General features: G+C 66.3%; 110 protein-coding genes, 4 tRNA genes and 1 pseudogene. 44 read left to right on the forward strand and 71 right to left on the reverse strand.

From position 1 onward, the window contains the following. The 9 genes and pseudogenes from ACLQ3C_RS09680 to ACLQ3C_RS09720 all read right to left on the reverse strand — a co-directional run. A pseudogene (locus ACLQ3C_RS09680) lies at positions 1-204 on the reverse strand (hypothetical protein); the annotation flags it as partial. A 141-nt stretch (positions 205-345) separates the two neighbouring features. Next, positions 346-1215 (reverse strand): SDR family NAD(P)-dependent oxidoreductase, encoded by an 870-nt coding sequence (locus tag ACLQ3C_RS09685; RefSeq protein WP_425704846.1) that lies wholly within the window; start codon positions 1213-1215, stop codon positions 346-348. Beyond that, positions 1215-2489, reverse strand: a complete 1275-nt coding sequence (locus ACLQ3C_RS09690; RefSeq protein WP_425704847.1) for a hypothetical protein — start codon at positions 2487-2489, stop codon at positions 1215-1217. Before ACLQ3C_RS09690 ends, ACLQ3C_RS09685 begins: the two co-directional genes overlap by 1 nt. Positions 2490-2514: 25 nt before the next feature. Beyond that, on the reverse strand, positions 2515-3057 hold the full coding sequence (locus ACLQ3C_RS09695) for a nuclear transport factor 2 family protein (protein WP_425704848.1): 543 nt from the start codon (positions 3055-3057) through the stop codon (positions 2515-2517). A gap of 21 nt (positions 3058-3078) precedes the next feature. After that, complete coding sequence (locus tag ACLQ3C_RS09700) at positions 3079-3279, reverse strand: ferredoxin (protein WP_425704849.1); 201 nt, start codon at positions 3277-3279, stop codon at positions 3079-3081. Then, positions 3279-4637, reverse strand: a complete 1359-nt coding sequence (locus tag ACLQ3C_RS09705) for a cytochrome P450 (protein ID WP_425704850.1) — start codon at positions 4635-4637, stop codon at positions 3279-3281. The genes ACLQ3C_RS09700 and ACLQ3C_RS09705 overlap by 1 nt, the downstream gene beginning before the upstream one ends. Continuing rightward, the gene (locus ACLQ3C_RS09710) at positions 4634-5437 is read right to left on the reverse strand and encodes an SDR family oxidoreductase (protein WP_425704851.1); all 804 of its coding nucleotides are present in this window, start codon (positions 5435-5437) and stop codon (positions 4634-4636) included. The genes ACLQ3C_RS09705 and ACLQ3C_RS09710 overlap by 4 nt, the downstream gene beginning before the upstream one ends. Further along, on the reverse strand, positions 5437-6675 hold the full coding sequence (locus tag ACLQ3C_RS09715; RefSeq protein WP_425704852.1) for a cytochrome P450: 1239 nt from the start codon (positions 6673-6675) through the stop codon (positions 5437-5439). Before ACLQ3C_RS09715 ends, ACLQ3C_RS09710 begins: the two co-directional genes overlap by 1 nt. Then, positions 6675-7262: a TetR/AcrR family transcriptional regulator gene (locus ACLQ3C_RS09720; RefSeq protein WP_425704853.1), complete on the reverse strand. Its 588-nt coding sequence runs from the start codon at positions 7260-7262 to the stop codon at positions 6675-6677. Before ACLQ3C_RS09720 ends, ACLQ3C_RS09715 begins: the two co-directional genes overlap by 1 nt. Before the next feature lie 64 nt (positions 7263-7326). Here ACLQ3C_RS09720 and ACLQ3C_RS09725 point away from each other — a divergent pair, with 64 nt between their 5' ends. The 7 genes from ACLQ3C_RS09725 (at position 7327) to ACLQ3C_RS09755 (ending at position 13908) form a co-directional block, all read left to right on the forward strand. Beyond that, on the forward strand, positions 7327-8793 hold the full coding sequence (locus tag ACLQ3C_RS09725) for an aldehyde dehydrogenase (RefSeq protein ID WP_425704854.1): 1467 nt from the start codon (positions 7327-7329) through the stop codon (positions 8791-8793). Positions 8794-8838: 45 nt separating this feature from the next. Then, a complete protein-coding gene (locus ACLQ3C_RS09730; protein ID WP_425704855.1) occupies positions 8839-9576 on the forward strand; it encodes an SDR family oxidoreductase in 738 nt (245 codons plus the stop codon). After that, a complete protein-coding gene (locus ACLQ3C_RS09735; protein WP_425704856.1) occupies positions 9573-10463 on the forward strand; it encodes an NAD(P)-dependent oxidoreductase in 891 nt (296 codons plus the stop codon). Before ACLQ3C_RS09730 ends, ACLQ3C_RS09735 begins: the two co-directional genes overlap by 4 nt. Further along, entirely contained in the window at positions 10460-10828 is a 369-nt protein-coding gene (locus ACLQ3C_RS09740; protein WP_425704857.1) for a carboxymuconolactone decarboxylase family protein, read from the forward strand. The genes ACLQ3C_RS09735 and ACLQ3C_RS09740 overlap by 4 nt, the downstream gene beginning before the upstream one ends. 16 nt (positions 10829-10844) lie before the next feature. Beyond that, positions 10845-12209 carry an alpha/beta hydrolase domain-containing protein gene (locus ACLQ3C_RS09745; protein ID WP_425704858.1) on the forward strand — a complete coding sequence of 455 codons (1365 nt, stop codon included), beginning with the start codon at positions 10845-10847 and terminating at the stop codon, positions 12207-12209. A 62-nt stretch (positions 12210-12271) separates the two neighbouring features. After that, positions 12272-12934, forward strand: a complete 663-nt coding sequence (locus ACLQ3C_RS09750; RefSeq protein WP_425704859.1) for a PaaI family thioesterase — start codon at positions 12272-12274, stop codon at positions 12932-12934. Between the two features lie 38 nt (positions 12935-12972). Then, entirely contained in the window at positions 12973-13908 is a 936-nt protein-coding gene (locus ACLQ3C_RS09755) for an amidohydrolase family protein (protein WP_425704860.1), read from the forward strand. 2 nt (positions 13909-13910) lie between these two features. On the opposite strand, the gene ACLQ3C_RS09760 is transcribed toward ACLQ3C_RS09755, so the two are convergent. Together ACLQ3C_RS09760 and ACLQ3C_RS09765 are read right to left on the reverse strand one after the other, a co-directional pair. Then, entirely contained in the window at positions 13911-14180 is a 270-nt protein-coding gene (locus ACLQ3C_RS09760; protein ID WP_425704861.1) for a DUF2277 domain-containing protein, read from the reverse strand. A gap of 9 nt (positions 14181-14189) precedes the next feature. After that, positions 14190-15158, reverse strand: coding sequence for an NADPH:quinone oxidoreductase family protein (locus ACLQ3C_RS09765; protein ID WP_425704862.1), 969 nt, complete (start codon positions 15156-15158; stop codon positions 14190-14192). A 60-nt stretch (positions 15159-15218) separates the two neighbouring features. Between ACLQ3C_RS09765 and ACLQ3C_RS09770 the strand changes: the two genes are divergently transcribed. Next, positions 15219-15917, forward strand: a complete 699-nt coding sequence (locus ACLQ3C_RS09770) for a class I SAM-dependent methyltransferase (protein ID WP_425704863.1) — start codon at positions 15219-15221, stop codon at positions 15915-15917. Positions 15918-15931: 14 nt separating this feature from the next. Here the strand turns inward: ACLQ3C_RS09770 and ACLQ3C_RS09775 are convergent, their stop codons facing one another. The 4 genes from ACLQ3C_RS09775 to ACLQ3C_RS09790 all read right to left on the reverse strand — a co-directional run bounded on the left by ACLQ3C_RS09775 (position 15932) and on the right by ACLQ3C_RS09790 (position 19518). Then, positions 15932-16714 carry an SDR family NAD(P)-dependent oxidoreductase gene (locus tag ACLQ3C_RS09775; RefSeq protein ID WP_425704864.1) on the reverse strand — a complete coding sequence of 261 codons (783 nt, stop codon included), beginning with the start codon at positions 16712-16714 and terminating at the stop codon, positions 15932-15934. Continuing rightward, positions 16711-17667: an alpha/beta hydrolase gene (locus ACLQ3C_RS09780; RefSeq protein WP_425704865.1), complete on the reverse strand. Its 957-nt coding sequence runs from the start codon at positions 17665-17667 to the stop codon at positions 16711-16713. The genes ACLQ3C_RS09775 and ACLQ3C_RS09780 overlap by 4 nt, the downstream gene beginning before the upstream one ends. Next, the gene (locus ACLQ3C_RS09785) at positions 17667-19040 is read right to left on the reverse strand and encodes a flavin-containing monooxygenase (RefSeq protein WP_425704866.1); all 1374 of its coding nucleotides are present in this window, start codon (positions 19038-19040) and stop codon (positions 17667-17669) included. Before ACLQ3C_RS09785 ends, ACLQ3C_RS09780 begins: the two co-directional genes overlap by 1 nt. Before the next feature lie 283 nt (positions 19041-19323). Next, on the reverse strand, positions 19324-19518 hold the full coding sequence (locus ACLQ3C_RS09790) for a WXG100 family type VII secretion target (protein WP_425704999.1): 195 nt from the start codon (positions 19516-19518) through the stop codon (positions 19324-19326). A gap of 240 nt (positions 19519-19758) precedes the next feature. Between ACLQ3C_RS09790 and ACLQ3C_RS09795 the strand changes: the two genes are divergently transcribed. From ACLQ3C_RS09795 to ACLQ3C_RS09815, 5 genes are all read left to right on the forward strand, one after another. Next, positions 19759-20499, forward strand: coding sequence for a hypothetical protein (locus ACLQ3C_RS09795; protein ID WP_425704867.1), 741 nt, complete (start codon positions 19759-19761; stop codon positions 20497-20499). A 668-nt stretch (positions 20500-21167) separates the two neighbouring features. Continuing rightward, the gene (locus ACLQ3C_RS09800; protein ID WP_425704868.1) at positions 21168-21716 is read left to right on the forward strand and encodes a hypothetical protein; all 549 of its coding nucleotides are present in this window, start codon (positions 21168-21170) and stop codon (positions 21714-21716) included. 33 nt (positions 21717-21749) lie between these two features. Continuing rightward, a complete protein-coding gene (locus tag ACLQ3C_RS09805; RefSeq protein ID WP_425704869.1) occupies positions 21750-22283 on the forward strand; it encodes a hypothetical protein in 534 nt (177 codons plus the stop codon). A 79-nt stretch (positions 22284-22362) separates the two neighbouring features. Further along, positions 22363-22962, forward strand: a complete 600-nt coding sequence (locus ACLQ3C_RS09810) for a TetR/AcrR family transcriptional regulator (RefSeq protein WP_425704870.1) — start codon at positions 22363-22365, stop codon at positions 22960-22962. Positions 22963-23167: 205 nt separating this feature from the next. Continuing rightward, positions 23168-24430 (forward strand): DUF222 domain-containing protein, encoded by a 1263-nt coding sequence (locus ACLQ3C_RS09815; RefSeq protein WP_425704871.1) that lies wholly within the window; start codon positions 23168-23170, stop codon positions 24428-24430. A 140-nt stretch (positions 24431-24570) separates the two neighbouring features. Here the strand turns inward: ACLQ3C_RS09815 and ACLQ3C_RS09820 are convergent, their stop codons facing one another. From ACLQ3C_RS09820 to ACLQ3C_RS09840, 5 genes are read right to left on the reverse strand one after another with little or no spacing between them, the layout of a single operon-like run. After that, positions 24571-25425 carry an LLM class F420-dependent oxidoreductase gene (locus tag ACLQ3C_RS09820; protein ID WP_425704872.1) on the reverse strand — a complete coding sequence of 285 codons (855 nt, stop codon included), beginning with the start codon at positions 25423-25425 and terminating at the stop codon, positions 24571-24573. A 33-nt stretch (positions 25426-25458) separates the two neighbouring features. After that, positions 25459-26508: a prenyltransferase gene (locus tag ACLQ3C_RS09825; protein ID WP_425704873.1), complete on the reverse strand. Its 1050-nt coding sequence runs from the start codon at positions 26506-26508 to the stop codon at positions 25459-25461. Next, positions 26505-27218: a class I SAM-dependent methyltransferase gene (locus ACLQ3C_RS09830; protein WP_425704874.1), complete on the reverse strand. Its 714-nt coding sequence runs from the start codon at positions 27216-27218 to the stop codon at positions 26505-26507. Before ACLQ3C_RS09830 ends, ACLQ3C_RS09825 begins: the two co-directional genes overlap by 4 nt. Continuing rightward, on the reverse strand, positions 27212-28477 hold the full coding sequence (locus ACLQ3C_RS09835; RefSeq protein WP_425704875.1) for a glycosyltransferase family 4 protein: 1266 nt from the start codon (positions 28475-28477) through the stop codon (positions 27212-27214). The genes ACLQ3C_RS09830 and ACLQ3C_RS09835 overlap by 7 nt, the downstream gene beginning before the upstream one ends. A 56-nt stretch (positions 28478-28533) precedes the next feature. After that, the gene (locus ACLQ3C_RS09840) at positions 28534-30231 is read right to left on the reverse strand and encodes an FAD-dependent oxidoreductase (RefSeq protein ID WP_425704876.1); all 1698 of its coding nucleotides are present in this window, start codon (positions 30229-30231) and stop codon (positions 28534-28536) included. Positions 30232-30328: 97 nt separating this feature from the next. On the opposite strand from ACLQ3C_RS09840, the gene ACLQ3C_RS09845 reads away from it, so the two are divergent. Further along, positions 30329-31213 carry an acyl-[acyl-carrier-protein] thioesterase gene (locus tag ACLQ3C_RS09845; protein WP_425704877.1) on the forward strand — a complete coding sequence of 295 codons (885 nt, stop codon included), beginning with the start codon at positions 30329-30331 and terminating at the stop codon, positions 31211-31213. On the opposite strand, the gene ACLQ3C_RS09850 is transcribed toward ACLQ3C_RS09845, so the two are convergent. The 6 genes from ACLQ3C_RS09850 to ACLQ3C_RS09875 all read right to left on the reverse strand — a co-directional run bounded on the left by ACLQ3C_RS09850 (position 31191) and on the right by ACLQ3C_RS09875 (position 35957). Then, positions 31191-32081 (reverse strand): SMP-30/gluconolactonase/LRE family protein, encoded by an 891-nt coding sequence (locus tag ACLQ3C_RS09850; RefSeq protein ID WP_425704878.1) that lies wholly within the window; start codon positions 32079-32081, stop codon positions 31191-31193. The two genes, ACLQ3C_RS09845 and ACLQ3C_RS09850, sit on opposite strands and share 23 nt — an antisense overlap. A 64-nt stretch (positions 32082-32145) precedes the next feature. Further along, positions 32146-32673 carry a DUF3558 domain-containing protein gene (locus tag ACLQ3C_RS09855; protein WP_425705000.1) on the reverse strand — a complete coding sequence of 176 codons (528 nt, stop codon included), beginning with the start codon at positions 32671-32673 and terminating at the stop codon, positions 32146-32148. A gap of 56 nt (positions 32674-32729) precedes the next feature. Further along, complete coding sequence (locus tag ACLQ3C_RS09860; RefSeq protein WP_425704879.1) at positions 32730-33665, reverse strand: DUF3558 family protein; 936 nt, start codon at positions 33663-33665, stop codon at positions 32730-32732. A gap of 97 nt (positions 33666-33762) precedes the next feature. Further along, positions 33763-33957, reverse strand: coding sequence for a hypothetical protein (locus ACLQ3C_RS09865; protein WP_425704880.1), 195 nt, complete (start codon positions 33955-33957; stop codon positions 33763-33765). A gap of 85 nt (positions 33958-34042) precedes the next feature. Further along, on the reverse strand, positions 34043-35380 hold the full coding sequence (locus ACLQ3C_RS09870) for a hypothetical protein (RefSeq protein WP_425704881.1): 1338 nt from the start codon (positions 35378-35380) through the stop codon (positions 34043-34045). A gap of 82 nt (positions 35381-35462) precedes the next feature. After that, the gene (locus ACLQ3C_RS09875; protein WP_425704882.1) at positions 35463-35957 is read right to left on the reverse strand and encodes a DUF4188 domain-containing protein; all 495 of its coding nucleotides are present in this window, start codon (positions 35955-35957) and stop codon (positions 35463-35465) included. Positions 35958-36032: 75 nt separating this feature from the next. On the opposite strand from ACLQ3C_RS09875, the gene ACLQ3C_RS09880 reads away from it, so the two are divergent. Next, positions 36033-36617, forward strand: coding sequence for a TetR/AcrR family transcriptional regulator (locus ACLQ3C_RS09880; RefSeq protein ID WP_425704883.1), 585 nt, complete (start codon positions 36033-36035; stop codon positions 36615-36617). Between the two features lie 106 nt (positions 36618-36723). Next, positions 36724-37227 (forward strand): MarR family transcriptional regulator, encoded by a 504-nt coding sequence (locus ACLQ3C_RS09885; RefSeq protein WP_425704884.1) that lies wholly within the window; start codon positions 36724-36726, stop codon positions 37225-37227. Positions 37228-37298: 71 nt separating this feature from the next. Here the strand turns inward: ACLQ3C_RS09885 and ACLQ3C_RS09890 are convergent, their stop codons facing one another. The 4 genes from ACLQ3C_RS09890 to ACLQ3C_RS09905 all read right to left on the reverse strand — a co-directional run bounded on the left by ACLQ3C_RS09890 (position 37299) and on the right by ACLQ3C_RS09905 (position 41918). Continuing rightward, a complete protein-coding gene (locus ACLQ3C_RS09890; RefSeq protein WP_425705001.1) occupies positions 37299-38177 on the reverse strand; it encodes a type IV toxin-antitoxin system AbiEi family antitoxin domain-containing protein in 879 nt (292 codons plus the stop codon). A 104-nt stretch (positions 38178-38281) separates the two neighbouring features. After that, on the reverse strand, positions 38282-39151 hold the full coding sequence (gene mmsB / locus ACLQ3C_RS09895; RefSeq protein ID WP_425704885.1) for a 3-hydroxyisobutyrate dehydrogenase: 870 nt from the start codon (positions 39149-39151) through the stop codon (positions 38282-38284). Positions 39152-39185: 34 nt separating this feature from the next. Beyond that, complete coding sequence (locus ACLQ3C_RS09900) at positions 39186-40352, reverse strand: acyl-CoA dehydrogenase family protein (RefSeq protein WP_425704886.1); 1167 nt, start codon at positions 40350-40352, stop codon at positions 39186-39188. Between the two features lie 6 nt (positions 40353-40358). Continuing rightward, positions 40359-41918 carry a CoA-acylating methylmalonate-semialdehyde dehydrogenase gene (locus tag ACLQ3C_RS09905; RefSeq protein WP_425704887.1) on the reverse strand — a complete coding sequence of 520 codons (1560 nt, stop codon included), beginning with the start codon at positions 41916-41918 and terminating at the stop codon, positions 40359-40361. Between the two features lie 163 nt (positions 41919-42081). Here ACLQ3C_RS09905 and ACLQ3C_RS09910 point away from each other — a divergent pair, with 163 nt between their 5' ends. After that, complete coding sequence (locus ACLQ3C_RS09910; RefSeq protein ID WP_425704888.1) at positions 42082-42585, forward strand: flavodoxin domain-containing protein; 504 nt, start codon at positions 42082-42084, stop codon at positions 42583-42585. Here ACLQ3C_RS09910 and ACLQ3C_RS09915 read toward each other — a convergent pair. Next, a complete protein-coding gene (locus tag ACLQ3C_RS09915; protein ID WP_425704889.1) occupies positions 42515-43450 on the reverse strand; it encodes a DMT family transporter in 936 nt (311 codons plus the stop codon). The two genes, ACLQ3C_RS09910 and ACLQ3C_RS09915, sit on opposite strands and share 71 nt — an antisense overlap. A 60-nt stretch (positions 43451-43510) precedes the next feature. Between ACLQ3C_RS09915 and ACLQ3C_RS09920 the strand changes: the two genes are divergently transcribed. From ACLQ3C_RS09920 to ACLQ3C_RS09930, 3 genes are all read left to right on the forward strand, one after another. Next, the gene (locus tag ACLQ3C_RS09920) at positions 43511-43810 is read left to right on the forward strand and encodes a hypothetical protein (protein ID WP_425704890.1); all 300 of its coding nucleotides are present in this window, start codon (positions 43511-43513) and stop codon (positions 43808-43810) included. Next, a complete protein-coding gene (locus ACLQ3C_RS09925) occupies positions 43807-44334 on the forward strand; it encodes a SixA phosphatase family protein (protein WP_425704891.1) in 528 nt (175 codons plus the stop codon). The genes ACLQ3C_RS09920 and ACLQ3C_RS09925 overlap by 4 nt, the downstream gene beginning before the upstream one ends. A gap of 70 nt (positions 44335-44404) precedes the next feature. After that, the gene (locus tag ACLQ3C_RS09930; RefSeq protein ID WP_425704892.1) at positions 44405-45019 is read left to right on the forward strand and encodes a TetR/AcrR family transcriptional regulator; all 615 of its coding nucleotides are present in this window, start codon (positions 44405-44407) and stop codon (positions 45017-45019) included. Between the two features lie 6 nt (positions 45020-45025). Here the strand turns inward: ACLQ3C_RS09930 and ACLQ3C_RS09935 are convergent, their stop codons facing one another. The 3 genes from ACLQ3C_RS09935 to ACLQ3C_RS09945 form a co-directional block, all read right to left on the reverse strand. Beyond that, positions 45026-46000, reverse strand: a complete 975-nt coding sequence (locus ACLQ3C_RS09935) for an esterase/lipase family protein (protein ID WP_425704893.1) — start codon at positions 45998-46000, stop codon at positions 45026-45028. A gap of 116 nt (positions 46001-46116) precedes the next feature. Further along, positions 46117-47181, reverse strand: coding sequence for a DNA polymerase IV (locus ACLQ3C_RS09940; RefSeq protein ID WP_425704894.1), 1065 nt, complete (start codon positions 47179-47181; stop codon positions 46117-46119). A gap of 45 nt (positions 47182-47226) precedes the next feature. Further along, a complete protein-coding gene (locus tag ACLQ3C_RS09945) occupies positions 47227-47979 on the reverse strand; it encodes a hypothetical protein (protein WP_425704895.1) in 753 nt (250 codons plus the stop codon). 391 nt (positions 47980-48370) lie between these two features. Here ACLQ3C_RS09945 and ACLQ3C_RS09950 point away from each other — a divergent pair, with 391 nt between their 5' ends. From ACLQ3C_RS09950 to ACLQ3C_RS09960, 3 genes are all read left to right on the forward strand, one after another. Beyond that, the gene (locus ACLQ3C_RS09950) at positions 48371-49831 is read left to right on the forward strand and encodes a PepSY-associated TM helix domain-containing protein (RefSeq protein WP_425704896.1); all 1461 of its coding nucleotides are present in this window, start codon (positions 48371-48373) and stop codon (positions 49829-49831) included. Then, positions 49828-50562 carry a DUF5134 domain-containing protein gene (locus ACLQ3C_RS09955; RefSeq protein ID WP_425704897.1) on the forward strand — a complete coding sequence of 245 codons (735 nt, stop codon included), beginning with the start codon at positions 49828-49830 and terminating at the stop codon, positions 50560-50562. The genes ACLQ3C_RS09950 and ACLQ3C_RS09955 overlap by 4 nt, the downstream gene beginning before the upstream one ends. Positions 50563-50655: 93 nt before the next feature. Next, positions 50656-51030 carry a VOC family protein gene (locus ACLQ3C_RS09960; RefSeq protein WP_425704898.1) on the forward strand — a complete coding sequence of 125 codons (375 nt, stop codon included), beginning with the start codon at positions 50656-50658 and terminating at the stop codon, positions 51028-51030. Positions 51031-51100: 70 nt separating this feature from the next. Here ACLQ3C_RS09960 and ACLQ3C_RS09965 read toward each other — a convergent pair whose 3' ends face one another. The 17 genes from ACLQ3C_RS09965 to rplJ form a co-directional block, all read right to left on the reverse strand. Then, the gene (locus ACLQ3C_RS09965; protein ID WP_425704899.1) at positions 51101-55081 is read right to left on the reverse strand and encodes a DNA-directed RNA polymerase subunit beta'; all 3981 of its coding nucleotides are present in this window, start codon (positions 55079-55081) and stop codon (positions 51101-51103) included. Positions 55082-55116: 35 nt separating this feature from the next. Next, on the reverse strand, positions 55117-58614 hold the full coding sequence (locus ACLQ3C_RS09970) for a DNA-directed RNA polymerase subunit beta (RefSeq protein WP_425704900.1): 3498 nt from the start codon (positions 58612-58614) through the stop codon (positions 55117-55119). 443 nt (positions 58615-59057) lie between these two features. Then, positions 59058-59282 carry a pentapeptide repeat-containing protein gene (locus ACLQ3C_RS09975; protein WP_425704901.1) on the reverse strand — a complete coding sequence of 75 codons (225 nt, stop codon included), beginning with the start codon at positions 59280-59282 and terminating at the stop codon, positions 59058-59060. A gap of 271 nt (positions 59283-59553) precedes the next feature. Further along, the gene (locus ACLQ3C_RS09980) at positions 59554-60654 is read right to left on the reverse strand and encodes a hypothetical protein (RefSeq protein WP_425704902.1); all 1101 of its coding nucleotides are present in this window, start codon (positions 60652-60654) and stop codon (positions 59554-59556) included. Beyond that, on the reverse strand, positions 60654-61418 hold the full coding sequence (locus ACLQ3C_RS09985) for a hypothetical protein (protein ID WP_425704903.1): 765 nt from the start codon (positions 61416-61418) through the stop codon (positions 60654-60656). Before ACLQ3C_RS09985 ends, ACLQ3C_RS09980 begins: the two co-directional genes overlap by 1 nt. Before the next feature lie 105 nt (positions 61419-61523). Beyond that, complete coding sequence (locus ACLQ3C_RS09990) at positions 61524-62807, reverse strand: MCE family protein (protein WP_425704904.1); 1284 nt, start codon at positions 62805-62807, stop codon at positions 61524-61526. Then, entirely contained in the window at positions 62804-64072 is a 1269-nt protein-coding gene (locus ACLQ3C_RS09995; RefSeq protein WP_425704905.1) for an MCE family protein, read from the reverse strand. The genes ACLQ3C_RS09990 and ACLQ3C_RS09995 overlap by 4 nt, the downstream gene beginning before the upstream one ends. Before the next feature lies 1 nt (position 64073). Continuing rightward, positions 64074-65429: an MCE family protein gene (locus ACLQ3C_RS10000; protein ID WP_425704906.1), complete on the reverse strand. Its 1356-nt coding sequence runs from the start codon at positions 65427-65429 to the stop codon at positions 64074-64076. Beyond that, positions 65429-66547, reverse strand: a complete 1119-nt coding sequence (locus tag ACLQ3C_RS10005) for an MCE family protein (protein ID WP_425704907.1) — start codon at positions 66545-66547, stop codon at positions 65429-65431. The genes ACLQ3C_RS10000 and ACLQ3C_RS10005 overlap by 1 nt, the downstream gene beginning before the upstream one ends. Before the next feature lie 7 nt (positions 66548-66554). Beyond that, the gene (locus tag ACLQ3C_RS10010) at positions 66555-67637 is read right to left on the reverse strand and encodes an MCE family protein (RefSeq protein ID WP_425704908.1); all 1083 of its coding nucleotides are present in this window, start codon (positions 67635-67637) and stop codon (positions 66555-66557) included. Then, a complete protein-coding gene (locus ACLQ3C_RS10015) occupies positions 67634-68965 on the reverse strand; it encodes an MCE family protein (protein ID WP_425704909.1) in 1332 nt (443 codons plus the stop codon). Before ACLQ3C_RS10015 ends, ACLQ3C_RS10010 begins: the two co-directional genes overlap by 4 nt. 3 nt (positions 68966-68968) lie before the next feature. Further along, a complete protein-coding gene (locus ACLQ3C_RS10020; protein ID WP_425704910.1) occupies positions 68969-69841 on the reverse strand; it encodes an MlaE family ABC transporter permease in 873 nt (290 codons plus the stop codon). Positions 69842-69843: 2 nt separating this feature from the next. Further along, positions 69844-70650 carry an MlaE family ABC transporter permease gene (locus tag ACLQ3C_RS10025; protein ID WP_425704911.1) on the reverse strand — a complete coding sequence of 269 codons (807 nt, stop codon included), beginning with the start codon at positions 70648-70650 and terminating at the stop codon, positions 69844-69846. Between the two features lie 6 nt (positions 70651-70656). Further along, complete coding sequence (locus ACLQ3C_RS10030; protein ID WP_425704912.1) at positions 70657-71886, reverse strand: ABC transporter ATP-binding protein; 1230 nt, start codon at positions 71884-71886, stop codon at positions 70657-70659. A 284-nt stretch (positions 71887-72170) separates the two neighbouring features. Further along, on the reverse strand, positions 72171-73559 hold the full coding sequence (locus ACLQ3C_RS10035; protein ID WP_425704913.1) for a glycosyltransferase 87 family protein: 1389 nt from the start codon (positions 73557-73559) through the stop codon (positions 72171-72173). Between the two features lie 162 nt (positions 73560-73721). Beyond that, complete coding sequence (gene rplL / locus ACLQ3C_RS10040) at positions 73722-74108, reverse strand: 50S ribosomal protein L7/L12 (protein WP_425704914.1); 387 nt, start codon at positions 74106-74108, stop codon at positions 73722-73724. Between the two features lie 102 nt (positions 74109-74210). After that, positions 74211-74738 (reverse strand): 50S ribosomal protein L10, encoded by a 528-nt coding sequence (gene rplJ, locus ACLQ3C_RS10045; protein WP_425704915.1) that lies wholly within the window; start codon positions 74736-74738, stop codon positions 74211-74213. Positions 74739-75343: 605 nt separating this feature from the next. On the opposite strand from rplJ, the gene ACLQ3C_RS10050 reads away from it, so the two are divergent. Next, positions 75344-77449, forward strand: a complete 2106-nt coding sequence (locus ACLQ3C_RS10050) for a CocE/NonD family hydrolase (protein ID WP_425704916.1) — start codon at positions 75344-75346, stop codon at positions 77447-77449. On the opposite strand, the gene ACLQ3C_RS10055 is transcribed toward ACLQ3C_RS10050, so the two are convergent. Beyond that, positions 77413-77904 carry a TIGR04338 family metallohydrolase gene (locus tag ACLQ3C_RS10055; RefSeq protein WP_425704917.1) on the reverse strand — a complete coding sequence of 164 codons (492 nt, stop codon included), beginning with the start codon at positions 77902-77904 and terminating at the stop codon, positions 77413-77415. The two genes, ACLQ3C_RS10050 and ACLQ3C_RS10055, sit on opposite strands and share 37 nt — an antisense overlap. A 128-nt stretch (positions 77905-78032) precedes the next feature. Between ACLQ3C_RS10055 and ACLQ3C_RS10060 the strand changes: the two genes are divergently transcribed. Next, the gene (locus ACLQ3C_RS10060) at positions 78033-78986 is read left to right on the forward strand and encodes a hypothetical protein (protein WP_425704918.1); all 954 of its coding nucleotides are present in this window, start codon (positions 78033-78035) and stop codon (positions 78984-78986) included. A 53-nt stretch (positions 78987-79039) separates the two neighbouring features. Here ACLQ3C_RS10060 and ACLQ3C_RS10065 read toward each other — a convergent pair whose 3' ends face one another. Beyond that, on the reverse strand, positions 79040-79900 hold the full coding sequence (locus ACLQ3C_RS10065; RefSeq protein WP_425704919.1) for a DUF2786 domain-containing protein: 861 nt from the start codon (positions 79898-79900) through the stop codon (positions 79040-79042). 195 nt (positions 79901-80095) lie between these two features. On the opposite strand from ACLQ3C_RS10065, the gene ACLQ3C_RS10070 reads away from it, so the two are divergent. From ACLQ3C_RS10070 to ACLQ3C_RS10085, 4 genes are all read left to right on the forward strand, one after another. After that, positions 80096-80560: a hypothetical protein gene (locus tag ACLQ3C_RS10070; RefSeq protein WP_425704920.1), complete on the forward strand. Its 465-nt coding sequence runs from the start codon at positions 80096-80098 to the stop codon at positions 80558-80560. Next, positions 80557-80910 (forward strand): winged helix-turn-helix domain-containing protein, encoded by a 354-nt coding sequence (locus tag ACLQ3C_RS10075; RefSeq protein WP_425704921.1) that lies wholly within the window; start codon positions 80557-80559, stop codon positions 80908-80910. Before ACLQ3C_RS10070 ends, ACLQ3C_RS10075 begins: the two co-directional genes overlap by 4 nt. A 100-nt stretch (positions 80911-81010) precedes the next feature. After that, positions 81011-82576, forward strand: coding sequence for an amino acid permease (locus tag ACLQ3C_RS10080; RefSeq protein WP_425704922.1), 1566 nt, complete (start codon positions 81011-81013; stop codon positions 82574-82576). Between the two features lie 114 nt (positions 82577-82690). Further along, complete coding sequence (locus ACLQ3C_RS10085; RefSeq protein ID WP_425704923.1) at positions 82691-83113, forward strand: hypothetical protein; 423 nt, start codon at positions 82691-82693, stop codon at positions 83111-83113. A gap of 13 nt (positions 83114-83126) precedes the next feature. On the opposite strand, the gene ACLQ3C_RS10090 is transcribed toward ACLQ3C_RS10085, so the two are convergent. After that, positions 83127-84080, reverse strand: coding sequence for an L-lactate dehydrogenase (locus ACLQ3C_RS10090; RefSeq protein WP_425704924.1), 954 nt, complete (start codon positions 84078-84080; stop codon positions 83127-83129). Positions 84081-84381: 301 nt separating this feature from the next. On the opposite strand from ACLQ3C_RS10090, the gene mdo reads away from it, so the two are divergent. From mdo to madC, 3 genes are all read left to right on the forward strand, one after another. Beyond that, positions 84382-85653, forward strand: a complete 1272-nt coding sequence (gene mdo / locus ACLQ3C_RS10095) for an NDMA-dependent methanol dehydrogenase (RefSeq protein ID WP_425704925.1) — start codon at positions 84382-84384, stop codon at positions 85651-85653. 169 nt (positions 85654-85822) lie between these two features. Next, positions 85823-86875, forward strand: coding sequence for a MadB family AAA-type ATPase (locus ACLQ3C_RS10100; protein WP_425704926.1), 1053 nt, complete (start codon positions 85823-85825; stop codon positions 86873-86875). Positions 86876-86890: 15 nt separating this feature from the next. Beyond that, the gene (gene madC / locus ACLQ3C_RS10105) at positions 86891-88429 is read left to right on the forward strand and encodes a MadC family VWA domain-containing protein (RefSeq protein WP_425704927.1); all 1539 of its coding nucleotides are present in this window, start codon (positions 86891-86893) and stop codon (positions 88427-88429) included. A 148-nt stretch (positions 88430-88577) separates the two neighbouring features. Here the strand turns inward: madC and ACLQ3C_RS10110 are convergent, their stop codons facing one another. The 3 genes from ACLQ3C_RS10110 to ACLQ3C_RS10120 all read right to left on the reverse strand — a co-directional run bounded on the left by ACLQ3C_RS10110 (position 88578) and on the right by ACLQ3C_RS10120 (position 91421). Further along, a complete protein-coding gene (locus ACLQ3C_RS10110; protein WP_425704928.1) occupies positions 88578-89087 on the reverse strand; it encodes a hypothetical protein in 510 nt (169 codons plus the stop codon). A 124-nt stretch (positions 89088-89211) separates the two neighbouring features. After that, on the reverse strand, positions 89212-89724 hold the full coding sequence (locus ACLQ3C_RS10115) for a hypothetical protein (RefSeq protein ID WP_425704929.1): 513 nt from the start codon (positions 89722-89724) through the stop codon (positions 89212-89214). Between the two features lie 8 nt (positions 89725-89732). Continuing rightward, a complete protein-coding gene (locus ACLQ3C_RS10120; RefSeq protein ID WP_425704930.1) occupies positions 89733-91421 on the reverse strand; it encodes an alpha/beta hydrolase in 1689 nt (562 codons plus the stop codon). A gap of 598 nt (positions 91422-92019) precedes the next feature. On the opposite strand from ACLQ3C_RS10120, the gene ACLQ3C_RS10125 reads away from it, so the two are divergent. Further along, positions 92020-94614 carry a helix-turn-helix transcriptional regulator gene (locus tag ACLQ3C_RS10125; RefSeq protein WP_425704931.1) on the forward strand — a complete coding sequence of 865 codons (2595 nt, stop codon included), beginning with the start codon at positions 92020-92022 and terminating at the stop codon, positions 94612-94614. A gap of 93 nt (positions 94615-94707) precedes the next feature. On the opposite strand, the gene rplA is transcribed toward ACLQ3C_RS10125, so the two are convergent. From rplA to ACLQ3C_RS10155, 6 genes are all read right to left on the reverse strand, one after another. After that, positions 94708-95424, reverse strand: a complete 717-nt coding sequence (gene rplA, locus ACLQ3C_RS10130) for a 50S ribosomal protein L1 (RefSeq protein WP_425704932.1) — start codon at positions 95422-95424, stop codon at positions 94708-94710. A gap of 91 nt (positions 95425-95515) precedes the next feature. Next, entirely contained in the window at positions 95516-95950 is a 435-nt protein-coding gene (rplK, locus tag ACLQ3C_RS10135; protein WP_425704933.1) for a 50S ribosomal protein L11, read from the reverse strand. 111 nt (positions 95951-96061) lie between these two features. Further along, positions 96062-96916 (reverse strand): transcription termination/antitermination protein NusG, encoded by an 855-nt coding sequence (gene nusG, locus ACLQ3C_RS10140; protein ID WP_425704934.1) that lies wholly within the window; start codon positions 96914-96916, stop codon positions 96062-96064. Between the two features lie 173 nt (positions 96917-97089). Next, complete coding sequence (secE, locus tag ACLQ3C_RS10145) at positions 97090-97644, reverse strand: preprotein translocase subunit SecE (RefSeq protein WP_425704935.1); 555 nt, start codon at positions 97642-97644, stop codon at positions 97090-97092. A gap of 38 nt (positions 97645-97682) precedes the next feature. Next, positions 97683-97755, reverse strand: a tRNA-Trp gene (locus ACLQ3C_RS10150). A gap of 262 nt (positions 97756-98017) precedes the next feature. After that, positions 98018-99106, reverse strand: a complete 1089-nt coding sequence (locus tag ACLQ3C_RS10155) for an ABC transporter permease (RefSeq protein WP_425704936.1) — start codon at positions 99104-99106, stop codon at positions 98018-98020. 113 nt (positions 99107-99219) lie between these two features. On the opposite strand from ACLQ3C_RS10155, the gene ACLQ3C_RS10160 reads away from it, so the two are divergent. After that, positions 99220-99804, forward strand: coding sequence for a TetR/AcrR family transcriptional regulator (locus ACLQ3C_RS10160; protein ID WP_425704937.1), 585 nt, complete (start codon positions 99220-99222; stop codon positions 99802-99804). Between the two features lie 40 nt (positions 99805-99844). On the opposite strand, the gene ACLQ3C_RS10165 is transcribed toward ACLQ3C_RS10160, so the two are convergent. The 5 genes from ACLQ3C_RS10165 to ACLQ3C_RS10185 all read right to left on the reverse strand — a co-directional run bounded on the left by ACLQ3C_RS10165 (position 99845) and on the right by ACLQ3C_RS10185 (position 101763). Then, a complete protein-coding gene (locus ACLQ3C_RS10165) occupies positions 99845-100942 on the reverse strand; it encodes a fused (3R)-hydroxyacyl-ACP dehydratase subunits HadA/HadB (RefSeq protein ID WP_425704938.1) in 1098 nt (365 codons plus the stop codon). A gap of 169 nt (positions 100943-101111) precedes the next feature. Further along, positions 101112-101279 (reverse strand): 50S ribosomal protein L33, encoded by a 168-nt coding sequence (rpmG, locus tag ACLQ3C_RS10170; RefSeq protein ID WP_003929651.1) that lies wholly within the window; start codon positions 101277-101279, stop codon positions 101112-101114. A gap of 81 nt (positions 101280-101360) precedes the next feature. Next, positions 101361-101434, reverse strand: a tRNA-Met gene (locus tag ACLQ3C_RS10175). A 41-nt stretch (positions 101435-101475) separates the two neighbouring features. Beyond that, positions 101476-101548 (reverse strand) — tRNA-Thr (locus ACLQ3C_RS10180). 134 nt (positions 101549-101682) lie between these two features. Next, positions 101683-101763: transfer RNA gene (locus ACLQ3C_RS10185), tRNA-Tyr, on the reverse strand. 160 nt (positions 101764-101923) lie between these two features. On the opposite strand from ACLQ3C_RS10185, the gene ACLQ3C_RS10190 reads away from it, so the two are divergent. Then, positions 101924-102415, forward strand: coding sequence for a YajQ family cyclic di-GMP-binding protein (locus ACLQ3C_RS10190; RefSeq protein WP_425704939.1), 492 nt, complete (start codon positions 101924-101926; stop codon positions 102413-102415). A gap of 84 nt (positions 102416-102499) precedes the next feature. Here ACLQ3C_RS10190 and htpX read toward each other — a convergent pair whose 3' ends face one another. Beyond that, positions 102500-103354 (reverse strand): zinc metalloprotease HtpX, encoded by an 855-nt coding sequence (gene htpX / locus ACLQ3C_RS10195; protein ID WP_425705002.1) that lies wholly within the window; start codon positions 103352-103354, stop codon positions 102500-102502. Positions 103355-103480: 126 nt separating this feature from the next. After that, on the reverse strand, positions 103481-104497 hold the full coding sequence (locus ACLQ3C_RS10200; RefSeq protein WP_425704940.1) for a polyprenyl synthetase family protein: 1017 nt from the start codon (positions 104495-104497) through the stop codon (positions 103481-103483). Between the two features lie 148 nt (positions 104498-104645). On the opposite strand from ACLQ3C_RS10200, the gene ACLQ3C_RS10205 reads away from it, so the two are divergent. From ACLQ3C_RS10205 to ACLQ3C_RS10240, 8 genes are all read left to right on the forward strand, one after another. After that, on the forward strand, positions 104646-105944 hold the full coding sequence (locus ACLQ3C_RS10205; RefSeq protein WP_425704941.1) for a geranylgeranyl reductase family protein: 1299 nt from the start codon (positions 104646-104648) through the stop codon (positions 105942-105944). An 84-nt stretch (positions 105945-106028) separates the two neighbouring features. After that, positions 106029-107003: an oxygenase MpaB family protein gene (locus ACLQ3C_RS10210; RefSeq protein ID WP_425704942.1), complete on the forward strand. Its 975-nt coding sequence runs from the start codon at positions 106029-106031 to the stop codon at positions 107001-107003. Between the two features lie 34 nt (positions 107004-107037). After that, positions 107038-107457: a hypothetical protein gene (locus ACLQ3C_RS10215; protein ID WP_425704943.1), complete on the forward strand. Its 420-nt coding sequence runs from the start codon at positions 107038-107040 to the stop codon at positions 107455-107457. Beyond that, positions 107399-108097, forward strand: coding sequence for a DUF3558 family protein (locus ACLQ3C_RS10220; RefSeq protein WP_425704944.1), 699 nt, complete (start codon positions 107399-107401; stop codon positions 108095-108097). The genes ACLQ3C_RS10215 and ACLQ3C_RS10220 overlap by 59 nt, the downstream gene beginning before the upstream one ends. Before the next feature lie 120 nt (positions 108098-108217). Continuing rightward, positions 108218-108856, forward strand: a complete 639-nt coding sequence (locus ACLQ3C_RS10225) for a DUF3558 family protein (RefSeq protein WP_425704945.1) — start codon at positions 108218-108220, stop codon at positions 108854-108856. 631 nt (positions 108857-109487) lie between these two features. Continuing rightward, positions 109488-110462, forward strand: coding sequence for an oxygenase MpaB family protein (locus ACLQ3C_RS10230; protein WP_425704946.1), 975 nt, complete (start codon positions 109488-109490; stop codon positions 110460-110462). A 34-nt stretch (positions 110463-110496) separates the two neighbouring features. Beyond that, positions 110497-110913 (forward strand): hypothetical protein, encoded by a 417-nt coding sequence (locus tag ACLQ3C_RS10235; RefSeq protein WP_425704947.1) that lies wholly within the window; start codon positions 110497-110499, stop codon positions 110911-110913. Continuing rightward, positions 110885-111541 carry a DUF3558 family protein gene (locus tag ACLQ3C_RS10240; RefSeq protein WP_425704948.1) on the forward strand — a complete coding sequence of 219 codons (657 nt, stop codon included), beginning with the start codon at positions 110885-110887 and terminating at the stop codon, positions 111539-111541. The genes ACLQ3C_RS10235 and ACLQ3C_RS10240 overlap by 29 nt, the downstream gene beginning before the upstream one ends. Positions 111542-111631: 90 nt before the next feature. Here the strand turns inward: ACLQ3C_RS10240 and ACLQ3C_RS10245 are convergent, their stop codons facing one another. Continuing rightward, positions 111632-112327 carry a demethylmenaquinone methyltransferase gene (locus ACLQ3C_RS10245; protein ID WP_425704949.1) on the reverse strand — a complete coding sequence of 232 codons (696 nt, stop codon included), beginning with the start codon at positions 112325-112327 and terminating at the stop codon, positions 111632-111634. Between the two features lie 204 nt (positions 112328-112531). Between ACLQ3C_RS10245 and ACLQ3C_RS10250 the strand changes: the two genes are divergently transcribed. Then, the gene (locus ACLQ3C_RS10250; protein ID WP_425704950.1) at positions 112532-113545 is read left to right on the forward strand and encodes a ferritin-like domain-containing protein; all 1014 of its coding nucleotides are present in this window, start codon (positions 112532-112534) and stop codon (positions 113543-113545) included. The last annotated feature ends 120 nt before the right edge of the window (positions 113546-113665 follow it).

Here is a 113665-nt window from a genome sequence, read left to right on the forward strand (position 1 = left end):
TAGCTCGACGATCTGCCGGTCACCCTGAAACGTCAACCGGTTGATCGCCCGTTCATTGGCTGCCGCGACCTCCAACAACGACTCATCCGAACACGGCGACAGATCCGTCGAACCCATCTGATCGAGAAGGGCATGCAACAACGTGGCCTGCTCATCCGGTGCGAGCTGCGGAAGCTCAAGAGCCGGGAGGTCGATCGTTGTCATCGTCACCCCCCAGTGAATACGACCAAAGTGAATGCGATCAAACATCAGTTCGTCGCTTGTGTGTTCAAGTCTACACCCGATATGCCCGGTCGGCAAGCAATAATCGAAAATACTTGCGAAGAATGCGCCGGCTCGCGATCCTCAGCGAAGCAGATCGGCCAGTTCGGTCATGGTGTATGGGGCGGTCGATGTGTGCTCACGGTAGGCGATGAGGGTGGGCTGGTGCGGATCATAACGTCCGATGAATCCGCCTGCGGCGGTGAAGGTCTGGCCGGTGATGTCGGCCGCGGCGTCACCGGCGAGGAAGGTGTAGAGCGGCGCGACGTACTCGGGCGGGGCCGGGTCGATGGCGGCATCGCGGGTGAGGTCGTCGAGAATCCCACGCGCGTGCAGGCTCTCGATATGGCGCACGTACTCCGGACCCGATGACAGCCGCGATTTCGCGCCGGGCATCACCACATTGATGCGGACCCCGAGCGGGGCCAGATCACCGGCGGCCGCCGAAGCCAGCGCGGTGACGCCGGCCTTCGCCGCGGGATACCCACTGCCGCCGAAGGTTCCGAGCGCGGCGGCCGATCCGGTGAGCACGATCGCCCCCGAATGTTGTTCGGCGAACACACCTCCGGCGACTTGTGTGAGATGGAAGGCGCTCATCAGGTGGGCGTCGAGCTGCTCACGGAACTCGTCCTCGGTGATCGTCAGCACCGTCGACCCCGGCGGCTCGGCGATGCCCGCGCAGTTGATCGCGATGTCGAGTGCACCGAACTCCGACAGCGCGTCGGCCGCCATCTTCTCGACGACGCGGCGGTCGCCGGCCGAACCGCACACACCGACCGCACGACCACCGCCGCCGACGATCTCGTCGACGGTCGCCGCCACCGCATCCTCGTCGCGGCCGTTGACGACGAGCGACACACCACTACCGGCCAATGCGTACGCCACGGCGAGACCGATGCCGCGGGTCGAGCCCGCGATCATCGCCACCCGCCCGGCGAGACCGAATCCGGCCATCACACCCCGCCGGTGGTGGTCAGTGGCGTGATCGGGATCGAGCGGCCACGGTCGGTGAAGGCGAAGTCGGCGCCGGAACTGAACCGCGCGATGGCCACCTCACCGGACTCTTTCTGCGCCTCGGTGCCCAGACCGAACCGCACCGTCAGTCCCTCCCCGGTCTGCTCGGCCGCCACCACGCTCCAGCGCGGATCGACGGCCACTCCGATCGCCTGCAGCGGTTCGACGTGATCCGCGGTCAGCAGGGTGATCCAGCCGCCGTCGGCGTGGGCGGCCGAATCCGCGGGTATCTCCACGATCACCTCGTCGGCGTCGACGGTTGCCTCGACCCCGGTGTAGCGGCCGGGCCCGAGCACCGGGATCAGGTTGACGACTTGCGCCAGCGCCTGCGCGTCGGTGCCCAGACGTAGTTCCGCGCGCAGCCGGTCCGCCGCCAGTCCGGCGATACCGGTGAACTGTTTGCGGAAGATCTCGGTGGCCTGCTCGCCGGACTCGGCGTACCGGCGCACGCTGAGCCAGAATCCCAGTGCGAGCAATTGATGTTGCAACGCAACCTCTTCGGCGATCCGTGCGAGCGCCGATGCCGACCATTCGGCGAACTGCAGATCGGCCACCAGCGCGCCGCGGTAGTCGACGAGTCCGTCGTCGGCCGTGGCGTCGATGGGTACCAGACCGACCTGGGCGGCGCGGGTGGTGAACATCAGCTCCGCATCCGGTGGCAGCGGCAACTCGTCGCGGTCCGGCTCGATCGTCACGGTCCACGCACAATGCGGATGCCGGTCGGCCGGTCGGCGCGGCGGCCGATGAATGGGACGGATGCGGGCGCGCCGGTTGGTGGCGATCGCGGTCGCGTCGAACGTCGGGTCCTCGATGTCATGGCACATCGCGGTCACGTAGTCGTCGCCCAGCGGCTCCACATCCATCAGCGCACCACAATGGTCGAGCACGAAGGCCCCGTGATCGTGATCGGTGACCTCGTAACGGAAGTCCATGAACTGTGGCGGTGCCCCGATGTCGAGTTGCAGGCACTTGAACATGTCCTCGACGCCGTTCCCGTCGATGCCCAGCGCCGTCCGCATGCGGTGGGTGTAGACGGGGCTGGCGGCCATCCATTCCTCGATGGCCACCTGCGCCATCGTCTCGCGGCCGAAAGCGCCGATCAGGTGGGCCATTCCGCTGCGGTCGATGAGTTGCCCCGACAGCAGCAGTTCGGGGACGAGACCGGCGAGCTGATCACCGGTCAGATCCGAATACGTGTGGGCTGGAGTCGTCATAGTTGATTCTCGGGTCTTCTGCCGGTCACCAGAACGGTACCGGCGCCTTGCCGAACGGGTACCAGCCCGGCTGATCGCCCGTCGCCTTCTCGATCCGCTTGAGCATGCCGTCGCTCATCGCATTGTTCTTGAGCATCTCGATGAACAGCGCCGACACGTTGCCGTAGTCGAAGAAGTCTCGCTGCCAAGAGAATTGGAAATTTCCGGCGTAGCGGAACCAGCTGCCCTGGATGCCTTCGAGCGCGTAATGGGTGCCGTCGTCACGGGTGCCCTCGTAGACCTGCTTCCACAAGCCGATCATCGATCCCGTCTGGTCGTCGATCACCCATTCCTCGTACGGATACTCCCAGCCCTCGAGCCCCTCCATCTCCTGGCCGAGAGCGATTTCGCGGATCTCGTCACGCCCCACCGCCATGAAGTCCTTGTCCGGACCGTAGTTCCACCCGTAGGTGGCGTCCTCGGTGTAGAACTCGGCCAGCGGCCGCCAGTCACCGGCCTTCTCGGCGTCGATGTTGGCCTGCAGCCAGCGCTGCTTCATCTCTTCGAGTTCGGCACGATCAAATGCCATGTCGGTCAACCTCACTTGTCGTCAACTATTCTCAGGGCTTGCGATTCTCAGGGCTTGGGTGGGGCAGTACTGGACTGCGGCGAGGACTTGCTCGCGCAGGCTGTCGTCGGGTTCCTTGTCGAGGATCTCGGCGTGATCGTGGTGGGTCTCGAACACCTCGGGCGCCTCCATCTCGCACATTCCGTGCCCTTGGCACAGGTCGAGATCGATTTCGATACGCATCAGACCTCCTTGTCTGCGGCCCGCCTGCGGTAGCGCACCCGGCATGGCTGGGCGAGCTGCACCACCATCTTCGAGTGATCGTTGCGGTAGGAGTCCGCGGGCTGGGCCATCTCGAATTCGTAGTTCTGGAACAACACCGAGAAGATCGCCTTGAGTTGCATGATCGCGAATTGTGCACCGACGCAACGGTGTCGGCCGGCACCGAACGGAATCCACGTCCACCGGTTCACCAGATCCTCCTGGCGCGGTTTGACGTAGCGATCGGGATCGAAGGTGTCGGGATTCGGGAAGTCCTCGGGCAGCCGGTTGGAGATCGCCGGGGAGACGGCGATCGACTGACCGGCCTTGATCTCGAAGTCCTCGACGTGGAAATCGTTCTGCACCACCCGCATCAGGACGATCAGCGGCGGATGCAGCCGCAGCGCCTCCTTGAGTGCGTTCTCCAGCTTGGGGATCTGACGCATCGCGGCGAACGAGTACTCGGGCCTGCCCTCGCCCCGATCGGCGTAGATGTCGTCGAGTTCCTCGTACACCTGTGTCATGTAGTCCGGATTGCGCAGCAGCTCGATGAGGGTCCACGCGGCGGTGCCCGAGGTGGTGTGGTGACCGGCGAACATCATCGAGATGAACATGCCGGTGATGGTGTCGGCATCGAACCCGACCTGCACCAGCACGTCCATCAGGTCGCGATCGTCTTTGTTCTCGGTCGGATTCGCGATCCGCTCGTTCATCACCCCCTGGATGAACTCGACGAGCTCGGCCCGCGCGGCGTCGCGCTTGCGGAAGCTCTCGATGTCGGCGCGATAGTCGACGTAGGCGATCGGGTCGGTGCCCTTCTCCAGGTCGTGGAAGAGGTGCGCGATGTGCCCGTTGAGCTGTTCGCGGAACCGGCGCCCGATCAGACACGCCGAGCTCGTGTAGAGGGTCAGCTCGGCGAAGAACTCGAGGAGGTCGATCTCCCCCTCGTCGCCCCACTCGGCGATGATGCGCTCGGTCTCGTGCGGGATGGTGATCGCATGCTGCTTCATGTGCGGACCCTTCAGGGCCGCATTGTGAATCGCCTTGGACCGCTCTTCCGGACTGGTGTCGAAGACGACGCCCTCACCGAAGACCGGCGTCATGAACGGGTAGGCGGCCGCCTGGTCCAGGTCCTCCTCGGGTGCGCGGAAGAACTCTTCGTTGGCCACCGCACCGGAGACCAGCACCACCTCCCGGTCGGCGAGCTGGAACTGTCCGACGTCGCCGCATTCCTCACGGATCCGCCAGAACAGTCCGATCGGGTCGGTGGCGAGTTCGTCGAGGTGGCCGTGTTCACCGTCGCCGCCCGACACGCGCTTGGGAGTCGTCAGGGTGGTCATTGTTCGGTTCCTTTCGCAGAACGCTTCTCTCTGGGCAGCGCACCTTCGGCCTCGACCTCCACCGACCGCATGTGCGCGCCGCGGGGCATCGCGACCATCGCGGCGACCGCTTGCGCGATGTGTTCGGGCGCAAGGAAATTGCCGTGGCGGGCCAGCCCGTGTCGGATCCAGTCGTTGAGCATGCCGGTGGTGGCCTCCGGGTCGAGATCCATGCCCATCCCGGTGAGGGTCTGGCCCGGTCGGACCACCCCGGCCCGCACCCCGGTGCCCTCGAGTTCGAGCGCGATGGTGGCGACGAGACCGTCGATGCCGGACTTGGCCGCGACATATGCCGACGACCACGGTCGGGGGTGCACCGCCACATCGGATCCGATGAACACGATGTCGCCGCGGGTGCGCTCGATCATTCCACCGATCACCGCCCGGTACAGGCGGTAGGCGCCGGTGAGGTGAATGTTGATCTGGTCGGCGAATTCCGCCGGCGAGGTCTCGTAGGACAATCCGATCGCCAGGTCACCGGCACCGGCGACGACGATCTCGAGTTCGCCGATCGCGGCCTGCGCCTTGGCGACACAGTCGATCACCGACGCCTCGTCGGTCACATCAAGGGGCACCGCGACTGCCTCGCCGCCGTCCACGGCGATTTTGTCGGCGAGTTCCTGCAGCGTGGTCATCCGGCGGGCGGCGAGCGCGACCGGATGGCCCTGGCGGGCCAGCCATTGCGCCGTCGCGGCGCCGATCCCCGACGACGCGCCGGCGACCAGGACCGGCCGGCGATCGGGATGCGGGAGAAAACTCATCAGCGCACCGTCACTTTCACGGGGAGTTCGGCGAATCCGCGCACGTTCACAGAGTGCACGCGGACCGCGTTGTCGATGTCGATGTCGACGGACTTGATGGACCGCACCACCTCGGCGAGACCGACGTTGGCCTCCAGCCGGGCGAGGTGCGCACCGAGGCAGAAGTGCGTTCCCATCCCGAAACTCATCAGGGCCTGCGCGGTGTCGCGGCCGATCCGGTAGCGGTCGGGATCGTCGAACACATCCTCGTCGCGGTTGGCCGATCCGACGAGCAGCAGCACCCGCTGACCCGCCGGGATGGTGACGTCGCCGTACTCGACGTCGGCGGCCACTCGCCGCAACACCATCTGGGTCGAGTTGTCGTACCGCAGCGTCTCCTCGGTCCACTCCGGCACGAGATCGGTGTCGGTGATGACCCGGGCGAGCTCATCGGGGTTGCGCCATCCCCAATACAGGGCGTTGGCAAGGAGTTTGGTGGTCGTCTCGTTGCCGGCGACGACCATCAGCACCATGAATCCGACGATCTCGTCCTCGGACAGGGTGGTCTTCTCACCGGTGGCGTCGTCGTCGATCTCGGCGGTGATCAGTGCCGACACGAGGTCGTCGCCGAGATTCTTGCGACGTTCGGCGATCAGTGCCGAATAGTACTTGTGCAGTTCGATATACGCATAGACGGCGGCCTCGGGGACGTCGAGTACACCCTCCTCGCGGTGCAGGAGGAGGTCGGATTGCCTGCGCAGGAATGCCCGATCGCTCTCCGGGACGCCGAGGAGCTCGGAGACCACGTCCATCGGCAGCAGCCCGGCGAAGTCGGCAATGTAGTCGAATTCGCGCTTGTCGAGGCATTTGCTCCAGTGCTCGTGGGTCAGCGCGGTGATCCGGCCGGACAGGTCGTTGACGCGGCGTGGGGTGAAACCCTTGCTCACCAGCTTGCGGATCCGCATGTGTTTGGGGTCGTCCATCGCCAGAAACGACATCGACTTGTGTGCGTCGGGGCCGTAGGAGCTGGGGTCGAGCGACACTCCCCACGCGTTGGACAGTCGCGTCGCGTCGCGAAAGGCGCTGCGCACATCGGCGTGCCGGGCAAGTGCCCAGAAATCCATCTCCGAGTTGTAGTAGACGGGCGCCTCGTGACGCAGGCGCGCATAGGTGGGATACGGATCCTCGTGGAAGTCATAGGCATACGGGTCGAACGGGACCCGCTGTTGCATGCCTGCGAGGGCGACGGTGTCTGGCATCAGGACTGCTTCTCCATGAGTAGGTGTGCTGCGGCGACAAGACGTTCGGAGGTCTGCTCGTAGCTGAGGTGCCCCATCCCGGCGTGGACGAGCCCACCGGCGTAGAGCATCTCCAGCGCGTCGACGACGGGGCCCGGGTTCTCGACGCCGACCTCGAGCGCCTCGGCGAGCCGGTGCCGGATGAATCCGCCGATCCGTAGACGCAGGTGTTCGACATCGGGGTCGGTACCCAGCAGCGCCACGGTCACCGCGCCGCCGAGCTGTCCTTCCCCGGCCACCACCAGCGACACGTCGCGCAACACCGCGGCGACCCGATCGCCGGGGTCGAGCGACATGTCCGGCGTCTTGACGCCATCGGCCAGACGACGCCAGAACACCTCGGCCACAAGGTGACTCTTCGACGAGAAGTAGGTGTACGCGGTCGCCGGTGCGACGCCGGCGCGTTTGGCGACGACGCGGACCGTCAGACCATCGAAACCGTCTTCGTTCAGTACGTCGACGGCGGCGTCGGTGAGCCTGGCGACAGTTTCGGCCTGCTGGGCCGAGAGCCGCCGTCGGGTCGATTCCTGGGACACGGGGCTGGACATGTGAGCGACGCTACACTAGCTTTGTACTCGAGTCCAGACACCTGTCCAGATGGAGTTCCAGAACATGTCCCTCAGACCTGCAGCCGCGTCGGATCTACTCATCGACGGCAAGCTGATCCCCGGTGGCGGTGGCACTTTCGATGTCATCAACCCGGCCACCGAAGAAGTCCTCGGCAAGGCCGCCGACGCCGGTGCCGCCGATATGGATGCGGCGATCGCCGCGGCCCGGCGCGCCTTCGACGAGACGGCGTGGTCGCGCGACCACGCCTTGCGGGCCCGGTGCCTGCGGCAGTTGCGCGACGCGCTGCTCGCGCACGCCGACGAGTTGCGGGAGATCACCGTGGCCGAGGTGGGCTGCCCGGTCTTTTTGACCCACGGTCCCCAACTGGAAGGGCCGATCGCCGACCTCGGCTACTTCGCCGATCTCGCCGAGAACTACGAGTGGACACAAGATCTCGGCGAGGCCAAGCCGATGGGACTGCGCAACCACCGGGAACTGCGCAGCGAGGCCGCCGGCGTCGTCGGGGCGATCACCCCGTGGAACTTCCCGCACCAGATCAACTTCGCCAAGATCGGGCCCGCCCTGGCCGCCGGGTGCACCGTCGTGCTCAAACCCGCCCCGGACACCCCGTGGTGCGCGGCCCTGGTCGGCAAGGTGATCGCCGAGGAGACCGACTTCCCGCCCGGCGTCATCAACATCGTCACCTCGAGCGATCACGCACTCGGCGCCCAGCTCGGCAGTGATCCGCGCGTCGACGTCGTCTCCTTCACCGGGTCGACCGCCACCGGCAAGAAGGTGATGGCCGGCGCGGTGGAGTCACTCACCAAGGTGTTCCTCGAACTCGGCGGGAAGTCGGCCTTCGTCGTTCTGGACGACGCCGACCTCGCCGCCGCCTGTTCGATGGCCGCATTCGCGGTCGTCACCCATGCCGGGCAGGGCTGCGCCATCACCACCCGACTGCTCGTGCCGCGTGCGAAGCTCGACGAGGCCATCGCAGCGACCCGCGACAGCCTCGCCGGGCTGGCCGCCGGTGATCCCACCGATCCCGGAACCGTATGCGGCCCAGTGATCTCCGCTCGCCAACGGCAGCGCGTCGAGTCCTACATCGAACTCGCCCGCAGCGAGGGCGGCACCATCGAGACCGGCGGCGGCCGTCCGGCCGACAAGGCGAAAGGCTTCTTCGTCGAACCCACCCTGATCTCCGGGGTGGACAACTCGGCGCGTGTCGCGCAGGAGGAGATCTTCGGCCCCGTTCTGGTGATCCTGCCCCACGACGGCGACGACGACGCCATCCGCATCGCCAACGACTCCCCCTACGGTCTGTCCGGCGCGGTCTGGGGTACCGACGAAGGACGGATCGACCACGTGGTCAACGGAATCCGCACCGGCACCATGTCCGTCAATGGTGGCATCTGGTACTCCGCCGACGTCCCCTTCGGCGGCTACAAGGCGTCGGGCATCGGCCGCGAGATGGGAGTCGCCGGATTCGAGGAGTACCTCGAGACCAAAGCAGTCGCCCGTCCCGCCTAGTGCGCATTCGCACCCGCCGACCACTCCACCAACAGAAAGCAGCACATGACCTCGGCACGTTTCACCGACAAGACCATCATCGTCACCGGCGCCGCCGGCGGCATCGGCGAGGCCTATGCCCGATCGCTGGCCGCCGAGGGCGCGAACGTCGTGGTCGCCGACCTCAACGACGAGGCAGGCGAGAAGGTCGCCGCCGACATCGGCGGACGCTACGTCCACACCGACGTCTCCGATCCCGACTCGGCCGCGGCGCTCGCGAAGACCACCGTCGACGCGTACGGCACCATCGACGGACTGGTCAACAATGCCGCCATCTACGGCGGGATGAAGCTCGACTTCCTCATCACCGTGCCGTGGGATTACTACAAGAAGTTCATGAGCGTCAATCTCGACGGCGCACTGAACGTGACGCGCCAGGTGTATCCGCAGATGACCAATGGTGGCGCGATCGTGAACCAATCCTCCACCGCCGCATGGCTCTACAGCGGATTCTACGGGCTGGCCAAGGTGGGCATCAACGGCCTGACCCAGCAGCTGGCCACCGAACTCGGCGGCCAGAACATCCGCGTCAACGCCATCGCCCCCGGCCCCATCGACACCGAGGCGACCCGCTCCACCACGCCCAAGGAGATGGTCGACGACATCGTGAACCGGTTGCCGCTCAAGCGGTTCGGCACCCCCGAGGATCTCGTCGGCATGTGCCTGTTCCTGCTGTCCGACGAGGCCGGCTGGATCACCGGGCAGATCTTCAACGTCGACGGCGGTCAGGTGATCCGGTCGTGACCGTCGACGCCGGCACACCGGCGCGTCTCGGCTTCGTCGGGCTCGGCAACATCGGTGGACCGATGGCCGGCAGTCTGGCGAAGTGGTCCGGCGGGCTGACCGTCTTCGATCTCGCCGCCGACGCGGTGGCCACATTGGTCGATCAGGGTGCGGCAGCGGCGGATTCACTGGCGGACCTGGCCGCACGCGCCGACATCATCGGCATCTGCGTGCTCGACGACGCGCAGGTACGCACCGTCGTCGCCGGCGAGGGTGGTCTGCTGTCGGCGGCGGCTCCCGGCACGATCATCACCGTGCATTCGACCATCTCCCCCGAGATCGCGAGTGACCTCGCCGACCTCGCGGCGGCGCAGGGCGTCATACTGCTCGACGCGCCGATCTCCGGTGGTGCCCTCGGCGCGGCCGAAGGCCGGCTGGCCATCATGGTCGGTGGCCCGCGTGACGCCTACGAACGGCTGAAAGAACCGTTCGCACTCACCGCCGACATGCTCGTGCACGCCGGAGCCGACGTCGGGGCGGGCACCAAGATGAAGCTGGCCCGCAACCTGCTGCACTTCATCTCGTTCACCGCCACCACCGAGGCGGCGCGCCTGGCCGAATCCGCAGGCATCGACGTCGCCAAGCTCGGCAAGGTGGTTCGGCATACCGACGCGATCACCGGCGGTGCGGGTGCGATCATGCTCCGCGACACCACCGCGGAGATCGCACCGGATGACTTCTGGTACAACATCTTCCGTTCCGTTCGCACCTTGGGCGAGAAAGATCTGTCCCTCGCCCTGGCACTGGCCGACCAACTCGGCGTCGACCTGCCGCTCGGCACGATCGCCCGCCGCGATCTGGCCGGCGCGCTCGGCGTCCCCCATCACGAAGGAGAACAGACCGCATGACCTCCGAGCAACGCCGCCAATCCCTCGACATGATGTCGAAGGTCTACGGCTGGGAGATGTCGGACGGCCCGGGAGACTACTTCGCGCACACCGCAGATCAGGTCTTCGGCGAGGTGTGGTCGCGCGAGGGTCTCTCGATCCGGGACCGGCGGCTGCTGCTCTTCGGTGCGCTCGCTGCGGCCGGACAGATCGACGTCGCCGAGATCCAGGCCTCGTCGGCACTGGCCAACGAGGAGTTCACCCCCGAGCAGCTCGAGGAGATCTCGCTGTTCCTCTGCTATTACGTGGGTTGGCCGCTGGGCACCAAGATGCATTTCATGTTCGGCAAGGTCATCGACAATCATCGCAAGTCCCGCAGCGAATAGCGGTTACAGTCGAGGAATGTCCTCACGGGTGACCTTCACCGAATTGACCGACGGCCATGGCCACACCATTCTCAGTGCCACGCCTGGTCCTGAGCTGGCGGCCCACGGATACGACGAACGCGAATATGCGGCCGCCGGGCGAGCCCGGCGTTACGGCACCGCGTCATCGGGCGAACTCGACGAACTCGCTTCCGCCGACTTCACCACGCGCATACTGGTGCGGCGCCCGCGCGACGACGCCGACTTCAACGGCCACGTCGTCGTCGAGTGGTTCAACGTGTCGAGCGGGATGGATGCGGCGCCCGAATACACCTACCTGGCACCCGAATTCGTGCGCTCGGGATATGCGTGGATAGGGGTGTCGGCGCAATACACCGGCATCGAGGGCGGTGACGGGTCGGTCGGCATGGCCGAGATGGGAATGCGGCTCGCCGACAAGGACCCCGACCGATACGGAACCCTGCACCATCCGGGTGACGGATACAGCTACGACATCTTCGGCAGCATCGGGCTGGCCCTGGCCGGCTCCGATGCGCCCGGTCACCCGCTGACCGGTCTGACGGTGCGCCGACTGCTCGCCGTGGGCGAATCGCAGTCGGCGATGGCCCTGACCACCTACGCCAATCACTTCGCGAACCGGCACAACGCGTTTCATGGCATCCTGATCCACAGTCGGTCGATGGGCGCCCTCCCGTTGGGAGACGCCGGCGGCCCCGTCGACATCGACGAGGCGTATCGGGGAACGCCCGTCCGCATCTCCACCGATCTGGCGATCCCGGTGTTCGTCGTGCAGACCGAGACCGACGTCCTCACCGACTTCCGGTATGTACTGGCACGGCAACCGGATTCGCCACGACTGCGGGTCTGGGAGGTGGCGGGCACGTCGCACGCCGATCACGTCCAGATCGGCGAGTACGAGTCGATGCTCGGCTGCCCGGACCCGGTGAATCGCGGCCAGCAACGGTTCGTCCTGCGCGCCGCTCTGCATCATCTGCGCGGGTGGGTGGACGACGGGACCGAACCACCCACGGCGCCACCGCTACTGGTCACTGATTCCGGTGCGGGGCACCGCTTCGAGCTCGACGAGGTGGGCAACGTACGCGACGGCGTACGCACACCCTGTGTGGATGTGGCGACCCAGGTCCTCAGCGGTGTCGTCGAGGAGCAGGTGCCACGCATCTGCGTGCTGTTCGGCCGCACGACACCATTGCCGCCGACCGTACTCGCCGACCTCTACCCGAACCCCGACGTGTACCTCGAGCAGTACACCGCGGCCGCCGATACGGCCATCGGCGCCGGTTTCGTCCGACCCGACGACCGGGCCGAACTGCTCGCCGACGCACGCACCGATCTGGTGGCCGACGCCGACGCCTTCCGCTAGATTAGAACACGTTCTAGTCTGGTCCCCGGCCATTCGGCCGGACACGATCCGGGAGTCGCCGCATGCAGTTCACCCTCGAGGACATCTCCGACGAGGAGATCGCACGCCGCCGGTCGGTGTACGAGCCGCTCACCGACTCCGTCCGGCAGCTCATCGATGCAGTGATCCGCACCGAGGTGGACGACGACGTCATCACGCAGGCCCGCACCCGCATCGACGAGCTCGTGGCGGACTTGCGGGCCGAGCAGATGGACGGCCCCTACGGGGTGCGCTACACGCCAGAGTTCGTCGGAATGCCTTGGGGCAACGCCGTGGTGGGGTTGCGCAACGCGATCGCCCCGCCACTGCACACCCGCCACGACGGAGACGAGGTGTCGGCGGAATTCACGCTCGGCGCCGCGTATGAGGGACCGGCCGGTCATGTGCACGGCGGTATCTGCGCGATGGTCCTCGATCACGTCCTCGGTGAGGGCGCCAGCATCGACAACGTGCCGTGCTACACCGGCACGATCTCCGTCCGCTATCTGCGGCCGACGCCACTCGGCCCGCTGACCGCGCGCGCATCGATCGTCGCACGCGAGGGCCGCAAGAAGACCGTCCGCGGGACACTGGCCGACGCCGGCGGCATCACCGTCGAGGCCGAAGGTGTGTTCATCGAGCCGCGGAACTGGGCCGGACGGATGCCGCGTGCCGCCGACCACTACCGGCCCGACGTCCCGGACTGACGTGTCGCCGCTCGCGCGAGGCGCGGTAACGTCGAGTCATGGACAGCCCTGTTCCCGATGACCACTCCCCAGACCCGGCTCCGTTCAGCGAAGCTGAGGCGCAACAGGTCCGGACATTGTGGGGCGGGCTGGGATTGCCGGGACTGATCGACGTCCACACCCACTTCATGCCGCGGCCGGTGATGGACAAGGTGTGGGCGTACTTCGATTCCGCCGGTCCACTCATCGGCCGCGAGTGGCCGATCACCTACCGCGCCGACGAGGATGTCCGGGTCGCCGCATTGCAGGCCTTCGGGGTTCGCGCATACTCGTCGCTGGTGTATCCGCACAAGCCGGATATGGCCGAATGGCTCAACGGCTGGGCCGCCGACTTCGCCGCACACCACCCCGATTGCCTGCACACCGCGACGCTCTATCCCGAGGAATCGGCCACCGCGTACGTCTCGCAGTCCATCCAGCGCGGTGCGCGAGTGTTCAAGTGCCACATTCAGGTCGGCGCCTTCTCGCCCCTCGAGCCGCTGCTGGACGGGGTGTGGTCGCAGATCGCCGACGCACAGGTGCCGGTGATCATCCACTGCGGTTCCGGACCGGCCCCCGGCAAGTACACGGGCCCCGAGCCGATTGCCGCACTCCTCGAGCGCTTTCCGTCACTGCCGCTGATCGTCGCGCACATGGGTATGCCCGAATACGCCGAATTCCTCGCCCTGGCAGAGCGCTTCGAGAACGTGCGGCTCGATACCACGATGTCGTTCACCGACTTCTCCGAGGACGGCGCACCATTTCCGGCCCGGTTGCGTCCCCAACTGGCCGAGCTGGGTCGCAAGATCCTGTTCGGCAGCGACTTCCCGAACATTCCCTACCCCTACACGCACGCACTCGACGCGGTGGCCCGGCTCGACCTCGGTGACGACTGGTTGCGCCGGGTGCTGTACACGAATGCGGCAGAGCTGTTCGGGGTCGCTCCGTCGGTCTGACCCTACCCGCGTGCCGCGATCCGCGCCTGCACCTCCGGACGCCGAAGTGGCGGTACGGTTTTGGGCGGCTGTCGGCGTTCGGGCAGTTCGGCGAGCAGGGTGCGGGTGGCCGCGGTGACCGCGCCGACCGCGGCCTCGAACGCATCGATGTTGGCCGCCGACGGCGCCCGGATGCCACTGACCTTACGGACGTACTGCCGGGCGGCCGCCTCGATCTCTTCCCCGGTGGCCGCGGGCTCGAGGCCGCGGAGTTCGGTGATGTTGCGGCACATGAGGACCTCTCAATCGGCGATGTGGATGACGGCTTTCCCCAGGATCCGCCCTTCGGCGAGATCGGTCAATGCCCGGGGCAGGTCGGCGAGCGGATAGGTCGAGGTCACCGGCGGCCGCAGGCCGGCGCCGATCATCTCGGTGAGCTCGTCGTGCAGCAGTTCCGGGACGCCCGGATGGGTGCGCACGTATTCGCCCCAGGCCGCGCCGACGATGGCGATGTTGCGGAACAGCACCCGGTTGAGCTTCACGGTCGGGATACCGCCCGCCGCGAAGCCGATGACCACGTACCGACCGTCGGCCGCGACCTGACGCAGGGCCTCGTCGAACACCTCGCCGCCGGCCGGATCGATCAGGACGTCGACGCCCTCGGGGGCATACTCGCGCAGCCGGTCACCCCAGCCGTCGGAGAGCTGGACGACGTGGTCGGCGCCGAGACCGCGCAGCATCTCCTCGGCCCCGGTGCGATGCACGATCGCGACGACCTTGGCGCCCATCGCCTTGGCCACCAGGATGGACGCGACACCGACACCGCCGGCCGCGCCGAGCACCCCGACGATCTCGCCCGGCGCGGTCTGCGCACGCATCTTGAGCGCGAACAGCGCGGTCTGGAAGTTGATGCCGAGTGCGGCGCCCTCGTCGAAGGTCAATCCCTCCGGCAGCGGCAGCAGCTGCTCGGGTGCGGCGGCGACCTGCTCGGCGAATCCACCGACGACCGAGGCGACGAGCACCTTGTCGCCCACGGCCACCGTCGAGTCCGCGGGCGCGGCGGTCACCACGCCGGCGACCTCGGTGCCCGGGGTGAACGGTGTGGGCAGCCGCAACTGGTACTTGCCCTGACTCATCAGCAGGTCGGGGAAACACACCCCGCACGATTTGATGTCGACGAGAACCTGGCCGTCGGCCGGCGTCGGGTCGGGCACGTCGGTCAGTTCGAGGGCGGCCGGTCCGGACTCCGCGGTGAGTACCTGAGCTTTCATGGTTGTCCACCCTACGCCGGGGAGAACAATCGCTCGGTCGGTAACGCTACGATCGATCCCATGACCGCGACACCGGCGCCGCAGCCGCTCCCCGTACCCTCGCCCGAACGTCGGAAGGTCGCCGACGACACCCCCGGCTTCATGCCCCTCGACGAGGCGCAGACCTTGTTCGAGATCGCCGGAGAGTATCTCTCCCAACCAGATTCGGCCAAGGTCGGCGTCGAGATCGGGACCTACTGCGGCAAGTCGACGGTGTTTCTCGGGTCGGCCGCCGAGGCGGCCGGCGCGGTGATCGTCACCGTCGACCACCATCGCGGTTCCGAGGAACACCAGCCGGGCTGGGAGTACCACGACACGACGCTCGTCGATCCGCACTCGGGCACCCTCGACACCTCCGCGCGTTTCCGCCGAACCATGTTCGACGCGGGCCTCGAACAGACCGTGATCGGGATGCTCGCGCCGTCGACGGTGGCCGCCCGGGCATGGGGCAAGGCCGTCGACTTCGTCTTCATCGACGGCGGCCATTCGATGGCGGCCGCGCAGAACGACCTCGACGGGTGGGCGCCGTGGGTGCGCGTCGGCGGCGCACTGCTGATCCACGACGTGTTCCCCGACCCCGCCGACGGCGGCCGCCCGCCCTACGAGATCTATTGCCAGGCCTTGGCGACCGGCCAGTTCACCGAGGTCCGGGCGGAGGGATCACTTCGCGTCCTGCGCCGCGACTCGGGTCAGATCGGCGCGGCGCTGCCGAAGGGCTGATCACTGCGCTGTGATCACTGCGCCAGGGCGCGAACGCGTCCCAGCACGTCCGGATAGCGCTTGAGGTGCGCGCCGCCGTTGAGATCGATTGCGGCACCGGTCATCCAGCCGGCCGCCGAGGAGGTCAAGAAGGTGATCGTCTCGGCGACGTCCTCCGGTGTGCCGGCCCGCCCCAACGGCGTGTTCTCCAGGTATTCCTCGGTCAGGCCGGGAACATAGGCGATCCCGGCGGTCAGTGGGGTGTCGACGAGACCGGGTGACACGGCATTGACGCGGATGCCGCGGTCGGCGAGCTCGAGTGCGGCGACCTCGACCAGCATCAGCACCCCGGCTTTCGCCGCGCAGTAGGAGCCCATCCCGGCACCCGGCTGACGGCCGTTCAGCGAGGCGACGCACACGATGGAGCCACCCTCGATCAGCCGGCGGCCCGCGTGTTTGAGCACCAGGAAGGTGCCAGTCAGGCAGACGTCGACGGTCGTGCGCCACGCCGCGAGCTCCAGCTCGATGAGCGCGCCCGGCATCGACAGGCCGGCACAGTTCACCACGACCGCGAGATCGTCGAGACCTTCGAATCCGGCGGCCACCGACGATTCGTCGGTGACGTCGAGGTGGATCGACTCCACCGTCCCGCCGGCATCCCCCGCGCCGGCCTCCCCTGCGCCGATCTCGACCGCCGTGGTCCGGGCGGCCTCGGCGTCGACATCGGCGATGACGACGCGGTGGCCCGCACTGTACAACTCTCGCGCGGTGGCCTTGCCGATCCCCGACGCGCCGCCGATCACCAGTGCGGTACTCACGCATCGGCCTTGACTGCGAGATGGTGTGTCAGGAAAGCGATCTGGTGTGCGACGACCGGCTCGAACCACGAATCCTCCACCTCGGCGAAGATCCCGAAATGGTCGCACGGGTAATGCCGCACCTCGGCGCGGGCGGCGAAGCCGGCCTTGGCGGCGGCGTGTGGCGGTGCGCCGCGGTCGAAGTCGGCGATCTGCATGAACACGGGTGCGGCGACATCGGGGGCGGCCTTGTCGGCGCGAAATGACCCGAGTTCAAAGCCGATCGACGCGTCGACCTCGTTGCGCCAGCTCGGCCCGGCGATCGCGAGGTAGCTCTCGAGAAAGCCCGGTGACGTCAATGCCGCCTTCTCCCCCGGCGCGCCGACGACGGGCATCAGTACCGGGCCGCGGCCCAGCGCGGCTCCGAGTGCGCTGCCGATCCCGATCGCCGTCGAACGCAGCATCGACGCCGCCCCGACCTGCGGATAGTGGTGCACACCCGCGGCGAGCCCGTTGACCAGGGGCACCGCCGAGATGACCGCGGCGACGTCGTCGAGTCCCTGACGCGCGCGCTCCGCGGCGACGACGAGGACGTGGCCGCCCGACTGCGACAGACCCCACAGGATGATTCGGCTCGCGTCGACCTCCGGCTGATGCCCGGCCGCGGCGACGGCGGCGTGGTAGTCGGCGGCCTGCCCGGACATCGAGACCCGTTGCCGTGGTGCGCCTTCGGAAAGTCCGAAGCCACGGTAGTCGAAGGCGAACACGGCCAGTCCGGCGTCGGCGAGTCGCCGGGCAAAGGACTCCAGCCCGGAATCCTTGGTGCCGCAGAAGCCGTGGGCCATCACCACCACGGGGACGCCGACATCGGTGGCGAACGGTGAATGCTCGGACGGGGCGAAGAACCATGCGTCGCAGGCGGTTCCGTGCGAATCGAAACGTACTGTGCGACGCACTGTCTCGGTGGTCGTCATCACGCCTCCTGCAGGATCTCGGTGCCGACCCCGGCCCATTGCGGTGCTCCTTGCCGTGCTGCGCGTTCGGCCCCGGCCGGCAACTCCTTGGTGCGGATGTCGTGCTCGTAGAGGTAGTGGTCGAGTTGTTGGGTGTGCCGGGCGGTCTGCAGCATGTGCCCGGTGTAGTACTCCTGGTCCTCGGCGATGATCCGGTGCATGTCGGCCTCCGCCGGCGGCCGGTATCGGCCGATCGCGTACGCCGCGATCACCCGTGCCTGACATTCCACGAACGGGAACAGCGTCGGCGTCGACTGGGCGAAACCTGCGAACACCACGTCGTCGATCCCCGGATAGAAGATCCGCTTGTACAGGTCGATCCGGTTGCCGGGTGCGCTGATGAAGTCCGGGTCGAAGAACGGGAAGGTGATGTTGTATCCGGTGGCGTAGATGATGACGTCGAAGTCGCCACTCGTCCCGTCGGCGAAGTGGACGGTGTTGCCGTCGAGCCGATCGATGTTGCCCTTCGCGGTGACGTCACCGGACCCCAGCCGCAACGGGAGTTCCACCGACTGCGTCGGATGTGCTTCGAAGAACTTGTGATTGGGCGTCGGAAGGCCGTAGTCCTCGGGCCGCCCGGCGCTCAGCGGCTGCATGATCTGGGTGAACTTGCGTTGCCACGAGAAGGGGATATAGGGCGACGTGTGGTAATACTTGTCGGCCGGTTTGCCTGCAAAGTATTTGGGGACGATCCACGCGCTCGACCGGGTCGAGATGGTCACCGTCGTCTCGAGTGCCTTCGACGAGAGTTCGACGGCGATGTCGGCGGCACTGTTGCCCAGGCCCACCACCAGGATTCGCTTGCCCGCGAAGTCCATCGGCGTGCGCGGATCGATGTAGTGGTGCGAGTGCATCTGCACACCGCTGAACTCGCCCGGGAACTCCGGCAGGCGCGGATCCCAGTGGTGCCCGTTGGCCACCACCAGCAGGTCGAAACGCCGGGTCTCGCCGCGCTCGGTCGCCAGTTCCCAACCGCCGGAGTCGAGTCGGCGGGCATGCGTCACCCCGTTGCCGAATTCGATGTTCCCGCGCAGCCCGAAGGCGTCGGTGTAGTCGTCGAGATACTTCTTGATCTGGGTGTGATGCGGGAAGTCGGGGTACTCCGCCGGCATCGGGAAGTCGCGGAACGACAACTGGTGCTTCGAGGTGTCGATGTGCAGTGATCGGTAGGCACTCGAGTGGCCGTTGGGATTTCCGAACGCCCAGTTGCCGCCGACACGGTCGGAGCTCTCGAAACAGGTGTACGGGACGCCGTAGTCGGCGAGCATCTTGCCCGACGTCAGGCCGCTGATGCCTGCGCCGATGACGGCAGTGAGCGGTAGGTCGTGGCGCATGGGACCCCCTAGGGTGGTTGACAGATTCACACTTCTGTCTACTCCACCGGGTACCCGGTTGTGAACACTTCGGCAAAACTGTCTACTACGGCGGTGACATTGAGCCGCCGACACTCGACGCATGGCCCGGCCAAGAGCCCGCTCGGACGTCCACTTGCGCACGTCCTCGGTGGTGACCGTGGGCCTTCGCCATTCCCGACCCGATATCGACGCGGAAAGCCGTGGTCAGATATGGAGATCGTATAGAGAGACGGTAAGAGATTCCGACGGAATCGAGGACATGTCACCCCCGGGCATCGGCCTCTTGATAACTGGTCGCCGAGATCATCAGGCCTTGCGAGTGTTCATCGAGGCGGCCAACGATTCGGCTGCGCGAATCGCGCATATTGTCCAATGCCGCTTGCATGGACACGGCCGATGATCCGATCCACCCGCTTGCCACGGCACTTTCGATCGTCATATGCGCCGACCGGTAAATATCCTCGGTGTCGAGCCGGTAGGTGTTGCAAAGGTGCCCGGACTAGTGCAGTTCGCCGGGATCAACGGACAAGTAGGACATCGCATCTCACTTCCGATCGGGTTCACTGCCCGCCAACACGAGTTCGATGTCGGATTTGATCGATTTGTCGAGCCGGTCGGATCAAGAAGCGCCCGGGTATGGTTGGTTCCCGCACGCAACGCAGGTACGCTATCAGGGCCTGAGAGGAATGGGGGGCTCGTGGGGAAGATTTCCGTTGCGGACATCCAGAAGTGGAACCCGGACGAGATTGCGGCCGTATTCGGGGTGTCGAGGGACGTTTCGGACCATTCGAGAATGACGGCACTCAGGGTGAACAACCTTCCTGCGTTCGAATCCTGGCAGGGCATCGCTGCCGACGACGCGAAGAAGGCCACGGAGAAGACCCGAAAGGCCCTTGAGCTACACGGAGACATTGCGGCCGGTGTCGCTGACGCCGCACGGGCGGCCGAGCTCGAGGTCATCCAGGTCAAGGCGAATCTCAAAAAGCTCATCGCGGCATGTGACGCCGAGGGGTTCGTCCTCGACCCCGACGATGACACGATCACCCCACTCGTCCCGATCATGGGTCCGTTCACGCCTGACGAGGAAGCCGGCGTGGCGCTGAAGCGGGAGCAGCAGGCAAATCTGGTCAAGTCGCTCGCGACGCTGCTGACAGAGGCTGATCAGGCAGACAAAGATCTTGCGAAGGCAATCGCCGCGGCAGCGGGTGTCAGGGACGAGGGAGTGTCTCTTCGGCCGACATCCAACGACGTCGTGCTCGGTTCGGTGTCTACTTTTGTCGGCGCCAACACGGACATCATCACCGACATCTGGCGCGCATCGTTGGGTGAGGCGCCGACAGGATATGAGGCAAGGGTACTGCCGTGGCTGAAAGATATCGCGAATCTCCGCACCACTCCCATCGGCGCCGGGATGGGTGCTTTGATGACCGTCCGGTAATCTTCGCCGATGTGCATGACGGTGATCCGTGGGACGAAGCCGTCATACGCGAGTCGGTCGGCTTCGCAACGGGAACGGCCACTCCAGCGGTTATAGCGAGCTCGGCCACGGCGGCGAAAGCAGGTGTCTCGAAGTTTCTTCACACGAACGAAAGTCTAAGTGCGGAGACCGCAGGTGACGCTGCAGAAGGGGCCGGTGAATCGGGTGTGGGCGAAGCCGTCGCGGAGGGAGGGGCGTCGGTAGGAGAGACTGCGGTCGAGGCTGGTACGGGTGCAGCGGTTGCCGCCGAAACCGGTGAAGGGGCGTTGGATGGCGCAACCGCCGGATCGGCGATCTGTCCTGGTGTGGGTACCGCAATTGGGGCGGTCGGAGGCGCTCTGGCCGGCGGCATTGTGGCCTATGTCAGCTCAAAAGAAATTGCGAAGATTTGGGACCACTAACGAATACAAAGAATATTCCCGAAACACGGTAGTGTTATGATACATGTAAGATGGAGACGTTACTCAGACGACTCAAATCCTAAAATAAAAAAGGCAACCATCGGAATAATAATAGTAGGGATATTTTCCATTCAAGCGGCCGTGTTCATACACGCATACATATTGTCAATTACGGCAGTCGGCCTCCTGCTCCTTCCTCTGCCGCTTTTCTTCCCACCGCGAACCCGCATGAAGGTTTCGGGCGATGACGTTGTGCTGCGCCAGCAGCAATTCTTTGCGAATGTTAACCTATGGATGACCATTTCTTTCGGAATGATGCTATGCGGGTGCGTCGGACATCTCCTATTCGGCGATGATCTTGATTTTCGGATCATACTTTCCGCTATCGGTTCGCTTGGGTTCACCCTGTGGTACGGATACATGGCATTCCTGGGACGAGGTCCGATAAAGCTCAACGGCGATCTCATAGCACTCGCCGGCGCGCGAGTTTATCTGTGGTCCGACGTCGAAGTCAGATACACCCTGGCGGGAGAGTATGCGGCGACAGTCTTGTTGCGAACCCTTGGCGAACACCAACGTGTGGTCGCGAAGTTTGCCGCAGTTCCCTTGGGGCTGAACTTCAATACCCTGCTGTCGACGCTGGTCCAGACCAAAGAACGGTCGGTGGCGGGCGATCCTCTCACTGCTGAAGAGATCCGGGCAATGCTGTTGACGCCCGTTCCCGACCCGCTACCTGCGATTGGCGAGTACGTAGATGTGATGGTTCATGTCCCGTGAGCTCATCGCATCCGATTCCGGGAAGCCTTTGAAGTGAATCTTGCGCAATTCCTGGCGACCAACTCCGCGGTCCAGTCAGAGATTCTTGGCGATCCACTTGTCTCGGGACTCGGCGTCTGCGGCATACCGCCGAAGTGGCGTGCGACGGTCATGGAGTCTGTGACAACAAACCCGGGACCGGTATGGTGCGATATTCGCGCTGCAGAATCGTCCAGGGACGAAACACCCGGTGACAGCATTCCGCCGTTCTCTTCGCAGGCCACGGTTGTCGGCTGGGTAATGCACAATATTCAGACGACACCCACCGAACTCGTCAGAATGGCAGCCGACATGACCGAGAGCACTCCGGGATGGTCTCAAGTGTCGACCGAATCGGCCGGCCTGGGTCCGGACGCCGCTTCCTCATACATGTTCGGAACGCTCGATTCTCCATATGGACCGCTCGTCTCCAACATTCAGAACATAGGTCTCATCGGGCCGGCTCGCTCCATGTTCCTCGTGCAACTGGTGGTCACGGCCACGGCCGAGTGGAAGGACGATGTCGTGGGTGTTCGACTGTATCGATGAGCAGTGTCCTCGGACAACGTCCAAGCCGTGTCGAGTGACAACGGCCACCGCTGCGAATCCGCGGCTAAGGTGAGAAGCCATGAACTCCCCGACCACGCACGTTGCCGACCGGCTGCTCGACGCCACCGAGAAACTGCTGGCGCAGCACGGCATCCGGGGCACCACCATGGCACAGGTCGCCGATGACGCCGGCGTGTCACGCGCCTGGCTGTACCGGCACTTTCCCGACAAGCACGCCATGGTCGGCGCGGCGATCGTGCGGCTCACCGACTCGTTCTGGACCGATGCCCGACTCGAACTCGACGCGCTCGGTGACTTCGCCGAACAGCTCGTGGCCGGCGTGCGCATCGGGCGCGGCGCCTATGACGATCCCGGGACGCTGCTGCTACGGCTGCGCACCGACGAGCCGGAGGAGTTCGCCGCGTGTGCCGGCGCCGGCGTCAGCGGCCTGGTCCCCGACCTCGCCCTGTTCTGGAAACCCTTCGTACAAGCGGCCATCGACGCCGGCGTCGTCCATCCCGGCCACGACGCCGAGGAGGTGTCGGAGTGGGTGGCGCGCATCCTGATCAGCCTTGGAACCGTACCCGGCGACACCGTCGACGCCGACGATGCGCCGTCGGTGCGCCGGCAGATCGAGACATTCGTGATGCCCGGCCTACGGGCCGCACCCACTCGGTAGCGAAACAGGCATCACCGTTTCGGAGATTCGGCAACACTGAACGCCGTCGACGCAATCGTGGTCACCGTCGGCGACGGCGGTGACAATTGTTCACTGGTGGGACGAAACTGGTTGCCGCACTTGTTAATCAATCGTCGAACACTTGGGCGTCGAACAAATATTCTGCTACACTGGACTTATCGCAAGATCATCCAGGGGGGAATCCATGATCGACGACACCACCACTCTTTCCGCCGAACTGTACGGGCACCTTATCGGGCTTCTCGATGACCGTACTTACAGTCCAGACCTCACCTCACGTGAAGCCTTCGCCGCGATGCAGCAACTGAACACGTTGCGCAACATGCTCGATCACTACGCGGCGAACCTGACCGGCGAATTCGACCGCCTCAAGATAACCGCACCCCAAGTCCGATCGGTGCGAGAACTGTTGATCTCCATGGGATTCGCGCCCGCTGTTGCCGGCCGACTCGTTCGCGTCGGCACCACCGACAACATCGACGGACTCCATAAGCACAGCGCCTACGGGTCGGTGTCCCTCGACCACGCCGACGCCATCGTCCGCGGACTCACCCACATCGCCTCCCGCGCCGGCGAACCCGTCACCCCCGAGCAACGCCGCGACCACACCCGCGCCCTCGTGGCCCAGGCGCTGTCCGGGATGAGTCCCGCCGAAATCGGCAAGCGCGCACACCAACTCGGCAACATTCTTGCCGATGACACCGACGGTACGCCTGCCGCCGAAGACAAGACCGTCAACGAACTCGGCTACCACAAAACCAGCGACGGACGCCTCGACGTGCGCGCCAACCTCGATGCGGTCGCCGGGGAGAAACTCCACAGCCTCGTCGAAGCACTGTCCGCGCCAAAGCCTCAACCCGACGGCTCGCACGATCCGCGGCCGGTCGAACGGAAACGTGCTGATGCTCTCGAAACCATCCTCGAACTTGCCCAGAAGGGTCTTGCCGACGAGACCGTGTCCTGCAAGCCGACCGGTGGGGTGCTGTTGACGATCCCCGCCGACACCCCGAAGCTATCCGCACTCGAGTTCATGGGATCGGTCACCCCCGCCACCGCGAAAACTCTCGGCTGTGATGCGGGGATCACCGTCGTCATCGTCGACGACAACCAAGTGCCGCTGAACGTGGGTCGCGAGAAGCGGCTGTTCACCCCGGCACAACGAAAAGCGTTGCTGCTGCGCGACAAATGCTGCATCAAGTGTGGTGCGCCCGCCTCGCGCACCCAAGCGCACCACCTCGAGCATTGGATCAACGGTGGGGCCACCGACCTCGACAACGGCTGCTTGCTCTGCACCAGCTGCCACCACGACGTCCACGATAGTGGGTGGGATGTTGTGATGGGCTTCGACCGGCATCCGTGGCTGATCCCACCCGCCGCGGTCGATCCCCGACGACGACCGTTACCGGCCTACAACCGGCGCACCCTCCACCTCGACAGCGCTGCCTGAAACCGGCCGCCTGACACTGACCGCCTGAACTCAGCTGCTTGAAACCGCCCTACCCACAACGCCTTTCTGACCCCGCACCCGGCCTGCCGGGACCGCGACCGTTCGTTGAGAACTTCATAGGGCTTCGGCCCAGCTTCCGCCTAGACGACGGCAGGGGCGAGGCCCAGCTTGCCGGCGAGCTTGGCGAGATAGCCGCGGGCACGCTCCACCGAGTCGTCCGGCAGGCCGTAAAGCACTGTGGTGACACCGATCTCGCGCCACTTTGCGAGTTTCTCCTCGACGGGCTTGAAGTCGAGGACGACGATCTGCGGGCTGCCGTCACGTCCGGCGGTACGCCAGATCTCCTGGAGCAGTGCCACCGAACCCTCGATATCATCCTCGCCGGGTGTGGTGATCCAGCCGTCCGCACTGCGCGCGATCCAGCGGAAGTTCTTCTCGTTGCCCGCGGCCCCGACGAAGGTCGGGATATGCGCCTGAGGTTTAGGCCAGGCCCAGCTCGGACCGAAATCGACGAAGTCGCCGTGATATTCGGCCTCCTCATCGGTCCACAGCGCCCGCATGGCCTCGAGGTATTCGCGCAGCATCGTGCGCCGCAGCTTCGGCGGGACGTGGTGGTCGGCCAATTCGTCCAGGTTCCAACCGAATCCGACACCGAGAGACAGCCGCCCATCGGAGAGGTGATCGAGGGTGGCCAGGGTCTTGGCGAGCGTGATCGGATCGGACTGCACCGGCAGCGCAACCGCCGTGGACAGCCGAATCCGCTCCGTGACCGCGGCGGCCGCGGCCAGCGACGTCCACGGATCCAGCGTGCGCATGTAGCGGTCGTCGGGCAGCGAGGCGTCGCCGGTCTGCGGATGCGCGGCGTCGCGCCGGGTGGGGATGTGCCCGTGCTCGGGCACGAAGTACGACGCGAAGCCCGCCTCCTCGATGAGCGGCGCGAGCACGTGGGGCTTCAGTCCCCGGTCACTGGTGAACTGAACGATCCCGAAATCCATGATCGAATGATAGACACAGGACTGGACAGCTGTCTAGAACACGTTCTCGTTTTGTCGGCTCCAGCTGCCCACGTCCCGGAAGATTCCGTTGGCCGCCGACGCGCCGCTCACCGCATCGGCCGCAAGTATCACCGCCGCCGATGTCCAGCAGCTCTTCTCGACCGGCCAGCGCTTACCGTCGGCGAAGACGAGACCCGTCCAGTAGGAGCCGTCCGGATCACGCAGATGCTGGATGGAGGCGATCAGGTCGACGGCGTCGGCGGTGTCGCCGAGCGCGTCGAGGGCCAGCGCCAGCTCGGAGGTCTCCGCCCCGGTCACCCACGGCCGGTGATCGACGCAGCGCACCCCCGTGCCTGCGACGACGAATTCGTCCCACCGGCGGGCGATCAGTTCCTGCCCCTCCGCGCCGCGCAATGCGCCACCGAGAACCGGGTAATACCAGTCCATCGAATGTTCCGACGGCGCCTCGAAGACGTCGACCCGGGTGCGGAACGCCTCGCCGAGTGCCTTGAACGCGCGCACCCAGTCCTCGTCGGGCTGATCGAGTTCCGCGGCGATGCGGATGGCGCAGTCGAGCGATTGGTAGATGCTCGCGTTACCGGTGATGAGCGCCTCGTCGAACATCGCATGCGTGTGGTGGGCGCCGCCCCAGCGGAAGGCGCCGTCGGGCCGCTGGAATCGGCACACCAGATCGATCGCCGACCACACCGTCGGCCACATCCGCTCGAGGAATGCCGCGTCGCCCGTGATCAGGTAGTGATGCCACACGCCGACCGCGATGTAGGCGCAGAAGTTGGCGTCGATCCCGTCGTCGACGACGGTGCCGCACACGATCCGGATCGGCCATGAACCGTCGGCGCGTTGCCCGCGCCGCGACCAGTCGTAGGCCGCCCGGGCCTCGGCGTGAAACCCGGTGACGCTCAAGGCCATCGCCGATTCGACGTGATCCCACGGATCGGTCTGGCCACCCGGAAACCATGGCAGCGCACCGGATTCCTCTTGCATGCCGACGATGGCCGCGCCCGTCGCTATCACCTGCTCGGCACTCAGCACACCGGCGATCTCCGGTGTGAGCCGACTCATTCCGGCTTGCGCAGATACAGGGCGACCGATTTGCCGATGACCGGATTGAGGACCTGCTCACCGACCCGGGTCAGCCACGGCTTGCTCATCATGTCCCATACGAGCAACTGGTGATAGCCCTTGACCAACGGATTGTCGTTGTTCTCCACGCCCACAGCGCATTTGAGCCACCAGTACGGGGCATGCAACGCATGCGCGTGATCGGTGCCGGTGACCTCGAGGCCCGCCGCCGAGAGCTTGCCTGCCAGCTCGGAGGCCTTGTAGATCCGCACGTGGCCGCCCTCGACCTCGTGGTACTCGTCCGAGAGCGCCCAGCACACCTTCTCCGGCCAGTAGCGTGGCACCGTCACCGCGGCCAGCCCGCCGGGACGCAGCACACGCACCATCTCGGCGATCGCCGCCTCGTCCGACGGAATGTGTTCGAGGATCTCCGACATCAGCACGACGTCGAAGCTGTTGTCGGCGTAGGGAAGCCGCAACGCGTCGCCGACCTCGGCACGAGCCTTGGCCGCGGCGGGCACCTGGTTTTCGGCCATCATCGCGTCGAACATCTCGGCCACGTCGCCCATGTCGGACTCGGATTGGTCGAACGCGATCACATCCGCGCCACGTCGGAACATCTCGAACGAGTGTCTGCCCTGCCCGGCCCCGATGTCGATCACAGTGGTCTGCGGTCCCACACCCAGCCGGTCGAAATCAACTGTCAGCACGCACTCGTCTCCTCTGTCGTCACCCGATTCAGCACCGTCTGATAGTGCTCGGCGGTCTTCGCGGCCACGGCCGCCCAGCTGTAGCGTTCCTCGACGCGCCGTCGCCCGGCCGCCCCCATCTCGGCACGCAGGTCGGCGTCGTCGAGTAGCCGGCCGATCTCTTGCGCAAGTTTGCCGGAGTCGCTGGGAGGCACCAACCGGGCCGCGGCGCCGTCGGTGCCGACGACTTCGGGGATGGCCCCGGCGCGGGTGGCCACCAGCGGGGTGCCACAGCTCATCGCCTCCACGGCCGGCAACGAGAAACCCTCGTACAACGATGGCACGCAAGCCACTTCGGCCGACGCGAGCAGCTGCGCCATCTCCTCGTCGGACAGTCCCGACACGACCTCGACGCGATCGGCGATCGCCAGGTCGTCGATGAGCGTGGCCGACGGTCCGGCCGGATCGAGTTTGGACACCAGCGTCAGGGTGACGTCACGCTCCGATGCCAGCTTGGCGACCGCCTCGAGGAGATACGACACGCCCTTGAGTGGGGCGTCGGCGCTGGCGACGCAGACGATGCGGCCGGGGATGCGGGAACTCTCGGCGGGCCTGAAGATTTCCGTGTCGACGCCGAGCGGGATGGTGGTGATGCGGCCGGAGGGGATGTCGAAGGCCTTGCGGATGTCGACCTCGCTGCTGCGCGAGACAGTCAGCAATTCGGGGATGCGCCGCGACACCCGGCCCTGCATGCGCAGGAACGAGTGCCAGCGCCAGGCGGTGATCTTTCGCCAGCCCTTGGCCGCTTTCACCGCCAGGGTGCGGTCGCGGGTGATCGGGTGATGGATCGTCGCGATCAGGGGGAAGCCGGCCTTCTGGATCTGCAGCAGTCCGTAGCCGAGGCACTGGTTGTCGTGGACGATGTCGAAGTCGTCGCGCCGGTCGGCGAGCAGCCGGGCCACTCGCAGACTGAAGGTCAGCGGCTCACCGAAGCTCGCCGTCCACATCGAGGACACCTCGAGGGCGTCGATCCAGTCGCGGTACTCCCCGGGCCGCGGCGTGCGGAACGGATCGGGTTCGTCGTAGAGACCGAGGCTGGGCACCTTGGTGAGACTTACACCGGCATCGAGCGCGGCCTGGTCGAGGTCCGGATACGGCTGGCCGGAGAAGATCTCGACCTCGTGACCGAGGAGCGCGAGTTCGCGGCTCAGATGCCGGATGTAGACCCCTTGGCCCCCGCAATGTGGCTTGCTGCGGTAGGAGAGCAGTGCGACGCGCACGTCGTGTACCCCGTTCTTCTCGTGTGGTTGGTCCGCTGGCGGTCGGCGAGGGGACCTCAGCCGGGTTCCGCTTCGGCGGCGCTTTCCAGATCACCGATGTCCACAAGCTTCACACGTCGGCGGCCTGCGGTCTTGCCGGCCGCTCGTTCGACCTGGTCGATGCGCTTCCACCCGGCCAGGTCGATGCGCCGCGCGCCGCGGTCGGCGACCAGTTCGGCGACGTCCTCACGCGAGAGGGTCGGCTCGGGAAGTGCGCCCGCGACGAAGTCGGTGAGCACCGATTCCGCCGTCTCCTGACCGCACAAACGATTCCTCCCGATTCCCCCGGTCGCACCGCGCTTGATCCAGCCGGCGACGTAAAGGCCGGGGATGACGTCACCGCCGGCAGCGGTCTGCACCCGGCCTGCGGTGTTGGGGACCACCGCGTGTCCTTGGTCGAAGGGCAGATCGGTGATCGGTACGCCACGATATCCGATCGCCCGCAACACCAGTCCCGCGTCGATGTCGAAGCGCTCCTCGGTCGGGGTGATGGCGACCTGTTCGGTGCCCGGCGCGTCGGCGTAGACGTTGCGCACCGCGGTCACCGTCGCCACCTTTCCCGTGCCCTTGGTCTCGCCCGCCTCGATGGACAGCGGTGAGCCCAGGAACCGGAACTCGATGCGCCGATTGCCCGGGGTGGCCGGTCGCTGCGAGAACTCGCGGGCGAGCCGGATCTTGGTGGCGATGGTCGAATCGAGCGTGCCGTCGGCCAGCGCCGCCTCGGTCGCCGGATCGAGGGTCAACTCATCCGGTTCGACGATGACGTCGACGCCCTCGACCTCCCCGAGTGCCAGGAACTCGCTGTTGGTGTAGGCCGCCTGCGCGACCCCGCGCCGTCCGAGCAACACCACCTCGGTGATCTTTGAGTCGCGCAGCGCCGCCAGTGCATGGTCGGCGATGTCGGTGCGGGCCAGCTCGTCGGGATCGGTGACGAGGATGCGGGCGACGTCGAGGGCCACGTTGCCGTTGCCGATGACCACCGCGCGCGGTGCCGAGAGATCCACGGCCAGCTCGGCGTAGTCGGGGTGGCCGTTGTACCACGCCACGAATTCGGTGGCGGGCAACGAGTTCGGCAGGTCCTCCCCGTCGATGCCGAGCCGCCGATCGGTGGGGGCGCCGACGGCGTAGATCACCGCGTGGTAGCGCTGCGCCAGCTCGTCGTGACTGATGTGTTTACCCACCTCGACGTCGAGGTGGTAGGTGAAGTTCGTTTTGGTCGCGGTGGCCGAGAACCCGGATTCGACGCCCTTGGTCGCCGCGTGGTCGGGAGCCACGCCTGCCCGCACGAGGCCGTAGGGCGTGGGCAGACGGTCGAACATGTCGACGGCGACCTGCCGGCGGCGGACGAGTTCCTCGGCGGCGTAGAACGCGGCCGGGCCGGCGCCGACGATGGCGATGTGCAGCGGCGCATCGGGCAGTTGCGGCGCCTTCTTCGGCGGCACCAGTCCGCCGTCCACCTCGTGATCGTTGTAGTAGTCGGCGTTGATCTGCAGGTACGGCTCGTCGCGCGGCTCGAGCTGATCGTCGGGGATGATCGCGTCCACCGGGCATTCGTCGATGCAGGCACCGCAATCGATGCACGTCTCCGGATCGATGAACAGCATCTCGGCGGTGAAGAACTCCGGCTCGTCGGGCGTGGGGTGAATACAGTTCACCGGGCACACGGCGACGCACGATGCGTCGTTACAACACGGTCGGGTGATCACATGCGCCATCTGCGGTTTCCTTGCCTCAATCCACCTGGAACGTGTTCTAGTTTTGGGCCTCACTGTATCTTAACCCTGACACACCAGGCGACATGCGAGGACCCGAGTGAGCACTTCTGCCCAACCCGACGCACCCCGGCCGGAAACGACTTCCCCCGCGGCCTTCGATCCGTTGCCCGCTCGCAAGGATGGCGCACGCCACTTCGAGGCCGGCTACCGGATCCGCACCGGTGACGTGGACCAGCAGATGCGGGTCCGTCTCGACGCCGTCGCCCGCTATCTGCAGGACGTCGCCAACGACAACATCGACGCCACCGACTTCGGCGACACCGACCCCTTCTGGATCGTGCGGCGCACCGTCATCGACGTCATCCGGCCGTTCTCGTGGCCGGCCGCGATCACCGCACAGCGGTGGTGCGGTGCGCTCTCGACACGCTGGACCAATATGCGGGTGCGGCTGACCGCCGAGCACGAGACCAACCGATTCAATCCGCAACCGCGGCCCGCGGGACTGATCGAGACCGAGGCCTTCTGGATCAACGTCAACGATCTCGGGATGCCGTCACGCCTGTCCGATGAGGCCTTCGAGATGCTCTCGTCGATGACCGACGTGCACCGGCTGCGGTGGAAGCCGATGAACCCCGAGACCGCACCGGCCCCCGAACTGCTCGACCTCCCCGATCGCGAACATGTCCTGCGCAGTACCGATTTCGACCCGTTCAAACATCTGAACAACGCCGCGTACCTCGAGGCGATCGAAGACGAGCTCATCGACCATCCGGATCTGATCGACGGTCCGCATCGCACGGTGATCGAGTATCTGCGCCCGATCGTGCCGGGCACGCCCCTCACGCTGCGCCGCGTTCGCGAACCCGATCGGCTCCTGGTGTGGATGATGGTGCCCGCAGGCGAAGACGCTCCCGGCGAGTTGCGCGTCGCGGCAACGGTGTCGGTGACTCGCGGTGACCTCAGGACCAGCGCAACCTCATGATCTGACCGTTCTCGGACGTCGCGACCACCGTGTCACGCTGACCGGGGACGGCCGCGAGCGCGCTCAGCGGCACCCCGACCGTCGACGAACACACTTGGCGGGAGCGCAGATTCACGAAATGGAGCTGACCGGTCGTCGATGCGACGGCAAGGGTGGTGTCATCGAGGGCGACGAGATCGTCGAGAATGCCCGGCAGTGGCGCGGTGAGGTCGGCGGCGGGCGTCACGGCCGCGGGATTCGCGATCGGTACCCGCAGCACCCGCCCGGTGAGGCTGGTCGTCATCGTCAGGTACAGATCGTCGCCCACCGCGACCAGACCATTGGCGGACGTTCCGTTCACGGTCGCCGTCGGGGCGAGATTCTTGGGTGCGCGCGACGACCATGGTTCGTCGATGTGCCCGTCAGGCCGCAGTCGTAGGACGCCGAGCGCCCCGTCGGCCACATACACGGCGCCGTGCGCGTCGATGGCCAACCCGTTGGGCATCCCGAGCCCGGCGGCGAAGGTCCGGGCGATCGGTGCGCGCGACTGCGGATCGAAGCGCACCACGGATCCGGTTCGCGGCGCGCCGGGAATCATATTGGCCGTCGTATCGCCCGAGGTGACATACAGCAGACCGTCGGGGCCCTGCCGGATCGAGCCGGGCGCGCGCACCGCGATCGATTCGGTTCGTCGACCGGACGCGTCGTAGCGTTCGACGACGTCACCGAACGTGCGCGACACCCAGATCGATCCGTCGGTGACGAGGACGTTCTCGGCCCAGCCGTCGACGCCGGAACCCGGAACGAGGGTCTCGGCGTGTACCACCGGACACGACGCGGCTTCCGCGCGCGCCGATGCGGTCCATCCGCCGAGCGCCGCCGCGAGCACGGCCCCGATCGTAATCCCCGTCCGTGCAACTCCGAACACCGATTCACCCCTCGCCGAGGCGAACTCACTGTCCGCCGTTGAGCACCAATTGCATCAATTTGGTCGGCGCAACACACGGGTCCTGCGCGGCCCCGCCGCCCACCGGCTCCACCCAGAACGTGTAGATGCCGCGACTGGGTGCGCGCGTCGTCACCCCGCAGACTCCGGGCCGACGGGCCTGGGTCTGGGTGAATGCAGCCTGACTTGCGATCTTGATGTTCTCGGTATCGTAGCCGAGCCGTTTGGCGGTGTCCTTCTCGACGTTGACACTGCCCCACTCGAACCAGTTGAAGGTGACGTACGCGGCGACCGGCCCGTCGACGTACCAGCGGCAGTTCGCGCCGAAGAAGATGGCCTCCGCACTTGTCCCGCCGACCGCCTTGGCCACCTGGTCGGTCCGCAGGATCTGGCATTCCAGCGTGAGCTCATCGTATTGATCGGTGTCGACATTGCCGGACCCGCTGCCCTGGGAGTCGGCCTGCTGCACCGACAATGGCTGGCCGTCGACCGACCGCGAACACGCGGCGGCAAGGGTGACGACGAGCATCACCATCACCACTATCAGCGTCCGCCGCCGTGCCGATGAGCGCGTATGGCGCGCGCCGGCGGTCATTTCGCCCGCTCGATCGACAGAGTCGAGAGCTGGCGCGCGGCATTGCAGATGGCGCCGGGATCGCTCGGCGGGGTACCTGCGGGCGGGCTACCGGGGGGCGGGGAGCCTGCTGATGGCGTACCGGCGCTCACCGACCATTCGAAGAAGTCGGCACCGAACTCGATCCCGATCTCGCAGATACCCTCATCGGAGGCGATGAATCCCTTGTGCCCGTTGAGATCGATGTCTTCGATCGATGCGCGCGAGAGTTGTTCGGTGCCGCGTTCCCGTCCGATCGGCGAGCCCCGATACCAGTTGAACGATGCGACCGCCCCGGTGCGGCTGGGGCCCGTACTCCACTCGCACACCGACGGATTGTCGACAGCGAGCTTCAGGGCGCCGAAGTTGGTGATCCGCGAGACCTCGTCGGTGCTCACGCCGCCGCACTCCCCGAAGAAGGGACCGGCGCCCGCCGGTCCCGGAGCCTCCGGGGTATGACGGGCGGCCGGGGTCTGGTCATCGGAATTCGATGAGCACGCCGTCGCCCCCACGATGACGACCGACAGAATCGCGGCCAGCGCGAGAAGGGCTGTGCCGCCGCGGAATTTCTCGAGGTCGCGGCGCTCACGCTTGGTGGGTCGGCCGGCGCCGCGATCGCGCCGGGGCACACCGGCGACGAGTTCCCGCGGGGGTGGGGGCGGGCTGTGGTCGATGTAGCACTCTGCCGCGGCCGGCGCGGACACGCGTTTGCTGATCACCTTGGTGACCTCGACGACGCGTTCGTGGCCCGCGAGCCGGACCTGCACCCGATCGCCGACCGCCACCTGTTGGGCGGGCTTGGCACTGGTGTCGTTGACGCGCACGTGGCCGCCGCGGCAGGCGGCACCGGCCGCCGATCGGGTCTTGGTGAGGCGGACCGCCCAGATCCAGCTGTCGACGCGAGTGGACGCCACGGTCAGCGAACCTCTCGGGGACTGCAGTGATCCTGCCGGGGGTACTGATCCTGCCGGGGGTAGTGATCCTGCCGGGGGCGGGGCGACATCGGCATACCTACTTCTGCCGCGTCAGCGCGTAGTAGCCACCGCCGATCGCGGCGATCGCGAAAATGATGGCCAGCCATTCGATCCCGAACACCCAGAGCAGAACGAAGATCGCGATACCCGGCGAGACGGCGACAAGGCTCATCACCGGATGCTGCCGCACCACCTGACTGACGGCTTTGCTCTTGTTCGGATCAATGGCCATGACGGCGGGCTCCTTGTCGGCGAGTTGCCTCACCCACTGTATCGAACTGCTGCGACGCCACCACCAAGGCGAAGAACCCTGCCCGTCAGCCGGCCGTGGCGACCGTCCGGGTATTACCTGTCGTGACCTCGTCCGAGCCACCGGCAGAACCGTCGCCCGGCGTGGGCGCCGGAGATGACGGAGCGGATGCCGTCGACGTCGGTTGCGCTGGGTGCGGTGTCGAGGCCGGCGGTGTCGAGGACTGCGGTGTCGAGGCCTGCGGTGTCGAGGACTGCGGTGTCGAGGACTGCAGGACCGTGTCCGCGACGCGCGACGACCGCATCACCGCGGTGGCCGGGGCGGTGGCACTGCCCGGCGTGATCGGCGCGAGTCCGAACGGCAGTGCGCTCTTGGGAACCGTGACGGCCGGGGCGAGCTTCGACGTGTCGAGCGCGCCGCCGGAGATGTGCGGCAGCGCCAGGCCGTTGGGGCGGTCGGCGCCGTCGATATGGGCCGTCGGGAAGATCGTGATCGTCGACCCGAGCCAGTCGATCGTGATCGGCGCCGACAGACCGTAGTCGCTCGTCAGCGCGAGGATCGAATCGCCGCCGAGCGAAAGCCGGGCGACGTCCTTGCTGAGGGTGAAACCCTGCCCGTGGAGAAGCTTCCCCAGTGCGGTCGTCAGCACTGTCGCCGGGTCGAACACGACGGCAGTGGGGTCGGTCAGCGCGAGTTGCAGCTGCGGAATGCGCTGCAGCTGATCGAGTTTGACGTCGAAGGTACCCAGGACGTTCGCACACGCGCCGACGTTCTCGGCATACGCCGCGGCAAGCGCGCCATAACAGTTCACCTGAGTGATCGCCGGTATCGCCCCAACGCGGCTGGTGAACAGCTTGACCGGGATCTCACTCGTCGTCCACGCATCGGCCATCCCGATGACCGCGAACGCATACGCCGTCCGGCCGTCGCTCGCGCCGGCCGTGGCGAGGCTCAGCGGGAGATAAGAGATCGCGGTCGCCTGCCCACCACCCGAGGCGAGGGCGAACTGGAAGCCGTCGCCGATGACCTTCGCCGCACCTACGGGGAGCGGGGCGTTCGGTAGCGCCGGAACGAGTTCGATAGCGGTCGGAAGCACCACGGCCACACCGACTCCCATCGATCCGGTGCAGTCGGCACCGCCGTCGTGCGGTCCGCCGTCGGAGTCGGCGGCACAGAGATCCAGCCGCCACTGCTTGGCGAGGTCTTGCGAGAGCTTGTTGTTCGCCAGCGCGGCGATCACGTCGCCGAGGCTGCCGGTGGGGCTCGGCACCGCCACCGCCTGCGCCTGCCCCTCCCCCATCGTCATGCCGAGACCGATCGCGAGGACCGACAGCAGCGCGACGGCGGCCGTCCCGAAACGCATGCGCCGCCGTGGGTGTTCGTGACGCATCGACGCAATGGCCATCTGCCGACCTCTCTCACCTGAACAAAAACTGAGAGGAGTCAACCACGAATAACCGTCGGCGTGCACGGAATGCGCGGTCACGTCACGCCGACGATCCCATCGACTCCACGGATTGGTGAATCCGTTGTGCCGCAGTGGCCGTGCCGACCCCGACGGGCACCGCACCGACCGCCTCGGACAACCCCCGCGGCGACATGCCGCTGGCGATCGTCTCGTGTTCGCCGATGACATAGGTCTCATGCCAGATGCCAACCGCGTTCGTATCGGCGAAACGCTTGGTGAAGCGCCGCCACGCCGGGAGATGCGGAGCCGCGCCGTCGGCGGCGAAGCGTCGGACATCCTCGGCCGAACGCCAGTAGGACACCACCATGATCGACGAACCGAGGTACAACCTGGCCGACAGCAGCCCGGTCTCCGCATTCGCCTTGAGATACCAGAGCATTCGCGGCATGGCGAGGAAGACCGACAGCCACGCGCGCGGATGCCGGAGTCGCGGCAGGGTCATCCCGATGAGGAATAGTGCCGTCCCGTCGGGCGGGGCTTGGTTGGTGAAACGACGCGCTTCGGACTCGACCATCATCAGCTCCCTTGTTGTGCAACATCATGGTTTTGTAACACTGTTATGAAACGATGTTATGGAACGATGGGAGACATGGCAAGACCTCGGATCCACGATGCCGATCTCCGCGAACGCCTCATCGACGTCGCCATCGAGATCGTGGGGTCCAAAGGCCTCGGCGCACTGTCGGTCCGCACCGCCGCGCAGGGCGCCTCGACGTCGACCACGGCGGTGTACTCGCTCTTCGGAAGCAAGGACGAGTTGACCCGCGCGGTTCTCGTCCGCGCCTTCCGGAGGTTCAGCACCGCCCAGCGTGCCGCCCTCGACGCGCGCACCGGCGAGCCCCTCGTGGATCTCGGCGTCGCCTATGTCGGCTGGGCGCTGGCGAACCCGCGTCTGTACGAGCTCATGTTCGGCCTGACCGCCGTCGGCATCGAACCGAGTCCAGAGACCAGCGCCGCCGGCGTCGAGGCCTTCACCCCACTACATGACGCGGTGTGCCAGGCCATCGAGTCGGGCACCTTTCGCCGCGCCGACCCGATGACGGTCGCGGCATCGTTGTGGTCACAGGTCCACGGCGCGGCCTTGCTGCTGCTCGCCGGCCTCTTCCCCGAAAGCGCCGACCCCGCGCTCGCGATCGGCGCCATCGTCGACGGGTGGCGCGCCGCGCCCCGCTGAGATCGATACGGACACAGCAGTGCCCCGGAATTCGATGGCGAACCACGGCAACAGGTTCGTTGGTGTCCGGACACCTCGTATCACCAGCCGGGATAGGGTCAGACGCATGGCAGGTCACCGCATGCGTTTTGACCCGATCGCCGAGGCCAAGGCGAACTGGACCGCCGCCGGATGGGGCGACGTCTCCGATGGGATGGTCGCGGTCACATCCGTGATGCGCGCCCACCAGATCCTGCTGGCGCGTGTCGAGAGCGCCTTGCGGCCCTACGATCTGACGTTCTCGCGGTTCGAATTGCTTCGGCTGCTGGCCTTCTCGCGACAGGGCGCGCTCCCCATCACCAAGGCCAGCGATCGCCTACAGGTCCACGTCACCAGCGTCACGCACGCGATCCGGCGACTCGACGAAGCGGGGCTCGTGCGGCGGCTCCCCCACCCCACCGATGGCCGCACCACCTTGGTGGAGATCACCGAACTCGGCCGCACCACCGTCGAGGACGCGACCGCCACTCTCAATCGCGAGGTGTTCGCCGACGTCGGGATGGACGGCGACGAGATCGGCGGTCTCGTCGGCGCAATCCAGTCACTGCGCCACCACGCCGGGGACTTCTGAGCCTGGTCTGGTCGCCTTCCAACCGATCAGTATGACGTTTCCCCCGGAATCCGGGGGAAACGTCATACTGATCACGCTGATCTCGCGGACGACGAGCGCAGGGCGGCCGCGATCTCCGCGGCGACCTGGTCGGGTCGGTCGACGAGGTCGGCCCACGTGTAATTGAGGACATGCCAGCCATTGCGCATCAGCGCGTTGCGTTTGGTGCGATCCCGCTGAAAGGCGGCGGCGTCGCGATGATAGGCGAAGCCGTCGATCTCCACCGCGACCTTCCGGTCGGGAAATGCGAAGTCGATCACGTACCCGCAGGCCGGCAGGTTCGCCACCCAGCCGGAAATCCCTGCCGCACGCAAGATTCGCACGGTGAGCCGCTCGGCTTCCGAACGGGCACCGTCGCCGATGAGCCTCAGGTAGGCCGATGCCTTGCCTGCGCCATGTCGCTTCGGGTAGCGGGCGTGAACGTCGGCGAGGGTCTCCGGCGTCACGCGCCCCGACAGCAATGCCGAGTCCATGAAGGACAGCCCCAGAACGAGTGACGCTTCGAGCACGGTGAGATCCGCCGCCGTCGTCCGAAGTCCGTCACGCACGACGACGTCCTCGTCATCGAGTTCGCGATAGCGGCTCACCGCAGTCGCCGACGATCGGCGGGCACGGCCCCGGGTCTGAGTGAATACCAGGTGTTTTCGCGGTTCCTCGGAGCACAGGCCGAGCCACCACGCTGCCGCCGCGCCACCCAGAACCGCATTCTTGTGCACCGAGAGCACCGCGATCCGCGCCTGTGCCCGAGCGCCCCTGGGGTGGCCGGCGACGAGGTGGACGCCGTGTGCCACCTCGGTCCATGCGCCCGACGCCATGCGTCGCGCGATGGCCGACTCGCTGACGCCGCAGTCGAGCGCTTCCCTGGTGGTGAACACGCCGTCACGACGCACCGACAACTCGTGTATGTCCATGGCGATTGGACGCGAGCCGAGCGTGTCCGGTTCCATCGTCGGCAGCGTGATCAGTATGACGTTTCCCCCGGATTCCGGGGGAAACGTCATACTGATCGGACGGCTCAGCGCAGGGTGTCGATGATCGCCGAGAAGTCGAGGTCCGAATGCTGCTCGGCGAACGCCCGATACAGTTGCGCGGCATGGGTTCCCAGCGGGGCGCGGGCACCCGTGTCGGCGACGGCGTCCATCGCCAGGCCGAGGTCCTTGTTCATCAGCGCCGTCGCGAAACCGGGCCGGAAATCGTTGTTGGCCGGCGACGTCGGCGCGGGTCCCGGTACCGGACAGTTGCTCTCGATGGCCCAGCAGTTGCCGGTCGCGCCGGTCACCACGTCGTAGAGCGCCTGATCGGACAGTCCGAGTCTCTGGGCCAGGACGAACGCCTCACCCACCGCGATCTGCTGCACGGCCAGCAACATGTTGTTGCACACCTTGGCCGCCTGCCCGGCGCCGGGCTCGCCGCAGTGGATGATCTTGCCCGCCATCGGGTCCAGCGTGGTCCGAGCCGCACTGAACGCGTCCTCGCTGCCGCCGACCATGAAGGCCAGGGTGCCTGCGGTCGCGCCCTTGACCCCTCCCGACACCGGGGCATCGACCTGCGCGAAACCCTCGGCGGCGGCCTGCTCGTGGACCTCACGCGCGTCGGCCACCGAGATCGTCGACGAGTCGATCAACAGCGCACCGGTCGCCGTGGCCGGCAGGATCTCCTCGTAGACCTTCTTGACGATGGCCCCGCTCGGCAGCATCGTGATCACCACCTGCGCCACCGAGACGGCCTCGACCGCTGTCGGGAAGGTCTCGATCCCGTTGCGCCGGGCTAGTTCCGCCGCTTCCGGCACCGGGTCGAAACCATGCACCGTGTGCCCGGCCCCTACCAGGTTCACGGCCATCGGGCCGCCCATGTTGCCCAGTCCCAGAAAGGCGATCGTCGTCATTGTCACATCTCCTCAGGTGCAGACTCGCTGCGTGTCAATTCTGTCGGTACCGGCCGGCGATGGAACGACCCACCACGACGCGCATGATCTCGTTGGTCCCTTCCAGGATGCGGTGCACGCGGAGATCCCGGACGATTTTCTCGATTCCGTACTCGGCCAGATAGCCGTAGCCGCCGTGCAACTGCAATGCCTGATCGGCGACGGTGAAACAGGCATCGGTGACATGGCGTTTCGCCATCGCGCACTGCTCGACCTTGTCCGGGCTCCCGGCGTCGAGAGCGGCGGCCGCATGCCACAACATCAGCCGTGAACTCTGCAGCGAGGTCGCCATGTCGGCGAGGGTGAACCGGATGGTCGGCTCGTCGAGCAGTACCGATCCGAATGCCTTTCGCGACGCCACGTAGCTCGCCGCCTTGTCGAAGGCGGCCTGTGCGCCGCCCAGTGACGACGCCGCGATGTTCAGCCGGCCGCCGTTGAGTCCGTTCATCGCGATGCCGAAACCGATCCCCTCCTGCCCGCTGAGGAGGTTGCCCGCGGGTACCCGTACCCCGTCGAGGACGACCTGCGCCGTCGGCTGCGCATGCCAGCCCATCTTGTGTTCCTGGGCACCGAAACCCAGTCCCGGCGTGCCCTTCTCGACGAGGAACGTCGAGATACCCTTGGGCCCGGGGGCGCCGGTGCGCGCCATCACGACGTACAGATCCGAGGTCCCGGCGCCGGAGATGAACTGCTTGACGCCGGTGAGTACATAATCGTCACCGACGCGCTCGGCACGTGTGGTCAGCGCCGCGGCGTCCGATCCCGCACCGGGCTCGGTGAGGCAGTAACTGGCCACCGTGTCCATACTCGCCAGCCGCGGCACCCAGTGCGCGCGTTGCTCGGTGGTGCCGTACTCGTCGACCATCCACGTACACATGTTGTGGATCGACAGGAACGCCGCGACCGCCGGGTCCGCGTAGGCGAGTTGCTGAAAGATGCGCACCCCGTCCAGCCGGCGCAACCCGCTGCCGCCGACGTCCTCGGCACAGTAGATCGCCCCCATGCCCAGCCGCGCCGCCTCACGCAGCTCCGTCACCGGAAAGTGATGCGCCGCATCCCATTCGAGCGCGTGTGGCGCAAGTCGTTTCGCAGCGAAGTCGGCCGCGGTCTCGACGATCACCCGTTCGTCGGCGTCAAGACCGGAATCCACGAAGGTCGTCATCGACGCTCAGTCCATCGTCGGGATGACGAATTCGGCGCGGCCGTCATACTCGGCGCCCGCCGAATCCTTGATTCCCGACGGCCAGCGTGTGGTGACGGTCTTGGTCTTGGTGTAGAACTCGATCGACGCCGGGCCGTGCTGGTTGAGGTCGCCGAATCCCGAGCGCTTCCAGCCGCCAAAAGTGTAGTAGGCCACCGGAACCGGGATCGGTACGTTGACGCCGACCATGCCGACCTCGACGCGCGCGGTGAAATCGCGGGCCGCGTCGCCGTCGCGGGTGAAGATCGCGACCCCGTTACCGTACTGGTGCTCCGAGGCCAGCGCCAGTGCCTCCTCGTAGTCGCCGGCACGCACGACGGCGAGCACCGGACCGAAGATCTCGTCGGTGTAGATCGACATGTCCTTGGTGACGTGGTCGAACAGGGTCGGTCCGAGGAAGAAGCCGTTCGACAGGTCATCGTCGCCGAAGGTCTGTTCGTCGCTGGTGCGTTCGCGACCGTCGACGACGAGTTCGGCACCCTCCTCGATGCCCTTGCCGATGTAGTGGCGGACCCGCTCGAGTGCGGCCGCGCTCACCAGCGGCCCGTAATCGGCCTTCGGGTCCAGGGAATGCCCGACCCGCAGGGCGTTCACCTTGTCGACGAGCTTGGCGCGCAACCGTTCTGCGGTCTGCTCCCCGACCGGCACCGCCACACTGATCGCCATACAACGTTCACCGGCGCTGCCGTATCCGGCGCCGATCAACGCGTCGACGGCCTGGTCGAGATCGGCGTCGGGCATGATGATCATGTGGTTCTTCGCTCCACCGAAGCACTGCGAGCGTTTGCCGTTGGCGGCGGCGGTCGAGTAGATGTACTCGGCGATGTCGGAGCTGCCGACAAAACCCAGGGCCTTGACGTCGGGATGGGTCAGCAGCGCGTCGACCGCCTCCTTGTCGCCGTGGACCACCTGAAAGACTCCGTCGGGAAGTCCTGCCTCACTGAACAATTCGGCCAGCCGCACCGGCACCGACGGGTCCCGCTCGCTGGGTTTGAGGATGAACGCGTTGCCGCAGGCCAATGCCGGACCGGCCTTCCACAGCGGGATCATCGCGGGGAAGTTGAACGGCGTGATGCCCGCGACCACACCGAGCGGCTGCCGGATCGAGTGCACATCGATCCCCGACCCCGCACCTTCGGTGAATCCGCCCTTGATCAGATGCGGGATGCCGATGGCGAATTCGATGACTTCGATACCGCGCTGGATGTCGCCGAGCGCGTCGGCGTGGGTCTTGCCGTGCTCGAGCGACAGCGTGGTCGCGATCTCGTCGGCGTGCTGGTTGACCAGGTCGACAAAGCGCATGAGCACCCGGGCGCGTCGCTGCGGATTCCACGCGGCCCATTCCTTCTGCGCCGCCGTGGCCGTGGCGACCGCCGTGGCGACGTCGTCGGCGCTCGCCAACGGAACCTGCGCGACGACGGCACCGGTACTCGGGTTGAAGACGTCGGCGAAGCGGCCGCCCTCGGCGGTCACCTTTGCGCCGTCGAGGTAGTGCGGGATGGACGGGGTAGAGGTCGGGCTGGCCACGCGATCACCTGGACTTCGGCTCGGGGGTGCGGAACATTTCCAATACTAGGATATCCTAGTAATTGCGCAAGGCCCGGATTCCGACAGGCAGTGCCCCGCGTCATAGCCCTCGATGACCAGCGCGAGTTAGGCTAGCCTTGCATCCCTTGCGAAGGAGGCTTCCATGTCCGTCGTCATCCTCTACGGCACCGAAACCGGCACGAGTGAGCTGGTCGCCGACGCCATAGCCGACGTCCTGGCAGCCGATGTCTTGGCAGCCGACGTTCGGGCCACCGACGTTCTGGTCACCGCCCACGATCCGGCGATCTACGACATGAGCGAGTTCGCGGTGGCAGACCTCGACCCCGCGGACTTCTTGGTGGTCGTCTGCTCGACGTCGGGTTCGGGCGATCTGCCGATGGGCGCCGAGCCATTCGCCGACGAACTCGAGGCGCTCGCCCCCGATCTGTCCGGCCTGCGTTTCGCGGTGTTCGGCCTCGGCGACATGGTCTACGGCGAGACGTTCAATCTCGGTGGCGAGCTGATGGCCGAGAAGCTCGTCGCGCGCGGCGCGACCCAGGTGGGCGAGCACGCCCGCCACGACAACTCGTCGGGGATCAGGCCGAGCGTGATGGCCGCGCAGTGGGCCCGGAATCTGATCCCGGTGATCGATCCGGCAAACGTCTGACCTGATCACCGTCGAAGTCACTGCCGGGTCCGGGCGCCTGGGCGGGCAACGTGCCGCAGCGCACGGCCGCCTCCTTCGCGAGCTCCACGACCGAACGGATCATGACGGCGAGGACGACACCGAGGAACAGCGCCGTCGTCGTCGACACCTTGAGGTTCTCGCCGAGCAGCACCACGCCCAACGCCATCGCGACGGCGGGCTCCATCACGTTCATCGCCGGAAACGACGTCTGCAGATCGCCTGCGCCGAAGCCCCTCTGCTGGACCACCACCGCCCCCGTCGCCACCACCACGAACAGGTAGAGCTCTGGGTGGACGAACAGATGCGCCGGATGGTTGATCAGCTGATAGACGATGGTCTTGATGAGCAGCGCCGATACCCCGAACAATGTGCCGGCGGCGAGCCCGTAGAACAACGCCCGATAGTGCGGTGTCGACCGCTCGGCGCAGATCACGCACGCCACGATCACGCCGATGACCGCCGCGACGGTCGCCCAGACGACCAGGTCGTGGGGCCGCCGCACCGAGGGCTCGGGACGCGCGATGAGCAGGAACGTCGCCACGCAGACCACGAGCACCGCGCCCCACGCCCACTCCCGACGCGCCGGGTGCCGCCGGTCGGCCCACGCCTCGAGCGGTAAGGCGAACAGCACCGCGAGGACGACGAGGGGTTGCACCAGCAGGATCGATCCGAGTCCGAGCGCCGCGGCCTGCAGCGCGAAACCCACCACGGCGATCGACGCCCCGACCCACCAGCCACGAGTGATCGCACCCGAGGCCCGGGACGCGCGCTGCCGCTGCACGGTCCCGCCGGCGATCAACAGCGCCGCGAGAACCGCGAGGAGCGCGGGAACCCAGGAATGCACGTGCCCAGGCTACGGTGTGGCTACCCGCCCGGCGAGGTATACACGTCGTAGGTTGGAACCATGCGGTTGCGACCAGACCTCGAAATCCTCGCGACGCTCGATGTGACCACGATCGAAGCCGTGTGTACCGACGCCTCCCTCATCACACATGTGATCTCCGAGTGCCTCGATGAGGCAGCCGAACTCGACGACCTCGCAGAGCACGCCGACGGCGACGGCGGCGGCGACGGGGACGATGGGGACGAGCACTCCGAACTCGCCTGTTTCTACCGGCAGGAGGCCGCGGCCTGGCGGGCGACGGCCCAGGTCCTGGCCGCGGCACAGCGGCCCCGGACCTCGGCCCGCGCCGGCGTGGCATGAGCGACGGTTCACCGGCCCGCACGCTGATCCTGATGCGGCACGGCAAGTCCGGATACCCGCCCGGTGTCGGAGATCACGAACGCCCGCTCGCCGAACGCGGGCGCCGCGAGGCCGCACTCGCCGGCCGCTGGATGGCCGACGAGGGGCTGCGCATCGACGCCGTGCTGTGCTCGACGGCCACCCGTACCCGCGAAACCCTCGAACGCACCGGGTTCTCCGCGCCGGCCGTCTACCTCGACGACATCTACGGCGGCAGCGCCTTCGACGTCCTCGAATCGATCCGCATCCACGCCCCCGCCGACGCGCGATGCCTGTTGATCGTCGGCCACGAACCGGGGATGCCGGCCACCGCACTGACCCTTGACCCGGACGGCGAGATCGAGCGCTTCCCGACATCGGCGTACGCGATCGTGCGGGTCGGCGCGCCGTGGCGGGACATCGGCCTCGAGTACGACCCCGACGCGCACATCGTCGGTCTCCGGGTCCCGCGGCCGCCGTCATCGGGTGACCGTCCCGACCACTGACTCCGGTGGTCGGGACACCGATGGGTAAGATCCCAAGAGTCCATTTCGTCTAGGGTTCGCAGGAGAGTAGATGCGGCGCAGTGTCGCCGAGCGGCGCCGGCTTACGATCGAGGCCACTCTGCGGGTCATCGCGACCGAAGGGGTCGAGAGCGCCACCACGCGGCGTATCGCCGAGGAGGCAGGCGTCCCGCAATCGGGTTTGTTCTACGCGTTCGACAGTCGCGACGCGCTGCTCGCGGCGGCCGCCGAATACGGCATCAACGAGGAGCTCGACGCACTCACCGAGCGGGTGCGTTCACTCGAGGAACTGTCGAGTACCTCGTCGCTCGATCCGGCCGAGGTACTCCGCGCCGGTTTCGAGACATTTGCCGGAGACGTCGTCGGCAATGCCACGCGCGAGCACGCACTCATCTCGCTGGGGCTGTTCGCCCGCCGGACGCCGGGCCTGGAATCGCTGGCCCGGTATCTGTATTCGCGCTACACCGAACTGGTCGTCCGCATGCTGCGCGAGGGTGCCCGGCTGGGCGGGTTCCGTTGGACGGTGCCCGAAGAGGAGCTGGCGCCGGCCGTCGTCGCAGTGTCCGACGGGCTCACCCTCGGTTATGTGATGACGGGCGACACCGTGTCGGTGGAGCGCACGACCGATGCGTTCGTGCGCATGTTGCTCACCTATGTCGTCAATTGACCGACCTCACCCGACTGACGTCAACTGACCGAGCAGCGGCGACACCGGCGAGACCGGCACGCACGGGACCGGCCGCGGGTGTGCGGGGTCGAGGGCATTGAGCACCAGCGCCGCGGACCGCGGGTTCGCCACGATCGACAGATGGTCGGAGTGGTCGGCCGGGCAGCCGTCCTGCACAACGATGTTGGTGGCGCTTGTACTCGTGCCTGCCGGGCCGGCCAGGATGCCGACGTCGTACGGGGTCACGATCTCGTCGTCGCGGGTGACGATGTTCGTGTAGCGGACGCCGGGCAGATACGGCGTGGGTTGGCGCACTGCCTGGTTGAAGTCGCGATCCGTTGGCGCCGGCCGGCATTCGGGGCAGGCCGGGCGCTCGGGCGCCGGTATGCCCAGGCGCGCACGGAATGCCGCAATGGTCTCACCGCGCACATCGTCGTCGTCGGGCCCTTGGCGCCAGTACGGTGCCAGCGACACGTAGTGGGCGACGTGACCGCGACCGCCGAGGTATTTCATCCAGTACGTCGGGATCTCGGTGCCCAGGGAATGCCCGACGATGTCGACCTGCTCGCTGCCGGTCGCCTGCCGCACCCGGTCGATGAATTCCTTGAGCTGCCAAGCACTGTCGGGTTTGGGCCCGAGACCACCGAGCGCCGACACCGGCCAGACCGTGCCCAGCGCTCCGTAGGTCGGGGCGAATACGCAGTAGCCCGCATTGGCCAGGACCGGCGCCAGGGTGGCCCAATTCGTCTGTCTGCCACCACCACTGCCGTGGACGAGGATCACCGGCCGCGGATGCGCCGCCGATCCTCGGCACGAATAGTCGTTGGTGCCGGGCAACGATCCGCCGGGGTGGGCGAGTTCGGCAGAGATTCCGGCCAGGAAGTCGTAGCGTACCGGCAGCGGCGGGCTGGATGATGCCGCCGGTGCCGCGGGTGCCGTCCCGGCGTTGCACCACAACGCGCCCGCGACCGTGAGCACCATGGCGAACACCATGGTCGCGGTGCGTAACCCAGAGCGCGCAAAGTGAGTCCGGCGGCGGTGATGACGTTCGAGCGGCACATCTCACGGTAACGCGTGAGCGGCACGGGTGAACAGGGTCAGACGAGGTCGAGGCGCACGCCGAGCAGTCGGATCGGCCGGCCCTGCTCGAACTTCTGCAGCAATTCGTCGACGACGGGCGTGATGATCGCGGCGTCGGTGGTCGGCGCCGGCAGCTTGCGCGACTTGGTGCGGGTGTAGAAGGTGGTGGTCCGCACGGTGACCGCCACCCGAAACGCCACGCGTCCTTCCGCGACCACCTGGGTGAGGAGTTCGTCGGTGAGTGCCGCGGCCGCCGCACTGATGTCGTCCATCGCGGTGAGGTCGGCGGCGAAGGTCCGCGACTTCGAGTGGGATTTGGCCACGAATGGTTCGGCGGTGATGGTGGCATCGCCCCCGCCACGACACAGGACGTATAGCCAATTACCTTGATGCGGACCGAATCTCGCGATGAGGTCGTCGCGGGGCGTGGCGATGAGATCGTTGACGGTGGCGATCCCCATCTCGGCGAGTTTGTCTGCGGTCCGCGGTCCGACGCTCCACAGGTCGCGCGTCGGAGCATCGCCCATGAGCGCGAGCCAGTTACGGTCGTCGAGCAGGAACACCCCGCCCGCCGACTCGTCGCGTTTGGCAAATCCGGTGGCCATCTTCGCGCGTTGCTTGTTGTCGCTGATGCCGACCCGGCACGACAGCACGCTGCGCTCGAACACCTGCGCCCGCAGGCCCTTCGCGACGTCGGTGATCAGGCTGTCGGACCCGGTCGCCACCCCCGCGTAGGCCTCGTCCCATCCCCATACCTCGATCGGATGGCCCGACTCCCGCAAGGTTTCCATGACCTGCGCAGAGGCCACATCGTAGGCCGCCATGTCGAGTGGCAGGTACACCGCGTCGGGCATCTTGCGATACGCCGCGCGCAGCGGCATCCCGGCTCGCACGCCCACTGCCCGGGCCTCATAGGACGCACACGTGACCACCTTGCGCGCCTCGGCGGGATCGCCGTTGCCGCCGACGATCACCGGCACCCCGGTGAGCTCCGGGCTGCGCAGTCGCTCCACCGCGACCTGAAATTGATCGAGATCGATATGGAGAAGCCACCGATAGCGTTGCGTCCTCGGCGCGCTCACATCGGTCACGATACCGCCGGCGCAGCGCCCGCGGTCAGCTCTCGCTCAGACCGAACCCGCCAGACTCAGCCCGGCCTGATCGCAGGCCAGCGCAAGGGAATGGCGGTTGTAGCGCAGCAGCGTCAGATCCGAGGTGCCCTCGGCCAGCCGCAAATCGCCGGTGGCGGGCAGGCGTTTCTCGTCGGGTACCGAGAAGAACGACGCCGCCTTGCTGACGGTGATCTCCAACCAGGACCGCTGCGAGCTCGAGAATGCCGGGACCAGTTGGGCGAGAACCTGTTTCATCATTGCTCGGTCACGATGCAGGGGTGGCGGTACCAGATTCAACGAACGCGAGGCGGTGGCGACGTCCGTGGGATCACTCAACGTGTGCGCGGCAACCAGCAGAAAGGCAAGTCGCACCAGGTCACTGCGGACAGGATGGCCGGACCTGCTCGCATCCGAGAGCAGAAACCCCTGTGCCCGCACCGGGAGTGCGCCGGCCACACCGCGCAGCGAGGCGCCGGCCTCGCCGTCCCCGGCGCACTCGCGCAGCATGTCCGCGAGAACATCACTGGTACGCAGATGACGTGCGATCGACGAATGCACCGCAGCCGTGGCCGACTCATCCAGTGGCGCGAGGCCGAACTGGTCCCCGGGCGCCGCGTCGGACGGATCCGAGTGTGGGTGAGCAGCGCGCAACAGCATTCGCAGCGCGGGCAAGACGATCACTTCCTCGACGTCGAACGCTTCCAGGATCGCCGTTCCACCGAGAAACCTTCGACTAGTACGTGTTTCGCATTCCGCATAATCGAACATGCTCGTGCCCCCCCACCGTTTCGGGTTGTGATCCGACGAGATCCCCCATCGTCGGGTTACCCAAGAGTATTTTCGGTACTGAGGAGTAACTTAGACCACATCGCGCGAGCTGTCCAGGCGAAGTCACCCACGTTCTCCGAAATCCTCGTCGATGAAAGCCGCACTGGGCGAACGATATTCAGGCTGACGAAGTTCGACTGGGCGAGAGTGCATGACGACGCGCGCCGTCACCGAGGGCCCCGCCCGATCTCTGGTGACGCACGACACAGATATTGCCGGGAACCAATCACCGGTCGGACGCGACCTCTGTTCCCGAATGCACCGGAACCGTTGACACGCACCGGGGTCTCGACCCTCTGATTGCCCGCCAGCCGAAAGCAGGACTTCACACGTGGTGACCACACAGCCCGCCGGCGTCCCTCCTCGGCCGACGGCCCGCACAGACCCGTCGTCTGCGCCCACCAGCACGGGCGGCGCGGCGGACCGCTGGCGACCGTTCCTGCTGCGGTGGCACTTTTACGCCGGCATCCTGATCGGCCCGTTTCTGCTGGTCGCGGCGATCACCGGCACGCTCTACGCGCTGATCCCGCAGCTCGACCGTGCCGTGTATGCCCACGAACTGACCGTCGACCACGTCGGCACCGCCGAACTCCCGATGTCCGAGCAGGTCGCCGCGGCCCGCCGGGCCCACCCGGAGGGCACGATCACGTCGGTCACGCCGGCCCCACGTGCCGGGGAGACGACGCGGGTGCTCCTCTCCGCGGCCGACGTGCCCGCCGGCCGCAGCCGGACCGTATTCGTCGACCCGTACACCGGCGACGTCCGCGGCGCGCTCAACACCTCGGGTGAATGGCTGCCGGTACGCGCATGGTTCGACGACCTGCATCGCAATCTGCACCTCGGCGACGTCGGCCGGAACTACAGCGAGATCGGCGCGAGCTGGCTCTGGGTGGTGGCCCTCGGCGGCCTGGCGCTGTGGATCGGGCACCGCCGACGCACCCACAAACTGCGCCGCCTGCTGACCCCCGACCGCAACGCGCCGCGCCGGGGCCGCACCCTGAGCTGGCACGGAGCCGTCGGGGTCTGGATCATCATCGGCCTGATCGGGTTGTCGGCGTCGGGTCTGAGCTGGTCGCGGTATGCCGGTGGCCACATCGGTGATCTGCGCAGCGACATGTCGTGGACGGAGCGGTCGGTGTCGACGACAGCGCCCAGCACACTGCCGACAGCGCCCTCCGTGCCGCCCTCCTCATCGCCGACGGCGCCCACGATCGGCAACGACGACTTCACTCGCGTGTACGAGACCGCCCGACGGGCCGGACTGGTCGCTCCGATGAACATCACGCCGCCGACCGAGCGGGGATCGGCGTGGACGGTCGCGGAGAATGCGCGCGGCTACCCGAGCCACTACGACTCCATCGCCGTCGACCCGACGACCTTCGCCGTCACCGACCGCGTCGACTTCGCGCAGTGGCCGCTCATGGCGAAGCTGACCAAGTGGGCCATCAGCGCGCACATGGGTCTGTTCGGCATCATCAACCAGATCGCGCTGGTGCTGTTGGGTATCGGACTCGTCAGCGTCATCGTGCGCGGCTACCTGATGTGGTGGCGCCGTCGGCCCACCAGGGACGACCGCCACCTGCCGCGCGCCCCGCGGCGAGGCGCATTGGGCAGCCTGCGCCCGGCCGAGGCGGTGGGCGTGGTGGTCGTCGCCGCGATTCTCGGCTGGTTCCTGCCCTGGTTCGGAATCCCGTTGGCGCTGTTCGTGCTCGTCGACACCGCCCGCGGCATGATCGCGGTACGCAGGCAGCCGGCCGCCCCCGAAGCCGCGGGCACCGAGGTTGGTCGATGATCGACGACATCGTCCTGCGGTGGGTGGTCACCGTGCTCTTCGCGCTGGCCGCCGCACAGTGCGTCTATCTGATCGTCGTCCGCCCGATGCCTTGGCAGGCCATCGTCGGGCACGTCCTGCATCTGGTGATGTCGGTGGCGATGGCGGTGATGGCGTGGCCGTTCAGTGCGGACTGGCCGACCGTCGGACCGATGGTGTTCTTCATCGCGGCGGCGGTGTGGTTCCTGCTCACCCTGGCATTGCGCCAGTCCCTGCGCCCGGCCGACGACTGCGGTTGTGTGCCGCCGACGACGACGGGGTGGGGTCGGCTCGCCGCGGTCTATCACGCCGCGATGATGGGCGCGATGGCCTGGATGTATGCGTTGATGAACGGCAGCCTGCTGCCGGGAAGCGATGCCCCGCAAGCACTCTCGCTCGCCATCGGGCCGACGTCGACGACGGTGCTGGCCCACGACCACTCGGATATGGGCGACATGCCGGGGATGCCGGGGATGGACATGCCCGGCATGGACATGCATCACCACACCGCACAGCCCGCCTACGTGGCACCGATCAACTGGGTCCTCGCCATCGGCTTCGCGATCGCCGCCTTCGTCTGGCTCTATCTGTACTTCGTTCGGCGTCGCGCCGCCGGCGCGTCGTCGGCGGACCTGATGACCTTCGCCGGCGACCTGTGCCAGGTCTTCATGGCCGCCGGTATGGCCATCATGTTCGGCGTCATGGTGAACTGAACCGGACCGGAGTTGTCCGCAATACCTGGGAGTCTGGGCCCATTCGAGCGATACGAGCCCGGATGCGGACACCGAACCGAGAGGCTGGACACCATGGACTGGACACTGGAAGTCGCATTTCTGCCCGTCACCGACGTCGACCGCGCCAAGGAGTTCTACACGCGCGTCGGCTTCCACCCCGACCACGATCAGTCCCCGTCGGACGACGTCCGCTTCGTGCAGATGACGCCACCGGGATCGAGATGCTCGATCGCATTCGGCAAAGGCCTCATCGAGGGCACCCCACCCAGCGCAGGCACGCTGATGCTGTGCGTCTCCGACATCGAGGCCGCCCACCGGCAGCTGCAGGACGCCGGCATCGACGTCTCCGACATCGACATCCAGCCGTGGGGTCACTTCGTCTACTTCGACGATCCCGACGGCAACCACTGGAATGTCCAGTACCTGCCGTACCGCCACGAACAGTAGCACCAGGCTCCTACGACAACGGCTCCCGCACCGAGAGGTGCGGGGGCCGTTGGTCTTTCGGCTGTGGTGACTACCGGTAGTCGCCGCTGGAGAAGCCGTAATCGTCGAGCGGCACCGCAGCGCCGGCCGGTGCACCGAAGGTGCCGTCCGGGCTGTAGTAGGTGTCGTCGTAGGCGGGCATCGCGTAGGCCGCGGCGCGCGCCTCCTCGGTCGGCTGAACCTGGATGTTGCGGTACCGGTTGATGCCGGTACCGGCCGGGATCAGCTTACCGATGATCACGTTCTCCTTGAGACCGATCAGCTTGTCGCTGCGGCTGTTGATGGCCGCATCGGTCAGGACACGCGTGGTCTCCTGGAACGACGCCGCCGACAGCCACGAGTCGGTGGCCAGCGATGCCTTGGTGATACCCATGAGCACCGGACGACCGGCCGCGGGCTCGCCGCCCTCGGTCACGACGCGACGATTGGCGGCCTCGAACTCGGCGCGCTCGGTGAGCGAACCGGGCAGGAACTCCGTCGAACCCGAGTCGATGATCGTCACGCGACGCAGCATCTGACGCACGATGGTCTCGATGTGCTTGTCGTGGATCGACACACCCTGACTGCGGTAGACCTCTTGGACCTCGTTGACCAGGTGCACCTGCACCTGACGCGGGCCCATCACACGCAGCACCTCGTGCGGGTTCGCCGAACCCTCCATGAGCTGCTGGCCGACCTCGACGTGGTCGCCGTCGGCGAGCAGACGCTCGGAGCCGTCCTCGTGCTTGAACACACGCAGACGCTGACGCTTCGAGATCTTGTCGTAGACAACCTCTTCCGATCCGTCATCGGGGATGATCGTGATCTTGTAGAAGCGGTCGTCGTCCTCGAGACGGGTCCGGCCGGAGACCTCCGCGATCGGCGCGACACCCTTGGGCACGCGCGCCTCGAAGAGCTCCTGCACACGCGGCAGACCACCGGTGATGTCGTCACCGACGCCACCCTGGTGGAAGGTACGCATGGTCAGCTGGGTACCGGGCTCACCGATCGACTGGGCGGCGATGATGCCGACCGCCTCGCCGATGTCGACGAGCTTGCCGGTGGCCATCGACCGTCCGTAGCACATCGCGCAGACCCCGGTGCCGGTCCCGCAGGTCAGGACCGAACGGACCTTGACCTGTGTGATGCCGGCCGCCAGCAGGGCCTCGATCGCCGGGTCGCCCAGGTCGTGTCCGCGCTCGACGACGACGTTGCCGTCGGTGTCGAGGGCGTCGGCGGCCAGGGTGCGCGCGTACGCCGAGGTCTCGACATGCGCGTCCCGGATGATCGAGCCGCCTGCACTGATCAAGGAGTTGTCGGCCTGCAGCTCACCGAGCTGCACGACGATGCCACGCTCGGTGGCACAGTCGGTCTCGCGGACGATGACATCCTGGCTGACGTCCACCAGACGACGGGTCAGGTAACCCGAGTCGGCGGTGCGAAGTGCGGTGTCGGCCAGACCCTTTCGGGCACCGTGGGTGTTGATGAAGTACTCCGCGACGGTCAGGCCCTCACGGAACGAGGACTTGATCGGGCGCGGGATGAACTCACCCTTCGGGTTGGTCACCAGACCCTTCATGCCCGAGAGGTTACGGACCTGGGTCATGTTTCCGGTCGCACCCGACTTCGGGATCATCGCGATCGGGTTGTCGTCGGGGTAGTAGTCCTCCATGGCCTTACCGACCTCTTCGGTGGCCTGCTTCCAGATCTCGACCAGCGCTTCACGCCGCTCGTCCGGGGTCAGGGCACCGCGCTGGAACTTGCGCTCCAGCCCGTCGGCACGCTCCTCGTAACGCTCGAGGATCTCGGCCTTCTGCGGCGGCACCAGCACGTCGGCCATCGACACGGTGACACCCGAACGGGTGGCCCAGTAGAAGCCCACATCCTTGAGCTTGTCGACGGTCTGCGCGACGACGATCATCGGATAACGCTCGGCGAGATCGTTGATGATCGCGGCCTGACGCTTCTTCGGCATCTGCTCGTCGACGAAGGCGTACTCGACCGGCAACAGCTCGTTGAACAGCACGCGGCCCAGGGTGGTCACCGTGGTCCACGGCTGCCCGAAGCGCCAGCCGTCGGGGAACTCGGCAGCCTCGACGTCGGCGGGCGGACGCTGATCGGTCAGCCGCACCTTGATCCGCGACTGCACGGTGAGCGCACCGCGGTCGACAGCCATGATGGCCTCGGCCGGGGTGGAGTACACCCCTTCCTCGGGGCTGTCGTCGGTGGCGGCCCGGTACTCCCCTGCCACACCCTCCTTGAGGGTGGTCAGGTAGTACAGGCCGGTCACCATGTCCAGACGGGGCATGGCCAGCGGACGACCCGAGGCCGGCGACAGGATGTTGTTCGACGACAGCATGAGAATGCGTGCCTCGGACTGCGCCTCCGCACTCAGCGGCAGGTGCACGGCCATCTGGTCACCGTCGAAGTCGGCGTTGAACGCCTCACACACCAACGGGTGCAGCTGGATGGCCTTGCCTTCCACCAGCTGCGGCTCGAAGGCCTGGATACCGAGGCGGTGCAGCGTCGGCGCACGGTTCAGCAGAACCGGATGCTCGGCGATGACCTCTTCGAGGACGTCCCACACGGCCGGACGCTGACGCTCGACCATGCGCTTGGCGCTCTTGATGTTCTGGGCCTGATTGAGATCGACCAGACGCTTCATCACGAACGGCTTGAACAGCTCGAGTGCCATCAGCTTGGGCAGACCGCACTGGTGCAGCTTCAGCTGCGGACCGACCACGATGACCGAACGGCCCGAGTAGTCGACACGCTTGCCGAGCAGGTTCTGACGGAACCGGCCCTGCTTGCCCTTGAGCAGATCGCTCAGCGACTTCAGCGGGCGGTTACCCGGTCCGGTGACCGGACGGCCGCGGCGACCGTTGTCGAACAGTGCGTCGACCGACTCCTGCAGCATCCGCTTCTCGTTGTTGACGATGATCTCGGGGGCACCGAGGTCGATCAGTCGCTTGAGGCGATTGTTGCGGTTGATGACGCGGCGGTACAGATCGTTGAGGTCGGAGGTCGCGAAGCGGCCACCGTCGAGCTGCACCATCGGACGCAGCTCCGGCGGGATCACCGGCACGGCATCGAGCACCATGCCCAGCGGCGAGTTACCCGACTGCTGGAACGCGGCGACGACCTTGAGTCGCTTGAGCGCACGCAGCTTCTTCTGGCCCTTGCCGCTGCGGATGGTCTCGCGCAGCGACTCGGCCTCGGCATCGATGTCGAAGGTCTCGAGCAGCTTCTTGATCGCCTCGGCACCCATGGCGCCGGTGAAGTACTCACCGTAGCGATCCTGCAGCTGGTGGTAGAGCTTCTCGTCGATGATCAGATCGCCGGGAGCAAGTTTGACGAACTTGTCCCACAGCTCCTCGAGGCCATCGAGCTCACGCTGAACCGCGTCACGCATGCGACGCATCTCGCGCTCGGCACCGTCGCGTACCTTGCGGCGCACGTCGGACTTGGCGCCCTCGGCCTCCAACTCGGCGAGATCGGCCTCGAGCTTCTGCTGACGCTCGTTGAGATCGGCGTCGCGCTGATCGGCGACACCCTTCTTCTCGACCTCGATCTCCGCCTCGAGCGTGGACAGCTCGTTGTGGCGCAGTTCGTCGTCGACGGCGGTGATCACGTAGGCGGCGAAGTAGATGATCTTCTCGAGATCCTTCGGCGCCAGGTCGAGCAGGTAGCCCAGCCGGCTCGGCACACCCTTGAAGTACCAGATGTGGGTGACCGGTGCGGCCAGCTCGATGTGGCCCATCCGCTCGCGGCGGACCTTGGCCTTGGTGACCTCGACCCCGCAACGCTCACAGATGATGCCCTTGAAACGCACGCGCTTGTACTTGCCGCAGTAGCACTCCCAGTCGCGAGTCGGTCCGAAGATCTTCTCGCAGAACAGGCCGTCCTTCTCGGGCTTGAGCGTGCGGTAGTTGATGGTCTCCGGCTTCTTGACCTCACCGTACGACCAGTTGTGGATGTCATCGGCCGTGGCCAGGCCGATCTTCAGTTCGTCGAAGTAGTTGACGTCGAGCACTTGTTACCTTTCGAGCTCTTGTTCGTCGGTGAGAATCAGTTGGCGAGATCGTCGACGGTGGCGGATTCGTTGCGCGACAGGTTGATACCCAGGTTCGCCGCGGCGCGCTCGAGATCCTCGTCGTCGGAGTCGGCCATCTCGATCGCGGCGCCGTCACTCGAGAGCACCTCGACGTTGAGGCACAACGACTGGAGCTCCTTGAGGAGCACCTTGAACGACTCGGGGATGCCGGGCTCGGGGATGTTCTCGCCCTTGACGATCGCCTCGTACACCTTCACGCGGCCGACCACGTCGTCGGACTTGATCGTCAGCAGCTCCTGCAGGGTGTAGGCGGCGCCGTAGGCCTGCATCGCCCAGCACTCCATCTCACCGAAGCGCTGGCCACCGAACTGGGCCTTACCGCCGAGCGGCTGCTGGGTGATCATCGAGTACGGACCGGTCGAGCGTGCGTGGATCTTGTCGTCGACGAGGTGGTGCAGCTTGATGATGTACATGTAGCCGACCGCGACGGGATACGGGAACGGCTCGCCGGAGCGACCGTCGAACAGCATCGCCTTGCCGTCGCCGTTGACCATCACCTCGCCATCACGGTTGGGCAGCGTCGAGGACAACAGCCCTGTCAGCTCCTCCTCGCGGGCACCGTCGAACACCGGGGTGGCGGTGTTGGTGTCGGGGGCCGACGAGTACATGTCCTCGGGCAGCTTCGACGCCCAATCCGGAACCCCGGTGGCGACGTCGATGTTCCAGCCGGCCTTGGCGATCCACCCGAGGTGGGTCTCCAGGATCTGGCCGATGTTCATACGACGCGGCACACCGTGCGTGTTCAGGATGATGTCGACGGGGGTGCCGTCGGGCAGGAAGGGCATGTCCTCGGCGGGCAGGATCTTGCCGATGACGCCCTTGTTTCCGTGGCGGCCGGCGAGCTTGTCGCCGTCCTGGATCTTGCGCTTCTGCGCCACGTACACGCGGACCAGCTCGTTGACGCCGGGCGGCAGATCGTCGTCGTCGTCACGGCTGAACACGCGCACACCGATGACCTTGCCGGTCTCACCGTGCGGCACCTTCAGCGAGGTGTCGCGCACCTCGCGCGCCTTCTCGCCGAAGATCGCGCGCAGCAGGCGCTCCTCCGGGGTCAGTTCGGTCTCGCCCTTCGGGGTGACCTTGCCGACCAGGACGTCGCCGTCCCGAACCTCGGCACCGATGCGCACGATGCCGCGCTCGTCGAGATCGGCGAGCACCTCATCGGACACGTTGGGGATGTCACGAGTGATCTCCTCGGCACCGAGTTTGGTGTCGCGGGCATCGATCTCGTGCTCCTCGATGTGGATCGAGGTGAGCACGTCCTCCTCCACGAGCCGCTGGCTCAGGATGATCGCGTCCTCGTAGTTGTGACCCTCCCACGGCATGATCGCCACGAGCAGGTTCTTGCCCAGGGCCATCTCACCGTTCTCGGTGCAGGGCCCGTCGGCGAGGACCTGACCGGCCTCGACCCGCTGGCTCTCGTCCACGATGGGGCGCTGGTTGGCGCACGTGCCGTGGTTCGAGCGCGCGAACTTGCGCATCCGGTAGGTGTCGCGGGTGCCGTCGTCGGCCATCACGGTGATGTAGTCGGCCGAGACCTCCTCGACGACGCCGGTCTTCGCGGAGATGATGACGTCGCCGGCGTCGACGGCAGCACGCAGCTCCATACCGGTGCCGACCAGCGGCGACTCGTTACGCACCAGCGGCACGGCCTGACGCTGCATGTTCGCACCCATCAGGGCGCGGTTGGCGTCGTCGTGCTCGAGGAACGGGATCATCGCGGTCGCGACCGACACCATCTGGCGCGGCGAGACGTCGAGGTACTCGACCTGTGCCGCGTCGACGAACTCCACCTCGGAGCCCTTCTTGCGGACCAGGACGCGCTCGTCGGTGATGTTGCCGTTCGCGTCGTAGGTGGTGTTGGCCTGCCCGATGAGGTAACGATCCTCCTCATCAGCGGTCATGTACTCGATGGTGTCGCTGACGACGCCCTCGACGACCTTGCGGTACGGGGTCTCGATGAAGCCGAACGGATTGACCCGCGCGTACACCGACAGCGATCCGATGAGGCCGATGTTCGGGCCTTCCGGGGTCTCGATCGGACACATGCGGCCGTAATGGCTCGGGTGCACGTCGCGCACCTCGAGGCCCGCACGCTCACGGGACAGACCGCCCGGGCCCAGCGCCGACAGGCGACGCTTGTGGGTCAGACCCGACAGCGGGTTGTTCTGATCCATGAACTGCGAGAGCTGGCTGGTTCCGAAGAACTCCTTGATCGCCGCCACGACCGGACGGATGTTGATCAGGGTCTGCGGGGTGATCGCCTCGACGTCCTGGGTCGTCATGCGCTCACGCACGACGCGCTCCATACGCGAGAGGCCCACGCGGATCTGGTTCTGGATCAACTCGCCCACGGTACGCAGACGACGGTTGCCGAAGTGATCGATGTCGTCGACCTCGATCGGCACGTCGAGCCCGGCCGGGCCGGCGACCTTGGCGAAGGTCACGGTGTGCGGGTCGGACTCGTGCAGACGCACCAGGTACTCGACGGTTGCGGCGATGTCCTCGCGGGTCAGCACCGACTCGCCGGTCATCGGGTTCTCCGTCAGACCGAGCTTCTTGTTGATCTTGTACCGGCCGACGCGGGCGAGGTCGTAGCGCTTGTCCTTGAAGAACAGGTTCTCCAGGAGGTTCTCCGCGGACTCCTTGGTCGGCGGCTCGCCCGGACGCAGCTTGCGGTAGACCTCGAGCAGCGCCTCGTCCTGGTTGGCGGCGTTGTCCTTCTCCAGGGTGGACATCATGATCTCGGAGAACCCGAAACGCTCGGCGATCTCCTCGGTCGTCCACCCGAGCGCCTTGAGCAGCACGGTGACCGGCTGACGGCGCTTGCGGTCGATACGCACGCCGACGGTGTCACGCTTGTCGACGTCGAATTCCAGCCACGCGCCACGGCTCGGGATGACCTTGACGGTGTGCAGGGTCTTCTCGGTGGTCTTGTCGATGGACGAGTCGAAGTACACGCCCGGACTACGGACCAGCTGCGACACCACGACACGCTCGGTGCCGTTGATGATGAAGCTGCCCTTGTCGGTCATGATCGGGAAGTCGCCCATGAACACGGTCTGCGACTTGATCTCGCCGGTGTTGTTGTTGATGAACTCGGCGGTGACGAACAGCGGGGCCGCATACGTCATGTCCTTGTCCTTGCACTCCTCGACAGAGGCCTTGACCTCGTCGAAGTGCGGGTCGGAGAAGGACAGCGACATCGAACCCGAGAAATCCTCGATCGGCGAGAGCTCGTGCAGGATGTCGCCGAGGCCTCCGGACGGGTTCTCGTCTCCGCGGGAGATGGCCTTCGCGCGCCATTCGGGCGACCCGACGAGCCATTCGAAGGAGTCGAGTTGGATGTCGAGGAGGCCCGGTACCTCCAAGGGTTCGCCGATCTTGGCGAACGAGGCGCGATGTGGTGCGCCGGGGATGGTTGTTGAGGTGGACTGGCGGTCGACTGCCAAGGTGCGTCCTTCCAACACGATGTGTTCAATGCCGTGCGTTGTGTGGCGTGGCTGATTGGGCCGTTCGCTGGTGACAAACCTGGATCGGCGATCACCGCAGCTCACACAAGGTGGGCGGAAGGAGGATCGATAGATGGACAGGAGGCAGCCAGCGCAACGTCCAACTATAGCAGGAAAACAACACGCTGTGTCAAGCGGCGATCACCGATGCCCGAGCCTGCCGCTCGAGGGGACACACCGCCGACACCAACGCCGGGAAGCGAGAACACGCCGCGTGGCTGCCGTGCGCGCAATTCGCTGGTGACAGATTGGCCCCCCGACGCCGTCACGTCAAGCGCTACGCGCTGATTTGCCGAAGAACTCGTCGCTTTTGCCCCGCCGACCAGTCCTGGCCGATTTGCCGACATCGCGCGTAGAGGTTGCCCGATGGTCCGCGAGGCGACTCATCGGGCAACCTGTTCCGCCACGAGGGCTGCCCGTGACCTCGGCAGCGCGTTGTCGACGACTCGGGCGCCGTCGGCAGCGTCGAGCACCGTCAGCGCCACCGAGGTCACGGGCAGCCCGCCGACGTCGAGCACGTCGGCGTCGTGCAGGTCGGCGTCGTGCAGGTCGGCGTCGTGCAGGTCGGCGTCGTGCAGGTCGGCGTCGTGCAGGTCGCGGTGGTTCACGCACGTGCCCGGCCGAGCGCCGAGGGTGGCGTCCCTCGGTCCGCGAGACCACGGTGATCTGTCTGGGTGCTCCGCGGTCAAGCCGTGCCACCACGCCGCGGCGACACCGGACAGCACTGCGCGCGGTCCGACCGCGGCCACGGCCACCCGCATCCGCGTGCGCAGCGTCTTCGGATGACCCGACGCCCGGTAGACGAGGTTCCGTAGGCCACAAAAGTTGTCGGATGATCCGCTCAGCGGACCATCCGACAACTTTCCGGGGTTCGAGGCGTCAGATGTCGCCGTAGCTCTCGATGACCCACTGATCGCCGTGCTTGACCAGGCCGAGCTGGTAGCGCCCGATGACGCTCTGGGTCGGGGTCCCGTTCGCGGTTCCCGACGCGACGAAGTTCAACACCACCTGTGCGGTGGACCCATCGGAGCTGCCGGAGAGATCCCGGACGCCCACCGCGTCGACCTTGCAGTCGTTGGTGACGTCTTGCTGGCCGAACTGCTCCTTGATGGTCGGCACACCCTGGTTGAACTGGGTGAGTGCCTCCCCTGTCAGTGCCGCGCGCGCCGACGCGACCCACTTGTCGAAGTCCTTGCTGCGGGCCGCCTGGACCGTGCAGAACTTGGACTGCGCCTGCGAGGTGAGATCGGTGGTCGCCTTCTGGTCGACAAATGCCTTGTTCGCACTGACACTCGCCCCCGGATGCAGACCGAGGACCAGCGCGACGACGCCGAGCACCACCGCCGCCCCGGCGACGATCGCGATCACAAGACCGGGAAACCAGCCACGCCGGGCCCGATTGCGCGCTGCCCTGTCCTTGGCCGCCGCCTTGTCACGACCCGGCCCCGAGAATCCGGTTCCCTTGCCGCGCTGGGTCTTTCCCCGCTTGGCAGCGGCGGGCTGCGGCTTGATCGTCGACACCCGCGACACCGGCCGGGTCTTACCCGCGGGGCGTTCGGGCTCCGCGGCATCGGAGGTCTGCTTGGTCAGCGAGATCGTCGCACCCTCGACATCGGATTCGACGGCATCGGATTCGACGGCGTCGGCCTCGTCCGCATCGGCGCCGGACTTGCCGGTGCCGGACTCACCGGTGCCGGACTCGGGCGAAACCTCTTCCGTCGCAGCTTCTTCCGACGACCAAGAGGTGTTCTCGACGGGCTCGGCAGCGCCCGGCTCGGCAACCGCGGCCTCCGCTGCAGTCGTCTCCACGGTGTCCGTCTCTGGTGCGGCCGTCTCTGGTGCGGCCGTCTCGCCGACCGTGGGCTCCTCGTTCGGAGCCGGCTCCGGCGTCACCGATTCGGCCGTGTCGTCAGCAGATCGGCGCGATCCGGCGACCTTGGGCCGGTATCCGGGCCGGGGATCGCGTGGGGTGCGTGCCATCAGTTACCACCTGCCGGGGCGTCGGTCGGGGCAGGCTGCTGGCCGTTTCCTGCGGACCCGTCGTCGGCGTAGGAGATGCCGTCGAGCGGGCTCACCTTCACCGCCTTCCAGGTGTCGCCGAACTTCTGCATGCCCACCAGGAATCCCATCGTGTGGGGTGTCTCGGTCGCCTGTCCGGGCGTCTGGCCGCTCACTGCGAGGTAGACGAGCACCTGTGCGGTGCCCTCGTCGCGATTCACCTCGGTCGGCGCGGACCGCACCACCCGTGAGGTCGTCGACCCGACCTCCGCACCGGCCTTCTGCAGCTGCGGATTCAGCGTGGCCACCACCTGCTGGCGCACCTGATCGAGCGCGTCGCCGGCGAAGCTGCTCTGCAGCCGCTGGTTGAAGGTGTCCATCTTCTTCGGATCGATCGTGGTGACGTTGAGCATCGCCTGCTCGGCGGCACCCGTGGCGTCATCACGTGACTGCTGGGTGGGCTGCGTCACGGCATAGACCTCGTAGGCCCGGTATCCGAACCAGCCCACGCAGGCGATCGCAGCGACCAGGGCGACGATCGCCACCACCCCGGCGATGTTGCGGACCACAGCCGAGCCCGTGGGCGATGGGCGATCACCACCGGAGTCCGCCTTGCCGGTCGGCGTCTTGCCCGTCCGGGTCTTGCCCGTCCGGGCGTTCTCGCCCTGCTGCACCTTCGCCCCCTTGGCTGTCTTGTCGGCCTTCTGGGGCGTACTGGACCGCTTCGGGTCACTCTTTGTGGTCATCGCGCGTCACTGTAACGATTGGACCTGAGAGGTTGCCAATCGCTCCTTCTTCTCGAACTTGCGTGTCGGACGGGTCGCAGGGCGCCCGTCATGCAGTGGCTTTCGTCACTGGCCGACGCCGTAACCGAATCCGCCCGGGTTCACCGGCCGCACACCGAGCAGGTAGCCCAGCTGGGTGGCAAGCGGATTGAGGTTCAGCTTGTCGGGGTCTTTCTTGGGCGTGTTGTCCCAGGGTTGCGGGGTGTCGGGGTTGGCGTATTCGGTCCGATCGGCACTGCGCACGCCCGTCGGATTGCCGAACGGGACATCACACGAGGCGCTCTTGTTGAACGGGAAGTCGTCGTAGCGGATGTCGAACGTGGGGTCCTTCTTCTTGATGTCGTCGATCATCTTGTAGGTGCTCTCATACCCCTTGGTACATGTGGCGGGGTTGTTCATCTCGAGCACGATGCCGAAGTGGATCTGACCGTCCCCGGGCGCCGGGGTGTGACTGCCCGCCGACAACGCCGAGAGCATCGCGAACGTCCCGGACGTCATGAACGTCGCCGGCTGGATGGTCCGCGACACCTCGGCGAGATCACCGACGACCTTCCCGAGATCGTTGCCGTTCTTCTGGATCAGCGCCGACAACTGCGTCGCCGACGCCGTGCCCGTGGTGAGCAGGCGGCGCACATCCGGGTCCGCCGACGCGAGCGTCGCGGTGATCAGGTTGAGGTTGTGCGACCACGTCAGGATCGCGTCGGACTGGTCGGCCTGCGTCGACAACACCACGTTGGAGTTCTGGATCAGCGAGATCGTCTCCGGCAGATTGTCGGCCCCGGCCTTCGACAAGGTGTTCAGCGAATCGACGAGCCTGGTGAGGTTGTCGCCCTGTCCGTTGAACGCCTTACCGAGTTCGGTGATCACCGTGTGCAGATCGTTGACGGGGATCGAGTTCGTCAAGTCGATCGCCGAGGCGACCACGTCCTCGAGCGGCGCGGGCACCGACACGTTCTCCGGCTCGATCGTCGACCCGTCCGCCAGAAACGGTCCCGACGTCGACCCGGACGGCTGGAGATCCAAGTACTGCTCACCGATCGCCGACCGCTCGGCCACCACCGCCTTCGACGATGCCGGAATCTGGGGACCGCCCGAGTTGAGATCGAGCTTCACGTTCACCCCGTCGTGGGTCAGCGTCATCGCTCCGACGCGGCCCACCGGTACGCCCATGTAGGTGACCTCGGCGTTGGTGAAGATGCCACCGGACTGCTTCATCTGAGCGGTCACCGTGTAGTTGCCGATGCCGACGAGTTTGTCCAGCCGTGCATACTTCGCGCCGACGTAGACGATCGCGACGATGCCGACGACGACGAACACCACCAACTGGATCTTGGCGATCTTGCTGATCATGCGCCCATCCCCATCTGTGCGAGCGTGCCGTCGAGCACACCCTGCCCGTGCCCCGGAACCGGCGCAAAGCTGGCCGGATAGGTCCCACCCGACGGTGGGGTGTTCGGACCGGGCCGCGAATTGCGGTTCGGCGGCAGCAGCGTGATCGTCGGCCACCCGTACCGCGGACCGTTGCCCTTGTAATACGGGTTGGCCGAATTGACCGCCACGTTGTGCCGCTTCGGCGGCGAGTACACCGGATTGCCCTGGCCCACACCGAGCGCCTCGAGCTGGTTCAGCGTGCGCAGGTCCAGCGTCATGAACAGGTTGGTCGAGTCACCCTGCACCGCGGGGAGCAGCGAATCCGGGAACGGATGCGTCAGCATCAACGGTGCCGCGGTGATGAGATCCGGTGCGGCCTTGGACAATTCGGTCAGCACCGGGCGCAACGCCTTGAGGTCGGTGATCATCGAGTCGCGAGCCCGGCCCAGCACGTTGGTACCGACCTGCCCGAGCTTGTCGAGCTTGGTCAGCAGGTCCACGAACTGCGGACGCTGCTCCTCGAGCACCGCCACACCCGCGGGCAACTCCTGCAGGATGCGATTGATCTGATCGGTCTGCGCATTGGCACGCGACGACAGCGTGTTGAGTCCGTCGATTGCGGAGATGATGTCGTCACGCTGCCGGTTCAACCCGGCAATCAGCGACGACGCATTGTGCAACAGGCTCTTCACATTGTCGGCACGACCATCGAATGCCTTGTTGAGCTCGGTCACGATCGGCTGCAGCTGGTTGATGCCGCCGCCGTTGAGCAGCATCGACAATGCACCGAGCACCTGCTCGATATCGGTCGCTGTCCGGGTCCGATCCATGGGGATCGGCTGGCCCTGAGCCTGACGCGCCGCGTTGGCCGGCGCCGGGTCGTCGAGCGCGACGAACTTCTCACCGAGCAGGCTGGTCTGCTGTACGGCGGCACGGGCCTGATCGGAGAGATCGATCTCGTTCTTCACCTTGATGGTGACGAGCGCATACCACTCGTTGTCGGGTACCTCGACCTTGGTGACGCGGCCGACGGCGACGCCGTTCTGCTTCACCGCCGACTGGGTCACCAGATCCAGGATGTTGCTGAACTGGATCGTGTAGGTCCGCGGGTTGTCCCCGACGTCCACCCCGCCGGGCAGTGGGATCGACTGGATGCCGTTGCTCCCACAGCCGGCGACGAGGACCACGGTCGCCAGACTCAGCAGTGCGGCCACCAGCCGCCCACGGATTCGCAAGAGCGCCATGTCAGTGGCCTCCCGTTCCTGGTCGGGCCGTTGTCGAGGCCGGGCGGCTCGCCGACGGACGCGGAGTTGCCGCCGCCGGTGCGCGGCCGGTGCTCGCCGGTCCCGGACTCAGATTCGGATCCGGGGTGCCGGGAACGGTGCCCGGGACCGGGTACTGCTGCAGCTTGTTGTTGCTCATGATGCCGAACGGCAGCACCGGCAGGATCGGCGTCAGCACCTTGTCGTTGACCTGGGTCGCGATGTTCACGCACTGGTTGATGATCGGTGCGAGGGTGTCGCTGAACTGCTTGGCGGCCGGGTTGCCGGGTACCAACTGGCCCAGGTCGAGGAACTTGCACGCCGGGGCGAGCAGGTTCTGCAGGTCGGGGATGTCCAGCCGCATCGCGAGTGTGCCGGACTCGGCGTCGTAGGCGTTGATCAGGTTGTTGATCGTCAGCGGCAGCACCGTCAGCACCTCCTTCAGCGACGTCTTGGTATCGAGCAGGGCCTGCGTGGTCGGCTCCAGATCCTTGAGCGTCTGTCCGATCTGCTCGCGGTTGTCCTGGACGAATCCGGCGACGTCGCCGAGCGCGATCGACAGCCGGTTCAGTGCTGTCCCGAGCTGCTGGCGTTCGCCGGCAAGGAAGCTGTTGAAATCGGCCATCTGGGTGTTGAACTGGCGCACCTGCGTGTCGTTCTCGCGCAGCGCCCCGACGAACGTGTTCAGGTTCTTGACGGTGTCGAACAAGTTGCCATGCGAGTCGCTCAGCGTCGTGCTGGCCTTCGAGAGGTTCTCGATCGCCGCGCCGAGCTTCTCACCGTTGCCACCGAGGTTGTTCGCACCGGTGGTGATGAGGTTGCTGACCGCGCCGTTCTTGTTGGCACCGTTGGGCCCGAGCGCCTCCGACAGCTTCTGCACACTCTGGTAGACCTGGTCGATCTCGACCGGGACCATCGTCTGGTTCAACCCCAAGGTGACGTCTTTGCCTGCCTGCGGGCCACCGGAGTACGCCGGCGTCAGCTGCACGAAGCGGTCGGCGACGACCGACGGGATCACCTGGACGGCCTTCACATCGGCAGGCAACTTGACGCCACGATCGACGGTCATGGTCACCTTGACCGAATCACCGGACGCCTCGACCGTATCCACCTTGCCGACGGGGACACCGAGGACTCGCACCTCCGAGCCCTCATAGATGCCGACGGTGCGGTGGAACGTCGCGGTCACCTTGGTGGTGCCCACCGAGGAGAACGCCCACCACAGGACGCCCGCCACGATGAGGGCGATGATCACGCCGAACACGATGTAGACGATGTGACGCGGGGTGAACCAGCGTCCGGGACCGGAGGTCCTCGACAGATCCGGTGCGGTGGACATCATCCGGTGGCCCCCGTTCCGCCGTTGTTCTGATTTGCCTGCTTGTTCGGCGGGCGGGTGGTGTTCTGCTGCGGCAGCGCAGGCGGCAGCAGGTTGGTCACCACCGACTCGAACCAGCGGCCGTTGCCGAGCACGTTGGCGTAGAGCCGGTAGAACGGCGCCATGTTGGTGATCGTCGCCCGCAGGTTGGCATTCTGCTTCTTGAGCAGGTCATTGACACCCTTGAGGGAATCGAGCGCGGGGCCGATCTGCGCCTCGTTGTCGTGGACGATGCCCGTCAGCGCGTTCGACAGGGTCGTCGTCGTCGCCAGCAGTGCCGAGATGTCCTTCTGCCGGTTGTTGAGCTCGTCGAGCAGCTGCCCGGCCCCCGCGATCAGCTTCACGAACGTCTGATTCCGGTCGGCGAGGATCTTGGAGGTGTCCTTGGTGGCCTGCAGCAGCTTCTGCACCTGCTGGTCACGGCTGGCGATGGTGTTCGACAGCCGCGCGATGCCGTCGAGCGCCGGCCCCATGTCGCCCGCCGTACCGGAGAAGGCCTCCGACAGCGACTGCATCGACGTGGCCAGCTGCGTGGTGTCGAGGTCCTGGATCTGATTGGACGCGTCCGAGAACGCCTCGATGACGTCGTACGGCGAGACCGTGTCGGTCAGCGGCACGTCGGGATCGGCGGCTTCACTGCCCCGGGGGTTGAGGCTCAGATACTTCTGCCCCAGCACCGTCTTGATCTGGATCGAGGCCTGCGTCTGGTTACCGATCCACGTGTTCGACACGCGGAACTTGACGTCGACGCGGTCGCCGTCGAGTGTCACGTCGTTCACCTCGCCCACCTTGACACCGGCCACGCGCACCTCGTTACCGGACTTGAGTCCGGCGGCCTCGGTGAACTTCGCATGGTAGGTCGCCTGCTGGCCGACCAGCGGCAGAGACGTGAGATAGAACGCGGATATCGCGACCATCAACACGATCAGGATGCCGATCCCCCCGATCGACACCGGACTGCGCCGGCCACCGAAGCGGCGATGCGGATGCGACGGTTTCGGCGTCGAATCACCGGCCGCGCCCGTCGAGGACGTGGTCTGTGCGGCGTCGCCGCGTTGTGTGTTCTCGCTGTCGGTCATCTTGTCATCACCCCCCGGGCCTGTTGTTCTTCCAGCAGCGGGTCGCCGCGCTGGTGTAGAGCACGTGATTGATATCGGGCAGCGGCACGATCGGCTGGGTCAGCAGCGTGGACTTGCCGTTGCCCGCGACGACGTCGATGCCGCACATGTAGAACTGGAACCACGAGCCGAACGTCGCCGCCCGGCCGATCTTCTGCAGTTTCACCGGCAGGTTGTTCAGGATGTCGTTGACGTCGGAGCTGCGGGCGTTGACCTGATCGGCCAGCGACTTCAGCCCGGCGATGTCACCCTGGATCGACGGTCGCGTCTGCGACAGGATCGACCCGGTCACCGTGGTCAGGTGCGATACCGACGTGATCGCCGATCCCACCGAACCACGTTGTGCGGCAAGCCCGGTCACCAGTTGCTCGGTGTTGTCGAGCAGCGACTTGAAGTGCTCGTCGTTCTTGTTGACGGTGTCGAGCACCGAGGTCAGGTTGGTGATCAGTTCACCGATGACCTTGTCCCGGTCGGCCAGCGAGTTCGTCAGCGACGAGGTGCTGGAGATCAGCGACGACATGTCGCCGCTCTCCCCTTGGAAGATCTTGATGATCTGGTCGGAGAGCGTGTTGACGTCGGCGGCCGAGAGTTGCCGGAACAGCGGTTTGAAGCCGTTGAACAACTCGGTCAGATTCACCGCCGGATGGGTGTCCCGGACGTTCGGGTCGGTGCCGAAGGTGAACCCCGGCGACACCGACGTGTCCTGGTCACCGGCTCCGCGCTCGACGGCCAGATACCGAAGACCGGTGAGGTTGCGGTACCGGATGTAGAGCTGCGCGCCCTGCGGCAACGACGACCGGTCGATGTTGAACTTCACCATCGCCTTGTTCTGGTCGTACACGGCCACGTCGGTGACCTGCCCGACACGCACGCCGGCGATCCGGACGTCGTCGCCCTTGTTGAGCAAAGCGGCATCGTCGAACACGGCCCCGTACTTGCTGTTGCCGTCGCCGCCGGAGTTGGCGATCGTCAACGCCAGCAAGCTCGTCGCAACCACCGTCACCACTGCGAACACGATCAGTTTGATCAGTGGTCCCACCATGGATTTCACTTGATGTGCACCTCCGCGCCGGCCAGGGCCGGCCCACCGATCATCGTGACCCAGGTCGGCACGTCGGCCGGCCGGGTCCCATCCGCCGAGCCGTAGATCATCTTCAACTGCGTCCGGAACGCCGGATCGTCGAACGGCGAGGACTTGATGACACCGACCGGGGTGGTGGTGAACTGCGGCTGCGGCAGCGTCTGCACATTCCGGGGACCGGGGTTACGCGAGGGCGGCTGGTAGGAGCCGTCGGCGAGACCGCCACCGGGGTACTGCGGGAACGGGCGCCCGTTGGTCGCGGGTTCGTAGCAGACCGCAGGCGGATCTGTGTCGAAGAACCGCGGCTCGTCCTGGTTGGGCAGGTAGCGCCCACGCGGGTTCACGAACTGCAGGTTGACTCGCACACCAGGATTCTGGGTGCCCGCACCGACGATCTTGCGGGATTCCGGGAGGATCGTCGCGAAGTTGTGGAAGGTGCACCTGAAGGTCGGTGACTGCTTGGCCAGACCGGTCACCAGTTGCTCCGAGTCGACGACCAGGTCGACGAGGTTGTTGCCGTTGCGCTGCAACCATCCGGTGGTGTCGGTCGCGGCCACCCCGAGGGTCGAGATCAGGGTCCGCAGATCGCCTTGTCGCTGCACGATCGTGTTCGAGGTGGTCCGGAAGTTGTCGAGCGCGTCGATGACGTCGGGCAACGCCTGGGAGTAGGTCTGCGAGAAGCTCGCGAGGCCGCGCAGCGTGCCCTGCAGATCGGGCAGCACACCGTTGACGCCGACGAAGACCTTGTTGAGGTTGTCGAGGGTGTCGCCGAGTTCTTCACCGCGTCCCTGCAGCGCATTCGACAGCGAGGTGAGCGTCACGTTGAGATCCTGCGGCGGGATGGCGTCGAGCACCGGCAGCAGCTTGTCGAAGAGCTGTTGCAGCTCTTTGGCATTGCCGCTGTTGTCGGTCTTGATGACGTCACCGTTCTCCAGTCCCTGCCCACCCGTGGTCGGCACCTGCAGATCGACGTAGCGCTCACCGAAGAGGGTCTTCGGCAGGATGCGCGCGGTGGTCGACTGCGGGATCTGGGAGGCCATGTCGGGGTTGAGTCCCAATTCGACGTTGACGGTGCCGTCCGATGCCGGTTCGACACCGCGGACCTCGCCGACGACGACGCCGCGCGCCTTGACGTCGGCGTTCGCCGGCAACGCGTTTCCGACGGCGTCGGTGGTGAGGGTGACGGTCGTGAAGTCGGTGAACGTCTTGTTGAACTTCATGATCGTCACCGTGAAGAACAGCGCGACGACAACCAGGAAGGCGACGCCGAGCAGTCTGCGGCGCACAACGGTGCCCATCGATCAGCCTCCCACTCTGACGGTCGTGGTGGTTCCCCAGATCGCCAGCCCGAGAAAGAAGTCGAGCACTGCGATCAGCACCAGCGCGGCACGTACGGCGTGACCGACTGCCACGCCCACACCGGCGGGGCCGCCGCTGGCGTAGTAGCCGTAGTAGCAGTGCACGAGGATGATCACGAAGGCGAATATCAGCACCTTGCCGAACGACCACAACACATCGGCAGGTGGCAAGAAGAGATTGAAGTAGTGGTCATAGTTGCCCGCGGACTGGCCGTTGAAGATGACCGTGATCTCACGTGAGGCGAGATACGACGCGAGCAGCCCGAGCACGTAGAGCGGGATGACCGCGATGAATCCGGCGATCACACGCGTCGACACCAGGAACGGGATCGACGGCACGGCCATCGACTCGAGCGCGTCGATCTCCTCCGAGATCCGCATGGCACCGAGCTGGGCGGTGAAACCGCAGCCGACCGTCGCCGACAGCGCCAGCCCGGCCACCAGTGGCGCGACCTCACGGGTGTTGACGTAGGCCGAGAGGAAGCCGGTCAGCGCCTGCGACCCGATCTGGTCGAGAGCCGAGTAGCCCTGCAGACCGACGACGACGCCGGTGAACCCCGACATCAGCACCATGACGCCGACCGTGCCCGCGATCACCGCGAGACCGCCGGTACCGAATGCCACCTCGGCCAGCAGGCGCAGCACCTCGCGGGTGTAATGCACCAGCGTCTTCGGAATCCACGCCAGGGCGCGGCCGTAGAAGGACATCTGCTCGCCGGCACCGTCGAGAACCTTCAACGGCTTGCCGGCCAGTTTGCGCGCCTCGTAGAGGTAGTACTCCGGGCGGCTCTTCGCGATCGTCACACCACCGGTCACGGCTAACTCCCCTTCGGTGGGACGATCTGCAAATAGACCGCCGTGATGATCAGGTTGGCAAGGAACAGCAGCAGGAAGGCGATGACGACGCTCTGGTTGACCGCATCACCGACCCCCTTGGGGCCGCCCTTCGGATTGAGTCCCTTGTAGGCGGCGATGACACCGGCGATCACACCGAAGATCGCCGCCTTGACCATCGAGACCCATAGATCCGGAAGCTGTGCGAGCGCACTGAACGATGCGAGATATGCGCCCGGGGTGCCGCCCTGGACAACGACGTTGAAGAAGTAACCACCACCGATGCCGACGACCGCGACGAGGCCGTTGAGCAGCACGGCCACCAGGATCATCGCCAGCACGCGTGGCACGACGAGGCGCTGGATCGGGTTGATGCCGAGTACCTCCATCGCGTCGATCTCTTCGCGGATGGTGCGCGACCCCAGGTCGGCGGCCACCGCCGATCCGGCCGCACCGGCCACCAGCAGCGAGGTCACCAGTGGTGAACCCTGCTGGATCACCACGAGCACACTCGCGGCACCGGTATAGGACTCCGCGCCGAGTTGCTTGATCAGCGAGCCCGTCTGCAGCGAGACGATCGCGCCGAACGGGATCGCGATGAGGGCCGTCGGCAGGATCGTGACGCTGGCGATGAACCAGGCCTGCTGGACGAATTCACGCCACTGAAAGGGGCGTACGAAGGTCTGGCGCGCAACGTCGACGAACAGCTGAACGATATTCCCCGCCTGGGCGAGGGCACTCGTTCCGGCTTGTGCGATCTTGTCGGCGCCACGGGTGGTGGCATTGACCATGCTGAACTAGCTCCGCCCGTCGCCGTGTCGAGGTTTCTTGGTGGTGTCGATCTGCTCGGTCGGCTGATCGGCCCGTCCGACCGGCGGCACCTCCCACTGCTGGGTGGGGGCGTCGTTGCCGCCGAACTCGTAGACGTCGGTCGGGGCCTCGGCGGTGGCGACGCCACCGGCCGCGGTGCTCCACTCGCCCTGGCCTGCCCCGGCATGGCCTTCGGTGTGCTGTTCGTGGGCCCGGGTGGTGGCGAGCAGCTCGTCTTCCTTTTCCATCGACTCGCGAATCGCGCGCTGAGCGTTCGGCGGCAGCGTCGGCAGCAACTCGAGCACCCGCCGGCGGTGCCGGGCGACGGCCTTGCGCTCGGGCATCCCCGGGTTCGGCTGGACCTGCGGGATCATCTCGGAGAAGTCGTCGCTGGTACCACCACCGCCGATACCGGCGGCCTGCATCGCCTCTTCTTGCTTCTGGACCGCCTCGTCCTTCTCCTCGGACATCCCGATCGGACCGAAGCGATCGCCGGAGAGGAACTGTTTGACGACGGGCTGTTCGGAGGTCAGCAGTTGCTCGCGCGGTCCGAACATCACCAGCTCCTTGCGGAAGAGCATGCCGATGTTGTCGGGGATGGTGCGGGCGATGTTGATGTTGTGCGTCACGATCAGGATCGTCGCGTCGATCTGGGCGTTGATGTCGATCAGCAACTGCGAGATGTAGGCGGTACGCACCGGGTCGAGTCCGGAGTCCGGCTCGTCGCAGAGGATGATCTGCGGATCGAGGACGAGCGCCCGCGCCAGTCCGGCGCGCTTGCGCATACCGCCGGAGATCTCGCCCGGCAGCTTGTCCTCGGCACCGGTCAGACCGACGAGCTCGATCTTCTCCATCACGATCCGGCGGATTTCGTCTTCCTTCTTCTTCGTGTGCTCACGAAGCGGGAACGCGATGTTGTCGTACAGGCTCATCGAACCGAAGAGCGCGCCGTCCTGGAAGAGGACACCGAACAGTTTGCGGATCTCGTAGAGCTCTTTGGCCGAGCACTGGGTGATGTCGGTTCCGTCGATGATCACCGACCCCTGCTCGGGATGCAGCAACCCGATGAGGGTCTTCAAGAACACCGATTTACCGGTACCCGAGGGCCCCAGCAACGCCGATACCTCACCCATCGGCAACGTGAGGCTCACATCACGCCAAATATTCTGTGAACCGAACGACTTGGTGAGCCCCTCGACGCTGACCTCTACACCCACAGTTCCTCCAGACGATCGCTGCCCCCGGTGAACTCCCGCACGTGGGAGCCCACCTTCGGCGACATTGTGGCTGGGATCACTGTATCGGACGACCGTCACAGTTCCTGCCCCACCGCACCGAACACACAGCGTGGACGTGGAAGGCAACCTACCAACCGGTAACTTGCCTTCGGGCGATGACACTAGCCGATGAATGGGGCCGAAGGAAAGTGGGCCCCGTTTCACTGGCCGCCACGGGTGGTCTTCCCGTCGGATGGTGGCCGATCGTGACGTGCCTCACGCTCTCAGGAGTGCGCGAATCCTCGATCGCCGGGCGCGTCCGGGGACTCGTCGCCGACCACGATGCCGCTCGTGGCGCTCGGCGCACTCGCGTGGTCGTCACCCTGCTCGGCTACGGCCGCAGGCGCACCGGGCACGCGAGTGGCCCACGCCTCCCGTACCCGCGTCAGCGGTAGCCACCACGAGATGAGCAACACGAGGACGAGCCAGATCAGCGAGGAGTTGCCCCAGATGACCTCCCACCAGCCCCACCGCAGCTCGTTCAGGTTGGCGCTGGGCAGGAATATCGACGGTCCGGGTAACTGCGCCAGCAGGCCCAGCACGCCCAGCCCCAAGAACACCGCGCCGCGCCGGTCGCCGGGGCGTGCCCGTAGCGCACGCACCCCGATCGTGACGAACACGAGAATGAACACCGACGTCAGCACCCAATGGTGAATCCAGGCGGCCGGGGTGGCCAGCAGCGCGACCGCCCACGCCGACAGGAAGCAGAGCTCATACTCGCCGCGCCGGGCGAGGAACCAGGCCAATGCGAGACAGTAGAGGCCCGCGACGGCACACAGCGCCAGCCACCAGTGCGAGCGGACGCTGTCACTCAGCCCCATGCGCGCGAGGACGCCGGCGATGCCCTGGTTGTAGACGTAGGCCAGTCCCCCGATCCGCTCGGGATCGAAGACCGTCGCCGTCCAGTACTTCCACGAGTCCGACGGGGCGATCGCCCACGCGAGGCCGGTCACTGCGAGGAAACCGATGGCGACGTTGATCGCGGCCCGCCACTGCCTGCGCACGATGAAATAGATGAGGATCACCGCCGGTGTCATCTTGATGGCCGCGGCTATCCCCACCAAAAGGCCCCGGTACGGTTCGGCCCACGCCGGGCGGCGATCCCAGAGGGTGTCGGCGATGACCAGCCCGGCCAGGATCAGGTTGATCTGCCCCAGGTCCAGGGTGACGCGGATCGGTTCGAGTTCGAAAGCCACGCCGGTCAACAGCATCGACCAGCCGATCGGCAGATCGCCGCAGCCGACCCGGCGCAGCAGGATGCGGATGAGCCACCACGTCAGCGCGACCCCCAGGATCAGGAAGATCACCGACAGCACCCGCACGGGCAGCCAGCTCATCGGCACGAAGGACACCGCGGCGAACGGCGGGTAGGTGAACGGCAGAATGCTGTCGTTGGCCTGCGGCATCATCGAGTCGTAGAGATGCTGCCCGTGGAGCAGGAACTGGCCGCCGTAGCGGTAGATCTGCAGATCCACCGGCGGACCCCAGTATTTGGTCGGCCCGAGATGCACCAGCCACGGTTGCCCGAACACCCGGCACACCCCGAGTACGAGAGCTACCGCCCCGACGACGTTGATCGTCGTGAACGCACGACGGGACACAGCAGCAGTCACGCGGGCTGATACTAGTCTGTGCGCGGCCCCCGACCGGCATCGCAGTCTCCGGCCGCCCAGCGCCACGCCGACGGACACAAAAGAGGGCCGGTGCGGGCTCTCACCCACACCGGCCCTCTCGTGCCGGAGATTCCGCGTCACGCGGAGATCGCGACGACCGTCTTACTTGACCGACACCTTGGCGCCGGCCTCTTCGAGCTTGGTCTTGGCAGCCTCGGCGGCTTCCTTGTCGACCTTCTCCAGGATCGCCTTCGGCGAGCCCTCGACGAGGTCCTTGGCCTCCTTGAGGCCCAGACCCGAGACGACCTCGCGGACGACCTTGATGACCTGGATCTTCTTGTCGCCGGCACCCTCGAGGATGACGTCGAACTCGTCCTGCTCGGCAGCGGCCTCGGCGGCAGCGGCCGGCGCACCGGCAGCGGCGACGGCGACCGGAGCGGCCGCGGTGACCTCGAAGACCTCTTCGAACTTCTTCACGAAATCGCTGAGCTCCAGCAGGGTCAGTTCCTTGAACTGATCGATGAGCTCGTCAGCGGTGAGTTTCGCCATGGTGGCGTCCTTCCTGTCTGTCCCCGGTACGGGGGTGGTTCATCCCGTCCGGGATGGGGTACGGGTTCCCGCGGCGCGGGAAAACTGTTGTGCCGGCGGGCTTTACTCGCCGGATGCTGCTTGCTGCTTCTCCTGCAGGGCCGCGGCGAGCCGCGCCACCTGCGATGCCGGCTGATTGAACAGGCCGGCAGCCTTTGCCAGATTGCCCTTCATGGCACCGGCGAGCTTGGCCAACAGGACCTCACGGGTCTCAAGGTCGGCGATCTGTTCGATCTCGGCAATGGACAGCGCCCGGCCGTCCATGTACCCGCCCTTGATGACCAGAGCCTTGTTGTCCTTGGCGAAATTCTTGATCGCCTTCGCGGCCACCACCGGCTCGCCTTCGATGAAGGCGATCGCGGTCGGACCGGTGAACAGCTCGTCGAGCCCTTCCACGCCCGCCTTCTCGGCGGCACGCTTCACCAGGGTGTTCTTGGCGACGGAGTAGGTTGCACCCTCGCCGAGGGAACGACGCAGATCGGTGATCTGGCTGACGGACAGGCCACGGTACTCCGTGACGACCGTTGCCGTAGCGCCCTCGAACTGCTCAGCGATCTCCGCAACCGCGGCGACCTTTTCGGACTTGGCCATACTTCGCCTCCTTCCTCATCACTCGAGTTGAGTTGGTCAGATTCAACCGGTGACCGCAGGAGGCGGACAGCACCCCCGGCGAGCACATCCGCTCGATGAACGAAAGCTCCCGGAACGACAAAACGCCCCGGCACGCAGAAGGCACGGGGCGTCACATGTGAGCACACCGGAATCCGGTCGCCCACTCGTTGTTCCACGTTCTCCCTGCGTGGGTCGCCGACACGGATGTCGTCCTTCGATCGGGATCGCTCCCGATGACCAACGGTCTCTGGTTGAACCGATACGACGTGGCAATGCACGTCACACCGAGGTTCGAGATTACCGGACACGACGCCCGGCGGCCAAATCGCTTGCCCGGGCCGGCCGCGACCATCGAACGAATGAGTCGGCACCCTTGCCGGCCTGCGCATTTCGCTGTCGTGACCCAATTGGCGCCCACCTCGATGCGGTTCCTATATCCGCCATGGACTACAGTCGGCGGTCGGTAGTGACGTGGGCCACAGACTGTAAGTCCGGTTCCACTTCTGCTGCCGAGCACACGACGGGGTGTGAGCGGCGCCGGTGGGTCCGGCGCCAGGGTCACGCCCCAGGCAGGGTGAAGCGCCATGACCTATCAGTTGGACCCGAAGTCCCCGGTGGTGCCACGCACCGGCCCGGCCACATCAGGCCGGTCCGCTGCCGCGCAACCAGACCGCGGGCGTGCCACGCCGCGCTCGGCCCCGCGCTTCGGCACCCTGCCGCTCGGCGATCCGACCGGCGGCGCCGACGGTATCCGCTGGCGTGAGTCCGTCGACGGCGCTCAGATCTACCCGCGTGTGGTCATCGACCGCGACGTCAAACTCACCATGAGTGACGGCGCCACCTTGCGGGCAACCGTGATCCGACCCGCCAACCGCTTCGGTCAGACCGTCCTCACGCCCTATCCGGCCATCGTGAACATCAACCCGTACAACCGGGCGACGGTCGACCTCGTCGACAACCTCACCCACGCCCCTGTCCTGGGACGCGCGCTGCGCGTCGCGTCGACGTCGCTCGACGCCACCGATACCGCGCTCGGCGGACTGACGCGACTGACGGGCACCCTCGCGGGCGGCATCCTCGACGTCTTCGGGATCAACCGCACCCTCGTCCGCAGCGGATACGTGCAGGTGATCGTCGACGTCCGCGGCACCGGCGCCAGCGGCGGCAAATGGCAGATCCTCGGCGCCCGCGAACAACAGGACTCGGTGGAGGTCATCTCCTGGGCCGCCGAACAGGATTGGTGCGACGGCCGGGTGGGACTGGCCGGCTGGTCCTATTCGGCGATCAACTCCCTGCAGGCCGCCGACAAGCGGCCACCCGAGCTCGGTGCGGTCTTCGCCGTCGAGGGCTGCGACGACATCGTCCGCGACATCTACATCACCGGCGGCATGCCCTCGGCGTTCATCCCGATGTGGCTCTCGGTGGTCAACGTCCTCAAATGGGTGCCCAATCCGTCGACCTGGATGCGCGACGCGCTGCGCGGCGACACCCTGGCTTGGCTGCGCGACCGCGTGGCGTCGCCGGCGACCGAGATCCCGTCGCTGCTCTGGGGCTTCCTCACCGCGCGCGACGACCGCATCTTCGACGATCCCTACTTCGACGAACGAGATCCGCAGGTCGACCGGATCGAGGTCCCCACCTTCACCGTCGGCGGCTGGCACGATCTGTTCGGCGGCAGCGCGACCGGCATCTATGAGCGCCTCGAGCTCGAACCGGGCCGCAAGCAGATGCTCATCGGCGACGGCTACCACTTCGACGTCGGCACCGGTCACGGATCCAGCTCGGCCCCACCACGTCTCGACGTCCTCGAGCGCGCCTGGTTCGACCGCTGGCTCAAGGGTCAGCGCAACGGGATCGACTTCTATGGGCCGGTCACGATGATGCAGCAGGGTGGCTCATGGACCTCCGGGCCGTCCTTTCCCCGCCCCGGCGTCCGGCCGCAACGGCTCTACCTCACCGACGACGCGTCGGACACCGCCGAACACTCCGTCCACGATGGATCGTTGAGTCCTGTTCCCGGGCAAGGGCTGTCATCGCTACACGTCCGGCCCGACCTGCGCGGCCTGGCCTCGCGCGACATGACCCAGGTGACGGCCGGGGCGTCGATGGTGTTCGGCAACTCGTTCACCACCGATGCCCGATTCCAGGAACGCGGGGCCCTCTCGTTCACCAGCGCCCCGGTCACTGCGGCCACCCACCTCAGCGGGGCACTCAACCTGCGCCTCAACGTCGCCACCACCGCCCACGAGGCCATCTGGGCGGTGACGGTCAATGATGTTGCGCCCGATGGCTCTTCGGCCGTCCTCACCAACGGGGCATTGTCGGCCACCAATCGCGCGCTCGACCGGTCACGGTCGAGCTTCACCGACGACGGAACCCTCGTGGACGCCTATCACCATCTGTCCCGCAAACGTAAGCTGCCGGTGCCCGCCGACGAGCCGGTGCGCATCGACATCGGCCTCGTCCCCACCGACGCGGTCCTCGAACCCGGGCACCGATTGCGCGTCGATGTCTACGCCGCCAGCTTCCCGCGGTACCTGACGGTCGTGCCCGACCTGCTCAAGGCCCGTGGCCGGCGCCAGCGTCTCGTCCTCGATCCCGCGCACCCGAGCTACCTGACCTTCCTGGCCGACGACGGACTCGCCCGCGCCGATCACCGCAAGCCCGAATCCGAGAGCACGACGCGGTAGACGAACCCCGCCTCGGGCCCGAGGACCGTGCCGACGAGTTCGGTGAGGGTGAGCACGAATCCGCGTCCGTGCGCTGGGCCCGCGCCATCGTCGAGGTGGTGGGCCAACTCGTGCAGGATCACCAATTCCCGTAGGGCCCAACGCCCGTCCCGCGATTGCGGGATGGCGATCTCGCCCGTCTCCCGCCGATATTCGGCAGCCCGGAAGCCGCGCCGGGCACGCACCGACACCGGCACCTCGGCGCGGACGAAGCGTTGCCGTACCGCGGGCATCGCGAGCACCCGCTCGACGTAGTCGCGCACCGAATCCACCGACGAGAACAACGCCTCGACGGGCAGGGTCAGCTCGGTACCGGCGATCTGCACCGTGCGCGCCGACCCGGGCCGCTCGAACATCCGCAGTAGCAGCCGCTCGGCCTCATAGAGCCGGGATCGTGCCGAATCGCGCGCAGTCATCGCCCCGATGCTAACCGGCGCATGCCCGTCAACCGTGTCGGCGGCGCCTTGTGCCCGGCCGCCGGCAGATGCCCCGCTACCATCTCCCACAGCCGCGAATGAGGGAGCCACTCGATGAGGGAGGGTCGATGAAGGCACTGGCGTCCGACCGGATCCAGCGATGGCGCGCCCGCGGCGCAGGCATCGCCGACCGGGCGTTCTCGTTGCCGGGCGCCCCGCTGGTGGTGCGCATCGCGCGCGAGTTGGCCACCGCGAGTCTCTCCGACCGGTCGATGACGCTGTCGGCACAGGCCTTCACCTCGGTGTTGCCCATCGTCATCCTGCTCACCACACTTCCCGTCGGCCGCACGTACCTCGATGAGGCGTTGTCGAATCTGGGCGTACACCCCGAACGCATCGACGCGTCGCTGTCCACATCGACGACCACGGCGTTCGGTGTGATCGGTGCGCTCATGACGATCGCCGGCGCCACCTCACTCGCCCGTGCACTGGGCCGCATGTACATGCAGACGTTCCGGGTGAACAAGCTGTCGTGGCGCAGTTGGTGGCGATGGGTGCCGGTGATCTTCCTCTTCCCGGTTGCGGTGGTGGCGCAAGGCCTGATCACGCCGGTGCACAGCGCCAGCGTTTTCGGGGTGCGGTTCAACGGAACGGGTGCCCTCGGCCTGACGGTCGTCATCGTGGTGACCTTCCTGATCTGGTGGGCGCTGTGGACGGTCGTGCCCCGGCTGATGGTGTCCAAGCAGGTGCCGATGCGGTTGCTGGCGGTCAACGGCGCACTCACCGGCGCACTCGTCACGGTGTATCTGGTGGGCAGTCGCATAATCCTGCCGAAGACGGTGTCGGGGACCATCAACCACTTCGGCACCCTCGGCATGGTGTTCCTCGCGATCAGCTGGCTGTACTTCTACGCCATGGTTCTGGTCGTGTGCGCCACGGTCACCCATGCGATCGCCACCGACGACGGCCCGCTCGGGCACCTCGTCGGCGGGTTCACCGGGATTCCGGCACCCGCCCCCATCGCGCGCAGTTCGCTGGCACTCGCCGACGCACGCATCGAGGCCGACGACCGGCATCCGTGACCGCCGCGGATCGGTGAGCGCAGCGCATCGGTGAGCGCGCCGGCGCGGGAGCCTCAGGCCTCGAGAGCGCCCCGCGGGGCCCCGAATTGCGGGTCCGCGCCGATCTTCGCGCGCCGCCCGGCGCGGTCACCGGCCCGCCGCGCGCCCTCCGAGTAGCCCGCCGACGCGCTCGTCGGCCGCCACGTACCCCGCGCCCGCGACTCGGTGCGATAGAAGTCGACGACCTCGATCTCCTTGTTGCGCAACGCGAGCGCGGTCGACGACCCGGAACCGCGTGACCCCTCGAGACCGGCTCCATCGGGGCTCGACTCACCGTCGGCCGCGATCGCCTCGCGCCGTTGCTCGTCACGTGCCTGCGTCAGCCGGGCACCGATCCGCTCGGCGAAGGCGGACTGAAAGTTGAGACGGGCGGTGATGGGCGCCAACGGTTTTCGCTCCACGACCTTTCGCGACCGCCAGCCCTCGTCGCGGCGCACCACGCGCGCCGACATCTCGTTCTTGTACTCCCCCGACCGCAGATACGCGTCGCTCGCGGCCACCATCTGCACCACCAGCGACGTGTAGAGCGCCTCACAGGTGTCGATGTCGGATTCGAAGCCGTACGCCAGCACGAACGTCGAGTTCCCGGCGACGTCGACGGTGACGTCGTTGGCGCGGGCGATCGCCACGAACAACTGCACATACGTCTTCAGCCCACGCTTGCCCGCCTCGCCGATGGCGATCTGCCGCGAGATCGGGGTGGTCGTGGTCCGCGCGGCCGGGTCGTGGGCGCGGGCCAGCGCCAGGTCGATCGCCGATTTGGTGGCCAGGCGCTGCGCCGCGGCCATGAATGTCTCCGCCTCGTGCGGATTGTCGGTGTTCTCCGCCTGACGCAACAGTCCGGCGATTCGGGTGAGCAGCTTGTCATCGCGCATACAGATCAGACTATTTCGCCCACCGATCGGTTCCACTCTGCGCCCGATTTCTTTCACACCGCGCCCAATCTCTTTCACACCGCGGCCGAGCCCTTGACTTTCCCATCCGGAAAGTAGAGACTACTTTCCAAGTAGGAAACCCTTGAACGAGGAAACCCTTGAACGAGGAAACCAATGACGAGGAGGCCGATCCGCATGGCCGACATCACCCCCCACCAGGCCCGCGCGGCTCTCGACGAGGTCGCAGGCGCCCGTCGTCGCGTCGCCGATGCGGTCGGATTGCCGCAGCTCTACTGGACCGTCATGGCCATCGGCTGGATCGTCCTCGGCATCCTCACCGACTTCACCCCGGCGTGGGTGGCCACCGTGGCAACCGCCGCCTTCGGCGCCGGGCATGCCGCCGTCGCCGGCCGCCTGCTCGACGGACGCCACGCCCACCGGGGCGTTCAGGTCAGCCGCGCCGTCGCCGGTCGCCGGGTGCCGCTGATCGTGATCGGCATCCTGCTCGTCGCCGTCGCGGTGACCATCGGATTCGGTTTCGCCCTCGACGCCGACGGCGTCGAGCACTCGGCCACCTGGGCCGCGGTCATCGTGGCCGCCGCCATCGGATTCGGCGGCAACACCATCTTTGCCGCCATTCTCCGGCGGGTGCAGCGGTGAGGACTCCTCGCTTCGACGAACTCATCCACCCCAGCACGCGGCTCTCGTTGGTCGCCACCCTCGCCGCCAGCGACTGGGCCGAGTTCGCCTACCTCAAAGACCGTCTGGCCCTGTCGGATTCGGCGTTGTCCAAACAACTCGCCACCCTCGAAGCGGCCGGGTACGTCAGCACCGAACGCCCGGTCACCGGCCGTCGGCGCACGGTGCGCGCCCGCCTGACCCCGACCGGCCGCGCCGCCTTCGACGGGCATGTCGCCGCACTGCGGCAGATCGTCAACCGGCAGATCGTCGACCTGCCCGACGAGACCACCCCGGCCGGACCGATCACGACCGGAGGAGAAACCGGATAAATCGGGCACCGTCGCGCGCCTGCGCCTCGACGGGCTTATCGTCTGCATCACCAGTGCAGCAATGGCGCTTCACCATTCGATCGAAATGATGGAGGCGCACATGCCCGAAGGGCACGAAAACCTGACCGACGACGAGGCCCACCTGGCGCGTCTGGGCTACACCCAGGAACTGCACCGCTCGTGGTCGGGATTCTCCAACTTCGCGATCTCCTTCTCGATCATCTCGATCCTCTCGGGATGCTTCACCTCCTTCGGACTCGGCTGGAACAACGGCGGCCCGGCGGCGATCGCCTGGGGCTGGCCGATCGTGTCGATCTTCATCCTGCTGATCGGTTTCTGCCTGGCCGAACTCGTCTCCGCCTATCCGACTTCCGGCGGAATCTATTGGTGGGCAGCCAAACTCGGCGGCGCCAAGGCCGGCTTCTACACCGGGTGGCTCAATCTGATCGGGCTCGTCGCGATCCTCGCATCGGTCGCCTACGGCGCGGCCACGTTCCTCGACCTGACCATCGGCACGTTCAGCGAGTCGTGGTTGGCCGGTTACAGCCTGACCCGGGTGTTCATCATCTTCCTGATCATCCTGGCGATCGCCGTCCTGATCAACATCTTCTCCGGGCACCTGTTGTCGATGCTGAACAACATCTCGGTCTGGTGGCACGTATTCGGTGCCGCCGCAGTCATTCTCATCCTCTTCCTCGTACCCGACCAGCACGCGTCGGTCTCCGACGTGTTCGCCCGCACCGTCAACAACTCCGGGATCTTCAGTGGCTCCACATCGCACGCCGGGTTCATCCTCTACATCCTGCCCATCTCGGCGATCCTGACCCAGTACACGATCACCGGCTACGACGCATCCGCACACATCTCCGAGGAGACCAAGGGCGCCGCCGGCGCTGCGGCCAAGGGCATCTGGCGTTCGATCGCCTACTCCGCGATCGGCGGCTGGGTACTGCTGCTCAGCTTCCTGTTCGCCGTGCAGGACGCCGACGGCGTGACCAAGGGCGGCGGTGCGGTGGCCACCATCTTCACCCAGGCCCTCTCCTCACGGTGGGCCGGGGTCGTCTTGCTCATTTCCACTGCGGGGCAGCTGTTCTGCGCTGCCGCCTGTCAGACCAGCGCCTCCCGGATGATGTTCGCGTTCAGCCGCGACGGGGCCGTTCCCGGCCACCACCTGTGGAAGCAGGTGAACGCGCGGGGCGTACCGGCCTACGCGGTGATCGCCACGGCCGCGGTCGCCGCGATCATCACCCTGCCCGCCCTCGTCGCCGTCGACATCAACGGCGCACCGGTGCCGGTCGCGTTCTTCGCAGTCGTCTCGATCGGCGTCGTCGGTTTGTACCTGTGCTTCGCCGTCCCGATCTACTACCGCTGGCGGGCCGGCGATTCCTTCGAATCCGGCTCCTGGACACTGGGCTCCAAGTACAAGTGGATCGCCCCGTTGGCGCTCGCGGAGATCGTCGTGACCTCGGTCATCGCCATGTTCCCGACCTCGCTGGGCGGCATGCCCTGGGATCAGAGTTTCGCCTGGAAGTACGTCAATTACACACCCCTGCTCGTCGGCGGTGCCCTCATCCTGCTCTACGCGTACTGGCACCTGTCGGTGAAGAAGTGGTTCACCGGTCCGATCACGCAGACCGCACCCGCACCCGTCCTGCAGGAGACCTGACGCCAGTCGCAGACGCTCATCATCCCCGGTGCGCCGGGCGCCAATCGGGCGCCCGGCGCACCGCAGTAACGTCGAGCCCGGACGGGCACGACAGGGCGATGACGGGAGCGCGACATGGGATCGACGACGATACGGCGCGGGATCACCGCATTGGCGATCTGTGGGGTGGCCCTGCTGCCGGCGGCGTGCGTGAACTCCGCCGACCCGGCCGACACCGGATCGACGTCGGCGACCGCCAACAACCTGAACCCGCACACCCTCAGCCGGACCGCCGACGAGGTCAGCCGATCGGGGCTACCCGTCACCGATCAGCATGACGTGACCTCACAGGTGTGCCCGAAGGCCGGGTGCGCAACAGCGCTGGCCACCGACCAGTTCACCCTCATGCAGTTCACCACCACCGGGCGCGCGGAGATCTACCTCGGTGAACACCTTCAGGCGTTCCAGGTTCTCAACGTGGTCGTCGACTTCCCCGCGGGCACGCCCGCCGACCAGCGGACCCGCTACCAGAACGCCATCCAGACGGCGCTGTCCTGAATCCCGGGCGCCGTCACAACCCGAACTGCTGCTGCATGTTTCGTAGCGTGTCCGCCGATGCCAGCAGCCCCGCACGCTCGCCGTCGGACATCGCGACCTCGAGCCGACGGGCGCACCCGCTGCGGTCCACCAGCGACGGCAACGAGAGACAGACGTCATCGAGGCCCTCGAATCCGGTCGCCAGCGTCGACACCGGCAGCACCCGGTGCTCGTTGTTGAGCACCGCCTCCACGATCCGGGTGGCCGCCAGGCCGATCGCATAGTTGGTCGCGCCCTTGCCGTCGATGATCTTGTACGCGGCATGCACGACCTCGTGGTGGATGCGCCGACGCACGTTCTCGTCGATCGGCTCATAGCCGGGCAGCGCTTTCCAATCCCGCAGTGGCACACCGCCGATGGCGGCCGAACTCCACAGCGGGATCTCCGAGTCGCCGTGCTCGCCGACGATGTAGGCGTGCACGTTCTGCACCGCCACGCCCGCGTGCTGCGCGATGAGGAAACGCAGGCGCGACGAGTCGAGCACGGTCCCCGACCCGAACAGCTGATGGGGCGGCAGCCCACTGATCTTCAGCGCGGCGCTGGTGACGATGTCGACCGGGTTGGTGACCATGATGAACACCGCATTCGGTGCCGCCTCGACGGCCTGCGGCAGGATCGCCTGCGTCAGCCCGATCGTCGCCTCCGCCAACTCCAGACGCGACTGTCCGGGTTTCTGCTTGGCGCCGGCGGTGAAGACGACGACGTCGGAATCGGCGACGACGTCCATCGTGTCACCGCCGACGATGTCGGTGCGCGGGACGAACTCCAGCCCGTGCGACATGTCGAGCACCTCGGCGGTGACCTTGGCGGCGTTGATGTCCATCAGCGCGATCGTGCGCGCCACCCCGCGGATCAGGGAGGCATAGGCCACCGCCGTCCCCACCGCCCCGGCACCGATGACGGCCAGCTTGGTCCCTCGTGCGTCCATCCCACTACCTCCGCGAGTCCTCGGGTGCCGATTGCTCTCAGTCCTATCCCATTTTCTCCGTTCGCGCGGTCCGAGCTGGTTCACGCGGTCCGTCGACGGCCCGCGCGAGCAAGTTCGACCCGCGCGACGTTGCGACCGGCACGCCCGTCGCCCGACATCGTCGCCCTGTCCGGTCGGACAGCGTCCACCCCATCTGCTTGGTTGAACATCTGATCATTTGTTCATGTGTTCTTGTGTTGGCCGGGAGACCGCCGACATGCTCGGACATGTCATCCACCGCGACACAAGGAGATCGACGTTCATGGCCATCGAGCTGAATCAGATCTGGGACTTCCCGATCAAGGACTTTCACCCCTTCCCCAACGCAAAACTCGGAGTCGGCGCCCACGACATGCTCGGCGTCGAGGCCAAGGACCTCGGCATGACCCGGGTCCTGTTGATGACGACCGGACTGCGCGGCTCCGGGATCATCGAGGAATTGAAGGGCAAGATCGAATATCAGGGTGTCGACGTCGTGCTCTACGACAAGGTCGAGTCCAACCCGAAGGACTACAACTGCATGGACGCCGCAGCGCTCTATCAGTCCGAGAAGTGTGACGGCATCATCTCCGTCGGCGGCGGCTCGAGCCACGACGCCGCCAAGGGCGCCCGGATGGTGATCGCCCACGACGGCCGCAACATCAACGAGTTCGAGGGCTTCTCCAAGGCCACCAACAAAGAGAATCCCAAGCACATCGCGGTCTCGACGACGGCGGGCACCGGATCGGAGACGTCGTGGGCCTACGTCATCACCGATACCTCCGACATGAACAAGCCCCACAAGTGGGTGGCCTTCGACGACACCTGCCTGGTCGATCTCGCAATGGACGATCCGCTTCTCTACTACAGCTGCCCTGAACACTTCACCGCCTTCTGCGGATTCGACGTTCTCGCCCACGCCAGCGAGCCCTACGTATCGCGGCTGGATTTCGCCCCATCGCTCGGAAACGCCAAGTACGCCGTCGAACTCATCCGGGACCACCTGCGCACGGCCGTGTACGAGCCCCGCAATCTCGCCGCGAGGACCGGCATGATGCACGCGCAATACATTGCGGCTCAGGCGTTCAACTCCGGCGGTCTCGGACTGATCCACTCGCTCTCGCATGCGGTGAGCGCCTTCTACGACAGCCACCATGGCCTCAACAACGCCATTGCCCTGCCCCGCGTCTGGGAGTACAACCTGCCCAGCCGCTATGAGCGATACGCCGACATCGCCGCCCTCCTGGGTATCGACACCAGCGGCATGACCACCGTGCAGGCCGCCGACGCCGCCGTCGAGGAGGCCATCCGGCTGTCGAAAGACCTTGGAATCCCGGATAATTTCGGCCAATTGAGCGTGGGCAGTTACGAGAAGAACCGGATGAACACCGGCAAGTACGAAGGTCGCGGCGAGACCATGGACACCTCCGACAAGCAGATCCGTGCCATCTCCGAACACATGATGGACGACTGGTGCACGCCGGGCAACCCGCGCGAATGCACCGTCGAGTCGCTCATCCCGATGGTCTCGCATGCGATGACCGGCACGTACTGACCCGAGGGCCGCCGCCCAGAGAACCGGGAGCCTGAGCAACTCCCGCACGGTGGGTCGGCCCGGGCGAAGCAACCTGAACTGACCCTTCGACCCGGACCGATCCACCTCCTGTCCTCGGCAAAAGTGTTGTACACCAACCACAACGATGCCCGATACACAAAGGGGAACCATGCCCGAACCCGCGGTCCCGCCGACCGAACCGCACACCTTCGCGACCGTCGACGACCTCGTCGCCGGCCTCGACGAGCAGGGTTACATCGCCGACCCCGACCTCGCGGTGGTCGTCCACCTCGCGACCCTCCTCGATCGTCCGCTGCTCCTCGAGGGCCCGGCAGGGGTCGGCAAGACCGAACTCGCCAAGGCCCTTGCTGCTGCGTCCGGCCGGGAGCTGATCCGATTGCAATGCTATGAGGGTCTCGACGAGGCACGGGCACTCTACGAGTGGGACTATGCCCGCCAATTGCTGCACGTGCAGATGCTGCGCGACCGTATCGGAGCCGAACTCGCATCCGAGCCGAGTCTTCCGGCGGCCTCGGCGGCGCTCGCACGTGCCGAGATCGGGGTCTACACCGAGGAGTTCCTGATCGCCCGGCCACTGCTCGCCGCAATCCGCTCGAGCACCCCGGCGGTGTTGCTCGTCGACGAGGTCGACCGCACCGACGAGGCGATGGAAGCCGTCATGCTCGAAGTCCTCGCGGAACGACAGGTGACCGTCCCCGAACTCGGCACCTTCACGGCGCGGTCGGCCCCCTGGGTCATCCTGACCTCCAACGACACCCGCGAGCTGTCCCCCGCACTCAAACGCCGCTGCCTGCACTTCCAGGCCGACTATCCCGATGCCGGCCGGGAATGCCGCATCGTCGGGGTGCGTGCGCCCGACGTCGAGGATTCCGTCGTCGCGGAGGTCGTCGACCTCGCCCGCCGGTTACGCGAACTACCGCTCCGCAAGAGTCCCTCGATCGCCGAGGTCATCGATGCCGCGCGGGCCGCGGCCTTCCTCGGCGACACGGGCGGCGAGCATCGCGAAGCCACCCACCGGGCACTGTTGTCGCTGCTCGTGAAATTCGGCAGTGACCTCGACATCGCCCGCCGCGAGATCGAGGCCCCGCACGCGAGCGCCGGTGTGTCCGCCGTCGTCGGAACCGACGGTTCCGGTCCCGCCGGTTCGGTGACCGCCACCGCGTTCGGCGCGGGCCGCGCACGCAGTTCCCTACGGCGCTGAGCACGGTCGACGACGATGGCAACCCGGCACCCGCATTCTCCGGACCCGACCGCCGCACGCGAGATGACCCTCGACCGGCTCGCGGTCCTGTTCGGTCGGGTGCTGCGCCGATTCGGGGTCGGCGTCTCGCCGGCCGAGGTGATCGAGATCCGACGCGTGCTCGACCTCCTCGGCGGCCACGCGCCCGGCCTGCGGGCCGCACTGCGCGCGGTCAGCGTCAAATACGTCCACGAGACAACGGGATTCGACCGCGCCTACGACACCTTCTTCGGCGGACTCGTCGTGGGTGATGGGCCGGGCCCGCGCCCGCGCGGTGCCGCGGCAGATCTCCCCGACGACATCACATGGGACGAGGAATTCGACGGTGCGTCCCGGCGGATCGGTGCCGACGAGCACACAGACGACATCGGCGACCTGCTGGCCGACGACCCGGACGCCCGCGCCCGCCACGCCGAGAGCGCGCACCGCGAGGAGAACGACTTCACGGTCTCCGCGGGCACCGAATCACTTGCGGTCGACCAGGATTCCGACTCGGCGGCCGGCGGGATCACCTACACGATCGACGTGGACGAGGCCGATTCGGCGAGCATCGGGGAGCTGACCGGGCCTGCGGCACGGGTGCGCGGAAACCCACTGGGCGTCGACGGTGCAGCCGCCGTCCTCGCCGCACTCGACGCCCATGATGCCCGGCGGGCCTACGGCGCCGACGGCACCGAGTGGATCGACGACCGGCAGCGCGCCGAATGGGAAAGGGCCCTCGAGGCTTTCGTGGATGCGCTGGCTCGGCGTCTTGCCGAGGCCGACGACATCACCGAACCCGCAGGGGCGGTCGACCGTTCGCCCACCCTCGATCAGGCCGACATCGACCGCGCCTGCCATCGGCTGGTCCAGCGGATGCGCGGGGCGCCACAGCGCATCGTGGCCCGCACCGACCACGGCGGACTGGACATGCGCCGCACCATGCGCTCGGCGGTGGCCACAGACGGTGTGCCGCTACAACTCTGGCGGCGCTCCACTCGTCCTGGGCCGGTCCGTCCGGTGCTTCTCGTCGACGTCTCGCTGTCGGTGCGACCGGTCGCCGGCTTCCTGCTCCGCCTCGCCCAGACCCTGCACCGGCATGGAGATCGATGCGAGGTCCTCGCCTTCGTCGACACGCCGGTCCACGTGACCGAATCGCTCAGACACGACGACGGGGACTCGGCGCTGGCCGCGGTATTGGGCGCCGACGGCCTCGATCTGGCCGCGACCAGCGACTACGGCGCCATGCTCACCGGCCTTCTCGGCACTTTCGGCGGCCTCCTCGGTCCGCGCACCACGGTGATCGTGGCCGGCGACGCCCGCAGCAACGGCTTCGATCCGCGAGTCGACTTGTTCGCCGAGTTGGCGCGGCGAGTGCACCGGGTCGCCTGGGTGACCCCTGAACCGCGCCGGTACTGGAACCAGTCCGGCTGCTCCCTGGGTGCCTACCGCGAGTATTGCGACGCCGTCGTCTGTGCCCGAGACGGCGCCGAGCTCGTCGACCGTGTCGACGAGCTCGCCGCGGCGCTGCGCTGAGAAGGGCGACGATCCTGCCGCGCACACTCAGCTCGCAACAGCACGACTGTTTTCGTTCGCGCGGTCCGAACTTGCTCGCGCGGTCCGAGCTGGTTCGCGCGGGCTGTCGACGGCCCGCGCGAGCAAATTCGAGCCGCGCGAAGGCAGCTCACCGCTCGTCGTCTGCGGGATCGGGGTGCCGGACACATGGTGAGGACGCCGACACCGACACCCGGTCGCTGCCCTCGAAGGAGACGTCGACAGTGAATCTCCGCGCGTCGCGCACGTGACGGTCACGCCAACCGCGCGACGGCATCGCTATCGGATCTATCGGGCTGAAGCCTCGCTGCCCCAGGGCGTCCACTCCTTGCAGGATGCGCGTGATCTTTTCCGAGCCTCCGTACTTCCCGGTTTCGATTTGGTAGCTCCACGGCGGGCCGTCCGGCATCATCGTGTTCGGGTTGGTCCAGCATCCAGACCGGGTGAGCCGCCCAGCTGACAACTCGGCGGGGTCTAAGTCGCGCCACTCGGGATCCAGCGCCCGCATGTTGGCATTGAGAATCGCGACGACCTCCGCACGCGACATCGACACGGCGGGAACGTCGTCCTGGTCCTCGGTCAGGCCGCAGCCGGCAAGCCCGAGGATCATCGCGGCGGCCGCTGCCAGGCGAAGATTCATTGTGGCCGTTCACCATCCACGTGTTCCCCAGTCCTATCCCATTTTCCCCGTTCGCGCGGTCCGAGCTGGTTCGCGCGGGCTGTCGACGGCCCGCGCGAGCAAGTTCGAGCCGCGCGAAGGCAGCTCACCGCTCGTCGTCTGCGGGATTGGGATGCCGGACACATGGCGAGGACGCCGACACTGAGACCCGGTCGCTGCCCTCGAAGGAGACTCCCACAGTGAATTTCCGCGCGTCGCGCACGTAACGGTCACCCCGACCGCGCGACGGCATCCCTATAGGATCTATAGGACTGAAGCCTCGCTGCCCCAAGGTGTCGACTCCTCGCAGGATGCGGGTGATCTTTTCCGGCGAGCCTCCGTACGTCAGGGGGCCGATCCGGTAGCTCCACGGCGGGCCGTCCGGCATCATCGTGTTCGGGTTGGTCCAGCACCCATGGCGGGCAAGCCGCCCAGGTGACAACTTGGCGGGGTCGGAGTCGCGCCACTCGGGATCCAGCGCCCGCATGTTGGCATTGAGAATCGCGACGACCTCCGCACGCGACATCGACACGGCGGGAACGTCGTCCTGATCCTCGGTCAGGCCGCAGCCGGCAAGCCCGAGCACCGCCGCGATAGCCGCTGCCAGGCGAAGAATCAAGTGCCCGTTCACCATCCTCGTTGTTCGATTGCATTCGGTCGTGACCCCGGGATGCTCTCCAACCCGCTCGGGGATCGAGGGCTACTGAGTTCCGAGTCTGGTCCACGCCACAGGTATGGGACGGGATCCTTGCCGGTGATGACCTTGACCATGTTCTGGAACGCATCCGATGATGGATCGTTCCAATAGTCGCCATGGCCATCTGGGCCCTGCACCAACTCGTCCGGGTGTTCCTCGTTCCAGATCCCGTAATACCCGGTGTCGAGCCGGGTCACGCCGGGAGCGGTATCCGGATCACCGCCGTGCTGTATCGATCCCTGACTCTGCGCGTAGTGGATAGGGTCACCCGGCGCTGTCAGCGAATACCGCTCGACATGCGGATTCGGATTCTGCCACGGGCCGTCGAGCACACCGGTACCGGCCGACGACGCATAGATCACCCGGTCGGCATTGAGCCCAAGCTGTTCCGCAGTCCCGACCACGGAGCCGCCGTAGGAGTGACCGATATATGTGGTCGCCGCATCAGGGGCCACATCAGCGAGCGTGCGATCGAGCTCATGACCAAAAGCCACGAGCTTCGGTGCCATATTGTTCGCGTACGTGGTGTCGACTGCCGAATCGTCCGACATCGAGAACATGTTCTGGGGCAGCTCGCCATTCATGTAGAGGATGACCGGGCCGCCCGTCGCGTGTGCAAGGTTCCACGCCGAGTCATGGTTGCTCTGGCTGCCGTTGAGGTTGGTTCCGGTCCCCGGGACGTACACCGCTACGTTCCGAGTCGTCGGAGTGATCGCTCCGACCAGTTCGATCATGTTTCCGTTCGTGGTGTTCTCGAACGCCAAGAAGGTTCGCTCGACCGCACTGTCGTCGGCGCCGTTGCCGTCGGCAGAATTCGCGAAGGGGTCGTCGAACTGCTCGAGCATCGAGACGAGCTGTTTGATCCGGTTCTCGTCAGGCGGGTGAGTCTGACGTTCGTCGATCAACGCGTTGCGAATGTTGACCTCGTTCGCGTCTATCCGCACCGCAAGCGGAACACCGTCCATATTGCCGATGGCCTGTGGGTCGGCCTGGGCGAGCCGACGTAACTGTTCCGGCGTCAAACCGGCGAGCAACTCTGCGCGTTGGTCTGGCGTCATGCTCGCCAGTCTGTTCACCAGCACATCGGGGTCGATCAGGCCGACACCGCGGATGTCGATGTCGGGCTGGCCGTTGATCATCGAGATCAAATCCGAGGCGAGCCCCTCCAACCGCGTACCGTACGTGTCATCCAGGTCGCCGACCGTATCCAAACCACGAATGATTTTCGCCTCGAACGTACGTGCTTGCTCTTCCTTGCTGGGATCCGGATGTGTCACCAGCCCCGTCTCCGACACATCGAAACCCTCAGCGATCGCGGAGTCGACCTCCCGCAGTACGTAGTCCTTGGCGAAACCCAGGTCGGTCGCCGCATCGCCTGCTTCGTCGGCGATCTGGTTCAAGACGTTGCGTACCTCGAAGGCGTGGTCACGTTCCGCATTGAGCTTGGATTCCGCTGCATCATGGGTCTTACCGTGCCAGGTCGTCGAGCTGTGGAACGAACGAATCGACGCGTCGATCGCACCGTCCAATGTGGCGGCATTACTTGCAGCCGTCGATCCGGCCGCGCCGAGTGAGGCTGTATCCCAGGTACGCAGTTGGCTGATGGACGTGCGCGTCACCGGGAGGGCAACCGATCGAATCCGGATGCCGCCGCTCCATCAGCGTCGACCACCCTCGTTGTGAATACCCGCAATTGTGTGGCGAATGCTTCCAATCGCGCCCCGACCGAATCGGTGGCCCGCTTTGCGGGACTGCCCGCGGACCGAACCGCGGCGAAGCTTCGACTACTTTCTCCTGCCGTATCGGTAAACGCGCTGAAAGAGAGCCCCGACACGATGGCACCCTGGCCCTTCCACGTACTCGCCATCGCAATGACCGTCTCGGGTTGAATGGCAAACCGCTGCGGCTGCCCCGGCGGGACCTGAGTGGGTGCCGGTTCCGCCGACCTTGGCATTGTGGTGGCCGCCCCACTCTGGGACATCCCTGGACTCGGGGCGGTTGTCGTTCCAGTCGTTGGAGATGTCAACCCGGCTCCTTTTGCATTTTGTCTGTTTTGTACTTTCCACCAACCTAGCGTCCCATCTCACGTCGTCGGCCAGAGCACCCCAGAAGACTCTTCGCCCCTCACCCGGCGCGGAGAGCGACGAGGATGAAATGCGGCACCACCGGTCGCGCGAAGTGCCGGTGAGGCAGCCATCGCGCACTTATTCTGCACATATGCGCGAATGGCCATGGACGGGGCGCGGTCCAGAACTTCGGCGTATTCGGCGAGAACTCACCCGAGACCCGCCGGGCGCGGTCATGGTCAGCGGCGCCGGCGGCGTCGGCAAGACACGACTTGCCCGGGAAGCCGTCTCCGGCCTGAACGTTCCCGTCTTCTGGGTGGGCGGAACGGGGTCGACCCAACAGATCCCGCTCGGCGCGTTCGCGCCATGGATCGACGACGCCATCGTCGATCCGCTCCGCCGGATCACCGCGCTCCTCGGCACCCTGTCGGCCGCACCGGCGCAGGTAGTCGTCGTCGACGACGTCGACCACCTCGACGAACAGTCACTGTTCGTGGTGCACCGCCTGCTCGCGATCCCCGCGGTCGGCCTGCTGATCACCACCCGCGGCGACGCGGCGGCGTCCACGCGAACCGCCGATCTGCTGCGCGACGGCACGATCGTCGACCTCGAGCTGGCCCCGCTGGGCCGCGCGGACGTATCCGCCCTCATGCGCTGGCGGCTCGGAGCGCCCATCGCGGTCCCGTTGGCGCAGCAGCTGTGGACGATGACCCGGGGCAACCCGTTCTTCCTCGTCACCGTGTGCGATACGAATCTCGACACCGGCCGCATGGTGCTCCGCGAGGGTCGGTGGACCGCCGACGGCCCGCCCGAACTGCCCGGCACCCTGGCCGGGGTACTCGACGCCCGGCTGCGCGCCGTCGGTGACGGGGTCGCCGACGTGGTGAATCTGGTGGCGCTCGCCGAACCCCTCGAACTCGGCGTGCTGTCGGACCTGTGCGCACCGACCGACGTGGAGGCCGCCGAGACCGCCGGCTTCATCGCCATCGAGTCCATCGACGCCTACGGTCGCGGGGCCGTCGACACCGCGCACGTGACTCTCACCCACCCGCTGTATGGGGAGGCGCGGATGGCCACGGTCAGCCGAGTTCGGCTGAACCGGTTGCGCACCAACCTCATTCAGCGCCTCGCAGCCGATCCCGCCGTCGACGCGCAGTCACGGGTGCAACGTGGGCTGCTCGCACTCGACGCCACCCGATCCCTCCCGCAGCGCGCCCCACTCCTCCTCGACGGCGCCGAGGCAGCACTTCATCTGCTCCACCTCCCACTCGCACGGGATCTCAGTGCGGCCGCCGTCGAGGGCTCCTGCGGCCTGCCCGCACTCATCCTGCACGCGTATACCCTCTCGCTGTCCGGCCTGGGCACCGAGGCAGAAACGTTGTTGTCGACCACCCTCGCCGACGTCGACCACGAGATCGACCAGGACGTCCGCGACACCATCGGCTTCATCCGGGCGGCCACCCAGTTCTGGTGTCTGGACGACGCGGACGGGGCCCGTGAGGTGATCGACGCGTCCGGCGTGAGTCTGCCGGTGCGGCAATTGTGGGACTGTCTCATCGCGGCCATCGCCGGCTGCCCCGCAGACGCCATGGCACTCGCCGACCACAGCGAACCGGCAGACCCGTCGAAACCCTTGCCCACGATCTTCGGCATCTGGGGCGCCATCGCCGCACTCGCCGACACCGGCCGGGTGACCGACATGAACGAGGTGGCGAAGTCCGGCTACCAGATCGCCGACACCTTCCCCGCCGCCGCGTATCACCGTGCCGAGCTGAGCTACATGCACGCATTCTTCTGTGCACTGTGCGGCGATCTCGACACCATCGACGGACTGACCGCCGAGTTGATGACGGTGACCGAGGACGTCGGTGGAATCGCGGTGTTCTGGGCCTGGGGAGTCCGGGGTCTGGCGGCGGTGGCCCACGGCGACGCCGCGGACGCGGCCGCCACCCTCGATGCCACCCTCGACGAGATGCGGTCGGCGCAGGCAGCCCAGTTCATGCGCCGGCCATTCGAGGTCGAACGCGCCCAGGCAGCCGCACTGGCCGGCGACGCCGAAACCCTCACCACCCTGCTCGCCGACCTGCCGAACCCGCCGACCGGGGCGCTCGGCTATGCCCGCACCCGGATCTCGTTGCTGCACGCCTGGTCTTCGGCGATCGGCGGATCGCTGTCCGCCGCCATCGACGCGGCGCACCGTGCCGCCGAGTGCGCGCGCGAGCGGGGCCAGCGGGTCAACGAATTACTGGCCCTGCACACCGCCGTCCGCTGGGGCGACACCACGGGACTCGACCGGCTGGGCGAACTGTCCGAACTGCTCACCGAGGTACCTCGCGCACGCAGCGCCGCCACGCACGTCCGAGCCCTGGCCACCCACGACGGCGAGCTTCTGCACGCCGTGGCGCGCGAGTACCTCGGTCTGGGGATGGCCGATCACGCGGTCGACGCGCTCGCCCACGCCGCGATCGTGTTCCGCAACTCCGGCCACACCGGCAAGCGACTCTCGGCCGTCGAGCAGATGACGGCCCGAGCCGACGCCTGCGGGCTTCACACCCCGGCGACCGCAGCAGCCCTCGACACCGTGCCGTTCTCCCCACGACAGCGGGAGATCGTCACCCTCGCACGCCGCGGACTGTCCAATCAGGAGATCGCCCAACAACTTTCACTGTCCACCCGGACCGTCGAAGGTCATCTCTACCGAGCGGGCCTGGTCCTCGGCAGCCCGGTCCGCCCCGGGCATCACTAGCAGTGCACGTTCTGGGGACGGCCGCCGATACGCCGAATCCCCGACCACGTCGAGGTGATCGGGGATTCGGTATGTCAACTGAGTCGCCGCGTCTCAGGCCTGCACGGCCTCCGCGAAGTTGCGGGTGACCTGCGGGTCGACGGGGATACCCGGACCCGTGGTGGTCGAGACGGTGACCTTCTTGACGTAGCGGCCCTTGGCGGCCGACGGCTTGGCGCGCATGATCTCGTCGTAGGCGGCGCCATAGTTCTCGGCCAGCTTGGTGGCGTCGAAGGATGCCTTGCCGATGACGAAATGCAGGTTCGCGGCCTTGTCGACGCGGAAGGTGATCTTGCCGCCCTTGATGTCGTTGACAGCCTTGGTCACATCCGGGGTGACGGTGCCGGTCTTGGGGTTCGGCATCAGACCGCGCGGGCCGAGGACACGGGCGATCCGGCCCACCTTGGCCATCTGGTCCGGGGTGGCGATGGCCGCGTCGAAGTCCAGCCAGCCGCCCTGAATCCGCTCGATCAGATCCTCGGCGCCGACCTCGTCGGCGCCGGCGGCGACGGCCTCGGCAGCCTTGTCGCCGGTCGCGAACACGATCACGCGGGCGGTCTTACCGGTCCCGTGCGGCAGGTTGACGGTGCCTCGAACCATCTGGTCCGCCTTACGGGGGTCGACGCCCAGCCGGATCGCCACCTCGACGGTCGCGTCGGTGTTCTTCGACGACGTTTCCTTCGCCAGCTCGGCAGCCTCCAGCGGGCTGTAGAGCTTGGACTTGTCGACCTTCTCGGCCGCGGCCGCGTAGGCCTTGCTCTGCTTGCTCATTGCTCTGTTCTTTCTCCGCCGGTCACTGTGACCCAGATCTGCGGGTTGGTGGTACGGACCGAGCCGGTCCTCCCACGTGGATGATTTGGCTTCAGCCCTCGACCGTGATGCCCATCGACCGCGCAGTGCCTGCGATGATCTTCGCGGCCTGGTCGATGTCGTTGGCGTTCAGGTCTTCCTGCTTGGTCTTGGCGATCTCGCGGACCTGATCCATCGAGACCTTGCCGACCTTGTTCGTATGGGGCTCGCCGGAGCCCTTCTGCAGACCGGCAGCCTTGAGCAGCAGCTTCGCCGCCGGCGGGGTCTTCAACTTGAAGTTGAAGGACCGATCTTCGTATACGAAGATCTCGACCGGGATGACGTTGCCACGCTGCGACTCGGTCGCGGCGTTGTACGCCTTGCAGAATTCCATGATGTTCACGCCGTGCTGACCAAGCGCGGGACCCACGGGCGGAGCCGGGTTGGCCTGGCCTGCCTGGATCTGGAGCTTGATGATCCCGGCGAGCTTCTTCTTCTTGGGAGGCATCTCTTGAGTTCCTTGTTTGTTTTCTTGTTGATCCACGTCCGCTGGAGGCGTGGAAATCTGTGTGTCGGACCGCCGTGTTCAGGGGTCCACGGGGTCGGAGCCCCGGTGTGGCTAGATCTTCTCGACCTGATTGAAGCCGAGTTCGACGGGCGTCTCACGACCGAAGATCGACACGAGCACCTTGACCTTGCGCTGCTCGGCGTTGATCTCCGAGATCGACGCAGGCAGGGTGGCGAACGGGCCGTCCATGACGGTGACCGACTCGCCGACCTCGAAGTCGACGTCGATGGCCGAGGAGACCGCGGCGGCCGCCGCCTCGACGCTCTCGCCGGCCGAGGACGCCTTGGACGGCTTCTTGGCCTCGGTGCGCGGCATCAGGAACTGCAGCACCTCGTTGAGCGACAGCGGCGACGGCTTGGACGTCATGCCGACGAAGCCGGTGACGCCCGGGGTGTTGCGCACCGCGCCCCACGACTCGTCGTTGAGATCCATGCGCACCAGGATGTAGCCGGGCAGCACCTTGCGGTTGACCTTCTTCTGCTGGCCGTTCTTGATCTCGGTGACCTCTTCGGTCGGCACCTCGACCTGGAAGATGTAATCGCCGACGTCGAGGTTCTGCACGCGCGTCTCGAGGTTGGCCTTCACCTTGTTCTCGTAGCCGGCGTAGCTGTGGATGACATACCACTCGCCCGGGGCACGGCGCAGTTGCTTGCGCAGCTCCTCGACGGGGTCGGTCTCCTCGGGCTCGGCGGGAACGTCGGCCGCTTGCTCATGCGCCGCTTCCTCGTCGGCATCGACCGCAGCCTCGCCACCGTCGATGGCAGCCGCCTCGTCCTCGGCAGCCTCGGCCTGGGCCTCGACGCCGGGTTCGTCGGTCTCGTCGACGCCCGCCTCGACGGCAGCGTCATTGACGGCCTCGTCGACAGTGTCGAACTCAGCCGCTTCGGTGTTGTCCGGGGTGCTCACTGCAGCCCACGCTCCTCTTTCTCACAGTTCCGGTCGGGTCTTCACGTCGACCGCCCGGCCGAGTTCTCTACTCGACCGCGCCGGCCCGGTCGCGCCGTCGACCGTTCCGATCACGCCCGGCGACCATTCGGTCGCCCGACTGGCCGGTCGTTCGGCTCACTCGCAGTGAACCGCTAACCGAACAGCCAGAGGACACCCTTGGCAAAGCCGAGGTCGATACCGAACACGAAGGCGGTCACGACGACGACGAACACCAGCACGGCAACCGTGTAGGTGATCATCTCGCGCTGGGTCGGCCAGATGACCTTCTTCAGCTCGGCGACGACCTGCTGCAGGAAAACCCAGATCCGCACGAACGGATTCCGGCTCTCCGCAGAAGACGTCTTCTTCTTCTTGCGTTCCTTGACGGCGACCGCGGTTCCACCTTCGGAAGCCGTGTCGTCGTCGGAGGTGCCTGGGGCAGACGCCGACCGGCGAGCGCGACCCGACCGCTTGCCGGACGGACGGAGCTCGTTGTCCGCGGCCGCCTTCGTGGACGTGTCGCCCGACCCGTCAGCGCCCTTGTTGGACCCGTCAGCGCCCTTGTCCGACCCGTCAGCGCCCTTGTCCGACCCGTCAGCGCCCTTGTCCGACCCGTCGGGGGCATCGGAGACATCGAGCTCATCGACCGCCGACGCGGCGTCCTCCGCAGCGTCTTTGGCGCGGGCGGCTCGATCTCGCTTGCTCAACTTCGAGGTCCTCTCGTCTACGTATGCCCTCATCAGGGCAGGGGCGACAGGACTTGAACCTGCAACCTGCGGTTTTGGAGACCGCTGCTCTGCCAGTTGAGCTACGCCCCTTTGTGGCCGTCGGCGTCCTGCGGACATTTCACGGGACTGTGCCGGCCACCATCTCGATCCACCCTACGGACTGCCGCGCCGACCGTGGCCATCGCAGTTCCTCCGACAAAACCAACGCGCCACCCTATGGGTAGCGCGCAAGTCAAAGTCAATCGAGACACTTCAGTGTAGAACATGGGCCCGACCGAACCCAAAACGGCCTCGGAGCAGCCCGGTCGGGCGTTGATCTGCCGCCGCTCGTCGAGCTCGCACGCGGAGATTCTCATGGCGAGTGCGGCAGACCGGATGACCGGGCACCGGCGGCCTCGTGCCGGCCATGATGGTGCCGGGCCTGTTCGAGCGGCTCGTCCTGGCCGGGCTCCGCGACCCCGATCACCTCGTCGATCAGCTCATCGTCGGCACTCACATCGGTCTTGCGCAACACCGCGACGGTGTACAGCATCAGCCCGATGATCAGCCACACCGACAGCACGATGACCGGGTGCAGGATGTGGTGGCCGCTGAAGAATCCGACGTTGCGCAGGAGGCTACCGGTGGCGCCCGGAGGCAGCAGCTGCCCGATCGTGCCCCAGGGCCGCGGCAGCAGGTCGGGTGAGCTGCTCAGCCCCGACAGCGGGTTGCCCAACACCACGAGAAGGATCGCGGCCACCGCCAATCCCGCTCCGCCCAGCAGGCTGCGCAGGCCGATCACGGTGAACGCGGTGGCGGCGATACCCAGCACACCGGCGAGCACCAGGTACCAGAAGTTCGTGTCGAAGGTGCCGAGCACGTACCGCAGCAGGATGTTCAGCGTGATGCTCGCGACCGCCGCGAACGCAAGTGCCGAGATGACGAGAGTACGTGGCCGACGGATCAGCATCATCAGGGCCACGCCACCGATCCAGCCGCCCAATGCCAGCGGAAGCGCCCCCGCGGCCAGGCCCACACCCTTCGGGTCGCCGGTCCCGAATCCGCGCACGTCGTTGACGTGCAGCGGCTTTCCGAGTTGCGCGGCCACCCCCTGCCCGACTCCCTCGATCAGGGTGGCCACCGTCGGACTCCCGGCCGTGGCCACCAGGACCTCCACCGAATCCGGGGCCACCACCAGGGCGCCCTCGATCTCGCGATCGAGGATCTGCTGCCGGGCCTGCGCCTCGTCGGCGACCGTCATGACGTCGAATGCGCCGGGCTGCCGGGCCTCGAGGCCGTCGGCGATGTGCGCGGTCGCCGCAGGCGAGCCGACCACCGCCAGCGGCACGTCGTTCGGCTTGGCGTGCACACCCGGCAACGCGAAGGCCAGCAACAGGATCGACACGACCGCGGTCAGGCCGAACACCAGGGCGAGCGCCTTGCCTTCTTCCGACTTCTTCACAAAACGGCCCCTTTAAGATACTCGACGTTTCTTATCGAGTGCGATGCTAGTCTCCTCCGGAGAGGAAACGCAACGTTTCTTATCTGCCCATTCGTGCAGCGAAAGAGGTACCGGTGGCGACGACCCGACGCCGTGGCGCCGAACTCGATTCGGCGATCCACGAAGCCGTTGTCGCCGAGCTTCATGACTCCGGCTTCGCCGGTCTCACATTCGAAGCGGTCGCGGCTCGGGCGGGCACGAGCAAGGCCGTGCTGTATCGGCGCTGGGACTCCAAGTTGGAGATGGTGGTCGCCGCCATGGCGAACACCCGGTTCGGGCTCATCCGGGCCGACGACACCGGCACCCTGGCCGGTGATCTCCGCTCCACGATCGGTGACGTGCTCGAGCGATTGAACGATCCCGGCCGCGAAGTCGCGCTCGGAATCCTCGCGGGGGCGGCAGCCGACCCCGATTCCGGCGCGCTGCGAGTCCTGCAGGCCAAGGCCGAGGAGTTGGGCGGCACGATCATCGCGCGAGCACGTGACCGCGGCGAGATCGGCGACGGCGACATCCCGGCCACCGTCGTCACCATGCCGTTCGACCTGGCCCGCTACCGATTCCTCATGGCGGGCACTCTCACGCTCGAATCGATCGCCGACATCGTCGACACCGCAGCCGTGCCGCTGATCGGTCTCTACGCCTCGACGGGACCCACCTGAGCGCGGCCACGTTCGGGGAGCCGAGTTCGAGGCCGCCCCGTCAGTTGAACTGGATGACCGCCTGCGCGCGCCCGAAGATCTTGCGGTCGCCCTGCTTGGCGACGATCGCGATGGTGCCGCGGCGGGTCTGCGGATCGAGCGACTTGATCTTGCCGGTGTAGTCGACGGCCGCGCTGTCGTCGGCGGGCACGTAGACCGGGCTGGTGAAGCGGACGTTGTACTCGCAGAACGCGGCCGGATCCCCGATGTGCTCGGAGATGTAGGTCGCCCCCAAGCCCATGGTCTGCATGCCATGAGCGACAACATCTTCCATGCCCGACGCCTTCACCAGGTGATCGGAGAAGTGGATCGGGTTGGGATCACCGGCGACGCCGGCGTAGTTGGTCAGATTGCCCCGCGTCAGCAAAAACCGCTTGGCGGGCAGTTCCTGACCCACGGTCAACGTGTCGAAGTCGACGGCGCCGAATGCGCCGGAACGCTGCACCGGGTCGGGTAGCTCGTACCGACCGGGATCGGCCTCGACGGTGCGCGCGACGGCGCCGACCCGATCGGTCTTCATCATCACGTGGTCCAGCGACTGCGCCTGCGACGGATCGATCTCCATCCCCGGACGCGCGGCCAGCGAGGTGTAGGTCGTCATGACCGGCTCGTCGTGCTGATTCCAGATGATGTTCTTGGTCACCATCAAGTCGATCATCTCCGGGCTGGTGACATGCCGGAACGATTCCAGCGACACATCGCAGACCAGCTGGTCGCCGACCTTCATCGGCTGGTGGTAGATCAGCCGCTGATCGGTTTGCATGATCTGCCACAGGTCGTAGCCGGTGACGACGTCGGTGAAGAGCTTGCGCTGGGCGGCGATCCCGAGCACCGATACGTAGGTGGGCGCCGCGATGAGGGTGTCGTGACCGAATGTGCGTGCCTCGGCCTCGTCCCAATGCGTCGGATGCGGATCCTGCACGGCCAGGGCGTGCTTGCGGATCTCTTCGCGGCCGATCTCGTAGTAGTCGTCGACGGTGTAGCCGAAGCCGACGAGGGACTTGGAGTGCTCGGCGATCTCCTCCGGGCTGAGCTTCGCATCGGCCGAGCGCGCCGGCGCCCGGCCGATGATCTCGACGTCATTGATCTGTGCGGGCATTCGCTTCGCTCCTTACCTGGCCAGGTCCCGATGGGCGGAAATCAAGTGGGATCCACGACTTTGTTCACGTTGTGCGAGGCGCTTCACACACACGCCCCGAATACGACTGCGGACCGCCTCACCGAGGCGGTCCGCAGGATGTTTCATGTCGGGAAACGCTGACATGTCGTCAGCGTGACTCCTTGTGTGCCTGATGCTTGCCGCAGTTCGGGCAGAACTTCTTGATCTCGAGGCGGTCGGGATCGTTGCGACGGTTCTTCTTGGTGATGTAGTTGCGGTGCTTGCACACCTCGCAGGCCAAGGTGATCTTGGGCCGCACATCGGTTGAGGAAGCCACTGTAGTCCTTCTTTCACGGGTGGTGCATTTGTCGGCGCTCGCGTCCCGTGTCCCCGGGCCGCCGCGGGCGCTGCAGTTGTGTAGCGGTGGAGGGACTCGATCCCTCGACCTCACGATTATGAGTCGTGCGCTCTAACCAGCTGAGCTACACCGCCTTGACGGCCTGAACACCCGCGAGGGCGATCCAGTCGTTCCGAGCCCCCTGACGGAATCGAACCGTCGACCTTTTCCTTACCATGGAAACGCTCTACCGACTGAGCTAAGGGGGCGTACCCGGGCCGCCGCATCGTGCTGATGCGGACCGCTCGAGAGCCTTAACGAGGTTACACACCGATTCGACGGCGCGCCAAATCGCCTGTTACCGACGACCTGAAGGCGCGTCGCAACGACGAGCTCCTCGTTGTGGCAGGTATAGGATTCGAACCTATGTAGCTTGCGCGACGGATTTACAGTCCGCTCCCTTTGGCCGCTCGGGCAACCTGCCGTGCCGCTCCCGCAGGCCGTCTCCGGCCGCGTGAACAACGCCGTGAAGAATACAACGACTACCGCTGGTCAACGCAAACCGGCAGGTCAGCGATTCGCCCTTCCCCGCCCCACCGACAGCGCCCGCCACTCGGTCAGACGCGCCATCTACCCTGTACCCCATGGCTGATTCATCGTTCGATGTCGTGAGCAAGGTCGACCGTCAAGAGGTCGACAACGCCCTCAACCAGGCCGCCAAGGAACTCTCGCAGCGCTACGACTTCCGGGGTACCGGCACGGGCATCGAGTGGTCCGGCGAGGAGGCGATCGTCATCACCTCCGACGCACAGGAACGCGCCGAGGCCGGCCTCGAGGTGTTCAAGGAGAAGCTGATCCGCCGCGACATCTCCCTCAAGGCGTTCGACGCCGACGAGCCCGCGGCGTCGGGCAAGCAGTTCAAGATCACCGGCAAGATCGTGCAGGGCATCGACTCCGAGCACGCCAAGAAGATCTCCAAGAAGATCCGCGACGAGGGCCCCAAGGGCGTCAAGGCGCAGATCCAGGGCGAGGAACTGCGGGTCTCCAGCAAGAAGCGCGACGACCTGCAGGCCGTCATCGCCCTGCTCAAGGGCGAGGACTTCGGGATCGCGCTGCAGTTCGTCAACTACCGGTAGGCACCCGCGCGGCGTTCCCGCTCACTCATCTGCTTCCCGCTCAGCGATCTCGCTGAGCGGGAAGTAAATAGCTGAGCGGGAACGTCACTGCCCGGTCCCGCGGCGGGCCATCTCCTGCAGTCGGGCGATGCGTTCGGGCGTCGGCGGGTGCGTCGAAAACAGTTTGGCCATCCGGTCGGTGGCGCGGAACGGATTCTCGATCATCGCGTGACTCTGTGCGGCGATGTCGGGTTGCGGGGGTAGTGGCGCGGCCTGGATACCACCGGAGATCTTGGCCAGCGCCGACGCCAGGGCCAGCGGATCGCCGGTGAGCTCGGCCCCCGAGGCGTCGGCCTGATATTCGCGTGAGCGTGAGACGGCCAGCTTGATCACCGTCGACGCGATCGGCGCGACGAAGGCGACGACCAGCATCAACAGTGGATTCGAGTTGTTGCGGTTGCCGCCGAAGAAGAGCGCGAAGTTCGCCAGCCCGCTGATGATCGCGGCCATCGCGCCGGCGATCGAGCTGATCAGGATGTCGCGGTTGTACACGTGCGACAGTTCGTGACCGAGCACCGCCCGCAGCTCGCGCTCATCGAGCAGCTGCAGGATTCCGGCGGTACAGCAGACCGCCGCGTTCTTCGGGTTGCGGCCGGTGGCAAAGGCATTCGGCGATTCGGTCGGACTGATGTAGAGCGCAGGCATGGGCTGACGGGCCTGCGTCGCCAGCTCGCGGACGATGCGGTAGAGCACCGGCGCCTCCACCTCGGTCACCGGCTGGGCGTGCATCGCCTTCAGCGACATCTTGGCGCTGTTGAAGTACACGTATGCGTTGACCGCGATCGCGACGATCACCGAACCCCACAGGATGACGGGGTTGCGGAACGCCGCGCCGATGCCGACGATGATCGCCGACATCACGCCCAGCAGGGCCGCGGTCTTCAGTCCGTTGAAATGCATCAGTTCCTCGATCGACCTCACGACATCACGTCCGGTCCTGGCAGATTGCCAGGCGACGATGCCCCTGTCGACCCGGAAACGATCGGGCGGCCGGTTCGGTTTCCGGCCGGTCCGGACGTGCCCGCGCTAACCCATCCGGTCGACGGTGTAGCCGACCAGCGAGCGCAGCGCTCCGTGCGCCGGGCCGGTCGGCAGCTGCGCGAGCTCGGCGCGCGCCTGCTCGGCGAACTCGGTCAGCTTGTCCTTCGCCTGCGCCATGCCCCCGGAGGCGTTGAGCAGATCCAGCGCTTCGGCGACCTCGGCGTCGTCGGTGAGCGGACGCGCCTTTCCGTCTTCGGTGAGCAGGAGCGCTCCGAGTCGATCCGACGACGCATCCTCCTCGGCCAGCGCGTACAGCACCGGCAACGTGTGCACACCCTCACGCAGGTCGGTACCGGGCGTCTTACCGGAATCGCCTGTGACAGAGCTGATGTCGATGATGTCGTCGGACACCTGGAATGCGGTGCCGACGATGTCGCCGATCCGGGAGAGCCGGTCGGTGTCGGTTGCCGACGCCCCGGCGGCCATCGCCCCGAAGCGTCCCGCAGCCGCGATCAGCGACCCCGTCTTCTCCCACACCACCTTCAGGTAGTGATCGATCGGGTCGACGCCGGCGGCCGCCCCGACCGTCTCGCGCATCTGCCCGGTGACGAGCTCGGCGAACGTCTCGGCGATGATGCGCACCGCGTCGGGGCCCAGTGTCGACACCAGTCGCGACGCCCGCGCGAACAGGAAGTCGCCGGAGAGAATCGCGATGCTGTTGGACCAGCGGGCGTTGGCGCTCTGCGCACCCCGGCGCATCGGCGCCTCGTCCATCACGTCGTCGTGATAGAGCGTCGCCAGATGGATCATCTCGACGACGGTCGCCGACGTGATCACCTCGTCGGCGCCGGGATTCTCACCGAACTGTGCGGCCAGGATGGCGAACATCGGCCGGAACCGCTTGCCGCCGGCCCGCGCGAGGTGGCTGGCGGCCTCGGTCATCACATCGTCGCCGGAGATCAGCTCGGTGAGCAGGAGATCTTCGACCCGCGCCAACGATGATCGGACGGTTTCTGCGAACTCATCGGTGCCGAGGTCTACGCCGGCGAAAATCGACTTCACGTGTTTGGCCGCTCCGTTTCGAGAAGGGTCAAGGTCATCCCGCGCCGCCGGAGGCGCCACGACACGACACTGCTTCTGTGCAGCCTAGCGTCTGGGCACCGCACTGCCCGGACAGCATCGCCGCACGCGTCGCCGACATACTGGTCGGGTGAGCAGCGACCAGCCCCGCGGCGAGATCCCCGAGTCCACCGACGTGTTGGTGGTCGGCGCGGGCCCGGGCGGGTCGGCGGCCGCTGCCTACGCCGCATCGGCCGGCCGTCACGTCGTTCTCGCCGACGCGGCGGTGTTTCCGCGCGACAAGACGTGCGGCGACGGGCTGACCCCACGCGCCGTCGCCGAACTCGACGGGCTCGGACTCGGTCACCTGCTCGACGGGCGGCCCCGCCTCGACGGCCTCGACCTCAACGGCTGGGGACGGTCGGTGTACGTGCCGTGGCCGTCCGGGCGTTTCCCGGCCTACGGCAGCGCGGTCGCGCGCCTCGAACTCGACGACGCCATCCGGCGCCTCGCCGTCGAACGCGGCGCACAGATGCTGGGCGGCGTCAAGGCCGTCGACGTCGAAATGGATGGCGCGGCAATCGGTTCGGTTCTCCTCGACGACGGCCACGGCGTGCGCCCGATCCGCGTCGGCCAGGTCATCGTCGCCGACGGCGTGCGGTCCGGGCTGGGCAAGGTTCTCGGCCGAAAGTGGCACCGCGACACCGCATACGGAGTCGCCGCCCGCGCCTACGTGCCGTCGGCGCGCGCCGACGCCCGGGTGATGGGCTCCCATCTCGAACTGCGCGGCCCCGACGGCGAATTGCTGCCCGGCTACGGATGGGTGTTCCCGCTCGGCACAGTCGATTCCGGCCCGCTCGCCGGCCTTGACCGCGCCGCAGGCGACGGCCTGCTCAACGTCGGCGTCGGCGCGCTCGCGACATCAAAACGTCCGGCGCACATGGCACTTCGCCCGATTCTCGAGCACTACGCGCGCATGGTCGCCGACGAGTGGCAGATCAGCGGACCGCCCGTGCGCATCGCATCGGCGCTGCTGCCGATGGGCGGTGCCGTCAGCAATGTCGCCGGCTGCAACTGGATGCTCATCGGCGACGCCGCGGCGTGTGTGAATCCGCTCAACGGCGAGGGCATCGACTACGCGCTGGAGACCGCACGCCTGGCCGTCGAGCGACTCGGCGCCGACGACCACACCGACGCCTGGCCCGGCCTGCTCGCCGGGCACTACGGGCTCGCCTTCTCCGCCGCCCGACGCCTCGCCGGGCTGCTCACCATGCCCCAGACCGTGCCCGCGCTCGGCCGCCCGGGCATTCGGTCGGCGCGGCTGATGTCGGTGGTGGTGCGTGTGATGGGCAACCTCATCACCGCCGACGACGCCGACCTCGTCGCCCGCGCATGGCGTTCGGCCGGGCGGGTCTCCACCCGCGTCGATCACCGTCCGCCGTTCGCCTGACGTCCCACCCCGCTGCCATTGGATTGAGACGAATCGGGTGATACGTTTCATATATCTGATAGGCCGCGCAGCGCAGGGAGCATCATGTCGACCGTTTCGTTGATCGCGCGTCGGGTCGGCGCCCGCCGCGCCGAGCGTTACCGCCTGCGTGACGACCTCGCCCGCGTGGACCCGGCCGCCGACCCCGAGAGCTACGCCCGCGGCCTGGGCACCCTCGAATATCCGTGGGGCATCACGATGGCACTCAGCTTTGCCCTCTTCCGCACCTACGCGGTGCCTTCCATCGGCGAGTTGCTCTATGAGACCGGCGAATTCACAGACCGCACCCAAAAGCGCTACGACGACACCGTCCTGCTCCTCGACGCACCCGTCGAACATGGCTTCGCCGATCCGCGGGGCCGCGCCGCGATCCGGCGCATCAACCAGATGCACGCCATGTACGACATCTCCAACGACGACATGCTCTACGTCCTCGCCACTTTCGTCGTGTGCCCGGTGCGCTGGGTTGCCGCCTACGAGTGGCGACCGTTGCGGCCCAACGAGATCGACGGGCTCACCGAGTACTACCGCAAGCTCGGTAAACACATGGCGCTCAAGGATATCCCCGACACCTTCGAGGCCTTCGAACACTTCCTCGAGGAATACGAGCGCGAGCATTTCGCCTACTCGCCACGCTCACGCGAGGTCGCCGATTCCACGCTCGCGCTGCTCACCACCTTCATGCCGTTTCGGCTGTTGCCGGCCTGGCTCGTCCGCCGACTCTCCTACGCCCTCATGGACGACCCGCTCCTCGAAGCCTTCCGCTATCCCCGGCCCAGCGCCGCCGAGCGGACGGTCGTCCGCGCCGGCCTCAAGGCCCGCGGCCTTGCCATCCGCTTCTTCGCTCGGCCCCGCACCACCCCGCAGTATGGACGCGACATGCCGCAGATCCGCTGCTATCCGCGCGGCTACCAAGTCGGCGAGCTGGGGACATTCACGACCGGCTGCCCCATCCACAAGGTTCCCGGCAACCCTCCCAAAACCGACGATCCTGACTACAATCCCTCTCACGCCATCTAGGCGTTAGGTCTGGCTGACGCCAGAAGGGGGAGGGATGACAGATTTCTTCGTACTACCGGGCACCCGCGTGCCCCTCGGCGACTCCGGCGGGCTGGGCACGAGTCCCATCCCCGGCCGCACCGCCCCCTACAGCAACCCCGAACTCGACGACGGCGGCGTAGTCCAAGTCGTCGACGCCGAGTGGGCCCGCAGGGCTGGGGTGGCGAGGGAGCTGGCGGCGGAGTTGCAAGGCGCGCAGATCCGTCTCGATATGGCCGCCTTGAAGAACCACTATGGCAGCGGTGTACGTGAAGGAGACGAGTTTTACCAGAAGGCGAAAGCCTTCGTTTCTTCATACTCAGCAACTGTGCGTGAATACATAGAAGCCCTGCAGTCACTCGCAACCAGGTGCGACAATGCAGAGAACGCGCTCAGCTCCACCGACTCAAACAGCGCACGTGATCTTCAAATATAGCTTGAGGAAAAGATCCGCGACGTTGTTCCTTCTCGGCGCAGCCGTGACACCGTTTCTCGGCTGTTCATCGTTCTCTCAGCCTTGGCGCTCCTCTGCGGAATACAGTTCAATTGCTTCCACCGATGCCCATTCCCACAAGATTCGACAGACGGACCAACGCGGCGTACCTTTACCATTTACTACAGAATTCCCCGACCGATGGAGTAATCTCAACGACGGATCGCCCTACGAGCCATGCACGGCGTTATCACCACCGGAGGTATCGTCTCTAGGCCTTGACCCGAGCTCTGTAGCTGACGCTGCCGCGGCGAACCACCAAACAGTAAGGGGCTGCTGGTGGACGTTCATCGGATCCAGAACCTCTGCTGCATACCAAGAAGTTGGAAATGCTCCGGCGCTAGACGTATACAAGGCGAAGAATGGTGACATATTAGATTGGCGACCCGACATCATTCTTAATGGTCGAGCCGTCGCGGTTGGCGTACGCAAGGGGCGCTCGAGCTGCACCACCCACGTGCAATCCGGTTCGGCAATTGTCACAACGTCGTTCTCGGTCAACATCGATCCACCACCAATCGATAAGATCTGCGACATGGCTATCGCCTTCACCGAAGCCACGATCGACAAGATGCCGCCCTGAACGGAGCGAGACGAATATAACCTGCACCTATAGCGACGACCGAGACGATTATCGTCGCGACCGTCGCTATAGCCGCGTATTATATTCAACGACCGCCCGATTCCATGCCCGGAAGGCCGAGTGAACCACCACACAAAAGAACTGGTAGTCATCGTCTTCGCTGCCACCCTGGTTGCCGCAGTTTCGTCATGCTCGAGACCCGCAGATCCATCGCCGCAAATGCGCTCAAGTCCGTCACATCAGTCTGCGGTTGCAGCAACGATTCGCCAGACGGATTCGGAGGGTAGACACTTGCCCTTCACAACCAAATTCCCCGATCGCTGGAACTCGAGCAATGACGGCACGACTTACGAACCATGTACCGCGGTGACCACGGCAATCCTTCAGGAATTTGCGCTCGATCCATCTAGCGTTAAAGATACTGCAATCGCGAATCATCAAACAGCTCGTGGGTGTAACTGGACCTTCGCAGACAACCGATTCGGAAGACTTTCACAATTCCTCGGGAACGGACCTACACTCAACGAGTACAAGGTCAGTAAGGCGCCGATAATCCGGTGGCTGCCAAACATACAGATCGCAAGTCGCACAATCGCAGTGGGAGCACGGGATGAAGATAACTGCTCAACGTATTTGAAATCAGGTTCTGCCGTTATAGTAACCAGCGCAAGTATTGCCATCAATCCACCACCCATTGACCAACTCTGCGCGACGGCCATCGCCTTCACCGAGGCCACCATCGACAAGATGCCGCCCTGAACCGGGCGAGACGAATATAACCTGCACCTATAGCGACGACCGAGACGATTATCGTCTCGGCCGTCGCTATAGCCGCACATTATATTCAATGACCGCCCGATTCCATGCCCGGAAGGCCGAGTGAACCGCCACACAAAAGAACTGGTAGTCATCGTCTTCGCTGCCACACTGGTTGCCGCAGTTTCGTCATGCTCAAGACCCGCAGATCCATCGTCGCAAACGCTCGATCCATCCAGCGTTACAGACGGCGCAATTGCAGACCACCAGACTGCACGCGGATGCGATTGGACGTTTAGAGAAGATGGGTCCGGGGGAATTTATCAATCACTCGGCAATGCCCCTACGCTCGACGAATACAAGACCAGCAAGTCCTCGGTGATTGACTGGGCAGCAGACAGGCAGATCTCGAATCGCGTAGTCGCAGTCGGTGGTGGTGCGTGTGATGGGCAACCTCATCACCGCCGACGACGCCGACCTCGTCGCCCGCGCATGGCGTTCGGCCGGGCGGGTCTCCACCCGCGTCGATCACCGTCCGCCGTTCGCCTGACCTCCCACCCCGCTGCCATTGGATTGAGACGAATCGGGTGATACGTTTCATATATCTGATAGGCCGCGCAGTGCAGGGAGCATCATGTCGACCGTTTCGTTGATCGCGCGTCGGGTCGGCGCCCGCCGCGCCGAGCGTTACCGCCTGCGCGACGACCTCGCCCGCGTGGACCCGGCCGCCGCCCCCGAGAGCTACGCCCGCGGCCTGGGCACCCTCGAATATCCGTGGGGCATCACGATGGCACTCAGCTTTGCCCTCTTCCGCACCTACGCGGTGCCTTCCATCGGCGAGTTGCTCTATGAGACCGGCGAATTCACAGACCGCACGCAAAAGCGCTACGACGACACCGTCCTGCTCCTCGACGCACCCGTCGAACATGGCTTCGCCGATCCGCGGGGCCGCGCCGCGGTCCGGCGCATCAACCAGATGCACGCCATGTACGACATCTCCAACGACGACATGCTCTACGTCCTCGCCACTTTCGTCGTGTGCCCGGTGCGCTGGGTTGCCGCCTACGAGTGGCGACCGTTGCGGCCCAACGAGATCGACGGGCTCACCGAGTACTACCGCAAGCTCGGTAAACACATGGCGCTCAAGGATATCCCCGACACCTTCGAGTCCTTCGAACACTTCCTCGAGGAATACGAGCGCGAACATTTCGCCTATTCACCGCGGGCCCGCGAGGTCGCCGACGCCACCCTCGACCTGCTCGCGACGTTCATGCCCTTCCGGCTGCTCCCGCGGTGGCTCGTCCGCCGACTCTCCTATGCCCTCATGGACGACCCGCTGCTCGACGCCTTCCGCTATCCCCGGCCCACCGCCGCCGAGCGAGTGGTCGCTCGTGCCGGCCTGAAGGCCCGCGGCCTCGCGATCCGCTTCTTCGCCCGCCCCCGCACCACCCCGCAGTACGGCCGCGACATGCCACAGATCCGCTGCTACCCGCGCGGCTACCAAGTCGGCGAGCTGGGGACATTCACGACCGGCTGCCCCATCCACAAGGTTCCCGGCAACCCTCCCAAAACCGACGATCCTGACTACAATCCCTCTCACGCCATCTAGGCGTTAGGTCTGGCTGACGCCAGAAGGGGGAGGGATGACAGATTTCTTCGTACTACCGGGCACCCGCGTGCCCCTCGGCGACTCCGGCGGGCTGGGCACGAGTCCCATCCCCGGCCGCACCGCCCCCTACAGCAACCCCGAACTCGACGACGGCGGCGTAGTCCAAGTCGTCGACGCCGAATGGGCCAGAAGGGCGCAGGTGGCGAGGGAGTCAGCCGATAGCCTCGCGGAGGTTGCGAGACAAGTCAGCCGCCTGTTGAAAAGCAACGTATTCGGCGATTGCGAAGAGGGTCGGCTATTCCACTCGCGAATAGTGAGCTTCGTGACGGAATGGGGACGAAGCCTTGCTAACCAAGCGAACAGCCTTGAAGTACTCAGCCACATGTGTAAGACCGCACAGGGCGAGTTGACCGAGACGGACCGTGCGGCTGCGAGCGACATTGAAGCCTAACGCGGCGAAGTGCTTGATAGTCGCCGTAGTATCCGCTCCTCTATTCGCGACGATTCTGTCGTGCTCCCGTACAGCAGAATTTCAATCACCGACACAGACAAGCTTAGCTAGCCACTCCGCTACCACTTCGACTCGCCAAACCGATTCGGACGGTAAACCACTACCATTCAAAACGAAATTTCCCAATCGTTGGAACTCCAACAACGATGGGACAACCTACGAACCATGCACTGCGGTCACGTCGGCGATTCTTGAGAGATTTTCACTCAACCCGTACAGCGTCACAGATGCTGCGATTGCAGATCACCAGACCGCGCGTGGGTGCGACTGGACATTCAGAGAAGATCGGTCAGCAGGAATCTATCAGTCGCTTGGTAACGCACCTACACTTGACGATTACAAGACGAGCAAGTCTTCGGTAATCGACTGGCTGGCGGACACTAAGATTGACAATCGCAGGGTCGCAGTGGGCATTCTACGAGATGAGGATTGCTCAACATATGTACAGTCAGGCTCAGCGGTCATAGTGACAAGTGTCAGTATTGTAATCAATCCCCCACCCATCGACCAACTCTGCGCGAAGGCGATCGCCTTCACCGAGGCCACAATCGACAAGATGCCACCCTGAACCGGGCGAGACCAATATAGTCTGCACCTATAGCAACGGAAGAGACGATTATTGTCACGACCGTCGCTATAGCCGCACGCTATATACCCATCACATGCGAACGGCCGAGTGGATGGCGGCGATGCCGCCGGTGAGGTTCTGCCAGCGGACATCGGTGAAGCCCACGTCGCGGATGAGGTCGCCGAGGCCGAACTGGTCGGGCCAAGCGCGGATCGACTCGGCGAGATACACGTAGGCGGCCGGATTACTCGACACCTTGGTCGCGACCGTCGGCAGCGCCTTCATCAGGTACTCGAGGTAGACGGTGCGGAAGGGGCCGAACGTGGGAGTGGAGAACTCGCAGATCACCAGTCGGCCACCGGGTTTCAGCACGCGGTGCAGCTCACCCAGCGCGATGGTCACGTCGTGGACGTTGCGCAGCCCGAAGGAGATGGTGGCGGCATCGAAGGACTCGTCGGCGAACGGCAGGGCCATGGCGTCGGCCGCCACCTTCGGCACATCGCGCGCCGCACCCGCCTTGAGCATGCCCAACGAGAAGTCGGCGGCCACACACGCTGCCCCCGACGACGCCAGCTCGACCGTCGAGACCGCGGTACCGGCCGCAAGGTCGAGGACCACGTCATCACGCGTAAGTGCCAGCGCCTTACGGGTGGCCTTACGCCACCGCCGATCCTGCGCAAAGGAGAGCACGGTATTGGTGATGTCGTACCGCTTGGCGACGCCGTCGAACATCGCCGCAACCTCGGCCGGGTCCTTGTCCAGACTCGCACGATCGGGTTCAGCCATGGCGACAACGCTACCTGCGGCTCCCGCGGCCACCACCGACACCTCGGCCACCTGTCGTGTCGCACGTCACAAATCCACAAAAGTGCAGGTCGGACCCCGACCACACCCGGCATTCACCAAACGTTTTCCGACACCGGGTTTTCACCACCCCGCCCGGGGAACACCGTGAACACAGAGAGTTCGTCCCGACATCAGGAGGGAAACATGACCGTCTCGACCACCACCATCCAGCAACAGCTGCGCACCATCCTCGCGCTCACGAACACCGAGATCCAGATCGCCCAGACGCGGCAGGCACAGGCCCGCACCGACGCCGTACGCGCCGAGCTTTCCGGAAACGCGGCCAAGGGCCGTAAGCGCGCGACCGCCATCGAGAAGGCCCTGCGCGAGCGTCACGGCGTCGCCGACGTCGTCCGTCCGGCCCTCGGCCGGGTCGCGGCCTCGATCAAGACGCTGGCCGAACAGGCCGAGCCGCTCGACGAGGCACTGCTCGGCGACCTCGCGCTCGAGCAGGAATTGCTCAGCCGCGCAACATACCTCAAGGCGCTCGCCACCGGGGCCGACGACACCGACCTCGTCTCGCTCGCGCAGCGGCTGATCGACGCGCACACCGAAACCATCGAGTGGATCAACACCGTGCTCGCCGAAGAGGCACTCGGCGGCCCAGCCGCCCTCCGCCGCAGCCCGTCCCAGTGGGTCAGTGGCCTCGCCGCCCGCGCGGTGACCCTGCCGGGGACCGCCGCTTCACGCGGCATCGACCGCGCCGCCCACACGCTGCGCCAGGTCCCCGACATCGTCTCCGGCCTACGCAGCCGCGTCGGTGAGACGGTCGACGAGGTCGGCAGTGCCGCCGAGCAGGCCGGCCAGAGCGTGCTCGACGCGGGAGCGGCGACCATCAAAACCGCGGCGGCCGGCCGCGACGCCGCACTCGAGGCCATCGAGGACAACGCGCGGGTCAACGGCGCACCCGGTGTCGCCGACGCGCTACACTCTGTCCGCGAGTCCACCGGCATCGTCGACCCAGACGACCTGCCCATCCCGGACTACGCCGACCTGAATCTCAGCGAAGCCATCGCCGCGATAAAGGATCTCGACGAGCCCGCCGACGTCCGAGTGGTCCTCCACTACGAGGAGGCACACAAGAACCGGCAGCGCGTCGTATCCGCCGCGGAGACCCGCATCGCCGGGATCGCCAAAGATGTGGTCGGCGTCGAGTAACCCACGCGCCGACAACAGCACGCCGTCCGCCCCACCACCCCGGGGGCGGGCGGCGTTGTCGTACCCGGCCCCACATTCTGGAACCACAAGCACGCGCAGGTTTCAGAAGCGCTCCACCGA

Source organism: Gordonia sp. DT30 (assembly GCF_049844915.1).
In the GTDB taxonomy this organism is placed as follows: Bacteria; Actinomycetota; Actinomycetes; order Mycobacteriales; family Mycobacteriaceae; genus Gordonia.

Coding starts and splice junctions, on each gene's coding strand:
- ACLQ3C_RS09865 (WP_425704880.1), bottom strand. CDS start 33,957: ATGGCCATTGATCCGAACAAGAGCAAAGCCGTCAGTCAGGTGGTGCGG.
- ACLQ3C_RS10100 (WP_425704926.1), top strand. CDS start 85,823: ATGCCCGAACCCGCGGTCCCGCCGACCGAACCGCACACCTTCGCGACC.
- ACLQ3C_RS09840 (WP_425704876.1), bottom strand. CDS start 30,231: ATGGCGCATGTGATCACCCGACCGTGTTGTAACGACGCATCGTGCGTC.
- ACLQ3C_RS09765 (WP_425704862.1), bottom strand. CDS start 15,158: ATGAAAGCTCAGGTACTCACCGCGGAGTCCGGACCGGCCGCCCTCGAA.
- mdo (WP_425704925.1), top strand. CDS start 84,382: ATGGCCATCGAGCTGAATCAGATCTGGGACTTCCCGATCAAGGACTTT.
- ACLQ3C_RS09715 (WP_425704852.1), bottom strand. CDS start 6,675: ATGCCAGACACCGTCGCCCTCGCAGGCATGCAACAGCGGGTCCCGTTC.
- rplA (WP_425704932.1), bottom strand. CDS start 95,424: ATGAGCAAGCAGAGCAAGGCCTACGCGGCCGCGGCCGAGAAGGTCGAC.
- ACLQ3C_RS10215 (WP_425704943.1), top strand. CDS start 107,038: ATGACAGATTTCTTCGTACTACCGGGCACCCGCGTGCCCCTCGGCGAC.
- ACLQ3C_RS09945 (WP_425704895.1), bottom strand. CDS start 47,979: ATGTTCGATTATGCGGAATGCGAAACACGTACTAGTCGAAGGTTTCTC.
- ACLQ3C_RS10085 (WP_425704923.1), top strand. CDS start 82,691: ATGGGATCGACGACGATACGGCGCGGGATCACCGCATTGGCGATCTGT.
- ACLQ3C_RS10190 (WP_425704939.1), top strand. CDS start 101,924: ATGGCTGATTCATCGTTCGATGTCGTGAGCAAGGTCGACCGTCAAGAG.
- mmsB (WP_425704885.1), bottom strand. CDS start 39,151: ATGACGACGATCGCCTTTCTGGGACTGGGCAACATGGGCGGCCCGATG.
- ACLQ3C_RS10005 (WP_425704907.1), bottom strand. CDS start 66,547: ATGACCGACAGCGAGAACACACAACGCGGCGACGCCGCACAGACCACG.
- ACLQ3C_RS10090 (WP_425704924.1), bottom strand. CDS start 84,080: ATGGACGCACGAGGGACCAAGCTGGCCGTCATCGGTGCCGGGGCGGTG.
- ACLQ3C_RS10125 (WP_425704931.1), top strand. CDS start 92,020: ATGCGCGAATGGCCATGGACGGGGCGCGGTCCAGAACTTCGGCGTATT.
- ACLQ3C_RS10055 (WP_425704917.1), bottom strand. CDS start 77,904: ATGACTGCGCGCGATTCGGCACGATCCCGGCTCTATGAGGCCGAGCGG.
- ACLQ3C_RS09955 (WP_425704897.1), top strand. CDS start 49,828: ATGATCGACGACATCGTCCTGCGGTGGGTGGTCACCGTGCTCTTCGCG.
- ACLQ3C_RS09910 (WP_425704888.1), top strand. CDS start 42,082: ATGTCCGTCGTCATCCTCTACGGCACCGAAACCGGCACGAGTGAGCTG.
- ACLQ3C_RS09750 (WP_425704859.1), top strand. CDS start 12,272: ATGCAGTTCACCCTCGAGGACATCTCCGACGAGGAGATCGCACGCCGC.
- ACLQ3C_RS09870 (WP_425704881.1), bottom strand. CDS start 35,380: ATGGCCATTGCGTCGATGCGTCACGAACACCCACGGCGGCGCATGCGT.
- ACLQ3C_RS09900 (WP_425704886.1), bottom strand. CDS start 40,352: ATGACGACCTTCGTGGATTCCGGTCTTGACGCCGACGAACGGGTGATC.
- rplJ (WP_425704915.1), bottom strand. CDS start 74,738: ATGGCCAAGTCCGAAAAGGTCGCCGCGGTTGCGGAGATCGCTGAGCAG.
- ACLQ3C_RS09985 (WP_425704903.1), bottom strand. CDS start 61,418: ATGACCACAAAGAGTGACCCGAAGCGGTCCAGTACGCCCCAGAAGGCC.
- rplL (WP_425704914.1), bottom strand. CDS start 74,108: ATGGCGAAACTCACCGCTGACGAGCTCATCGATCAGTTCAAGGAACTG.
- ACLQ3C_RS09990 (WP_425704904.1), bottom strand. CDS start 62,807: ATGATCAGCAAGATCGCCAAGATCCAGTTGGTGGTGTTCGTCGTCGTC.
- ACLQ3C_RS09810 (WP_425704870.1), top strand. CDS start 22,363: ATGAACTCCCCGACCACGCACGTTGCCGACCGGCTGCTCGACGCCACC.
- ACLQ3C_RS09705 (WP_425704850.1), bottom strand. CDS start 4,637: ATGACCACCCTGACGACTCCCAAGCGCGTGTCGGGCGGCGACGGTGAA.
- ACLQ3C_RS10000 (WP_425704906.1), bottom strand. CDS start 65,429: ATGTCCACCGCACCGGATCTGTCGAGGACCTCCGGTCCCGGACGCTGG.
- ACLQ3C_RS09725 (WP_425704854.1), top strand. CDS start 7,327: ATGTCCCTCAGACCTGCAGCCGCGTCGGATCTACTCATCGACGGCAAG.
- ACLQ3C_RS09960 (WP_425704898.1), top strand. CDS start 50,656: ATGGACTGGACACTGGAAGTCGCATTTCTGCCCGTCACCGACGTCGAC.
- ACLQ3C_RS10080 (WP_425704922.1), top strand. CDS start 81,011: ATGCCCGAAGGGCACGAAAACCTGACCGACGACGAGGCCCACCTGGCG.
- ACLQ3C_RS09880 (WP_425704883.1), top strand. CDS start 36,033: ATGGCAAGACCTCGGATCCACGATGCCGATCTCCGCGAACGCCTCATC.
- ACLQ3C_RS10015 (WP_425704909.1), bottom strand. CDS start 68,965: ATGGGCACCGTTGTGCGCCGCAGACTGCTCGGCGTCGCCTTCCTGGTT.
- ACLQ3C_RS10235 (WP_425704947.1), top strand. CDS start 110,497: ATGACAGATTTCTTCGTACTACCGGGCACCCGCGTGCCCCTCGGCGAC.
- ACLQ3C_RS09820 (WP_425704872.1), bottom strand. CDS start 25,425: ATGGATTTCGGGATCGTTCAGTTCACCAGTGACCGGGGACTGAAGCCC.
- ACLQ3C_RS09755 (WP_425704860.1), top strand. CDS start 12,973: ATGGACAGCCCTGTTCCCGATGACCACTCCCCAGACCCGGCTCCGTTC.
- ACLQ3C_RS09780 (WP_425704865.1), bottom strand. CDS start 17,667: ATGACGACCACCGAGACAGTGCGTCGCACAGTACGTTTCGATTCGCAC.
- ACLQ3C_RS10070 (WP_425704920.1), top strand. CDS start 80,096: ATGGCCGACATCACCCCCCACCAGGCCCGCGCGGCTCTCGACGAGGTC.
- ACLQ3C_RS09685 (WP_425704846.1), bottom strand. CDS start 1,215: ATGGCCGGATTCGGTCTCGCCGGGCGGGTGGCGATGATCGCGGGCTCG.
- ACLQ3C_RS09935 (WP_425704893.1), bottom strand. CDS start 46,000: ATGGTGCTCACGGTCGCGGGCGCGTTGTGGTGCAACGCCGGGACGGCA.
- ACLQ3C_RS09740 (WP_425704857.1), top strand. CDS start 10,460: ATGACCTCCGAGCAACGCCGCCAATCCCTCGACATGATGTCGAAGGTC.
- ACLQ3C_RS10110 (WP_425704928.1), bottom strand. CDS start 89,087: ATGAATCTTCGCCTGGCAGCGGCCGCCGCGATGATCCTCGGGCTTGCC.
- ACLQ3C_RS09700 (WP_425704849.1), bottom strand. CDS start 3,279: ATGCGTATCGAAATCGATCTCGACCTGTGCCAAGGGCACGGAATGTGC.
- ACLQ3C_RS10025 (WP_425704911.1), bottom strand. CDS start 70,650: ATGGTCAATGCCACCACCCGTGGCGCCGACAAGATCGCACAAGCCGGA.
- ACLQ3C_RS09855 (WP_425705000.1), bottom strand. CDS start 32,673: ATGGTGATGCTCGTCGTCACCCTTGCCGCCGCGTGTTCGCGGTCGGTC.
- ACLQ3C_RS09730 (WP_425704855.1), top strand. CDS start 8,839: ATGACCTCGGCACGTTTCACCGACAAGACCATCATCGTCACCGGCGCC.
- ACLQ3C_RS09690 (WP_425704847.1), bottom strand. CDS start 2,489: ATGACGACTCCAGCCCACACGTATTCGGATCTGACCGGTGATCAGCTC.
- ACLQ3C_RS09785 (WP_425704866.1), bottom strand. CDS start 19,040: ATGCGCCACGACCTACCGCTCACTGCCGTCATCGGCGCAGGCATCAGC.
- ACLQ3C_RS09890 (WP_425705001.1), bottom strand. CDS start 38,177: ATGGACATACACGAGTTGTCGGTGCGTCGTGACGGCGTGTTCACCACC.
- ACLQ3C_RS09885 (WP_425704884.1), top strand. CDS start 36,724: ATGGCAGGTCACCGCATGCGTTTTGACCCGATCGCCGAGGCCAAGGCG.
- ACLQ3C_RS10060 (WP_425704918.1), top strand. CDS start 78,033: ATGAAGGCACTGGCGTCCGACCGGATCCAGCGATGGCGCGCCCGCGGC.
- ACLQ3C_RS09695 (WP_425704848.1), bottom strand. CDS start 3,057: ATGGCATTTGATCGTGCCGAACTCGAAGAGATGAAGCAGCGCTGGCTG.
- ACLQ3C_RS09745 (WP_425704858.1), top strand. CDS start 10,845: ATGTCCTCACGGGTGACCTTCACCGAATTGACCGACGGCCATGGCCAC.
- ACLQ3C_RS10245 (WP_425704949.1), bottom strand. CDS start 112,327: ATGGCTGAACCCGATCGTGCGAGTCTGGACAAGGACCCGGCCGAGGTT.
- ACLQ3C_RS10050 (WP_425704916.1), top strand. CDS start 75,344: ATGACCTATCAGTTGGACCCGAAGTCCCCGGTGGTGCCACGCACCGGC.
- ACLQ3C_RS09770 (WP_425704863.1), top strand. CDS start 15,219: ATGACCGCGACACCGGCGCCGCAGCCGCTCCCCGTACCCTCGCCCGAA.
- ACLQ3C_RS09710 (WP_425704851.1), bottom strand. CDS start 5,437: ATGAGTTTTCTCCCGCATCCCGATCGCCGGCCGGTCCTGGTCGCCGGC.
- ACLQ3C_RS10250 (WP_425704950.1), top strand. CDS start 112,532: ATGACCGTCTCGACCACCACCATCCAGCAACAGCTGCGCACCATCCTC.
- ACLQ3C_RS10165 (WP_425704938.1), bottom strand. CDS start 100,942: ATGCCCGCACAGATCAATGACGTCGAGATCATCGGCCGGGCGCCGGCG.
- ACLQ3C_RS09980 (WP_425704902.1), bottom strand. CDS start 60,654: ATGGCACGCACCCCACGCGATCCCCGGCCCGGATACCGGCCCAAGGTC.
- ACLQ3C_RS09875 (WP_425704882.1), bottom strand. CDS start 35,957: ATGGTCGAGTCCGAAGCGCGTCGTTTCACCAACCAAGCCCCGCCCGAC.
- ACLQ3C_RS09720 (WP_425704853.1), bottom strand. CDS start 7,262: ATGTCCAGCCCCGTGTCCCAGGAATCGACCCGACGGCGGCTCTCGGCC.
- ACLQ3C_RS09925 (WP_425704891.1), top strand. CDS start 43,807: ATGAGCGACGGTTCACCGGCCCGCACGCTGATCCTGATGCGGCACGGC.
- ACLQ3C_RS10220 (WP_425704944.1), top strand. CDS start 107,399: ATGCAGAGAACGCGCTCAGCTCCACCGACTCAAACAGCGCACGTGATC.
- ACLQ3C_RS09995 (WP_425704905.1), bottom strand. CDS start 64,072: ATGGCGCTCTTGCGAATCCGTGGGCGGCTGGTGGCCGCACTGCTGAGT.
- ACLQ3C_RS09825 (WP_425704873.1), bottom strand. CDS start 26,508: ATGAGTCGGCTCACACCGGAGATCGCCGGTGTGCTGAGTGCCGAGCAG.
- ACLQ3C_RS09800 (WP_425704868.1), top strand. CDS start 21,168: ATGAAGGTTTCGGGCGATGACGTTGTGCTGCGCCAGCAGCAATTCTTT.
- ACLQ3C_RS09760 (WP_425704861.1), bottom strand. CDS start 14,180: ATGTGCCGCAACATCACCGAACTCCGCGGCCTCGAGCCCGCGGCCACC.
- ACLQ3C_RS10065 (WP_425704919.1), bottom strand. CDS start 79,900: ATGCGCGATGACAAGCTGCTCACCCGAATCGCCGGACTGTTGCGTCAG.
- htpX (WP_425705002.1), bottom strand. CDS start 103,354: ATGCATTTCAACGGACTGAAGACCGCGGCCCTGCTGGGCGTGATGTCG.
- ACLQ3C_RS09815 (WP_425704871.1), top strand. CDS start 23,168: ATGATCGACGACACCACCACTCTTTCCGCCGAACTGTACGGGCACCTT.
- ACLQ3C_RS09920 (WP_425704890.1), top strand. CDS start 43,511: ATGCGGTTGCGACCAGACCTCGAAATCCTCGCGACGCTCGATGTGACC.
- ACLQ3C_RS10210 (WP_425704942.1), top strand. CDS start 106,029: ATGTCGACCGTTTCGTTGATCGCGCGTCGGGTCGGCGCCCGCCGCGCC.
- ACLQ3C_RS10230 (WP_425704946.1), top strand. CDS start 109,488: ATGTCGACCGTTTCGTTGATCGCGCGTCGGGTCGGCGCCCGCCGCGCC.
- rplK (WP_425704933.1), bottom strand. CDS start 95,950: ATGCCTCCCAAGAAGAAGAAGCTCGCCGGGATCATCAAGCTCCAGATC.
- madC (WP_425704927.1), top strand. CDS start 86,891: ATGGCAACCCGGCACCCGCATTCTCCGGACCCGACCGCCGCACGCGAG.
- ACLQ3C_RS09930 (WP_425704892.1), top strand. CDS start 44,405: ATGCGGCGCAGTGTCGCCGAGCGGCGCCGGCTTACGATCGAGGCCACT.